General features: G+C 70.6%; 113 protein-coding genes and 1 tRNA gene (1 of these 114 only partly in view). 65 read left to right on the plus strand and 49 right to left on the minus strand.

From position 1 onward, the window contains the following. Positions 1 to 105 precede the first annotated feature (105 nt). Positions 106 to 966 carry a hypothetical protein gene (locus AB0B85_RS13275; protein ID WP_357406780.1) on the minus strand — a complete coding sequence of 287 codons (861 nt, stop codon included), beginning with the start codon at positions 964 to 966 and terminating at the stop codon, positions 106 to 108. A gap of 59 nt (positions 967 to 1025) precedes the next feature. On the opposite strand from AB0B85_RS13275, the gene AB0B85_RS13280 reads away from it, so the two are divergent. The 3 genes from AB0B85_RS13280 to AB0B85_RS13290 are packed head-to-tail and all read left to right on the plus strand — an operon-like array spanning position 1026 to position 2432. After that, entirely contained in the window at positions 1026 to 1319 is a 294-nt protein-coding gene (locus tag AB0B85_RS13280; protein WP_357406782.1) for a hypothetical protein, read from the plus strand. A gap of 10 nt (positions 1320 to 1329) precedes the next feature. After that, positions 1330 to 2076, plus strand: a complete 747-nt coding sequence (locus AB0B85_RS13285) for a hypothetical protein (RefSeq protein ID WP_357406784.1) — start codon at positions 1330 to 1332, stop codon at positions 2074 to 2076. A gap of 20 nt (positions 2077 to 2096) precedes the next feature. Further along, positions 2097 to 2432 carry a hypothetical protein gene (locus AB0B85_RS13290; RefSeq protein WP_357406786.1) on the plus strand — a complete coding sequence of 112 codons (336 nt, stop codon included), beginning with the start codon at positions 2097 to 2099 and terminating at the stop codon, positions 2430 to 2432. Between the two features lie 33 nt (positions 2433 to 2465). Here AB0B85_RS13290 and eccD read toward each other — a convergent pair whose 3' ends face one another. After that, positions 2466 to 3788, minus strand: a complete 1323-nt coding sequence (eccD, locus tag AB0B85_RS13295; protein ID WP_357406788.1) for a type VII secretion integral membrane protein EccD — start codon at positions 3786 to 3788, stop codon at positions 2466 to 2468. 116 nt (positions 3789 to 3904) lie between these two features. Between eccD and eccCa the strand changes: the two genes are divergently transcribed. Further along, positions 3905 to 7927 (plus strand): type VII secretion protein EccCa, encoded by a 4023-nt coding sequence (eccCa, locus tag AB0B85_RS13300; RefSeq protein ID WP_357406790.1) that lies wholly within the window; start codon positions 3905 to 3907, stop codon positions 7925 to 7927. 40 nt (positions 7928 to 7967) lie between these two features. Here eccCa and AB0B85_RS13305 read toward each other — a convergent pair whose 3' ends face one another. Both AB0B85_RS13305 and AB0B85_RS13310 read right to left on the minus strand, forming a co-directional pair. Beyond that, complete coding sequence (locus AB0B85_RS13305; RefSeq protein WP_357406792.1) at positions 7968 to 8807, minus strand: hypothetical protein; 840 nt, start codon at positions 8805 to 8807, stop codon at positions 7968 to 7970. Continuing rightward, the gene (locus AB0B85_RS13310) at positions 8804 to 9313 is read right to left on the minus strand and encodes a SigE family RNA polymerase sigma factor (RefSeq protein WP_357406794.1); all 510 of its coding nucleotides are present in this window, start codon (positions 9311 to 9313) and stop codon (positions 8804 to 8806) included. Before AB0B85_RS13310 ends, AB0B85_RS13305 begins: the two co-directional genes overlap by 4 nt. Positions 9314 to 9523: 210 nt before the next feature. On the opposite strand from AB0B85_RS13310, the gene AB0B85_RS13315 reads away from it, so the two are divergent. Both AB0B85_RS13315 and AB0B85_RS13320 read left to right on the plus strand, forming a co-directional pair. After that, a complete protein-coding gene (locus tag AB0B85_RS13315; protein ID WP_357406796.1) occupies positions 9524 to 11668 on the plus strand; it encodes a M14 family zinc carboxypeptidase in 2145 nt (714 codons plus the stop codon). A gap of 115 nt (positions 11669 to 11783) precedes the next feature. Continuing rightward, positions 11784 to 12050 (plus strand): hypothetical protein, encoded by a 267-nt coding sequence (locus AB0B85_RS13320; protein ID WP_357406798.1) that lies wholly within the window; start codon positions 11784 to 11786, stop codon positions 12048 to 12050. A 182-nt stretch (positions 12051 to 12232) separates the two neighbouring features. Here the strand turns inward: AB0B85_RS13320 and AB0B85_RS13325 are convergent, their stop codons facing one another. Further along, entirely contained in the window at positions 12233 to 12778 is a 546-nt protein-coding gene (locus AB0B85_RS13325; RefSeq protein ID WP_357406800.1) for a hypothetical protein, read from the minus strand. A 140-nt stretch (positions 12779 to 12918) separates the two neighbouring features. Between AB0B85_RS13325 and AB0B85_RS13330 the strand changes: the two genes are divergently transcribed. Beyond that, on the plus strand, positions 12919 to 13260 hold the full coding sequence (locus tag AB0B85_RS13330) for a hypothetical protein (protein WP_357406802.1): 342 nt from the start codon (positions 12919 to 12921) through the stop codon (positions 13258 to 13260). Between the two features lie 4 nt (positions 13261 to 13264). Here AB0B85_RS13330 and AB0B85_RS13335 read toward each other — a convergent pair whose 3' ends face one another. The 4 genes from AB0B85_RS13335 to AB0B85_RS13350 form a co-directional block, all read right to left on the minus strand. After that, a complete protein-coding gene (locus AB0B85_RS13335) occupies positions 13265 to 13732 on the minus strand; it encodes a ribose-5-phosphate isomerase (RefSeq protein WP_357406804.1) in 468 nt (155 codons plus the stop codon). A gap of 88 nt (positions 13733 to 13820) precedes the next feature. Beyond that, a complete protein-coding gene (locus tag AB0B85_RS13340) occupies positions 13821 to 15020 on the minus strand; it encodes a DUF1015 family protein (protein ID WP_357406806.1) in 1200 nt (399 codons plus the stop codon). Positions 15021 to 15100: 80 nt separating this feature from the next. After that, positions 15101 to 15568 carry a hypothetical protein gene (locus AB0B85_RS13345; RefSeq protein ID WP_357406808.1) on the minus strand — a complete coding sequence of 156 codons (468 nt, stop codon included), beginning with the start codon at positions 15566 to 15568 and terminating at the stop codon, positions 15101 to 15103. A gap of 171 nt (positions 15569 to 15739) precedes the next feature. Next, positions 15740 to 16366 (minus strand): disulfide bond formation protein DsbA, encoded by a 627-nt coding sequence (locus AB0B85_RS13350; RefSeq protein ID WP_357406810.1) that lies wholly within the window; start codon positions 16364 to 16366, stop codon positions 15740 to 15742. A 220-nt stretch (positions 16367 to 16586) separates the two neighbouring features. On the opposite strand from AB0B85_RS13350, the gene pepN reads away from it, so the two are divergent. Together pepN and AB0B85_RS13360 are read left to right on the plus strand one after the other, a co-directional pair. After that, complete coding sequence (gene pepN, locus AB0B85_RS13355) at positions 16587 to 19136, plus strand: aminopeptidase N (RefSeq protein ID WP_357406812.1); 2550 nt, start codon at positions 16587 to 16589, stop codon at positions 19134 to 19136. Positions 19137 to 19267: 131 nt separating this feature from the next. Beyond that, the gene (locus AB0B85_RS13360) at positions 19268 to 19498 is read left to right on the plus strand and encodes a hypothetical protein (protein ID WP_357406814.1); all 231 of its coding nucleotides are present in this window, start codon (positions 19268 to 19270) and stop codon (positions 19496 to 19498) included. A gap of 64 nt (positions 19499 to 19562) precedes the next feature. On the opposite strand, the gene AB0B85_RS13365 is transcribed toward AB0B85_RS13360, so the two are convergent. From AB0B85_RS13365 to AB0B85_RS13430, 14 genes are all read right to left on the minus strand, one after another. After that, the gene (locus AB0B85_RS13365) at positions 19563 to 19970 is read right to left on the minus strand and encodes a DUF5130 family protein (RefSeq protein WP_357406816.1); all 408 of its coding nucleotides are present in this window, start codon (positions 19968 to 19970) and stop codon (positions 19563 to 19565) included. Then, a complete protein-coding gene (locus tag AB0B85_RS13370; protein WP_357407091.1) occupies positions 19957 to 20253 on the minus strand; it encodes a hypothetical protein in 297 nt (98 codons plus the stop codon). The genes AB0B85_RS13365 and AB0B85_RS13370 overlap by 14 nt, the downstream gene beginning before the upstream one ends. A gap of 75 nt (positions 20254 to 20328) precedes the next feature. After that, entirely contained in the window at positions 20329 to 21792 is a 1464-nt protein-coding gene (locus AB0B85_RS13375) for an amidase (protein ID WP_357406818.1), read from the minus strand. Between the two features lie 240 nt (positions 21793 to 22032). Further along, on the minus strand, positions 22033 to 23040 hold the full coding sequence (locus AB0B85_RS13380) for an amidohydrolase family protein (protein WP_357406820.1): 1008 nt from the start codon (positions 23038 to 23040) through the stop codon (positions 22033 to 22035). Continuing rightward, positions 23040 to 23564, minus strand: coding sequence for a 3-hydroxyanthranilate 3,4-dioxygenase (locus AB0B85_RS13385; protein ID WP_357406822.1), 525 nt, complete (start codon positions 23562 to 23564; stop codon positions 23040 to 23042). Before AB0B85_RS13385 ends, AB0B85_RS13380 begins: the two co-directional genes overlap by 1 nt. Next, on the minus strand, positions 23561 to 23983 hold the full coding sequence (locus AB0B85_RS13390; protein WP_357406824.1) for a RidA family protein: 423 nt from the start codon (positions 23981 to 23983) through the stop codon (positions 23561 to 23563). Before AB0B85_RS13390 ends, AB0B85_RS13385 begins: the two co-directional genes overlap by 4 nt. After that, positions 23980 to 24753 (minus strand): fumarylacetoacetate hydrolase family protein, encoded by a 774-nt coding sequence (locus AB0B85_RS13395; RefSeq protein ID WP_357406826.1) that lies wholly within the window; start codon positions 24751 to 24753, stop codon positions 23980 to 23982. Before AB0B85_RS13395 ends, AB0B85_RS13390 begins: the two co-directional genes overlap by 4 nt. Then, complete coding sequence (gene dmpG / locus AB0B85_RS13400; protein WP_357406828.1) at positions 24750 to 25811, minus strand: 4-hydroxy-2-oxovalerate aldolase; 1062 nt, start codon at positions 25809 to 25811, stop codon at positions 24750 to 24752. The genes AB0B85_RS13395 and dmpG overlap by 4 nt, the downstream gene beginning before the upstream one ends. Beyond that, on the minus strand, positions 25808 to 26740 hold the full coding sequence (locus AB0B85_RS13405; protein ID WP_357406830.1) for an acetaldehyde dehydrogenase (acetylating): 933 nt from the start codon (positions 26738 to 26740) through the stop codon (positions 25808 to 25810). The genes dmpG and AB0B85_RS13405 overlap by 4 nt, the downstream gene beginning before the upstream one ends. Positions 26741 to 26896: 156 nt before the next feature. Next, on the minus strand, positions 26897 to 27694 hold the full coding sequence (locus tag AB0B85_RS13410) for a fumarylacetoacetate hydrolase family protein (protein WP_357406832.1): 798 nt from the start codon (positions 27692 to 27694) through the stop codon (positions 26897 to 26899). A gap of 20 nt (positions 27695 to 27714) precedes the next feature. Next, entirely contained in the window at positions 27715 to 29196 is a 1482-nt protein-coding gene (locus AB0B85_RS13415) for a 2-hydroxymuconic semialdehyde dehydrogenase (RefSeq protein ID WP_357407093.1), read from the minus strand. A gap of 23 nt (positions 29197 to 29219) precedes the next feature. Next, positions 29220 to 30557, minus strand: coding sequence for an NAD(P)/FAD-dependent oxidoreductase (locus AB0B85_RS13420; RefSeq protein WP_357406834.1), 1338 nt, complete (start codon positions 30555 to 30557; stop codon positions 29220 to 29222). Continuing rightward, positions 30554 to 31834: a kynureninase gene (gene kynU / locus AB0B85_RS13425; protein WP_357406836.1), complete on the minus strand. Its 1281-nt coding sequence runs from the start codon at positions 31832 to 31834 to the stop codon at positions 30554 to 30556. The genes AB0B85_RS13420 and kynU overlap by 4 nt, the downstream gene beginning before the upstream one ends. 14 nt (positions 31835 to 31848) lie before the next feature. Beyond that, positions 31849 to 32751, minus strand: coding sequence for a tryptophan 2,3-dioxygenase family protein (locus AB0B85_RS13430; RefSeq protein ID WP_357406838.1), 903 nt, complete (start codon positions 32749 to 32751; stop codon positions 31849 to 31851). Positions 32752 to 32898: 147 nt separating this feature from the next. Here AB0B85_RS13430 and AB0B85_RS13435 point away from each other — a divergent pair, with 147 nt between their 5' ends. The 3 genes from AB0B85_RS13435 (at position 32899) to AB0B85_RS13445 (ending at position 34897) form a co-directional block, all read left to right on the plus strand. Beyond that, positions 32899 to 33351 (plus strand): Lrp/AsnC family transcriptional regulator, encoded by a 453-nt coding sequence (locus tag AB0B85_RS13435; protein ID WP_357406840.1) that lies wholly within the window; start codon positions 32899 to 32901, stop codon positions 33349 to 33351. A gap of 142 nt (positions 33352 to 33493) precedes the next feature. After that, complete coding sequence (locus tag AB0B85_RS13440) at positions 33494 to 34018, plus strand: hypothetical protein (protein WP_357406842.1); 525 nt, start codon at positions 33494 to 33496, stop codon at positions 34016 to 34018. A 102-nt stretch (positions 34019 to 34120) separates the two neighbouring features. Next, positions 34121 to 34897, plus strand: coding sequence for a class F sortase (locus AB0B85_RS13445; RefSeq protein WP_357407095.1), 777 nt, complete (start codon positions 34121 to 34123; stop codon positions 34895 to 34897). Here the strand turns inward: AB0B85_RS13445 and AB0B85_RS13450 are convergent. After that, positions 34840 to 35613 (minus strand): TioE family transcriptional regulator, encoded by a 774-nt coding sequence (locus tag AB0B85_RS13450; RefSeq protein ID WP_357406844.1) that lies wholly within the window; start codon positions 35611 to 35613, stop codon positions 34840 to 34842. The genes AB0B85_RS13445 and AB0B85_RS13450 overlap by 58 nt on opposite strands. A gap of 55 nt (positions 35614 to 35668) precedes the next feature. Between AB0B85_RS13450 and AB0B85_RS13455 the strand changes: the two genes are divergently transcribed. Beyond that, the gene (locus AB0B85_RS13455) at positions 35669 to 37249 is read left to right on the plus strand and encodes a DUF6194 family protein (protein WP_357406846.1); all 1581 of its coding nucleotides are present in this window, start codon (positions 35669 to 35671) and stop codon (positions 37247 to 37249) included. 79 nt (positions 37250 to 37328) lie between these two features. Here the strand turns inward: AB0B85_RS13455 and AB0B85_RS13460 are convergent, their stop codons facing one another. Continuing rightward, complete coding sequence (locus AB0B85_RS13460; protein ID WP_030333470.1) at positions 37329 to 37865, minus strand: HNH endonuclease; 537 nt, start codon at positions 37863 to 37865, stop codon at positions 37329 to 37331. Between the two features lie 674 nt (positions 37866 to 38539). On the opposite strand from AB0B85_RS13460, the gene AB0B85_RS13465 reads away from it, so the two are divergent. The 19 genes from AB0B85_RS13465 to AB0B85_RS13555 all read left to right on the plus strand — a co-directional run bounded on the left by AB0B85_RS13465 (position 38540) and on the right by AB0B85_RS13555 (position 54336). Then, positions 38540 to 39646, plus strand: a complete 1107-nt coding sequence (locus AB0B85_RS13465; RefSeq protein WP_357406848.1) for a DUF5677 domain-containing protein — start codon at positions 38540 to 38542, stop codon at positions 39644 to 39646. Positions 39647 to 40038: 392 nt separating this feature from the next. After that, positions 40039 to 40356 carry an antibiotic biosynthesis monooxygenase gene (locus tag AB0B85_RS13470; RefSeq protein WP_357406850.1) on the plus strand — a complete coding sequence of 106 codons (318 nt, stop codon included), beginning with the start codon at positions 40039 to 40041 and terminating at the stop codon, positions 40354 to 40356. Beyond that, positions 40349 to 41545 carry a helix-turn-helix transcriptional regulator gene (locus tag AB0B85_RS13475; RefSeq protein ID WP_357406852.1) on the plus strand — a complete coding sequence of 399 codons (1197 nt, stop codon included), beginning with the start codon at positions 40349 to 40351 and terminating at the stop codon, positions 41543 to 41545. Before AB0B85_RS13470 ends, AB0B85_RS13475 begins: the two co-directional genes overlap by 8 nt. Positions 41546 to 41731: 186 nt before the next feature. Beyond that, the gene (locus AB0B85_RS13480; protein WP_130406273.1) at positions 41732 to 42064 is read left to right on the plus strand and encodes a hypothetical protein; all 333 of its coding nucleotides are present in this window, start codon (positions 41732 to 41734) and stop codon (positions 42062 to 42064) included. Positions 42065 to 42185: 121 nt separating this feature from the next. After that, entirely contained in the window at positions 42186 to 43118 is a 933-nt protein-coding gene (locus AB0B85_RS13485; RefSeq protein WP_357406855.1) for a hypothetical protein, read from the plus strand. Positions 43119 to 43229: 111 nt separating this feature from the next. Beyond that, positions 43230 to 44108: an FtsK/SpoIIIE domain-containing protein gene (locus tag AB0B85_RS13490; RefSeq protein ID WP_357406857.1), complete on the plus strand. Its 879-nt coding sequence runs from the start codon at positions 43230 to 43232 to the stop codon at positions 44106 to 44108. Next, positions 44105 to 44290 (plus strand): hypothetical protein, encoded by a 186-nt coding sequence (locus AB0B85_RS13495; protein WP_357406859.1) that lies wholly within the window; start codon positions 44105 to 44107, stop codon positions 44288 to 44290. Before AB0B85_RS13490 ends, AB0B85_RS13495 begins: the two co-directional genes overlap by 4 nt. Positions 44291 to 44374: 84 nt before the next feature. Beyond that, positions 44375 to 44890, plus strand: coding sequence for a hypothetical protein (locus tag AB0B85_RS13500; protein ID WP_357406861.1), 516 nt, complete (start codon positions 44375 to 44377; stop codon positions 44888 to 44890). Next, the gene (locus AB0B85_RS13505) at positions 44887 to 45312 is read left to right on the plus strand and encodes a hypothetical protein (RefSeq protein WP_357406863.1); all 426 of its coding nucleotides are present in this window, start codon (positions 44887 to 44889) and stop codon (positions 45310 to 45312) included. Before AB0B85_RS13500 ends, AB0B85_RS13505 begins: the two co-directional genes overlap by 4 nt. A 770-nt stretch (positions 45313 to 46082) precedes the next feature. Further along, complete coding sequence (locus AB0B85_RS13510; protein WP_357407097.1) at positions 46083 to 46415, plus strand: RRQRL motif-containing zinc-binding protein; 333 nt, start codon at positions 46083 to 46085, stop codon at positions 46413 to 46415. A gap of 15 nt (positions 46416 to 46430) precedes the next feature. Then, the gene (locus AB0B85_RS13515; protein ID WP_357406865.1) at positions 46431 to 46640 is read left to right on the plus strand and encodes a hypothetical protein; all 210 of its coding nucleotides are present in this window, start codon (positions 46431 to 46433) and stop codon (positions 46638 to 46640) included. Next, positions 46637 to 47524, plus strand: coding sequence for a hypothetical protein (locus AB0B85_RS13520; protein WP_357406867.1), 888 nt, complete (start codon positions 46637 to 46639; stop codon positions 47522 to 47524). Before AB0B85_RS13515 ends, AB0B85_RS13520 begins: the two co-directional genes overlap by 4 nt. After that, entirely contained in the window at positions 47521 to 49110 is a 1590-nt protein-coding gene (locus AB0B85_RS13525) for a replication initiator (RefSeq protein ID WP_357406869.1), read from the plus strand. Before AB0B85_RS13520 ends, AB0B85_RS13525 begins: the two co-directional genes overlap by 4 nt. Before the next feature lie 91 nt (positions 49111 to 49201). Continuing rightward, a complete protein-coding gene (locus AB0B85_RS13530; RefSeq protein ID WP_357406871.1) occupies positions 49202 to 49405 on the plus strand; it encodes a hypothetical protein in 204 nt (67 codons plus the stop codon). Next, complete coding sequence (locus AB0B85_RS13535; protein ID WP_357406873.1) at positions 49402 to 49596, plus strand: helix-turn-helix domain-containing protein; 195 nt, start codon at positions 49402 to 49404, stop codon at positions 49594 to 49596. Before AB0B85_RS13530 ends, AB0B85_RS13535 begins: the two co-directional genes overlap by 4 nt. A gap of 1 nt (position 49597) precedes the next feature. Further along, positions 49598 to 50836, plus strand: a complete 1239-nt coding sequence (locus AB0B85_RS13540) for a site-specific integrase (protein WP_357406875.1) — start codon at positions 49598 to 49600, stop codon at positions 50834 to 50836. Between the two features lie 284 nt (positions 50837 to 51120). Further along, complete coding sequence (locus AB0B85_RS13545) at positions 51121 to 52131, plus strand: mechanosensitive ion channel family protein (protein ID WP_357407099.1); 1011 nt, start codon at positions 51121 to 51123, stop codon at positions 52129 to 52131. A gap of 233 nt (positions 52132 to 52364) precedes the next feature. After that, on the plus strand, positions 52365 to 53747 hold the full coding sequence (locus tag AB0B85_RS13550) for an MFS transporter (RefSeq protein ID WP_357406877.1): 1383 nt from the start codon (positions 52365 to 52367) through the stop codon (positions 53745 to 53747). Positions 53748 to 53907: 160 nt separating this feature from the next. Next, on the plus strand, positions 53908 to 54336 hold the full coding sequence (locus AB0B85_RS13555) for a globin (RefSeq protein WP_357406879.1): 429 nt from the start codon (positions 53908 to 53910) through the stop codon (positions 54334 to 54336). Between the two features lie 19 nt (positions 54337 to 54355). On the opposite strand, the gene AB0B85_RS13560 is transcribed toward AB0B85_RS13555, so the two are convergent. From AB0B85_RS13560 to ettA, 4 genes are all read right to left on the minus strand, one after another. Then, positions 54356 to 54940, minus strand: coding sequence for a YbjN domain-containing protein (locus AB0B85_RS13560; RefSeq protein ID WP_357406881.1), 585 nt, complete (start codon positions 54938 to 54940; stop codon positions 54356 to 54358). A 132-nt stretch (positions 54941 to 55072) separates the two neighbouring features. Beyond that, the gene (locus AB0B85_RS13565; RefSeq protein WP_357406883.1) at positions 55073 to 55807 is read right to left on the minus strand and encodes a hypothetical protein; all 735 of its coding nucleotides are present in this window, start codon (positions 55805 to 55807) and stop codon (positions 55073 to 55075) included. After that, positions 55804 to 56250 carry a thioesterase family protein gene (locus AB0B85_RS13570; protein WP_357406885.1) on the minus strand — a complete coding sequence of 149 codons (447 nt, stop codon included), beginning with the start codon at positions 56248 to 56250 and terminating at the stop codon, positions 55804 to 55806. The genes AB0B85_RS13565 and AB0B85_RS13570 overlap by 4 nt, the downstream gene beginning before the upstream one ends. Before the next feature lie 12 nt (positions 56251 to 56262). Beyond that, positions 56263 to 57939, minus strand: a complete 1677-nt coding sequence (ettA, locus tag AB0B85_RS13575) for an energy-dependent translational throttle protein EttA (protein WP_357406887.1) — start codon at positions 57937 to 57939, stop codon at positions 56263 to 56265. 211 nt (positions 57940 to 58150) lie between these two features. Between ettA and AB0B85_RS13580 the strand changes: the two genes are divergently transcribed. The 4 genes from AB0B85_RS13580 to otsB all read left to right on the plus strand — a co-directional run bounded on the left by AB0B85_RS13580 (position 58151) and on the right by otsB (position 62967). After that, positions 58151 to 58435 carry a hypothetical protein gene (locus tag AB0B85_RS13580; protein WP_357406889.1) on the plus strand — a complete coding sequence of 95 codons (285 nt, stop codon included), beginning with the start codon at positions 58151 to 58153 and terminating at the stop codon, positions 58433 to 58435. Further along, positions 58428 to 58817, plus strand: a complete 390-nt coding sequence (locus tag AB0B85_RS13585; protein ID WP_357406891.1) for a hypothetical protein — start codon at positions 58428 to 58430, stop codon at positions 58815 to 58817. Before AB0B85_RS13580 ends, AB0B85_RS13585 begins: the two co-directional genes overlap by 8 nt. Before the next feature lie 143 nt (positions 58818 to 58960). After that, positions 58961 to 60361: a trehalose-6-phosphate synthase gene (locus AB0B85_RS13590; RefSeq protein ID WP_030488230.1), complete on the plus strand. Its 1401-nt coding sequence runs from the start codon at positions 58961 to 58963 to the stop codon at positions 60359 to 60361. 26 nt (positions 60362 to 60387) lie between these two features. Beyond that, entirely contained in the window at positions 60388 to 62967 is a 2580-nt protein-coding gene (gene otsB / locus AB0B85_RS13595) for a trehalose-phosphatase (RefSeq protein ID WP_357407101.1), read from the plus strand. Positions 62968 to 63178: 211 nt separating this feature from the next. Here otsB and cobA read toward each other — a convergent pair whose 3' ends face one another. The 3 genes from cobA to cobC are packed head-to-tail and all read right to left on the minus strand — an operon-like array spanning position 63179 to position 66724. Then, positions 63179 to 64483, minus strand: coding sequence for a uroporphyrinogen-III C-methyltransferase (gene cobA / locus AB0B85_RS13600; RefSeq protein WP_357406893.1), 1305 nt, complete (start codon positions 64481 to 64483; stop codon positions 63179 to 63181). 40 nt (positions 64484 to 64523) lie between these two features. Further along, the gene (locus AB0B85_RS13605; RefSeq protein ID WP_357407103.1) at positions 64524 to 65657 is read right to left on the minus strand and encodes a nicotinate-nucleotide--dimethylbenzimidazole phosphoribosyltransferase; all 1134 of its coding nucleotides are present in this window, start codon (positions 65655 to 65657) and stop codon (positions 64524 to 64526) included. Beyond that, positions 65657 to 66724 carry an Rv2231c family pyridoxal phosphate-dependent protein CobC gene (cobC, locus tag AB0B85_RS13610; RefSeq protein WP_357406895.1) on the minus strand — a complete coding sequence of 356 codons (1068 nt, stop codon included), beginning with the start codon at positions 66722 to 66724 and terminating at the stop codon, positions 65657 to 65659. Before cobC ends, AB0B85_RS13605 begins: the two co-directional genes overlap by 1 nt. 121 nt (positions 66725 to 66845) lie before the next feature. Here cobC and AB0B85_RS13615 point away from each other — a divergent pair, with 121 nt between their 5' ends. After that, positions 66846 to 68975 (plus strand): transglycosylase domain-containing protein, encoded by a 2130-nt coding sequence (locus AB0B85_RS13615; RefSeq protein ID WP_357406897.1) that lies wholly within the window; start codon positions 66846 to 66848, stop codon positions 68973 to 68975. 30 nt (positions 68976 to 69005) lie between these two features. On the opposite strand, the gene AB0B85_RS13620 is transcribed toward AB0B85_RS13615, so the two are convergent. After that, on the minus strand, positions 69006 to 70406 hold the full coding sequence (locus AB0B85_RS13620; RefSeq protein ID WP_357406899.1) for a cobyrinate a,c-diamide synthase: 1401 nt from the start codon (positions 70404 to 70406) through the stop codon (positions 69006 to 69008). A gap of 171 nt (positions 70407 to 70577) precedes the next feature. Between AB0B85_RS13620 and AB0B85_RS13625 the strand changes: the two genes are divergently transcribed. Together AB0B85_RS13625 and AB0B85_RS13630 are read left to right on the plus strand one after the other, a co-directional pair. Then, positions 70578 to 71399 carry an SURF1 family protein gene (locus AB0B85_RS13625; RefSeq protein WP_357406901.1) on the plus strand — a complete coding sequence of 274 codons (822 nt, stop codon included), beginning with the start codon at positions 70578 to 70580 and terminating at the stop codon, positions 71397 to 71399. 139 nt (positions 71400 to 71538) lie between these two features. Next, entirely contained in the window at positions 71539 to 72183 is a 645-nt protein-coding gene (locus AB0B85_RS13630) for a hypothetical protein (RefSeq protein WP_357406903.1), read from the plus strand. A gap of 9 nt (positions 72184 to 72192) precedes the next feature. On the opposite strand, the gene AB0B85_RS13635 is transcribed toward AB0B85_RS13630, so the two are convergent. The 5 genes from AB0B85_RS13635 to AB0B85_RS13655 form a co-directional block, all read right to left on the minus strand. Further along, positions 72193 to 73785: an ATP-dependent DNA ligase gene (locus AB0B85_RS13635; RefSeq protein ID WP_357406905.1), complete on the minus strand. Its 1593-nt coding sequence runs from the start codon at positions 73783 to 73785 to the stop codon at positions 72193 to 72195. A 250-nt stretch (positions 73786 to 74035) separates the two neighbouring features. Continuing rightward, a complete protein-coding gene (locus AB0B85_RS13640) occupies positions 74036 to 74242 on the minus strand; it encodes a hypothetical protein (RefSeq protein WP_030488220.1) in 207 nt (68 codons plus the stop codon). A gap of 80 nt (positions 74243 to 74322) precedes the next feature. Continuing rightward, on the minus strand, positions 74323 to 75666 hold the full coding sequence (locus AB0B85_RS13645) for a dipeptidase (RefSeq protein ID WP_357407105.1): 1344 nt from the start codon (positions 75664 to 75666) through the stop codon (positions 74323 to 74325). 36 nt (positions 75667 to 75702) lie between these two features. Continuing rightward, the gene (locus AB0B85_RS13650; RefSeq protein WP_357406907.1) at positions 75703 to 75870 is read right to left on the minus strand and encodes a hypothetical protein; all 168 of its coding nucleotides are present in this window, start codon (positions 75868 to 75870) and stop codon (positions 75703 to 75705) included. A 56-nt stretch (positions 75871 to 75926) separates the two neighbouring features. After that, positions 75927 to 76553, minus strand: coding sequence for a hypothetical protein (locus tag AB0B85_RS13655; protein WP_357406909.1), 627 nt, complete (start codon positions 76551 to 76553; stop codon positions 75927 to 75929). A 299-nt stretch (positions 76554 to 76852) separates the two neighbouring features. Between AB0B85_RS13655 and AB0B85_RS13660 the strand changes: the two genes are divergently transcribed. Continuing rightward, positions 76853 to 77254, plus strand: a complete 402-nt coding sequence (locus AB0B85_RS13660; RefSeq protein ID WP_357067235.1) for a rhodanese-like domain-containing protein — start codon at positions 76853 to 76855, stop codon at positions 77252 to 77254. A 485-nt stretch (positions 77255 to 77739) separates the two neighbouring features. On the opposite strand, the gene AB0B85_RS13665 is transcribed toward AB0B85_RS13660, so the two are convergent. From AB0B85_RS13665 to AB0B85_RS13675, 3 genes are all read right to left on the minus strand, one after another. Next, positions 77740 to 79281 carry a cobyric acid synthase gene (locus AB0B85_RS13665; RefSeq protein ID WP_357406911.1) on the minus strand — a complete coding sequence of 514 codons (1542 nt, stop codon included), beginning with the start codon at positions 79279 to 79281 and terminating at the stop codon, positions 77740 to 77742. Beyond that, positions 79278 to 80375, minus strand: a complete 1098-nt coding sequence (locus tag AB0B85_RS13670; protein ID WP_357406913.1) for a cobalamin biosynthesis protein — start codon at positions 80373 to 80375, stop codon at positions 79278 to 79280. The genes AB0B85_RS13665 and AB0B85_RS13670 overlap by 4 nt, the downstream gene beginning before the upstream one ends. 288 nt (positions 80376 to 80663) lie before the next feature. Continuing rightward, positions 80664 to 81479: a single-stranded DNA-binding protein gene (locus AB0B85_RS13675; protein ID WP_357406915.1), complete on the minus strand. Its 816-nt coding sequence runs from the start codon at positions 81477 to 81479 to the stop codon at positions 80664 to 80666. 304 nt (positions 81480 to 81783) lie between these two features. On the opposite strand from AB0B85_RS13675, the gene AB0B85_RS13680 reads away from it, so the two are divergent. Together AB0B85_RS13680 and AB0B85_RS13685 are read left to right on the plus strand one after the other, a co-directional pair. Beyond that, positions 81784 to 82224, plus strand: a complete 441-nt coding sequence (locus tag AB0B85_RS13680; protein WP_357406917.1) for an HPF/RaiA family ribosome-associated protein — start codon at positions 81784 to 81786, stop codon at positions 82222 to 82224. 160 nt (positions 82225 to 82384) lie between these two features. Continuing rightward, the gene (locus AB0B85_RS13685; RefSeq protein WP_357406919.1) at positions 82385 to 83416 is read left to right on the plus strand and encodes an alpha/beta hydrolase; all 1032 of its coding nucleotides are present in this window, start codon (positions 82385 to 82387) and stop codon (positions 83414 to 83416) included. A 29-nt stretch (positions 83417 to 83445) separates the two neighbouring features. Here AB0B85_RS13685 and AB0B85_RS13690 read toward each other — a convergent pair whose 3' ends face one another. Beyond that, positions 83446 to 84141, minus strand: coding sequence for a hypothetical protein (locus AB0B85_RS13690; protein ID WP_357406921.1), 696 nt, complete (start codon positions 84139 to 84141; stop codon positions 83446 to 83448). A 160-nt stretch (positions 84142 to 84301) separates the two neighbouring features. On the opposite strand from AB0B85_RS13690, the gene AB0B85_RS13695 reads away from it, so the two are divergent. From AB0B85_RS13695 to AB0B85_RS13710, 4 genes are all read left to right on the plus strand, one after another. Beyond that, positions 84302 to 84374, plus strand: a tRNA-Arg gene (locus tag AB0B85_RS13695). A gap of 68 nt (positions 84375 to 84442) precedes the next feature. Continuing rightward, the gene (locus tag AB0B85_RS13700; protein WP_357406923.1) at positions 84443 to 85954 is read left to right on the plus strand and encodes a tyrosine-type recombinase/integrase; all 1512 of its coding nucleotides are present in this window, start codon (positions 84443 to 84445) and stop codon (positions 85952 to 85954) included. A 98-nt stretch (positions 85955 to 86052) separates the two neighbouring features. After that, a complete protein-coding gene (locus AB0B85_RS13705) occupies positions 86053 to 88140 on the plus strand; it encodes a hypothetical protein (protein ID WP_357406925.1) in 2088 nt (695 codons plus the stop codon). A gap of 65 nt (positions 88141 to 88205) precedes the next feature. Next, on the plus strand, positions 88206 to 89240 hold the full coding sequence (locus AB0B85_RS13710; RefSeq protein ID WP_357406927.1) for an NAD-dependent epimerase/dehydratase family protein: 1035 nt from the start codon (positions 88206 to 88208) through the stop codon (positions 89238 to 89240). Here AB0B85_RS13710 and AB0B85_RS13715 read toward each other — a convergent pair. Continuing rightward, on the minus strand, positions 89220 to 90434 hold the full coding sequence (locus AB0B85_RS13715; protein ID WP_357406929.1) for a hypothetical protein: 1215 nt from the start codon (positions 90432 to 90434) through the stop codon (positions 89220 to 89222). The genes AB0B85_RS13710 and AB0B85_RS13715 overlap by 21 nt on opposite strands. Before the next feature lie 200 nt (positions 90435 to 90634). On the opposite strand from AB0B85_RS13715, the gene AB0B85_RS13720 reads away from it, so the two are divergent. The 10 genes from AB0B85_RS13720 to AB0B85_RS13765 all read left to right on the plus strand — a co-directional run bounded on the left by AB0B85_RS13720 (position 90635) and on the right by AB0B85_RS13765 (position 99153). Further along, on the plus strand, positions 90635 to 90877 hold the full coding sequence (locus tag AB0B85_RS13720; RefSeq protein WP_357406931.1) for a helix-turn-helix domain-containing protein: 243 nt from the start codon (positions 90635 to 90637) through the stop codon (positions 90875 to 90877). Positions 90878 to 91227: 350 nt separating this feature from the next. Beyond that, positions 91228 to 91470, plus strand: coding sequence for a DUF6284 family protein (locus tag AB0B85_RS13725; RefSeq protein ID WP_357406933.1), 243 nt, complete (start codon positions 91228 to 91230; stop codon positions 91468 to 91470). Between the two features lie 136 nt (positions 91471 to 91606). Beyond that, positions 91607 to 92401, plus strand: a complete 795-nt coding sequence (locus tag AB0B85_RS13730) for an ABC transporter permease (RefSeq protein WP_357406935.1) — start codon at positions 91607 to 91609, stop codon at positions 92399 to 92401. 98 nt (positions 92402 to 92499) lie between these two features. Beyond that, complete coding sequence (locus AB0B85_RS13735) at positions 92500 to 94698, plus strand: cell division protein FtsK (protein WP_357406937.1); 2199 nt, start codon at positions 92500 to 92502, stop codon at positions 94696 to 94698. Positions 94699 to 94839: 141 nt separating this feature from the next. Further along, a complete protein-coding gene (locus AB0B85_RS13740; protein WP_357406939.1) occupies positions 94840 to 95091 on the plus strand; it encodes a hypothetical protein in 252 nt (83 codons plus the stop codon). Then, on the plus strand, positions 95088 to 95381 hold the full coding sequence (locus tag AB0B85_RS13745) for a hypothetical protein (RefSeq protein ID WP_357406941.1): 294 nt from the start codon (positions 95088 to 95090) through the stop codon (positions 95379 to 95381). The genes AB0B85_RS13740 and AB0B85_RS13745 overlap by 4 nt, the downstream gene beginning before the upstream one ends. Further along, positions 95381 to 95626, plus strand: a complete 246-nt coding sequence (locus AB0B85_RS13750; protein WP_357406943.1) for a hypothetical protein — start codon at positions 95381 to 95383, stop codon at positions 95624 to 95626. Before AB0B85_RS13745 ends, AB0B85_RS13750 begins: the two co-directional genes overlap by 1 nt. A 31-nt stretch (positions 95627 to 95657) precedes the next feature. Beyond that, the gene (locus AB0B85_RS13755) at positions 95658 to 96632 is read left to right on the plus strand and encodes a bifunctional DNA primase/polymerase (protein ID WP_357406945.1); all 975 of its coding nucleotides are present in this window, start codon (positions 95658 to 95660) and stop codon (positions 96630 to 96632) included. After that, a complete protein-coding gene (locus AB0B85_RS13760) occupies positions 96629 to 98188 on the plus strand; it encodes a hypothetical protein (RefSeq protein ID WP_357406947.1) in 1560 nt (519 codons plus the stop codon). The genes AB0B85_RS13755 and AB0B85_RS13760 overlap by 4 nt, the downstream gene beginning before the upstream one ends. Before the next feature lie 656 nt (positions 98189 to 98844). Continuing rightward, positions 98845 to 99153, plus strand: a complete 309-nt coding sequence (locus tag AB0B85_RS13765) for a hypothetical protein (protein WP_357406949.1) — start codon at positions 98845 to 98847, stop codon at positions 99151 to 99153. Between the two features lie 286 nt (positions 99154 to 99439). On the opposite strand, the gene AB0B85_RS13770 is transcribed toward AB0B85_RS13765, so the two are convergent. After that, positions 99440 to 99964, minus strand: a complete 525-nt coding sequence (locus tag AB0B85_RS13770; protein WP_357406951.1) for a hypothetical protein — start codon at positions 99962 to 99964, stop codon at positions 99440 to 99442. 119 nt (positions 99965 to 100083) lie between these two features. Between AB0B85_RS13770 and AB0B85_RS13775 the strand changes: the two genes are divergently transcribed. The 3 genes from AB0B85_RS13775 to AB0B85_RS13785 all read left to right on the plus strand — a co-directional run bounded on the left by AB0B85_RS13775 (position 100084) and on the right by AB0B85_RS13785 (position 102145). After that, positions 100084 to 100464: a VOC family protein gene (locus AB0B85_RS13775; RefSeq protein WP_357407107.1), complete on the plus strand. Its 381-nt coding sequence runs from the start codon at positions 100084 to 100086 to the stop codon at positions 100462 to 100464. Between the two features lie 128 nt (positions 100465 to 100592). Next, complete coding sequence (locus AB0B85_RS13780) at positions 100593 to 101513, plus strand: sigma-70 family RNA polymerase sigma factor (RefSeq protein WP_357406953.1); 921 nt, start codon at positions 100593 to 100595, stop codon at positions 101511 to 101513. 74 nt (positions 101514 to 101587) lie between these two features. Continuing rightward, positions 101588 to 102145 carry a dihydrofolate reductase family protein gene (locus AB0B85_RS13785; RefSeq protein ID WP_357406955.1) on the plus strand — a complete coding sequence of 186 codons (558 nt, stop codon included), beginning with the start codon at positions 101588 to 101590 and terminating at the stop codon, positions 102143 to 102145. 42 nt (positions 102146 to 102187) lie between these two features. Here the strand turns inward: AB0B85_RS13785 and AB0B85_RS13790 are convergent, their stop codons facing one another. Further along, complete coding sequence (locus AB0B85_RS13790; RefSeq protein WP_357406957.1) at positions 102188 to 102490, minus strand: MerR family transcriptional regulator; 303 nt, start codon at positions 102488 to 102490, stop codon at positions 102188 to 102190. Positions 102491 to 103148: 658 nt separating this feature from the next. On the opposite strand from AB0B85_RS13790, the gene AB0B85_RS13795 reads away from it, so the two are divergent. Both AB0B85_RS13795 and AB0B85_RS13800 read left to right on the plus strand, forming a co-directional pair. Next, positions 103149 to 103646: a SigE family RNA polymerase sigma factor gene (locus tag AB0B85_RS13795; RefSeq protein ID WP_357406959.1), complete on the plus strand. Its 498-nt coding sequence runs from the start codon at positions 103149 to 103151 to the stop codon at positions 103644 to 103646. After that, positions 103646 to 104692: a hypothetical protein gene (locus tag AB0B85_RS13800; protein WP_357406961.1), complete on the plus strand. Its 1047-nt coding sequence runs from the start codon at positions 103646 to 103648 to the stop codon at positions 104690 to 104692. Before AB0B85_RS13795 ends, AB0B85_RS13800 begins: the two co-directional genes overlap by 1 nt. Before the next feature lie 112 nt (positions 104693 to 104804). Here the strand turns inward: AB0B85_RS13800 and AB0B85_RS13805 are convergent, their stop codons facing one another. The 3 genes from AB0B85_RS13805 to AB0B85_RS13815 all read right to left on the minus strand — a co-directional run bounded on the left by AB0B85_RS13805 (position 104805) and on the right by AB0B85_RS13815 (position 107438). Beyond that, a complete protein-coding gene (locus AB0B85_RS13805) occupies positions 104805 to 105134 on the minus strand; it encodes an STAS domain-containing protein (RefSeq protein ID WP_357406963.1) in 330 nt (109 codons plus the stop codon). Positions 105135 to 105436: 302 nt separating this feature from the next. Then, on the minus strand, positions 105437 to 106183 hold the full coding sequence (locus AB0B85_RS13810; RefSeq protein ID WP_357406965.1) for a GAF and ANTAR domain-containing protein: 747 nt from the start codon (positions 106181 to 106183) through the stop codon (positions 105437 to 105439). Positions 106184 to 106436: 253 nt separating this feature from the next. After that, positions 106437 to 107438, minus strand: coding sequence for a hypothetical protein (locus AB0B85_RS13815; protein ID WP_357406967.1), 1002 nt, complete (start codon positions 107436 to 107438; stop codon positions 106437 to 106439). A gap of 356 nt (positions 107439 to 107794) precedes the next feature. Here AB0B85_RS13815 and AB0B85_RS13820 point away from each other — a divergent pair, with 356 nt between their 5' ends. From AB0B85_RS13820 to AB0B85_RS13835, 4 genes are all read left to right on the plus strand, one after another. Next, positions 107795 to 108970 (plus strand): ATP-binding protein, encoded by a 1176-nt coding sequence (locus AB0B85_RS13820; RefSeq protein ID WP_357406968.1) that lies wholly within the window; start codon positions 107795 to 107797, stop codon positions 108968 to 108970. A gap of 82 nt (positions 108971 to 109052) precedes the next feature. Then, positions 109053 to 110168 (plus strand): hypothetical protein, encoded by a 1116-nt coding sequence (locus AB0B85_RS13825; protein ID WP_357407109.1) that lies wholly within the window; start codon positions 109053 to 109055, stop codon positions 110166 to 110168. After that, complete coding sequence (locus AB0B85_RS13830; RefSeq protein ID WP_355028971.1) at positions 110141 to 110854, plus strand: response regulator transcription factor; 714 nt, start codon at positions 110141 to 110143, stop codon at positions 110852 to 110854. The genes AB0B85_RS13825 and AB0B85_RS13830 overlap by 28 nt, the downstream gene beginning before the upstream one ends. A 72-nt stretch (positions 110855 to 110926) precedes the next feature. Continuing rightward, the gene (locus tag AB0B85_RS13835) at positions 110927 to 111649 is read left to right on the plus strand and encodes a hypothetical protein (RefSeq protein WP_357406970.1); all 723 of its coding nucleotides are present in this window, start codon (positions 110927 to 110929) and stop codon (positions 111647 to 111649) included. Here the strand turns inward: AB0B85_RS13835 and AB0B85_RS13840 are convergent. Then, positions 111531 to 112401, minus strand: the 3' portion of a protein-coding gene (locus tag AB0B85_RS13840) for a DJ-1/PfpI family protein (protein WP_357406972.1). 110 nt of this gene lie beyond the right edge of the window; only the last 871 of its 981 coding nucleotides appear in the window; the start codon falls outside the window, past its right edge; its stop codon occupies positions 111531 to 111533. The genes AB0B85_RS13835 and AB0B85_RS13840 overlap by 119 nt on opposite strands.

Raw genomic sequence — 112401 nt, forward strand, 5'->3', positions numbered from 1 at the left:
ATTGACCGCATTGTCGGTGATCGAAAACTTCGCACCCATCCGAAGCCCCTCCCGTGAACTCGACCCACAGTCACTCGAACATAGACACCCAACGACATTCACGTGCTACCCGAGTCGCATATCTCGCACAATCTGCGCGACCAGGCCAAGAACGATCTCCTGCGTACCGCTCGCGAAATCAGCCCAGTGCAGCGCATCGGTGGTCCGCAGGGCCGGGTCGAACGGCAGGACGAAAGTGGGGAGATCGCCGAGCGACGGCCCGGACGCGGCAGCGCCCGGCTGCGGGTCCTTGTCGACAAGCACCTGGACGCCGACCCGGTCGAGCGGCTCGCGCAGCAGCGGGGCGATCCAGGACCGGCAGCCGACAAGCGACCGGAGACCGCGCTCGTCGTTCGGGGCCACGAGCACCACCCGATCGGCTCGGGTCAGCACCGCCGGCACGACCGGATCATCGGTGAGCGGCGGGGTGTCGACGACCCGCACGGGGAACCAGCGGCTGAGGGTGGCCGAGACCGTGCCGTACTCGGCTGCCGTGACCGGTGGCTCGGCGTCGCCCGGGGGGCCCGCCAGCAGCATCGCCCGCTCGGCCAGGGCGAGACGCTCCCGCAGCCACCGCTGGCCCACAGCCGGCCGCCGACCGGCGGTGGCGCCGCGCAGGCCGAGACCGGAAAGCACCACCGCGGTGGACCCACCGGCCCGGACCGCCAGCCGGGCGTGCAGGCCGCCGCCGTGCCCGGTGTCCATGGCGAGCACCTTGGTGCCCTGGTGGCGGGCCAGCACCGAGGTCACCAGTGCGGCCACTGTCGAGCGGCCGGTGCCCGAGCCCGGCCCGACCACGGCGATCACGCCCGGCCGCAGCCGGGCGGAGAGGGTTTCCTCGCGCTCCCGCTCGGCCCGCAGCCGTGCGGTGATGCGGGGGTCGAGGGCTCGCACCATCGTCCGGCCGATCTGTCGGTACTCGGTCATCGGGGTCCCCCGTATAGACGTTAGTTGTTAGCCTTGACGAGCGATGACGGGGAGGCGGGATGACGTACGTTCAGTATCCTTACGCGACGCTGGTGAGCCTAGGTGGAAACTTGACCACCCTCGCTGATCAATTGGAGACGGACCATCGCGGGGTGGTCGACTGCGCCGGTCTGACCGATGATCATGCTGACATCCAGAGCGCGATATCCGATTTTCGCGACGAGTGGAAGACCAGCCTGCTCGAGTTGATGAACAACATCGGCGAGTGGGGTGGGCTCTCCACCGCGATCGGCAAGATGGTCTCCGACTTCGACACCCAGACCGCCGCCGCGCTGCGTCCCACCGAATCGTAGGGGTGCCCGCGTGAGCGACCTCTCCATGCTCGATCCGCTGCCCGCCCACGACCTGAAGCTCAACCCGCATGCCCCGCACCCGGACTTCCCGTGGTTCATCGGGGTCCCCTCAGACTGGGTGCTGCTCGACACCAATCCGGAGTCCTGGCAGCGCAGCGCCGCCCGGATGGTCGATGATCGCTTCTTCGGGCAGCGGTTACGCGCCGCCGAGCGCCGGGAGGTCCTCCAGTTCGTCGAGCAGCTCGTCGCCGACTGTCAACGCGCTGGCGCGTCGCTGAGCCTGGTGCAGCTCGGTCGGATGTCCACAGGTGCGGTCGGCAGCGCCGGACTGCACCTGGGTTGGTTCAACTCGGCCCCCCAGCCGGCCGGCCTGGCCCTGGTCCGGCAGACGTTGCCGCGCACCGGCACGGCCGAGGAGGTCGAGACGCCGGCCGGGCCGGGGGTGTTGCATCGCGACGTCGCGTCCACGGTGCCGCCGGGCGGCCTGACCCGGGTCCGTTCGACAGTGTTGCAGCTGTTCCTGCCGCTACCCGGCACCACCTGGACGGCAGTGCTCAGCGCCGCAACACCGCACCCCGAGATGGAGCAGGTGCTCAACGACGTGATCGTGGCGGTGGCCCAGAGCATCAGGCCGGCTGACCCCGATGACGTGGCGGCGGCCAACGAGGCCAGGCGCGACGAAGAGGCCCAGCGCGACGTCGAGGCCGGAAACGACGACGAGGCCAGGAGTGACGACGCCGGGCGCGACGATGACTGACGACCGGGTTGGGCGCGGTCGTGGCTGACGGGCGGGACCGAGTCGTGGTCGAGGCGCACGCCCTGCGTACCGCGACCGCCAAGGCAGCGCTCCTGCACGGGTCCCGGCGCGGCCCACGTGACCTGCGCCGTCCCTACGCGACGGTGATCGCGAGCCTGGTCGTCGGTGCCCTGTTGCTGATCGCGGTCTGGGCGATCACGAGCATCGGCGGTCTGCTCGCTCAACAGCGCCAGAAAAGGGGCCTGGCCCCGACCAGCGCCACGGAACAGGTGTCGGACGCTTCGCGTCCCCTCCTGCTGCGATCGGCGCGGCCGGCGAGCTGGTCGGGGCCGACCACGGCGACCACACCGCGTTGATCGGCTGATCAGGGGATGCGGTCGGCGCTCGGCTCAGCCGGCCGCCCAGTCGAAGCCACCGAAGACCGCGATCACCAGCGGCGCGAGGCTGACCACCGCGAGCACCTCGGCCAGGTCGAAGATTTGTCGCAACCGGGCCGCACCCACGTCGTCCAACCGGGGACGGCCCGCCCAGAGCACGGCACCCGCCACCACCAGCACACCGACCACCGCCAACCAGGCCCGCACCGCCTCGTCGGCGTCGGCGAGCCGGACGGCACCGAGCACCGCCACGGTGGCCGCCGTCACCGGCGGCACGAGCATGGGCAGCACCTGACCAAAGCGGGTGAAGACCCGCGACCGCAGCGCGAACACCAGCCCCAGCACCGCACCGAGCAGCACGCCGACCCCGGCCGGGCCGGTCAGCAGCACCACGCAGGCGGCGGTGGCGGCCAGCGCGACGCCGACCACGGCACCGGACAGCACGCTCTGCCCACGGCGGACCGCCGCCGCGACCAGGTGCCGACCGACCCACTGGCTCTCCTCCTGCCGGCGCAGCAGATCGACGAGGCGGGCCGAGCCGAGCGCGAGTTGTGGCGCCAGCCCCACCGCGAAGACAACCACGACGGACCCGACGGCGGCGGCCTGCTGCGGATCGAGCCCGGCGGCGAGCAGCGCGGTGCCGAGCCCGCCGAGCACCGTCACCGCGAGCCCGCCAGCGGCGACGCCGTACCATCGCTCCCCCGCCAGCACGAACAGGGCGGCACCGAGACCGGCACCGAGGGCACCGGCGGTGAACCAGGCCGGCTCGGGCCAGTCGGCCGCCCGGGCCACCGCGACGCCGGCGACCAGCCAGGCCGGCACGGCGGAGGCGATCAGGAGTGTGCCGCCGGGCCCGCCGAGCATCCGGCCGGCGAGCACCGCCAGCGCGGCCACCACGAACAGCATGGCCGGCGCCGCGGCCACCGGCACCGGCATGGTGGTGAGCGCGTACGTGAGGGTCAGCACCGCGACACCGGCAAGTGCCGCGCTGCCGGTCACCCGGGCGGCGTCGCGCCATTCGCTGCCGTCGCCGTCCAACGTGGACTGGACCTCGTCCACCACGTCGTCGACGAACGGTGGCAGGGGTGCCTGCTCGGGCGGGGTCAGGTAGAGCGTCTCGGCGTCGATGATGCCCGCCTCGTCCAGGGAGCGGCGGGGGTCCAGACCACCGGCGGCCACCGTGGACAGTCGCCAGCGCCCGGCGGCTTCGGGCGCGAGCGAGAGCAGCTCGCACACCTGCGGCACGAATTCCAGCACCGGGCGGGCTGCGGGCAGGCTGATGTCGAGGCTGCGTCCGCCAGCCACCACTGTCACTCGGGTGAATCGGGTTGCCATGACCCTCCGTCCCCGCACGGTCGGCTCACTGTGTGGACCGGTACTACTCTAGGCAGTCGAAGCACTACCGGTAACCCGGCGAAGGCACCGATCGGTTCGGCCCGGAAGGGGTCGCGATGACGCAGCGGGTGATTCACCGACCGGCCCGGGTCCCACCACCGGAGCCGGAGTCGACAGCGCTCGACGTGGTCTCGCCACCGGCGGTGCCGGACGGCGGCGGTGGGTTCGCGGGCGTCATGCAGGTCTTCCTCCCGATCATGGGCGGGGCCGGCATGTTGCTCATGATGATGGCCAACCAGAACCCGATCATGATGATCGCCGGGCTCGGCATGCTGGTCGCCACTGTGTTCGGGGGGATCGCCGCGTACGTCACCCAGCGCACCGGAGCGGCCCGTCGCTTCGCCAGACAACGGCAGCGGTACCTGGAGTACATCGACCGGATCCGCGACCAGATCCGGGCGGACGCGGTCACCCAGCGGGCCACTGCCCAGCACCGGCACCCCGCTCCGGAGGTGCTGCCGGACCTGCTCCGTGACCCGCACCGACGGTGGGAGCGACGGCTGGCCGACCCGGATTTCCTGGTGTTACGGGTCGGGCACGGACAGGATCGGCTGTGGCGTCGGGTCACTCTGCAGGCCGACGAGAACAATCCGATGGTCGATCTGGACCCGGTCACCCTGGCCGCCGCCCGGCTGGTCGTCGACCGGGACCGACTGCTCGACGGCATGCCGGTCGCGGTGCCGGTCACCGGTGTGGTGTCGGTGGTCGGCAGCCCGGCCGCCACCCGCAATCTGGTACGGGTGCTGGTGGCGCAGCTCGCCACCCTGCACGCCCCGGACGACGTACGCCTCGCGTGGCTGCTCGGCGGCACCGCCGGGCCGGAGTTCGACTGGCTGAAGTGGCTGCCGCACTGCCTGCACCCCAGCGAGTACGACGGCCCGGCCCCGCAGCGACTGGTGGCCGCCGAGCCGACTGCGCTGGCGTCGCTGCTCACCGCGGAGCTGTCCCGGCGCGTCGGTGAGGTCAACCGGGCCCGGCGACTTGGCGATCCGCAGCACCGGTTCCGGGGCAGTCGGCTGGTGGTCGTGGTCGACCAGATCTCCGCCGGCCGGGCCGACCCGCTCGGTCACCTCGAAGCCGGCCTCGCCCCCGACGACCTGGGCATGGCGGTGGTGGTGCTCGTCGACGACCAGCAGCACGAGCCGTCCCAGGTCGACGTCCGGGTGCTCTGCGAGGGCGACCAGGTCACCGTGCAGGATCTGCGCAAGGTCACCGATACCCGGGCGCAGGCGATCCTGGCCGAGCGCGAGCGGTTGCGCGGCGCACCCGCCGGGACGGTCGACCAGCTCGACCTGGCCGAGATGGAGCTGCTGGCCCGACGGGTCTCGCCGCTGCGGTTGGTGGCCGACACGGTGGACGACGCCCCGTTGGAGGCGACAGTCGACCTGCGGGGCCTGCTCGGCATCGTGGACGAGGCGAGCTACGACGTGCGTTCACTGTGGGCGCCCCGGATGCTCCCGGACTTCCTCACTGTGCCGTTCGGGGTGGGCCCGGACGGCAACCCGGTGCACCTGGACATCAAGGAGTCCGCGTTGGGCGGCATGGGGCCGCACGGGCTCTGCGTCGGCGCGACCGGCTCCGGCAAGTCCGAGGTCCTGCGGACGCTGGTGCTCACCCTGGCGATGACCCATCCGCCCGAGCGGCTCAGCCTGGTGCTCGTCGACTACAAGGGTGGCGCGACCTTCGCCGGGTTGGAACACCTGCCGCACACCTCGGCGATGATCTCGAACCTGTCCGACGACGCCGGCCTGGTGGACCGGCTGCACGACGCGATCCAGGGCGAGATGAAGCGCCGCCAGCAGATCCTGCTCGACGCCGGGCAACTGGCGAACATCACCGAGTACAACAGGCGGCGGGACGCCGGCCGGCCGCTGCCGCCACTGCCCAACCTGATGGTGATCATCGACGAGTTCAGCGAGCTGCTGACCGCCAAACCGGACTTCATCGAGCTGTTCATCGCCATCGGCCGGATCGGCCGATCGATAGGCATCCACCAGATGCTCGCCTCGCAGCGGCTGGAGGAGGGTCGACTGCGCGGGTTGGAGTCGTTCCTGTCGTACCGGCTGGGCTTGCGCACCTTCAACGAGCAGGAGAGCCGCACCGTGCTGGGGGTGCCCGACGCGTACCGGCTGCCGCCGCTGCCCGGATCGGGCTACCTGAAGGTCGATACCACTGTCTTCGAGCGGTTCAAGGCCGCGTACGTGTCCGGCACGTACCGGCCGCCGGCCGGCGAGGAGGTGGTGGACGCCGCACCCGACCCGACGGTCTTCCTGATGTACAACGTGGCCCGGCACCTGCCGAAGCCGTTGACGACCGAGGAGTCAGCGGCGGCCGACGAGAGCGTCTCGGCGCCGAGCACCCTGGACGTCGTGGTGGACCGGTTGCGCGAACACGGGCGGCAGGCGCACCGGATCTGGCTGCCGCCACTACCTGCCGCGCTGCCGCTGGACTCCGTCGTCGGCCCGCTGGAGATCGACCCGGCGTACGGCCTGGTGGCCCCGGTGGAGCGGCGCGGGCGGCTGCGGATTCCGCTCGGCCTGCTCGATCGACCCACCGAGCAGAAACAGGAACCGTTCGTGCTCGACATCTCCGGTGCGGGTGGGCACGTCTGTGTGCTCGGCGCGCCGCAGACCGGCAAGTCGACGTTGCTGCGCAGCCTGGTGTCCGGTGCCGCGCTGACCCACACGCCGCAGGACATCGCGTTCTACTGCGTCGATGTCGGTGGCGGCGCGCTCAACGCGCTGGCCGGGTTGCCGCACGTCGGTGGGGTGGCCGGTCGGCTGGACCCGGACCGGATCCGCCGGACGGTGACCGAGGTCAGCATGTTGATGACCGAGCGGGAGGAGCTGTTCGCCGCCCACGGCATCGACTCGATCGACACGATGCGGCGGATGCACCGGGAGGGTCGACTGCCCGAGTTGGCCGCCGCCGACGTCGTGCTGGTGATCGACAACTATCCGGTGCTGAAGACAGAGTTCGAGGATCTGGCCGATCTCGTCCAGGACATCGGCTCGCGGGGGCTCGGCTACGCCGTACACCTGGTGTTGACCGCCGGTCGATGGTCGGACCTGCGGATGCAGCTCCAGGCGGTGATCGGCTCGAAGATCGAGTTCCGGTTGAACGACCCGCTGGACTCGACCATCAAGCGGCAGGCCGCCGAGAACCTGCGCGCCGACACCCCGGGCCGTTGCCTGACCCAGGACGCGCTGACCGCGCACATCGCGCTGCCCCGCATCGATGGCAGCGACGACGTGACCACCCTGCCGAAGGGGCTCGACGATCTGGTGTCCCGGGTGGCCACGGCCTGGACCGGCCCGTCGGCGCCCGCCATCCGGATGCTACCCACCATGATCGGGTACGGGGAGGTGGCCAACGGGCTCCCCGCCGACCGGCGGGTCCGGCTCGGGCTCGACGAGGCCGAGCTGCGACCCACCATGCTCGACCTGTTCGGCACCGACCCGCACCTGCTCGTCTTCGGCGACTCGGCAAGCGGCAAGACGTCGCTGCTCCGCCTGCTGGTCCGGGACCTGAGCGCGCAGTTCACCGACGACGAGTTGGTCTTCGCGGTCATCGACCTGCGGCGCACCATGCTGGACGCGGTGCCCGAGGCCTATCTCGGCGCGTACGCCGGCACCGCCAAGGCCGCCCAGGGCCTGGTGCAGAATCTCGCCTCGGTACTCCACGACCGGCTACCACCCGACACTCTCACCGTCGATCAGCTACGCAGCCGGTCGTGGTGGACGGGGCCGGAGATCGTGGTGCTCTGCGACGACTACGACCTGCTGCCCACTGGCGGCGCCGGCCCGTTGGGGCCGTTCCTGGAGTTCCTGCCGCAGTCGAAGGACCTCGGCTTCCACCTGGTGCTGACGCGGCGCAGCGGCGGCGCCGGCCGGGCCATTCACGAGCCGGTGCCGCAGCGGATGAAGGAGGTCGGCTGCGCCGGGTTGCTGCTCTCCGGCGAGCGGCAGGAGGGCCAGCTCTGGCCGCAGGCCCACCTCTCCGTCCAACCCCCCGGCCGGGGGCGGCTGGTGCGTCGTGGCCGTCGCACCACGCTCGTGCAGTTGGCCTACGTCGAGTAGGCCGACGCCCCGCCCGGGCCGGAACCCGGGCGGGAGCGGATCACCGCAGGTGAAACCGGTCGTCGACCGCGAGGGCCGCCAACTGCGGCACGGAGAAGGGCAACCTGGCCAACGCCGCCCGGGTCTCGTCGAGCTGCGCGCCCTGCGCCACGTAGACCACCACGCCGTCGGGGTGCCGGTACGCCGACCACTGGTCGAGCCGGTCGTCGTTGCCCGGTCGCACCACCACGCCGACCTGCGCCGCTCCGACGGTCTCGACCTGACATTCGCCCTGCATGCCCCAGAAGTTGCGGGCCAGAGCGCACGGCTCGGTCGGCAACCGGGTGCCGGCGTCGTGCACCTCGACGATCACCCGCCCGGTGCCGTTGCCCTGGGCCACGGCGACCGAGGAGAGGTAACTCCACCTGTCGACGCCGTCGACCTTCTCCTCGAACTGCGCCTGGTGGGTCCGCAACACCCGCTCGTCAGCCGGCAGGTCAGCCGGATCCTCCGGCGCGGTGAAGCCGGCAGGTACCACTGCGACGACCTCGTTGAGCAGGTGGACCCCCTTGTCGTACTTGGAGCCGGCCCGCGCGGTCCGGTCCTCCTGCGGTTGACCGTCCGGCCCGGTCGGCCACGGCTGCTTGGTGTCTGTCGAAGAACCCGGGGCCGGGAACCCGCCGCCCGCCGGCTGGTAGAGAGGGCCCTCCGGGCTGCCGACGGCCGCGAAGCCGGCTACCGCCAACACCACCGCCGCCGATCCGAGCGACGCCCACACCGCACGGCGGCGCCTGTGTGCCCGACGCGCCGCGCTGAGCGTGGCTTCCGTATCCGGCGGTGGAGGCGGGGTGGTGCTCGCCATCTCGCTGCGCAACGCGTCGCGCAACTCTTCTCCGTTCATCGTTCCCCCATCTCGATCCCGCTGTAGGTGGGTGCCAGGAGGCCGCGCAGCGTGTCGAGCCCGCGAGCCGCCTGGCTCTTCACCGTCCCCGCAGAGCAATCCAGCAGCGCCGCGACGTCCTCGACCGACTGGTCCTCCCAGTAGCGGAGGACCAGCACGGCCCGCTGACGCGGCGCGACGCGGGCCAGCGCCTGGAGCAGCACCAGCCGGCTCTCCGGCGAGTCGGCGACAGCCGCCGGCTCGGCCTCCTCGCTCCCCACCCGCTCGCGCCGCCACCAACCGCGACGCCGCTCGTCGAGGAACGTCCGGATCAGGATCTGCCGGACGTAGCTGTCGAGCACCTCGTGCCGCGAGATCCGGTGCCAGACCCGGTAGAGCTTGACAAAAGTGGTCTGCACCAGGTCTTCCGCCCGATGCCAGTCGCCACACAGCAGGTACGCGGTGGAGCGCATGGCAGCGGACCGTGCCGCGAAGTACTCGGCGAACGCCTTGTCGCGGTCGCTCATTCAGGCCTCCGATCCCCGTGTCGAGATAGTCACGCGGGGTCCGACCGGATGGGTTGCTTTGGAAGTCGGACACTTTTCTCGGTGGGATAAACGCGCCGGGAGGACGCCAGGCGCGCCGGGAAGTCGCTGGACGCGCCACCTCACCTTGACAGGTGTCGATCTATGCACTGGTGTAAGGACCAGGCACATCGATGTCCGTCAGGAGGGCACATGATCGTCCGACGACGGTGGACAGCTGCCGCCACCACAGCGATCCTGTTCAGCGCAGTGTTGTCCCACCCCTCTCCGGGAACCGCGGCACCCGCGGATCCCGCACCACAGATCACCCTGAGCGCCACCGAGACCGCACTGGTCCGGGTGCAGCTCCGCGACCAGGCACAGCTCGACCGGCTCGTCGCCACCGGTGCTGACCTGGCCAACCGGCCCCGGGCGCGGGACGGACGGATCATCGCCGACCTCGTGCTCAGCGGCACGCAGCTCGCCGAGCTGACCGCCCAGGGCGCGAAGGCCGTACAGGTCGTGCAGCGCGCCGGGGACGGCAGCCGCCACCATGCCGAGAGCGTGCGCGCCGCGCAGGCCCGCACCGCCGCCGGACTGCGCGCTCCGGCCGCCGGCCAGCGGACCACCGCCGCCGCGGCAGTGGACACCCTCCAGGTGCAGCAGGCGTACTGGTGGACCACGAACGGTCAGACGTTCCTCCAGGCCCAGGTGGCCACCACCGCCACCGACGACCCGGACGTGGAGATCACCGTCAGTTGGCGAACGGCGGACGGCGCCACCGGGTCGTTCCCGCTGTACCGGTTCGAGGACTCCGGCGAGTACCAGTACCACTACAACCTGCCCCAGCCGGTGCCGAGCCGGCCGGTTCAGTTGACCGCCACCTCCAGCCTCGGCGGGGTCAGCCGCGTGATCACGCCGACGCTCTGGCCGAACGCGACCCCACCGCCCCTGCCGACCGGTTACCAGAAGGACTTCATCGACGCGTACCTCACGCCGACCGACATCCAGGCGCGGATCAAGCGACTGGCCCGCCAGTACCGGGATCTGGTGGACGTGATCGACCTGCCGAACAAGACCCAGGGGTACCGGCGCAACGCCGTCGCGTACCTGGGTGATCCGGCGGCTGCGGCCGTGGTGGTCGAGTCGGTCCGCTTCGGCGACCAGGGCATGAACGGGGTGCAGGTGCGGACTGTCGACCCGGGTCGGCGGAACCGACAGTTGACCGTCGGTTACCGCGATCGCGTGCTGACCGTGTCGCTTGCCACCGACACCGCCGGCAAGACGGTGAGCACCACCGACGAGGTCGCCGCGGCGATCAACGCCCGCCAGCCGAACCGGTTCCGGGCCACCGTCGAGGACGGCTCGACCGGGCTGCCCATGCCGGTCGCCGGTCCGGCCCGGCTCGACGACGGACTGCAGGGCACCGAGGTGCCGAAGCGGCCGTGGACGGTGCAGGCGCTGCGCCTCGGCGTGCACCGGGACGGCTCCCGGGTCGGCGTGCTCGCGTACTCCCAGGAACACGCCCGGGAGTGGGCCACGCCGCTGGTGACGCTGGAGTTCGCCGAGCGGATGCTGGCGAACTCCCGGACCGACCCGGCTACCCGCGAGCTGCTGGAACAGGTCGACATCTTCGTCATCCCGACGGTCAACCCGGATGGCGCGAACTACTCGTTCAACGACTTCAACATGCAGCGCAAGAACCTCGTCAACCACTGCACCGGCGCGACCCGCGACCCGAAGTACCGCACCTCGTGGGGTGTGGACGTCAACCGCAACTACACAGTCGGGTCGTACTTCGACGGGTACGTGGGCGCCAGCGCCAACTGCCTCTCCGGCACCTACGCGGGCACCGCCGAGCTGTCCGAGGCGGAGAGCAGCAACGTGATCGCGCTCGCCCAGGCTCACCCGAACATCAGGTTCGCGATGAACGTGCACTCCTACGGTGGGTACTTCATGTGGCCGCCGGGGGCGTACCGGGCCGATGGCCGGATCACCCTGCCGCGACCGTCGATCGACGAGTCGACGCTGTTCCTCAACAGTGCCCGGCGGATCGTCGGCGCCATCGCGCAGGAACGCGGGACCGTCACCTGGCCGTCGCAGACCGGCCCGGTCGCCGACGTGCTGTACTCCGCCGCCGGCAACTCGGCGGACCAGCTCTACTACGAGCTGGGCATCTTCGCCTGGGACTTCGAGGTCGGCAACGACCTGTGGAACCCGGCGACCGGCGAGTGGGAGGGCGTCGGCTTCCAGCCGCCGTTCGACGAGGCGCACAGCGAGTCCCAGGAGTACGCGGGCGGGCTTGTGGAACTGGTCCGGGTGGCCCGCGACCACGCGGCGGCCCAGCCCGCCCCCTGATCCTCTCGGCGGTGTCGTGTCCGCGCCGGGGCACGACACCGCTCCGGGAGCCATCGGAGCAGCCGGCGACATTTCGCCAGTTTCCGCCCAGTGACCCGTGGGTACGGCCTAGTGCATGGACACGAACACGACAGCCCACCTCATTGGCGGCCCCTACGACGGCAGCACCCACGACACCGGCGGCGAGGCCCTCGTCGAGGTGGAGAACGACGGCATGATGCACCGCTACATCAAGACGACCAAGCAGCACGACGACGGCCAGCCGCTCTACAACTACGACGGGATGGTGGCCCCCGACGGCGGCGAGCCTGGCGTCGAGGATCCGGCCGCCCGGGTCGTCTCGCCCCGCGCCGACGCCGAGGGGCACGGCGGCAGCCACTGACGCCACCGCCGGGATCGAAGGACCCCGAACGAGGTGACAGCCGGATCGGCCGGACACGGATGAACCGTGGCCGGCCGGGTAAGCAGCAGCCTTGCCTGGTGGGGAGACGACCGGTGTCGCGGCGTGCCGCGAACGGGCGTACGGGCGGGCGGCGAGCCGACCCGCCCGTACGCGCCCCGCGATCAGTTCGAGGAGATCCAGTTCCAGGCCGACACGACCCAGTCGGTCTGCTGGAGCCACGCCACGCCCAGGCCGACGAGGAACACCGCGGTCGCCAGGTGAGCGCCTCGGGCGCTGCGCCGCACCCGTCCGAGCTGCCGCTCCCACACCACCCGGCCGACCAGTCGGGACAGGGCGAACAGCCCGATCGCCACCAGCAGGCTGAGCACCAGCACCAGCAGCGGGCCACTCAGGTCGCCCTGGCCGGAGAGCGCCCAGATCCCCCAGCAGACGAACGCGAACATCCCAGCCGCCGAACTCCACTCACCGCCGCGCCGCAGCTGCGCCATCCGCCAGCTCAGCGGCCGGCGCGGGGTGGGCTCACCGGGCCAGCCGGTGCCGGTCGGCTCCTGCTCGACCACCGGGAACGGCTCGGTCCGCGGGCTGCGCGGCTGACCCACCGGAGCAACGCCCCGGCGAAACCCGTCACGCTGCGGCGGCACCCCGACGCCGGCCTGCGGTGGCACCTCCACGGTCCGCTCCGCCCACGGCTGCGTCTGGTCTGCCATCTCGTCCTCCCCCTGACCGACGGCATCACCGCCGCCTGAATCCGAGCGTAACCAGCCGACAAACAGGTCGCCGAACCCGCCCGGGACGCGGACCGGCACGACAGTGCCGAATCGTCCGCCGGGCGGGGTACGGTCGGCTGATGGGTGACCCCGACCGACGACGGCGACGGCTACGCCACCATTCCGACAGTGAGGCGGCCGGTCGGAGCGCCGACAGCCCGACGGCCAGCACCGCCGGCGTGCACGACGGCGACGACCCGCCCCCGCGCCGGCGGAACTTCGGCGGTGACGAGCGCGACGGCGAGCGGGGCCTGCGCGGGTTGGTCGGTTCCGGGTCGTCCCAGGTGGGGCTCAGCGCCGCGCTACGGGCCCGGGACGCGGCCCGGCCCACCGACGACGACCTCGCCGAGGCGGAGGCCCGGGTGGTGGTCGTCCGACGCAACTGGGTGCCCCGCGAGGAGTTGCCCCGCTCGCCGCGCTGACCCGTCAGGGCAGGTCGGGCAGCTGCCGGGTCTTCTCGTAGTCGGCCACCTGGGCGATCCGACGGGCATGCCGCTCGTTTCCGGAGAACGGCGTGTTCAGGAATGCCTCGACGATGCCTGTGGCGTCGTCCAAGGTGTGCTGGCGGGCACCGATCGCTACCACGTTCGCGTCGTTGTGCTGGCGGGCCAGCTGAGCGGTCTCCACGCTCCAGGCCAGCGCGGCGCGGACCCCGGCGACCTTGTTCGCGGCGATCTGCTCACCGTTGCCGGACCCACCGATGACCACACCGAGGCCCGTCTCGTCGGCCACCACCTGGTCGCCGGTGTGCAGGCAGAACGTCGGGTAGTCGTCGTCCGGGTCGTAGCTGTGCGGGCCGACGTCGACCACGTCGTACCCCTGTTTGGCCAGGTGGTTGGCCAGGTGCACCTTCAACTCGAAACCGGCGTGATCGGATCCCAGGTAGACGCGCATACCGCGCAGTCTGTCAGGCCGCGCTCTCCGACGCCGCACGGGCGGCGTCGGAGAGCCGGGTTCGTCACACGGTCGGGTGTGGGACCGCTCAGCGCGGCAGCTCAGCGACGACCAGACCGCCGCGCGCCTTCGGGGTGAACCAGGTGCTCTTGCGGGGCATCTTCTCGCGGGCCAGGTTCACCGCGACGAAGTCCGCCACTGTCACCGGCGCGATCAGGATCGCCAACTCGGCCCGTCCGGCGTCGACCTCACCGGTGAGCCAGCTCGCCGGGTAGTCACCGCCGACGTAGGTGATCCGCTTGTCGCCCGGGTCCAGGCCGAGGGCGTCGCGCAGCAGCAGCCGCTCGACCAGGGCGTGGTCCAGGTTCTCCAGGTCACCGGCGGCCGTGGCCGGCAGGCGCACCGCGTACCCCTGGTCGCCGAGGCGGAGGTGCACGGTGCCGCCGGCCGCCGGCACCTCGACCGGGCCGTCGATCGGCGTGACCTCGGCGCCCGCCGCGCGCAGCCGGTCGAGCAGCTCGGCCGGGGTGGTGGTCAGCTCACTGACAAGGCGGTTGTAGGGCTGGATGGCCACCGACGCGGGCGTGGTGACCACGGCCAGGAAGCGCGGCAGCCCGCCGGTCTGTGCGGCCAGGCTGCGATGGTTGCCGTCGGCGACCACCAGCTCCCCACCGCTGGCGAGAGCGGTGAGCGTCGCCTGCTCCGGGCCGGGACCGAGCAACCAGATGGCATGGGTGCGGCCCGCCTGGTCGGTGTCCGTCGCGACGGGCGCACCGGCCGTCTCGGTCGCCGCCGCGAGCGCGGCGTGCAGCTCGTCGCCGCGCCCGGTCTGCAACAGGAGTACGGGTGAGAGCAGGTGGCCCAGCGCGTCGGCCAACGCCACCCGCTCGCGCACCTTGGCGATGAAGACGTCCTCGTTGCGGATGACAAGGCCCGGCTCGTCGGCCCGGGTGGAGATCTGGTCGGTGTCCACCATCGCGAACAGCCCGTACGCCGACTCCTCGCCGGGCGCGCTGATCCGGTAGAGCACCACCACCTGCTCGGCGGGGGTGTAGCTGCCGTCGGCCTTCGCCTCGGCGAGGCGGGCCACCGCGTCGGGCAGCGCGTCGAGGAACGACTTGCCCAGGCTCTGCGGGGCGCGATGCGGCATCTCGATGCCGAGAGCACTGTGCGGGTTCGCCTCGATGATCGCGGTGATCTCCGCGTCGTCGGCGAACTCGTCGTAGTTTTGCGCGCCGGTGCCACCAGTGGTGACCCACGCCCGGGAGATCGGATGCACGACGGTCATACCCACTGACGCTACCGGCGGCGGTGTCGCCGCCGACGGGGACCCGCGTGGGGTCCACCAGATGAAAGGGGCCGAGCCGGTCAGCTGGCGCGGTCGGAGGTGCCCCGGCGGTGCCTGCCCGCCGCCGCCGGTCCGGCGTTCACCCGTCGACCGGTCCCGATCGGCCCGGTGTTCACGGCCCGGCGGGGCGACGCGGGCGGCCCCGGCACCGGACGCTCGGGAGGCGGCGACGGGACGGGTCGCGGGCTCAACGGCGGTGTCGGCACCGGTCGCGGCGCGGCGGGGGCCGGCGGGGGCGGCGCGGGTTCGGCCGGCGCGGCAGCGGCGAGCGGTGCCGCCGGCTCGGCCGGGGTCAGCAGGGAGGTCACCGGGACCCGGGCCACCCCGACCACGATGGGCGGGGCGAGCAGATCCACCACGTGGGCGGGAAGGTCGGGACGGACCGCCGGCCAGCGGGAGTCGTCGACCGACCAGTAGGCCGCGCCGGGAGTCTCGATCACCCCCGGCCGGGTCAGTTGATCGTCACCGGACGCACGGTGCTTGGCCATCGGGAATGCCTCCACGAACTGCGGCGTGCGGCCCTGCGGGCCGCTGCGGCGGACATGCAGGCCAACGACCCGGCAGTCGACCGGTGACGGGGGCAGGCACGGCGGACCCACGACACGCCGAGCGCGCACGGCGCGGTGCCGCCCGGCACTGGCCGGGCGGCCCGCCGTGTCTCAGTCGAAGATCGGATCCTGCTCGCGGGTGCGCTTGAGCTCGTAGAAGCCCGGGGTGCCGGCGACCAGCAGGACGCCGTCCCAGAGGCGACCGGCGGCCTCCCCCTTCGGGGCCGGGGTGATCACCGGGCCGAAGAACGCGACAGGGCTGCCGTCCGGGCCGGGCGCGTGGACGACCGGAGTGCCGACGTCCTGCCCGACCGGGCGCATGCCGGCCTCGTGGCTGGCCCGCAGCGCCTCGTCGTAGTCGGTGCTCTCGGCGGCAGCCGCCAGCGCCGGGTCCAGGCCGGCGTCGGTGAGCGCGGCGACGTAGAGCTCCTCGTTGCGCTCCTGCTTGCCGAGGTGGATCCGGGTGCCGAGCGCTGTGTAGAGCGGACGCAGGGCGTCGTTGCCGTACCGTTGCTCGGCGGCGATGCAGACCCGCACCGGGCCCCAGGCGGTACGGAGGAACGACTTGTAGTCCTCGGGCAGCTCGTCCCGGCCGTCGTTGAGCACGGCGAGGCTCATCACGTGGAAACGGATGTCCACGGCGCGGACCTGCTCGACCTCAAGCAGCCAGCGGGACGTGATCCAGGCCCACGGGCAGGCCGGGTCGAACCACATGTCGGCGGTGACACGATCGGTCACGGTGGGGTCCCTTCGCGCGGTTGGCGTCGCAAGCCCGACGCCTTTCGAGAATCTTCACCCCGCAGCGCGTCGATCGGCACCCGAATGAGAGCGTGACCTCAGCCACCGCAGGCTGCCCGTACGTGGAAGACTCGAATCGGGCTGACCGCCACGAGCGGATGGCGAACGGGCGCCGCCGGGCGTACGGCGAGATGTGGGATGGAGACAAACAGTGCCGGGAGTGCGCAACCTGACGCAGGTCGAGGCGACCGAGCGGGCCCGCCTGCTCAACGTGACGGGGTATGACATCAGTCTGGACCTGTCAAGCGCCGTGCTGGCGGCCGAGGGCCGCACGTTCCGGTCGACGACCGAGGTCCGGTTCCGCTGCAGCGAGCCCGGCGCGAGCACGTTCATCGAGTTGGCCGCCGAGTCGGTGCGGTCCGCGACGCTCAACGGCACGCCTGTCGACCTTGCCGACTGGTCCGCCGAGAAGGGCCTGGTCCTGTCCGCGTTGGCGAGCGACAACACCCTTGTCGTCGACGCCGACTTCGGTTACTCCACGAGCGGGCAGGGCCTGCACCGGACGGTCGACCCGGTGGACGGCGAGACGTACCTCTACAGCCAGTTCGAGACGGCCGACGCGCAGCGGGTGTTCGCCTGTTTCGACCAGCCCGACCTGAAGAGCGTCTACACCTGGCACGCCACAGTTCCGGCGCACTGGCGGGCGGTGTCCAACATGCCAGTGCAGCGGGAGGAGCCCGCGGGTGAGGGGCTCAAGACGCTGCACTTCACCGAGTCGCCCCGGATGAGCACCTACATCACGGCGATGTGCGCCGGGCCGTACCACGAGGTGCGCGACAGCCACGACGGCATCGACCTGGGGGTGTTCTGCCGGGCCTCGATGGCGCGGTATCTGGACTCCGACGACCTGTTCCTGATCACCAAGCAGGGCTTCGACTTCTTCCACGAGAAGTTCGGCGTGCGCTACCCGCTGCCGAAGTACGACCAGCTGTGGGTGCCCGACTTCAACGCCGGCGCGATGGAGAACTTCGGCTGCGTGACGCACGCCGAGTCGCACTACCTGTACCGCTCGCAGGTCACCGACTACGAGTACGAGCAGCGGGCCAACACGATCCTGCACGAGCTGGCCCACATGTGGTTCGGCGACCTGGTCACCATGCGTTGGTGGAACGACCTGTGGCTGAACGAGTCGTTCGCCGAGTGGGCCAGCCACTGGTGCAACACCAACGCCACCCGGTTCACCGAGGCGTGGACGACGTTCCTGTCCATCCGGAAGAACTGGGGCTACCGGCAGGACCAGCTCTCCTCCACCCACCCGGTCTACACCGAGATGCCGGACATGGAGGCCGTCGAGGTCAACTTCGACGGCATCACGTACGCCAAGGGTGCGAGCGTGCTCAAGCAGCTCGTCGCGTACGTGGGTGAGGAGCCGTTCATCGCCGGGCTGCGGGCGTACTTCGGCAAGCACGCCTGGGGCAACGCCACCTTCGACGACCTGCTGACCGAGTTGGAGGCGGCCTCGGGCCGGGAGTTGCGCAAGTTCGCCGCGCAGTGGCTGGAGACCGCGCAGGTCAACACGTTGCGTCCGGAGGTGACGATCGGCGCGGACGGCACGTACGAACAGGTGGCGGTCCTCCAGGAGGCGCCGACGGCGTACCCGACGCTGCGCACGCACCGCATCGGCGTGGGCCTGTACGACCTGACCGACGGCCGGCTGGTGCGCCGTGAGCGGCACGAGGTGGACGTGACCGGCGACCGGACGGAGCTCGCCGAGCTGCGCGGCGTCCGGGCCGCCGACGTGCTGCTGCTCAACGACGACGACCTGAGCTACACCAAGCTGCGCCTCGACGACCGGTCGATGGCCACAGTGGTGCAGCACATCGGCGGCTTCGAGTCGTCGCTGGCGCGGGCGCTCTGCTGGACGGCGGCCTGGGACATGATCCGTGACGCCGAGCTGTCGGCCCGCGACTACGTGGCGCTGGCGCTGGCCGGGCTGCCCGCAGAGACCGACATCAACCTGGTCACCGCGACCCTGCGCCAGGCCACCACCGCGCTGACCCTCTACGCCGATCCGGCCTGGGCGCCGACCGGCTGGGCCGACCTGGCCCGCACCGCCCGGGACGCGCTTGCCGCCGCCGAGCCGGGCAGCGGCTTCCAGCTCGCCTGGGCCCGGGCGTTCACCTCGGCCGCCCGCTCCGACGAGGACCTGGCCACGCTACGCGGCTGGCTGGACGGCACCGGCGCGCCGGAAGGGCTGACCGTGGACACCGAGCTGCGCTGGACGGTGCTCGGCGCGCTTGTCGCCAACGGCGCGGCCGGCGCGCCCGAGATCGAGGCGGAGCTGGCCGGCGACCGTACGGCCAGCGGCGAGCGGGAGGCCGCGTACGCGCACGCGCTGGTGCCGACGGCGGAGAACAAGGCGGCCGTGTGGGCGCTGCTGACCGGCCCGGACGCGCTGCCGAACTGGCGGAACCGGGCGCTGTTGCAGGGCCTGGCCCACCCGACGCAGGTGGACCTGATCGCGCCCTACCGGGAGCGTTACTTCGCGGCGATCGGCCAGGTGTGGGCCAGCCGGGACAGCGAGCCGGCGCAGGAGTTCGCCCAGCTCGCGTACCCGGTCTACCTGGTGGACGACGAGACGGTGGCCGCCACCGACGTGTGGCTGGCCGAGGACGGCCACCCGGGTCCGCTGCGTCGCCTGGTCGCCGAGGGCCGCGACGGTGTGGTGCGGGCGCTCAAGGCCCGCGCCAAGGACGCGCAGAGCGCCTGAACAGCGGCGTGACCGGCCCGGGCCGGCGTGGGCGGAGAGCTCACGCCGGCCCGGGCCGTTATGGTTGCGGAAGGAGGTGAACGCGATGGCGCATCCGACCTACCAGTGGCAGCCCCCGGAGCGGGGCTGGCGTGAGCAGCAGCCGTCGACATGACCGGTTCACCAAACCGTCGCTCTACGCCGAGGCAGGCATTCCCGCCTATTGGCGTGTCGAACGTGGCGACTTCGGTCCCGTCGTATACCGCTACGAGCTGGTAAAGGGCGTTCACTACAACCTGCTCGGCACAGTCGGCCCGGACGATCCGGTGCAGATCGACGAGCCGTGGCCGATGCTCCTCGACCCCTCCGTCTGGCCCCGCTGAGACGTCCAGACACACCGAAGCCCGGCCCGCTCTCCAGCGGGCCGGGCTTCGTCGTACGAGGGGCTCAGCCCTTGCCGGCGTGGCTGGCGAGCTGGTCGAGGCCGTTGATGATGCCGCCGGCCAGGTCACCGCCGCTGAACGCGCCGGCCATGGAGAGCGCTGCCAGTTTGGCGTACGTGTCGGGGATGCGCTTGCGCGCGTAACGCCCGGTGACGATCTCCAACTGGCGTTGGTTGGGCGAGACCGCGATCAGCACCGACTTGTCGGGGTCGGCGAGCTGGCGGTGCAGCCGCTGGGCGTGCTCCCGGATCGGCTCGTCGAGACCGCCGACGAAGACCGAGAAGACCAGGCCGGTGCCCCTGTCAGCCAGGCGCAGCGCCTCGTCGATGCGCAGCAGCTGGCGGGTCGAGAAGGGCCCGTCCAGCACCTCGGGCGGATTTTCCGACCCGGCCTGCTTCTCACCAACGGTCACTTGCGCCTCCGGTTCCACCGGCCGGCGCCTCGACGCTGGCCTGCTCAAGCTTGTGGCTGGTCAGCGCGGGCGCCTGCGCCCCCGCCGTCAGCGCGGTGCCAGCCGAGTCGGCCAGCTGCTCCGGGCGGCCCACGAACCAGACCGGAGTGAAGTCGAAGGGCCGGCCCGGCCGGTAGCGCTTGGCGCCACCGCCACCGCCGGTGGCACCCCCACGGCTACCGGCGTACGACAGGCCGGCGATGACCAGCACCGCGGCCAACGGGATGCCGACGAAGACCAGCAACGTCTCGGTAACAGACAATCCCAACGCCCCCAGGCGGAAGAAGGACGACCTCGAACAACCGGGTCGGGTGGACGATCATGATGCTGACCACCCGGCTCCGTCACCATTCACGTTAGCGGAGTCGACGGCCCGCCAGATTGCGGGGTGCCGATCCCATCCGTCACTGGAGTTCTCCAGTTGCGCAGCGGTCGCGATCAGGCGCGCGTCGTCGCCGTACCGGCCGGTGAGCAGCACCCCGACGGGCAGGCCGTCGGTCGTGGCACCCACCGGCAGGGAGACTGAGGGATCGCCTGTCACGTTGAAGATGGCGCAGTACGGCGAGAAGCGGCGTTGCCTGTCGAAATCGGCCGCCGGGTCGCCGTCGGCGGTGAACCAGCCGACGGGCGCCTGCGGAGCCGCCAGGGTGGGACAGAGCAGCAGGTCGCAACCGGCGGTGCTACCGACGCCGAGACGGACCTGTGCCTGCAACTCGCCGAGGGTGGCGGCCAGGGCGCCGGCGGAGATCTCGCCACCCCGGGCTCGCAGCAACCGGGTGAGCGGCAGCAGCTCCACCTCCCGCGGGGGCGGCACCGGGACGAGCGCCAGCACGTACCAGAGGATTTCGAACAGGGGCCACGCCGCCGGCCCGAGTGGCGGTGCCACCTCGACCACCTCGTGGCCGGCCGCGGTGAGCAGCGCGGCGGCCCGGTCCACGGCGGCCACGCAGTCGGGGTGCACCGGCTCGTCGGCGAGCATCGGCGTGGTGAACCTGCCGATCCGCAGCCGGCCGGGCGCGGCGCGGCGGGCGGTGGCCAGGTAGCCGCCCGGCGGCGGGGTTGGCGGCAGGTAGGGCTCGCCGGGGACCGGCACGGCCATGACGTCGAGCAGCGCGGCGACGTCGGTGACGGTGCGCCCGAGCGGGCCGCTGGTGGGCAGGCCGAACGCGCCGGAGCCGAGCGGCCCACCGGAGACCAGGCCACGGCTGGGCTTGTAGCCGACCAGGCCGCAGAGCGATGCCGGGATGCGCAGCGAGCCACCGCCGTCGGACCCCTGGGCAACCGGCACCAGCCCGGCCGCCACCGCCGCCGCCGCGCCGCCGCTGGACCCACCAGCGGTGTACGCCAGTTGCCAGGGATTGCGGGCCGGCGGGGCGACCCGGCCTTCCGAGTAGAGCGAGCAGCCGAACTCGGATGCGGTGGTCTTGCCGAGGCTGACCAGGCCGGCGGCCTTGATGAACCGGACCACGTCGGCGTCGACCGGCGGCACGAAGTCGATGAACGCGGCGGAGCCGAAGGTGGTGCGGACCCCTGCGGTGAGGGTCAGGTCCTTGATCGCGGTCGGCACGCCGTGCAGCGGACCGCGCCGGTCAACGGGGGTGGCGTCGGCGGCGAGGGCGGCCTCTCGGGCGAGGTCCGGGGTGACGGTGACGAACGCGCCCACGGTGTCGCCGAGCGCCGCGACCCGGCGCAGGTGGTGCTCGACCAGCTCGACGCTGGACAGCTCGCCGCGGGCGATGGCGGCGGCCTGCTCCAGCGCCGTCAGGTCGTGCGGCTCGGCCATGCCCTCATCCTGCCCGCTGGGAGCGGCTGTCAGCGGACCGACACGGCGTCGGCATCGGACTGCGCCCTCGACCGCACCACCCGCCGGCATCCTTTGCTCTGCTTCAACAGAGGAAACAGCCGATGTCCGATTATCGGACACGTGGTGTTGCGTGGATTGAAGCAGAGCAAAGGCAACAGAACAGGTCCGTCGGCCCGTCGCAGCCGTCCGCCGTCCGAGGGCGCTACCAGGGGTACGCCGTCAGCGCCGCCCGTACAGGAAGCGCAGTGCGTTGGCGGATCGGAGCTTGTCGCGCTGGGCGTCGGTGAGGAAGTCGGCCGCGTCGACGACCGCGCCGGCCGGCCGCTCGCCCAGCGGGTAGGGGTAGTCGCTGCCGACCAGCACCCGGTCCTCCCCCATGGTGTCGACAAGCAGCCGCAACGCGGGTGGCGCGAAGACCACCGAGTCGACGCTGAACCGGTCGACGTAGCTGCTGGGCGGGGCGGCGGACGCACCACGGACCAGGTCGCCCCGGCGGTGCCAGGCGTTGTCGGCGCGGCCGAGCCAGAACGGAAAGCTCCCACCGCCGTGTGCGAAGCAGATCCGCAGCGTCTCGGGCACCCGGTCGAAGACCCCGCCCAGGATCATCGCCAGCACCGACAGGTGTGTCTCGGCCGGCATCCCGGTGAGCCAGCGGGCCATCCAGCGGTCCAGCCGCGGGCCGCCCGGCATGTCCCACGGGTGGACGAAGACGGGTGCGCCCACCTCGGCACAGTGCGTCAGGAAGGTGACCACCCCGGCGTCGTCCAGGTCCCGGTCGCCGACGTGGTTACCGATCTCGACACCCACGTGCCCGGCGGCCAGGCTGCGATCCAGTTCGGCGCACGCGGCGTCCGGGTCCTGTAGCGGCACCTGGCAGAACGGCACCAGTCGGTCGCCGCCGGCCGCGGTGACCTTCAGGGTGAGGTCGTTGAAGATCCGGGCGACCTTCACCGCCTGGTCGGCCGGACGGTCGTAGCTGAAGAAGACAGGCGTCGGTGAGACCACCTGCACTGCCACGCCGTCGGCGTCCATGTCGGCCAGCCGAGTCGAGGCGTCCCAGCACTCGGCGCCGACCGGGCGGAACTCCGTCTCCCCCACCATGATCATGGCGGCCCGCTCCGAATCGACACGCAGCCACGGCCAGCCGGACCCACCGCACGCCGCGCCGAGGTCCGGCCACCCCTTCGGTACGACGTGCGTGTGCACGTCGACCACGCCTGCTGACATCAGCCCTTGCCCGGGTGCAGGGTGCCGCAACTCGCGCAGGTACGCGCCGCCTCGTCGGCGTAGAACGCCTGGAACACCGGCGGCAGGTCGGCGGCGATGTCGCGGACCTGCAACTCCACCTCGTGGACCTTGTTGCCGCACTGCGGGCAGTACCACTGGAACGTCTCCAGCGTGCCCTCCTCCCGGACCCGCTCGACGACCATGCCGATGGAGCCGGCCTCGGGGCGCTGCGGCGAGTGCGGGGTGTTGCGCGGCAACATCCACATCTGACCCTCGCGCACGTGCACCGTACGCGGCCCCTCCGGGGTCATCAGATTGATGTGCATGTTGCCCTTGACCTGGTAGAAAAACTCCTCGTACGGGTCCACGTGGAAGTCGGTGCGCTGGTTGGGCCCGCCCACCACCATCACGATGAAGTCGTCCCCGCCGGGGAACATCTCCTTGTTGCCCACCGGTGGCTTCAACAGGTGCTGGTTGTCGGCGATCCAGCCCGGAAAGCTGAACGGTTCGGCGATCTCACTCACGACTGACCTCCCGAGGGAAGAAGGGCCACGGCCTGGATCTCGATGAGCAGGTGCGGGTGCGGCAACTGGTGCACGGCCACAGTGGTGCGGGTCGGCCCGGACGCGTCGAAGAACTCCGCCCACACCTCGTTGTAACCAGCGAAGTCGTTCATGTTGACCAGGTACGACGTCACCTGCACGAGGTCGGTGAGCTCCGCGCCGACAGAGCGCAGCAGATCGCCGATGTTCTCGATCACGGCCCGCGTCTGCACCCGGATGTCGAGGTTGGTGGTCCCGAACTCGTCGACAGCGACACCGGCGAAGCTGTTGTCCGGCCGCCGCGAGGACGTACCGGAGACGAAGACGAACCCACCCGCCACCTTGACGTGCGGAAAAGCCCCTCGCGGGACGGCCTTCCCGGCCACCACCCGCGCGGTCACGGCGACGCCCGAAGTGCGGCCGTGCCGAGCTTCTCCACTACCGCCCGCACGTGCGCGCCGGGACGCAGCGGAACGGCGGCGGTGGCGGCACCGGCCAGGAAGACCCACCCGGACTGCAACCGCACACCGTGCCGGCCGGCCAGTCGGATGCCCTCGTCGAGCGCCCGGCGCGGATCACCGAGGATCGCCGCAGTCGAGCCGACCTGGGCGACCCGCCCGTCGACCTCCAGCAGCACGCCCAGGTTGTCCAACCCGTCGGGCACCGGCGACCACGGCCCGATCACGAACGCGGCGGCGGAGGTGTTGTCGGCGATCACGTCCGGCAGCGAGAAGCGGAAGTCCGCGTACCGGGAGTCGATCAGCTCGATGGCCGGGGCGACAGCACGGACCGCGCTGGCGAAGTCGCCGACCGGCTCACCCGGCTCGGGCAGCCGGTCCAGCAGGAACGCCACCTCCGGCTCGACCCGGGGGTGGATGTACGCGGCGCTGTCCACCACGCCACCGTCGGGCACCCGCATCGCGTTTGTCAGCCGCCCCCAGATCACCTCGTCCACGCCGACCTGGGCCATCTTCGCCCTGCTGGTCAGTCCCATCTTCAGCCCGACCAGCCGCTCACCCGCGTCGACGCGGCGTTGCAGCAGCGCGGCCTGCACGGCGTATGCGGCGTCCACGTCCAGGCCGGTCTCGGCGGCGAGCTGCGGAATCGCGGTGGCGGTGGCCGCTGCCACACCCAGTTGCTCGGCGATCCCTGCGACGTCCGGTCCGATCATGAGGGCTCCTTGCCGGCCAGGTCGAGTGCGACGTCCACGATCATGTCCTCCTGGCCGCCGACCATCCGACGCCGGCCCAGCTCGACAAGGATCGACCGGACGTCCACGCCGTACTTCGCGGAGGCCCGCTCGGCGTGCCGCAGGAAGCTTGAGTAGACGCCCGCGTACCCCAGGGAGAGCGTCTCCCGGTCCACCTGGACCGGCCGGTCCTGCAACGGGCGGACGATGTCGTCGGCGGCGTCCATCAGCGCGAACACGTCGCACCCGTGCTTCCAACCGTGCAGCTCGGCGACCGCGACGAAGACCTCCAGCGGGGCGTTGCCGGCGCCGGCGCCCATGCCGGCCAGCGAGGCGTCGACACGGACCGTCCGGCCGTGGGGTGCGTCGGGGCCGACCGGCGCGGAGCCGGTGATCCGGCCGTGTTCGACCGCGAGGACGCTGTTGGCGACGCCGAGCGACAGGTTGTGGTGGGCGTGGATGCCGATCTGCGTCTGCGGGTCGAGGACCTGCCGGTACGCGTCGACCCGCTGCGCAACGTCGGACATCAGCAGCCGACCACCGGAGTCGGTGACGTAGACGCAGTGCGCACCGTACGACTCCATCAGCTTGGCCTGCCCGGCCAGCCCGGCCGGATCGTTCATGTGCGACATCATCAGGAAGCCCGACACGTCCATGCCGTTCTCCCGGGCCCAGGAGATGTGCTGGGCGGAGATGTCCGCCTCGGTGCAGTGGGTGGCGATCCGCACACTTGTCACGCCGAGCGCCTGCGCGGCCTTCAGATCGGCGATCGTGCCGATGCCGGGCAGCAGCAGGGTGGTGAGCTTCGCCGTGGTCAGCGCCTCGGCGGCTGCGGAGATCCACTCGGCGTCGCTGGCCGCGCCGTGACCGTAGTTGACGCTGGAACCGGCCAGCCCGTCGCCGTGCGCCACCTCGATGGCGGCCACCCCGGCGGCGTCCAGCGCGGCGGCGATCGTGCGCACCTGGTCGACCGTGTACCGGTGGGCGATGGCGTGCATGCCGTCGCGCAGCGTCACGTCCTGGATGTACAGGTCGGTCATGCCACCGCTCCCGTCGAGCGCAGGGCGACCAGCCGCTCCGCGGTACGCAGCGCGGCGGAGGTCATGATGTCCAGGTTGCCGGCGTACGCGGGCAGGTAGTGCCCGGCACCGGAGACCTCCAGGAAGACCGACACCTGCAACGCGGTGAGCTGCCGCCCGAGCGTCGGCACGTACGCCTGCACCCGGTCGAACTGCACGTCCTGCTTGAGCCGGTAGCCGGGGACGTACTCCTGGACCGTCGCCACCATGTCGGTCACCGAGGCGGCGATGGCATCGGTGTCCGCGTCGGCGTCCGGGCAAAGGCAGTAGACGGTGTCGCGCATCAGCAGCGGCGGGTCCGCCGGGTTCAGCACGATGATCGCCTTGCCCCGCTCGGCCCCACCGACCACCTCGATGGCCCGGGCCGTGGTCTCGGTGAACTCGTCGATGTTGGCCCGGGTGCCCGGCCCGGCGGACTTCGAGGCGATCGACGCGACGATCTCCCCGTACGCCACCGGGGTGACCCGGCCGACGGCGGCGACGATCGGCACCGTTGCCTGCCCGCCGCAGGTCACCATGTTGACGTTCGGCTCGTGCAGGTGCTCGTCGAGGTTGACCGGCGGCACGACGTACGGGCCGAGCGCGGCCGGGGTCAGGTCGATCACCGTGCGGCCGTGGGCGCGCAGCACCTCGTCGTGGCGTCGGTGCGCGCCGGCCGAGGTGGCGTCGAAGACCAGCTCGACGTCGGCGAACTCGGGCATCGCGACCAGCCCGTCCACGCCGTCGGCGGTGGTGGCCACGCCGAGCCGACGGGCCCGGGCCAGCCCGTCGGAGGCCGGGTCGATGCCGGCCATCGCCACCATCCGCAGGCTGTCGCTCAGCCGCAACACCTTGATCATCAGGTCGGTGCCGATGTTGCCGGACCCGAGCACCGCCACACCGACGCTCATGCCGACACTCCGCTTCGCTCCATGCCGCCCTGAGCGTCGACACACCTGCGCCGATGATTCGCTCGCTGACGCTCACTCATGACGACACTCCGCTTCGCTCCATGCCGCCCTGAGCGTCGACACACCTGCGCCGATGATTCGCTCGCTGACGCTCACTCATGCCGAGACCTCCTTGCTGAAGCAGGTGCGCACCGAGCCGAGCCCGGAGATCCGTGCCTCGTACGCGGCCCCCGGGGTGACCGGCACCATCGGGCCGAGCGCCCCGGAGAGCACCACGTCCCCGGCGCGCAGCGGGTCACCGGCGCGGGCGAGCGTGCCGGCCAGCCAGTGCAGCGCGTGCAGCGGGTTGCCGAGGCAGGCCGCGCCCGCGCCCACCGAGACCGGCTCACCGGCGTGCTCGAGCACCATTCCGCACAGCCGCAGGTCGACGTCGGCGAGTCGGCGGGGCGTGGTGCCGAGCACGAAGAGCCCGCTTGAGGCGTTGTCCGCGACGGTGTCCACTATGGAGATGTCCCAGCCGGCGATCCGCGAGTCGACGATCTCGATCGCCGGCAGCACGTGATCGACGGCGCGGATCAGGTCGGCAGTGGTGATCTGCGGGTCGGCGAGGTCCTTGTCGAGCACGAACGCGATCTCCGCCTCGACCCGCGGCTGGAGCAGCCGGTCGATCGGCACCTCGACCCCGTCGCCGACCGCCATCGCGTCGGTGAGCATGCCGAAGTCCGGTTGGAACACCCCGAAGGTCTCCTGCACCGCCCGGGAGGTCAGCCCGATCTTCGCGCCGACCCGGCGTTCGCCGCGGCCCTGCCAGGCCCGCGCCTGGAGTTGCTGCACGCGGTACGCGGACTCGACGTCGCCCTCCGGCAGCAGCCGCCCGCGCAGTGGCGGGCACGGCTTGCCGGTGCTGCGGGCGTCGGCCAACTCCCGGTTGGCGGCCTCGATGTCAGCTTCCACGCCCGCTCCCTCGCTACGGCTCACGACAGGTCCACGCAGACGTTCGTCAGCTCGGAGTAGAAGTTCAGCGAGTGCACGCCGCCCTCCCGACCGATGCCGGACGCCTTCACCCCGCCGAACGGGGTACGCAGATCACGCAGGAACCAGGTGTTGACCCAGACGATGCCGGCGTCCAGTCGGGCACCGGCCCGGTGTGCGACACCGACGTCCCGGGTCCACACGGTGGCCGCGAGGCCGTACTCGGTGCCGTTGGCCAACGCGTACGCCTCGTCCTCGGTGTCGAACGGCGCCACGTGCACCACCGGCCCGAAGATCTCCTCGCGGTTGGTGCGGGCGTCCGGGCCGAGCCCGGTGAGCACCGTCGGCTGCACGTACGACCCGCCGTCGCGGGCGTCGCCGAAGGTGGGCGCGCCGCCGCCGGTCAGCACCTCGGCGCCCTCGGCGCGGGCCAGCTCGTACGCGCCGAGCACCTTCGCCCGGTGCTGGTGGGAGATCAGCGGCATGGTGGCGGTGGCCTCGTCGGTCGGCCAGCCGTACGCCAGTTCACCGGCCCGCTTCGCCAGCCGGGCGGTGAACTCCTCGAAGACCTGACGCTGCACGTAGATGCGTTCGGTGCAGAGACACACCTGCCCGCCGTTGGTGAAGCTGGACCGCACCGAGCCGGCCACCGCGGCGTCCAGGTCGGCGTCGGCGAAGACCAGGCCGGCGTTCTTGCCGCCCAACTCGAAGCTGACCGCCTTGACCCCGTCGGCGGCGGCCCGCATGATCGCGCCGCCGGTTGCCGACTCGCCGGTGAAGGTGATCGCGTCCACCCCGGGGTGGCGGGTGAGGAACTCCCCCGCCGAGTCCGGCCCGAACCCGTGCACCAGGTTGAACACACCCTCCGGTACGCCCGCGGCGGCCATCACCTCGGCCAGCACCGTCGCCGAGGCCGGCGTCTCCTCGCTGGGCTTGACCACCACGGCGTTGCCGCAGGCCAGCGCCGGAGCGACCTTCCAGGTGAGCAGCAGCAGCGGCAGGTTCCACGGCACGATGACCGCGACCACGCCCACCGGTTTGCGCAGCGCGTAGTTGAGCGCCCGGCCGCCGGTCGGGGTGACAGTCGTGAACGACTCGGTGGGCGCGGTCGCCACGATCTCCGCGAACGCCCGGAAGTTCGCCGCGCCGCGCGGGATGTCGAGCGTGCGGGCCTGGGCGATGGACTTGCCGGTGTCGGCGACCTCGGCGGTGACCAGGTCGTCGAAGCGGCGCTCCAGCTCGTCGGCGACCCGGCGCAGCACCTCGGCGCGTTCCCGCTCACCCATCCGGCCCCACGGCCCACGCAACGCCGCCCGGGCGGCGGCCACCGCGTCGTCGACAGTGGACTTCGACGCCTCGACCACCTCGAAGACCTGCTCCCCGGTGACCGGGCTGGCCTTGGCGAACGTCGTTCCGCCGTCGACGAACTCGCCGCCCACGAAGTTGCGCAACCGGTGCGGGCCACCGGGCGCGTGGCCGGCCATCAGTCGTGGTTCCCAGGTGCCGGTCATGCGCGCCTCCCTCGGCTCAGTGCCGCACCGATCGCGCCGACCAGCAGCAGCGCGGCCCCGCCGACGACCGCCCCGAGCACCCGGTGCTGTCGGCGCACCCGGCGGCGCACCTGCGCGTACGGGGTGGTGGAGAACGACACCAACTCGTACTGCGAAACGTACCGGCCGGGCAGGGCCCGTTCCAGTGCGTGCTCCACCCGCCGCCGGGTCTGGAAGACCGGCGAGGCGACCTTGTCCCGCATCTCCACGAAGTTGGTGAGTGCCATCGTGGCGATGGCTTCGGCGTTCTCCTGCCGGCGTCGCTGGAACAGCGGGAGCGCCGCCAACCAGTCGTCGGCGCACTCGTCCAGGCAGCGGTCCAACTCGACAACGTCCTCGAACGCGCAGTTGGCGCCCTGACCGTAGAACGGCACTATCGCGTGCGCCGCGTCGCCGAGCAGACCGACCGTGCCGAACACCTGCCACGGTGCGCAGCGGACAGTGCCGAGCACGCCCACCGGGTTGTGCTGGTAGTCGTCGACAAGGTTCGGGGCCAGCGGGACGACGTCCGGGTAGTGCTCGGCGAAGTGCTCTTCGATCTCCGCCGGGCCGGTCAGCGCGGCGAAGCTGCCGGGGCCGTCGTTCGGCCAGAACAGCGTGCAGGTGAAGGAGCGGTCCGGGTTCGGCAGAGCGATCATCATCGAGGTGCCGCGCGGCCAGATGTGCAGGGCGTCCGGGTCCAGGGCGAAGTCCCCACCCAGCGGCGGGATCGTCAACTCCTTGTAGCCGTAGTCGAGGAAGTCCACGCGCTCGTCAAGCAGCCCGTACCCGAGCAGTTGCCCGCGCACCGCGGAGCCGGCGCCGTCGGCACCGAGGACGACCGACGCCTTCGCGGCGACCGGACCCTGCGGGGTGTCGAAGCTCAGCGAACCGTCGGTCGGGTCGAGCCCGACCAGCCGGTGGTCGAAGACGACCCGCACCCCGGGCAGCGCGGCGGCCTCGTCCAGCAGGGCGTTGTTCAACGCGCCCCGGCTGATCGAGTTGATCGCCCGGTCGCCGGCCGCGCTGTACGGCTGGAACTGCTGCTCCCCCACCACCGGGTGGATCATCCGACCCCGCATCGGCAGCGCGTCGCTGAGCACCTGCTCGGCCAGCCCGATGCGGCGCAGCGCGTCCAGGCCCCGCTCGGAGAGCGCCAGGTTGATCGAGCGCCCCCGCTCGGCGGTGCCGTCGCGCGGGTCGGCGCGGCGCTCGTAGAGAGCCACCGGATAGCCCCGCCGGGCCAGGAAACAGGCGGCCAGGCAGCCGGCCAGCCCGGCGCCGATGATCGCGATCTCGTCGCGTCGCGCGGTCACGGGTTGACCTGCCCGACAGTCGCCGCCAGCGCGGCGGCGGCCCGCCAGCAGTCGAGGTACGTGGAGTAGAGCGGCACCGGGGCGAACCGCACGACGTCCGGTTCCCGGGCGTCGGCGATGACGCCGTGCTCGTACCGCAGGCGTTTGGTCAGCTCGGCGGCGCTGCCGGCGCCGATGCGCACCGAGAGCTGGCAGCCCCGCCGGGCCGGGTCGCGCGGGGTGACCACCCGCAGCGGCCGGCCGACGACGACCTCGTCCAGCAGCGACTCCAACCAGCCGGTGAGGCGCTGGCTGCGCGCCCGCAGCGCCGGCATGCCGACCGTGTCGAACAGCTCCAGCGAGGTACGCACCGGACCCATCGCGAAGATCGGCGGGTTGGAGATCTGCCAGGCCTCCACGGTGGCCGGTGGGCGGGACACCGCTGTCATCTCGAACCGGGTGGCCGCTGCGGTGCTCCACCAACCCTCGAAGCGGGGCAGGTCCGGATCGCCGAGGTGCCGCTCGTGCACGAACACGCCGGCCAGGGCACCGGGTCCTGCGTTCAGGTACTTGTAGGAGCACCAGGCGGCGAAGTCGACGTCCCAGTCGTGCAGGGCCAGCGGCACGTTGCCGACAGCGTGGGCCAGGTCCCAGCCGACCACCGCCCCGGCCGCCCGCCCGGCAGCCGTGATCGCCGGAATGTCCAGCAGCTCACCGGTGAGGTAGTTGACCCCGCCGAGCAGCACCAGTGCCACCCGGTCCCCCTCGGCGGCCAGGTAGTCGGTCACATCCTCGGTGCGCAGGGCGTCCTCACCGGCGCGCGGACGCAACCGGACCACTGCCTCGTCCGGGTCCAGGCCGTGGAACCGGGCCTGGCTGCGCACCGCGTAGCTGTCCGAGGGGAACGCCGCGTCCTCGATGACGATGCGGGTGCGGACGCCGGCCGGGCGGTAGAAACTCACCATCAGCAGGTGCAGGTTGACGGTGAGCGAGTTCATCACCACGGTCTCCGCGGGCCGGCCGCCGACAAGTCGGGCGGCCGGCGCGGTCAACAGCTCGTGGTACGGCAGCCAGGCGCGCTCCGCCTCCAGGTGCCCCTCCACGCCGTGTCGGGCCCAGGCGTCCAGGTCGGCGAGGAGTTCGTCGCGGGTGGCCCGGGGTTGCAGGCCGAGCGAGTTTCCGGCCAGGTACGCCGCCTCGGGGTGGTCGCCGCCATCGGCCGGCGGCACGTGGAACAGGTGCCGGTGGCCGGGATCGGCCTCGTCCCGGCGCTGCGCTTCTTCTTGAGGGGTGTGCATGTCTCGCTCTCCGGTCACATCGCGGTACGGGCCGACCACAGCTCCGGGAAGACCACCCGGGACATGCTGCGCTGCAGCCACGCCAGTCCGGCGGAGCCGCCGCTGCCGACCTTGGCGCCCATCGTCCGCTGCACCGCCTTGACGTGGTTCCAACGCCAGTCGCCGAACTCCTCGGCGACGCCGCTGAGCGCCTCACCGAGCAGGCGCAGATGGTTGTCCGGGCCGGTGTCAGCGTAGATCCGTACCCAGGCCGCCTCGACCGACGGCTGCGGGTCGTGCTCCACCGCCACATCCCGGTCGAGCAGGTCGGCGGGGAGGTCGAAGCCGCGCCGGGCGAGCAGCGCGACCACGTCGTCCCAGAGGCTCGGGGTGGCCAGCGCGGCGCTCAGCGCGCCGTGCACCTCGGCCTGTCGGCGGAACGGCCTGATCAGAGCCGGGTCGCGCAGCCCGAACAGGAATTCCAGGTGGCGGTACATCGCCGACTGGAAGCCGGAACCCTCGCCGAGCAGGTTGCGGAACCTGTTGAAGTCGGCCGGCGTCATCCAGCGCAGCCCCTGCCAGGCCGCGTTGAGCCCCTCCAGGTGCAGCTTGGCGCGGCGCAGCGGGGCCAGCGCGTCCCAGACCTGGTCGGCGCGGAGCAGGCGCTGGGTCTCCCGCAGCTCGTGGCAGGTCAGCCCGAAGTACAGCTCCATGATCTGGCTGACCATCAGGAAGGACATCTCGCCGGGGTCGTCGCTGAGGGGCTGCTGAAGCTGGTGCAGCGCGCTGGCTCGCACGTACGCGTCGTAGGGCACCAGGTCGGCGAACTCCAGGGTCGGCTCGCCGCCGTTGCGCGCGGCCCGGGCGGCCCGCTGTCGCGGGGTCACCGGCCGCACCGAGGCGGGGCGGTTCGGCACCCGCCGCTCCGTCTGATCCACCAGTCGTCTCCCTCCCCCGGACCTGTCGACGTCATGATCTCGCGGCCGGATCGGCCTGCGGAATGCCGGATCAACGGCGCTCGCGGCATTGTCTTGGCAAACCGAAGGCAACTAGGCGAGATCAGTTCACGAAAGTAAGGTCTGAGCGTGGACGACATGGACTGGGCGCTGCTGCGCGAGTTGCAGGCCGACGCGCGGCTCTCCTTCAGCGAGTTGTCCCGGCGGGTGCACCTGTCCCCGCCGGCCGTCGCGGAGCGGGTCCGCCGGCTGGAGGAGGCCGGCGTGGTGACCGGCTACCACGCCCACGTCGACCTGACCCGAGCCGGGCGCACAGTTGTCGCGCTGATCCGGATGTCCTGCTACGGCGCGCGCTGCATCCTGCACGACCCGGCGGTGGCCGACTGGCCGGAGATCCTGGAGATCCACCGGATCACCGGCGACGCGTGCAGCATGCTCAAGGTGGCCGCCGGCTCGATCGGCGACTTCGAGGCGGTCATCGACCGGCTCGCCCCGTACGGCCAGCCGTCGAGCACGATGGTCCTCTCCTCCCCGCTCGACTGGCGACCGATCACCTCGCTGCCCAGCCCCCGCCGCGGCTGACCCGGGTTTGGCCCCGAGCCAGCGGGAAAGCAGCGCCGTGCCTAGGTGACGCCCGTCCTTCCGTCCGGAGTGCCGCCCTGCGGCGCGGAGGCGGAATGAGGGGCGTTGGGTTCCGGCGGTCGTCGCCGGTTGGGGGGAAATCATGCAGGCAATCCGCACGATCAACCGCGCGCTCTCGTCCGCACTGACACTTGTCGCGCTGGTCGGGGCGTTCGTCCTGATGTCGGTGGCGCCGGCACGTGCCGGCGAGAACATCTTCGTCGAGGTGACACCGAACAGCGTCCAGGCCGGCAGCCGGGTGAGCATCAAGGCGAGCTGCGACAACGACAACAACAACAGGCAGTCCAGCGTGCACTCCGACGCGTTCGGGCCCGTGACGCTCAAACCGGACAAGGGCTTCCTGACCGGGCAGGCCACGATTCCGCGCGACAAGGCGGCCGGCGACTACCCGGTCGACCTGCGCTGCGAGAACGGCGAGACGTCGTCGACCATGCTCACCGTGCTGAACATGGCCTCCCCCAGTAAGGGACCGGCGACCGGCGGCGGCGGGACGGCCGGCGGCCGGGGCACCGGCTCGTTGCTGGTGCTCGGCGGCGTGGCGCTGGTCGCCACCGCTGTGGCGCTCGGGATGGCGGGCGGCCGACGTCGGACCGGAGCCGGCTCCTGAGCCGGGTGACCCATGACCCGCGATGCCGCGCGTGCGCGGCGGGACCGCGATGCCGCGCGTGCGCGGCCGGACCGCCGTACCCGCTTCCAGGCCGGGACGCTGCTGCGCGCCTCCGGCCGGCTGGTGGCCCGCGCCTCCGGCCGGCTGGGTCGGGTCGCCGGGCAGGCCGGGTCGGCAAGTGTCGCCACCCCGGATCCGGCCGCCGCCCCACTGCCGCCGCGCCAACCGACCGGACCGCTGTCGTTCCGACCTCGTTTCGGTACCGGACCGGGGCTGCCGGTGCTGGCCATCGCGGCGGTGATGGTGCTTATCGTCGCGATGCTCGGCGTCGAGCAGGTGACCGGGATGAGCCTGCTACCGGACCGGCTCAGCGCCGGGTTCCGACCGCCGCCGAAGAAGTTCCCGGTGTTGCCGGCCAGCCGCCCGACCAGCCTCGCCATCGAGAAGATCGACCTGCGGGCACCCGTTCACGACGTGGGCATCGCCCCGGACGGCACCATCGCGGTGCCGGACGCGGCCCGCGCCCAGGAGGCCGGCTGGTACGACCAGGGACCGACCCCGGGTCAGTACGGCCCGGCGGTGATCGTCGGGCACGTCGACACCACAAGCGGGCCGGCGGTCTTCCACGGTCTACGCGAACTGCGTGACGGCGACCAGATCGAGGTCACCCGCACCGACCGCAGCGTGGCGGTCTTCGAGGTGAACTCGGTGGAGAAGTTCGACAAGGGCCGGCTGCCGGTGGACGAGGTGTACGGCGACTTCAGCCACCCGAGCCTGCGACTGATCACCTGCGGCGGACAGTGGGTCGGCGGCGAGACCGGCTATTCGGACAACGTGGTGGTGTTCGCCTCGCTGATCAAGGCGCGGGACGGTGGTTGAGCGGCGTCGAGGTAGTCGGCGAGTCGGGCGGCCCCGGTGAGCATCGCCCGGCCGCGCTCGGTCAGCCGGGCCCGCCACCGACTCAGCGACGCCGCGAGCGGTTCGGTGCCGCCCGCACCGCGCACCTGACGCAACACGCCCGCGATGTGGTCGAGCCGGTACCCGCCGCGGCGCAACAGGTGGGCCAGCTCAGCATCGCGGACGTCGTCCGGAAGGTAGACCCGGTAGTGGGTCGCCGGATCGCGCCCCGGTCGCAGCACCCCGGCCCGCTCCCACTTGCGCAGCGTGGCGGGTCGGACACCGAGGCGGTGCGCCAGCACGCTCACCGACACGGGCTTCCGGGTCTGCGGTTGCGGCCGCGTCGCGGTCAGTGCCACCACCGCCGTCTCGACCGCGTCCAGGGTCTCCCGGTCGCGCTGGAGCAGAGCATGACCCTTGTCGATGGTGCGCAACGCCGCGTCGGTCTCGCCCCGGTTGACGGCCCGCATGATCTCGCCGCTGGCCGCGTAGCCGTGACCGGCGACCAGCGCGAGGTAGGCACTCAACGCCTTGGCGTGCGTCTCGGTGAACCGGCGGTAGCCGTTCGGTGTGCGCTGCGCCGGCGGCAGGACGCCGTCTCGTTCGTAGTTGCGCACCGCCTGCGCGGAGAGACCGTGCACACGCGCGAGGTCGACCGGACGGCGTACCCCATGGTTTGAAGGTTTGTTGGTCGGCACCCGTGCTCCATCGCTGCTGAGTCTCAACCGCTGGTTCAACGATACGGTTTATGGAATGCCAGCTTTTCTCGACCTGCTCGGGGTGTCCCCGGAGCTACTCGCGCTCGGTGAGCCGACGCACGGCGAGCCCGCCTTCCTGCAACTGCGTAACGACGCCTTCATGTCGCTGGCGGCGCACGGCTACCTGTCGATCGCGCTGGAGAGCGACCGGGCGGCCGGGCTGGTCGCCGACGCGTTCGTGCAGGGCGACGCCGCAGTGCCGCTCGAACGGGCGCTCGCCGAAGGGTTCAGCCACGGGCTCGGCGCCGCCCCGGCCAACCGCGACCTCCTGGTGCGGATGCGCGAGTGGAACGCGGGACGACCACCCGCCGAACGGCTGACGTTCCACGGCTTCGACGCGCCGTTGGAGTTGGACAACGCCCCGAGCCCGCGTCGCTATCTCACCCAGGTCTGTGACTTCCTCGGCCTCGACCGATCCGCCGAGATCGACGACCTGGTCGGGGCCGAGTCGCGGTGGGCCGACCCGGCCGCGGTCTGGGAGCCGGGCCGGTCGGTGGGGCGCTCGAGCGACGCCCAAGCACTGCGGGTGCTCGCCGACGACCTGCTTACCGAGTTGTACCTGCGGGCGCCCTCGCGGGCCGCGGGCTGGCCGACGGCGCTCGTGCACGCGACGTCCGCGGTCGCGGTGCTGCGCTACCACGCCGCGGCCGCCGCACCGCTGGCGCAGGAGGAACGCTTCGTCCGCCTGGCCGCGGTCCGGGACGCGCTGATGGCCGAGAACCTGCTCGCGATCCGATCCGTCGAGGCCCACCGTGGGCCCACACTGGTCTTCGGGCACAACACGCACCTGCAGCGCCAGCCGGGCACGATGACGCTTGCCGCAACGGAGGTGTCGTGGGCCGGCGCCGGCGCGATCATCGCTACGCTGCTGGCCGACCGGTACGCGGTGATCGTCGGCAGCCTGGGCGCGAGCCCGGCGCTCGGCATCGAGGCGCCCGCCGCGTCGACCTATGAGGGCAGACTCCAGCAGGACACGGGCATCCCCCGGTACGTGCCGGCGTCCGGCATCGCACCGGCCGAGCGGCGGACGCACGACTACCGCTACTTCCCGCTGGACCGAACCACCATCGAACACGCCGACGTGGTCCTGCACGTGCCGACCGGCGTCGACGCGGCAGTGCTCGCCGATCGGATCGTCGCGCTGGCCGGCGTCGAGCAGGTAGTGGCGAGTGCGGAGAACGGATCACCCGAGGCGGCCTGGGGCGACCGTTTCTTCTTCGTCGGCCCGGATCGCCGGCAGCCGTTCGCCACAATCGTCGAGCAGGACGTGCCCGGCTTCGACGAGGCCGCCCAGTTGGACCGCCCTGGTGTCTTCCGGCTCAACCTGGACCTGGGCCGGGACGAGTTCGAGCGACTCTTCGGCTTTCCGCCCAAGGCGTTCGAGGACCACCGGGACGAATTCGACTTCGCCCGGCTCGACACCCTCACCCCGCACCCCGGCTACGCGCTGCACGGCTTCGCGAGCATCGTCATGCCCGGTCCGCAACTGCTGCCCGAGATCGACCGGCTGCTGGCGGTCGCACACGGACGAGCAGTCGAGCGCGCCGCACGCAAGGCAACCCGCAAGCAGCGCTGAGGCAGCAACCCCGAGGGCATCGCACCCGGGCAGCCGCACCAAACGGCACATCCGGGCTGGTCAGCCGCCGCTGGCGGAGTCAGGCGGCGGCTTCCGGCTCCCGCAGGTCCAGCCAGTCGGCCCAACGGGGATCGGGGGCGCGGTGCCCCAGCACCCGCCAGGCGGTGCCCTTCGGCGCGGCGGGCAGCGCGTGCAACCGCCACCCCATCTCCGCCGGCGTCTTGTCGCCCTTTGTGTGGTTGCACCGGGCGCACGCGGCGACCACGTTCTCCCAGGCGTGCCGGCCGCCCCGACTGCGGGGGAAGACATGGTCGATGGTCTCGGCCGGGCCTCGGCAGTACGCGCACCGCCACCCGTCCCGGGCGAAGATCGCCCGCCGGGACAGCCCGACGTGGGTGCGGTACGGCACGCGGACGAAGCGGGTGAGCCGGACCACGGAGGGCACCGGGAGCGCGTCCCGGGCGCTGTGCAGGATGCCATCGCCGTCGGCGACACAGACAGCCTTGGCGGAGAGGACGAGAATCGCGGCGCGACGCACCGACACGACACACAGCGGCTCGTAGGTGGCGTTGAGGACCAGAGCGCCAGAGCCCACCGTGGGTCGTATGTCAGGCATCGCGATCACCCTCCCGGTTCAGCGGCTGCTGCGCACCGCCGTCGACCGAGCGCGGGCATGACCACCCACACGGTCGACGCCGGGCCGATCACCGACGTCCGTTGCGCCAATAGTCCCTGATCGGACCCCGGATTGCACGTACTAATCTCTTACGTGGTAGAGGGATCATGAACAATCGCTCACATCCGCGGCCCGAGCTGGGCGAACCTTGCCGTTGCCTGACAGTGGTTGACAGCCCTTGCCAGCCTCAGTTGTGCCGGATCTGTGCCCGATGATCTTCGGGCCGCCCCGCTGCTGCTGCGCCCTCAAGCCATCCCGTCGGCCTTCGTCCGCACACCGTGGAGTGGGTGGGGCCTGCCCGGTCAAGGTGGAGCACACCACCGTCTGAACGACCTTGACCGGGCAGGCCCCATCCGCTCGGCTCTGCCCGGACGGAGGTTGTCGGGATGGCGCCCACCATCCCAGAGCGCCCGAGCGCCCCGCCGGGGGCGTACCTCTTGGACCTTCTGAATGGCGTTAGCGCAGACGGGAGTTCGAACTTCCGAGGTCACGTGCATGCAAGACCGGCCGTCAAGGGAGCCCGTCCACCAAGAGGAAACCGGCCGCATTATCGAGTAGAGGTTCCACTGCTATGGATGTATCCTGTCCGGCTGCCTACTTGCTGGAGGCGTCCGATGCAGGAAGAATCGATCTTGTTGCAGTTTGTCGATGCCCGCATTAGCGAGATTGGACGACCGGAGGATGTCGACATCGACAGCCTCATGGAAGAGGCAGTCTCTCTCGCCGACGAGCTGGTACCTACTCAGATGAAGGCAGTCAGGGAGAGGTCGGCATCTCGTGTGACATGGCGGCGTAGAACTGGACATACGGTACGCCGCAAGATTCACCGTGACCGGAAAGAAGTTATTGACGCATACGACCATCTATTAGCGACTAGCGAAGAAATTCACTCCCGCGCGATCGACAACATGGTGCGCAAATGGAAGCGCGACAATCCGTCTGGACCCCGGAAAGCCTCCACCAAGTCTGGCATAGATGACGCCCTGACCGGATCAGATCTTAAGATGTTCGTGTTGCTAAGCCTCTTTGGGCGGGCATGCAAAACAGGTTCCGAAGTTGGACACCTAGCTTTCGGGGGATTTTCAGACGGTGCTACGGCCAGGCTGCGAACGCTGTACGAGCTTGTGATGATCCAATGCGCCCTGGCCATCGCGCCGTACGAGGTTTGCGAACGCTATCAGGCATACGCAACGATCGAGTATCTGGCAGATCTAAAGGAGCAGCGGAGATACAAGGAGGCTCGATCCCTAGCCCTGGATGAAGTCGACACAGAGATTGCGGAGATTGAAGCTGGGGCCAGGAAGCTGTTCCTTCAGTATGGGCGAGAAATCCGACGCCCTTTCGAGTGGGCTAGGCCGTTATTCCGCAGCCCTATAGGTCGCATAACATTCTCCGACCTCGACAGACACATCTCGGGTCACGGGTGGAGGACGATGTACCTCACAGCTAATCACCTCATCCACGCCGGATCTTTCGCCACCGTGAACGGGTTCGACGTAAGCAAACGCTATCTGAACTCAACCAGAGCCGCGCTCGACGATGACGGGCTGCTCTTCGTAATACAAGGTTCAGCCGCGCTGATCGAACTAGCCACTGAGGTCTTCTGTCGGCAGTTTGCCTGGGAGACGGGCGACCCCGACGAATGCCTTTCGAATAAAGCGGTGAAGGAAGCAGCACGGGCAGTCGTCGCAGCTGCCGATTCAGAACCTCACCAAGTTTAGTCCAGCCCGAACCGGCAGATCTCTAACGGCATTCAGGGATTGGTCGTTTAAGATAAAGCCCCGTGCTGCCGATCCAAGCGGCCCGGGGCTTCTCGCTGTGCCCCGTCGCGCCGCCGGCGGGCTATCACCGATCGCGCTGTGGCCGAAGGCCTAAGGCGCGAGCGGCGGGCCACCGGCCCGGCCCAGGTTCGACGGCGCGAGCGGCCTGCGAAGCGGGCCGCCTTGATCTCGTACAGAAAGTTCTCACAGGGGCACTACTTAGGCCAGACCACACCTAGTCAGCGGCTACCCCGGCACGCCGATCCGTAATAGAATACGGGTGGCCGAAAAAGAGTACGGCTAGAGTTGCGTACACAAGTCGTAACTCTCGGTTGACCAGGGAGGTTGGCTGCATGTTTGCACTAGTAGTGCGATTCGATCTCAAAGACGAGGAGAGCGCGCAAGCGTTTGACGCGCTTGTCGCAGAGACTGGGATTCAGATCCGTGCCCAAGAACCGGGGACGCTGATCTACGCCACGCACTCTGTCGAGGGGGAACCGCTCGCCCGAGTCTTCTACGAGTGCTACGCAGACCGAGAAGCATTCGAGGCGCACGAAGTGCAACCTCATGTCATCCGTTTCCACAAGGAGCGCGAACCGTACACACAGGACGCGCGGGTTGAGTTCCTAGCGCCCGGACCTAGCAAGGGCCTTGGTTCACTAGATGCCTGACAGCAATGAGCAAGGTCGACTTATAGCTAGGCGACGGCAAAAGCGTGGACTCTCTCAGCGTGAGTTCGCCGAGATGATCGGCCGGTCTGAGGCTTGGCTTTCGCAAGTCGAGCGAGGGGTACGGTCGATCGATCGGGTCTCCATCTTGGAGCGGATTGCGGGTGCGCTCGGCATCCCGATGGCCGAACTAGCCCCGGGCACTGCGGATCCGGAGAGCGCCGAGGTTCCCTCGGCGGCTGCTGCCCTACGCTCGGTGCTAAGCACCAGCTACCTCATGGCCGCGATTCTGGGCAAGGACCGAGAGCTTCCCCTACCCAAGACGGCCGAGCGAGCCGATCTGTGCTGGACATACGCGCATGCCGCCCGTTACGAGGACCTGGCCGAGTTGCTGCGGGGCCTACTGCCGGATCTGGAGAGAGCAACACGATCCGCCAAAGGCGAGGCGCGAAAGACGTACCTCACCGAGCTAGCGTCGACCTACCACGCCCTCTCAGCCGCACTGTCGAAGCTTGGTCAGCATGAAGCGGCCTGGGTCGCAACCGATCGGGCGTTGCTCGTTGCCGAGCAGGTCGGAGACCCGCTATTGGTCGCCGCTGGAACGTTCCGCCTTGCGCTGGTCTTTCAGGGCGGACGGCAATTCGAGCAAGTCATAAGCGCTGCATCGTCGTCTGCGGCAGCGCTTGAGTCCGAGGCGTCGGCGGACAAGCCTGCGGCCGTGTCGCTGTTCGGCGCGCTGAATCTTCAGCTCGCTGTGGCCTCTGCGCGGATGGGAGACGATCAGAGGGCTCACGAGTATCTCGGAGTAGCGCGAGAGTCAGCCCAGCTCCTTGGGGTCGACCGCAACGATTACGAGACCGAGTTTGGGCCCACGAACGTCCAGCTACACGAGGTCGCGGTGGCAGTCGAACTCGGCGACGCCGGTTCTGCGCTCCGGACGGCGGAGCGGATCGACCCGTCCGGCCTTTCGTCCGAGCGGCAGGCTCGGCTCCTCATGTATGTGGCGCAAGCATGGACTCAGCGCCGCAGAGTCTCTGAGGCGGTCGATGCGCTTGAGCAGGCCGAGGCGCTAACCCCCGAGCAGGTCAAGGGACACCCGGTGGTCGAGACGATGGTTTCCGACCTTCTACGGATGGAGCCCACCCCTTCTGACCGACTGGCAGCCTTGGCACGCCGCGTAGGAGTGGCCTAGCTACCGTCACATGTTCCAAGCTGCACCGAAGGGCGTCCCACAACGGGGCGCCCTTCTTCGTACCAAGATTCAGATCGATGACCCGTACTGAAATACTAGACACGTACTTTTGTACGGGCTAAGCTGAACCCATCGAACACGGGCAATCGCTCAAGGTGAGCGAGCCCTAGTTGAAGGGAGTCAGTCATGGGACGTCTGCTGCTGGACACCTCGCGGGTGTCGTACGAGGTCGCGGTGAACCCGGTTCCGAAGCTGGACCAGACGGGTCAGCAGAAGTTCGACCGGGAGACGAAGCAGCCGATGTGGGCGGTGCAGCTCTACGCCCTGTCGGAGGGAAGCGCGGAGGTCATCAACGTGACGGTGGTCAGCCCGGTGATGCCGGCGGTGGCTGTTCGTCAGCCGGTGGTGCCGATGGACCTGGAGGCGCTGCCCTGGGTCAACGACCGGGACGGGAAGGTCCGCTCCGGTGTCGCGTTCCGGGCCTCGGCGCTGACCGCGATGGAGACCGCCGCCGTCTAGCGGCCGGTGTTCCTGTTCGGCTCCACACGAGGTGAAGAGGTGGACACGGGGTCGCCGTTGATTGGCGTCGTCTGCGACCCCGCGTCCTGTCCAACAAGGTCCCTACTAGGGAGGACTTGTCGTGTCCAAGTCTAGCCAGAGGTCCCCGTTCGGCTGGTCGAACCGTGGGGGTCAAGTCACTGTCATCGAAGCGCCGGTTGCCCGCTCGTACCGTCGTCGGGCCACCATCGCGTTCTGGGTCACCCTCGGTGTGGTCGGCCTCCTGGCCGCCACGGTGGCCTCTGAGTACATGCACCCGATCCTGGGTGGCCTTCTCGGCGTCGTCCTCGGCGCTGTCCTCGGCGCGGTGCTGTTCGCGCTGATCGTGGCGTGGCCGGTCCTGCGGGTCTTCTGGCACTGGCTGCCGGAAATCGTGCTCGGTTTGGCCGCCGTCTACGGCTGGACCACGCTGATGCAGTCGACCCCGCTGTGGGGCTCGCTGCTCATCGTCGCCCTGGTCGTCGGCGTCCCCGCCGCCATCAGCCCGGTTCGCCGCCGGGTCATGGCCTGGATGTGGTGCCTGATCGTGCGGCACCGGCTGCGGTTGTGCTTCGCGGCGTTCATCGCCACCAACCGGCACGGCTCGCTCCCGCTGATCCTGCTCGCCAAGCCCACCCCGGCCGGTGAACGGGTGTGGGTGTGGCTGCGCCCCGGTCTGTCTCTGCGGGATCTGGAGCAGGACGGGCAGGTGCAGAAGCTGGCCGTGGCGTGCTGGGCCAACGAGGTCCGCGTCATGCGCGCCGGTCGCAAGTACGCGGCGCTGATCCGTATCGACATCACCCGCCGCGAACCTCTGGCGCACACGATCGTGTCGCCGCTGCCGGACTACGTCCCCACGGACATCCCGGCCAACGCCCCCACCTCACCGGGCATGCCGCCTGTCGGCCTGGACCTGCCCGACGTGCCGGACCAGCCGGCCACCGCATCACCCGATGCGCCACGCCAGCGCAAGCCGCGCAACCCCACCACCCCTACCGCGAGCCCGACCGGGTTCGACCCCTCCGACTACGCCTAACCAACGGGACGGCGCGGACCAGGCACCCCTGGCGGGTCAAGCGTCCGCGCCCCCTTCCCATCCCCCACCCGCTGTGACACGTACGTGTCAACCGACCCCGGGAGCCCTGCCATGGACCTCACAGACACCATCGAACTGCCCCCGCAACCGGATGCACCGCAGACGGTGCCGGTCGGCGCGGGCCTGTCCATCTTCGACCCGGTCTTCCTCGGCATCGACGAGTTCGGCCACCCGGCCTACCTGCCGATGATCTACCGCAACATCCTCATCGGCGGCGAGCCCGGCGCGGGCAAGTCGAGCCTGCTGAACACCATCGTCGGACACGCGGCTCTGTGCCCGGATGTGCGGCTGTGCCTGCTCGACGGCAAGCAGGTCGAGCTGGGTTTGTGGAAGGACGCCGCCGACGTGTTCGTCGGCCCGGACATGGGCCACGCCATCCGCACCCTTCGCCGCGTTCAGGTGGTGATGGACAACCGGTACTCGTTCCTGCTGGCCCGGCGTCGCCGGAAGATCGGCCCCAACGATGTATTCGGTCAGATCCTCGTGGCCTGCGACGAGATCGCCTACTTCTCCGCCACCGCCGGGGACAAGAAGGACCAAGACCTGTTCGCCGCGCTGCTGCGCGACATCGTCGCCCGGGGCCGCGCCGTCGGCATCATCGTCGCCGCCGCCACTCAGCGCCCGTCCTCGGACATCATCCCGCCATCGCTGCGGGACCTGTTCGCCTGGCGGTTCGCCGGCCGCTGCACCAACGACGTGTCCTCCGACATCGTCCTCGGGCACGGCTGGTACGCCCGCGGCTTCTCCTCCAACAGCATCGACCCGAACAACCAGGGCGAGGGCTACCTCATCGCCGAAGGCGGCACCCCCACCCGGGTCAAGGCCGCCTACATGACCGACGCCGACATCATCCGCGTCGCCGACTACGCCACCTGGACCCGCCGCCGCAGCGGCCTCGCTGCCCCCGCCGACCTGCCGGCTGCGGCATGAGCACCACGACCGCTACCCCGACCCGCGTCCTGGACCTCGTGCTCGTCGGGACCGGCGAAGACATCGCCGCCCTCACCGTCATCGCCCGCCAGTCGGGCGCCCTGGTCTACCGCTCCGCACCCGCTCGTGTCAGCGACGGCAGGCAGCGGGTGATTCTCCGGCTCCACCTGCACCACCGATAGAAGCGGCCGACAGACCGGCCAAGGCCCTGGAAAAGCTGCCCGGTCTGCCGACCCAACCACCGCCCACGAAAGGACGTGGCCGCCATGAACCCTACCCAAAAACAGCCCACCACCCCCGCCGCGCTGGCCGACCTGACCCCGGCCGACATCCTGCGCTGCGCCGCCCGCTACCTGGAGATCCGAGGCTGGATCCAGGGCAGCTACTACGACTGGACCACCGAAACCGCCTTTCCGCCGGCCTGCGTGACCGGCGCTATCGGCATGGCTGTCTACGGCGACCGCATGGCCGTCCTGCTCGGCAACGCCGAATGCGACAGCACCTTCCGGCACCTGGCCGACTACCTGTGGCGCGACGGCCGCACCCCCGAACACAACTACTACGGCGCGCTCTGCTCCTCCGACCGGGAAATCGTCGCCGACTTCAACGACCACGCCGGCCACACCCTCGCCGACATCCTCGACATCCTCCGCGACGCCGCCGCCGACTACGACTGGACCCACGCCGCCGAGGACGACCTCGAAACCTACGCCGACGCCTGCGTGTGGGCTGAGAAGAACCCCACCCGTGCCGGCTTCCTCGCCTGGCGGGCCGCCCGATGAGCACCGTCACCGCTCTGCCGACCGGCAACGTTCACGCCGTCCTCGACCGCGCCGCCCTCTACCTGGGCCGCTACGGCTGGACCCCCACCGGCCTCTACGACACCCACGACGCCTGCCCGGCTCAGTGCGCGTGTCACCGGACCGGCACCTACCCGGCGTCGATTCTCGGCGCGATCCGGGCTGCCGTGTTCGGCCGCCCGCGCTGGTACCTGACCGGCATCACCGACGCCGACCAGCGCACCTACTCGGCGGCCGTCGAGTGGTTCAACACCTACCTCATCGCCGTCGGTCACGCCGGCCTGCACGCCCCGGTCTTCGACTGGGAAACCCTGCCCGGCCGCACCCCGGCCGACGTCATCGAGGCGCTGTGCGCCGCCGCCATCGCCTACCGCAAACACACCATCCGGAGGGCCGCCGCATGAGCACCGCCGCCCACACCCCCGACCTGACACGTACGTGTCAAAACCCTGTCTCCACCGCCGCACTCGTCGCCGCACTGGAAGCCGCCTGGTCGGCCATCCGCGCCCAGCACTCCGACGTTCCGGCCGCTGTTCTCGTGGTCGGCTCCGGCTCACCCACCAAGCCCAGTCAGGGCATGAAATGGGGCCACTTCGCCGCCCTGCGCTGGCAAGCCGGCGAGCAGCAGTTGCCCGAAATCCTCATCTCCGGTGAAGGGCTCTCCCGCGAACCGGAAGCCGTGTTCACCACGCTCCTGCACGAAGCAACCCACGCCCTCGCCGACGTGCGAGGCATCCAGGACACCTCACGGCAGGGCCGCTGGCACAACAAGAAGTTCGCCACCCTCGCCGCCGAACTCGGCCTGTCCACCACCAAGGACGACAAGCTCGGCTACTCGCCCTGCACCCTGACCGACCTCACCCGCGCCCGCTACAAGGCCACCATCGCCGGCCTTGCTGAGGCGCTGCGCTTCTACCGCCACCCCGAACCGACCGGGGAAGGCAAGACCCGCACGAACAACAACAACGGCGTCTCGTGCGAATGCGAGTGCCCCCGCAAGCTGCGGATCTCCACCACGGCCTTCGAGGAAGGCCCGATCGTCTGCGCCCTCTGCTCGGCGGCGTTCCTGCCCGAGGACATCGACCGCGACACCTACGAACACCCCACCTTCACCACCGGCAACCCAGCCGGCGACGACGACCAGGACCAGGCCGACGACGACTCGGAGGACCCGATGGTGTTCTACGACCCGACCGGCGAGCGCTACGGCCTGCCGACCTACCCCTTCAAGTTCGCCCCCGACGGGCTGCTGACCCGCCGGCAACTGCGTACCCGCAACCTGCGCCCCGGCGGCCAAGACCCCGCCGCGCAAATCATGTGGCGTCGCGGCAAGCGCGTCGCCTACCTGTTCCGCCTCGACCTCGCGATGCCCAAGCGCACCGCCACCCCCGCCCAACGGGCGGCCATCGACAAGGCGCTCACCGCGCGGCGTACCTGCCCCGACTGCGGCCAGGTCAAGCCCTACTACATCCCCCGCCGAACCGGCACCTGCCTCGACTGCGACTAGCCGAAAGGACCCGACATGTTCCGTTACATGATCTCGTTCACCTACAAGGTCCCCCAGGGCGCGGGCTTCATGTCCGTCGAATGGCCGCTCTACCGGCACATCCGCTCCATGGACGACATCACCACCATCACCAACGACCTCCGCAGCAACGGCTACATCGAAGCCGTCGTCCTCAGCTTCTCCCTCTTCGCCGACCCCGCGCCCGCCCCACAGGCGGCGTCATGACCACCTCCAAGAACGGCCGCGTCTACGCCTACATCGGCGCGTTGTCCGGCGGAACGGTCTCCGTCGCCGCGAACATCGCTCACTCGTTCATCGCCCCGAAAGACGCTCCGCAGAACTGGAGCCCGGAACCGGGCGCGGTCATCTCCGCGATCGTCTGGCCACTGTTCCTGTTCATCGCCATCGAGATCCTTGCCCGCACGCCCTGGCCCACCGGCTGGGGCTGGAACGTGCTGCGCTGGGTCGGGCTCCCGCCCGTCGCCCTGGTCGCCGCGTTCGTGTCCTACCGGCACCTGTCCGGACTACTCGACCACTACAACGAGGAAACCCTCGTCGTCTGGTTCGGTCCCCTCGCCGTCGATGGCCTGATGCTCATGGCCACCGCCGCGCTACTCGCCACCGGAAACCGCAAAACCCGGCCCACCGAAACTGTCCCGGCACCTGCGCCAGCCACCCTCGCCGAGGCGTCGTCACCCGACATCCCCGCCTCGCCGACGGTCCGCCCGGCCGCCGCGACCCCGGCCACCAACCCCGCACCCGAGATCACCGCACCTGCCTACGAACCTGTCACCCTGCCCACCTCTGGCGAGGACACCGACACCCCGACGACGGTCGAGCCCACCCCGGACACCACCGACAAGGACCCGACCCCGGCACCCACCGCGCCTGCGGTAACCGCCGGCCCCGCGCCCGCGCTGCTCTCCGGAGCCCGGATCGTCGCCAGCGCCCACGAAAAGGCCCACGGTGAACCCATCACCCCCGGCCAACTCGCTGTGCGACTGCGCATCCCCACCCATACCGCCGCCGACATCCTGACGGCCCTCAACACCCAACCGAACATCAACGACAAGGCACACAACGGCACCGCTGTTGGAGCCACCGCGTGACGTCCTCGACGCTGCCTCTCGCGCCCGAAACCACCACGGTTTCGGGCACGGGAGCCTCCGCTGAGTCCGCCGCCTACTGGCCCTGGGCTGCAACCACCACCGGCCCCCGCGACCCCGCCGCCGACGGGTGGGTACGCGGGCACGATCCCCGCACCGTCGCCTCCGGTCGCGCCCGCGCCCAAGACCCCGACTACTCCGAATGGCTCGGCCACGTCCGCGCCGCCTCGGCGTGCAAGCACCCGATCCGCCTCGCCGGGCAGATCCACGTCAACGACGCCGACGGCAACCGCATGGCCACCGTCGACACCGCCGACATGCCCGACGGCGCGATCTACACCCCCTGCGGCAACCGCCGCGCGAACGTGTGCCCGTCCTGCGCCGAGCTGTACCGCCGCGACACCTACCACCTCATCAAAGCCGGCCTGCAAGGCGACCGATGGGGACTCCCGCCGCTCAACGAGCACATCGCCATCTTTCTGACCGCTACCGCGCCGTCGTTCGGGCCAGTGCATCACCGGGTGGTGAAGGTGCACGCGGCGGATTGTCGGAAGAAGGACGGCTGCACCTGCCGGCCCTCGGTGTGTCACCCGTTCGGCCGGAACTGCCCGCACGGTGTCGAGCTGCGCTGCGGGCAACGCCACAAGGCCGCAGACACCCACCTCGGGCAGCCGTTGTGCCTGGACTGCTACGACCACACCGGACAGGTCGTGTGGAACCACGAAGCACCCGAGCTGTGGCGCCGCACCATCCAACAAGCCGACCGGGAACTACGCCGCCTCGGCCGGGCACACGGCGTGGACCTGCGCCGCCGCTACATCAAGGTCTACGAATTCCAGGTACGCGGCGTCATCCACTACCACGCCCTCATCCGCCTCGACGGCTACAACCCCGACTGCCCCGAGGCCATCGTCCCCCCGCCCCCAGCGGTCACCCGGGACCTGTTCGAGGCTGCCGTCCGGGCCGCGTTCCTGAAGACCGCCTACACCTCCGCTGGCCACCCCGGCAACGGCGGGCAGGGCTGGCACATCGCCTGGGGTGACAAGGGCCTAGACCTCAAGCACGTCAACGCACCGGGCACCGAGGTCAACCTCGCCCAGATCACCGGGTACATCGCCAAGTACGTCACCAAGAGCACCGAGGTAACCGGTCTGAGCCTGCGCCGCGTTGACGACCTCTCCGTCGAAATCCACGGCGACCCCGCAACGCACCTCGGCCGGCTTATCCGCGCGTGCTGGGACCTCGGGGAGCACCCCGACTACGCCCGCCTGCGGCGGTGGGCGCACCAGTTCGGCTACGGCGGGCACATCGCCACCAAGAGCCGCGCGTTCTCCGTCACCCTCGGCTTCCTCCGCATGCAGCGCACCATCTGGCGACGCACCGAAGGCCACCCGCACACCTGGGACGACGAGCAGACCGAACGGGTCATCTACGAACTCGGCTACCAAGCCACCGGCTGGATCACCACCGGTGACGCGCTGCTCGCCAACACGGCCGCCGCCATGGCGCGCGCACAACACCTCGCCGGCCTCGACGCCCTGGCCGACGAACTCACCGCCGCCCGCGCGGTTCAACCCCTGGCCGCTTGACACGTACGTGTCAACGACCTGTGAAGCCGTTCCTTGACAACTCCACAGCGCACGCAACACCCCCCACCCACCGACCTGGAAGGAGCACGCCGTGCCCACACGTCCCCGCCCCCTGGTCGCGGTCCGGCTCATCGGTCCGACCGCCACCGTCACCACCCACGCCGCCACCATCGCGGCCCAACTCACCGCCCACTACGGCCGCGACCGGGTCACCTGCCGCACCAGCACCCGACCCGCCGGCTACAGCGGCGAAAGCCGCACCTACATCACCATCACCCGAAAGGAGCCCCGATGACCGCACCCACCCCTACCTCGACGCCGGAACTGTGGTCGATCACAGAGACGGCCGCGTTCCTCCGCATCCCCGTCGGCACCCTCTACCAATGGCGTCACCGCCGGACCGGCCCACGTGCCTCCAAAGTCGGCCGTCACCTGCGCTACAACCCGGCCGACGTCCGGGCCTGGCTCGAAGACCAGGCGGCCTGACATGGCAATTGACGACCTCTGGTACCTGACCAAGCGCGGCCCGGACAAGAAGCGCCTTCCCTCAAAACGACACGGCAGGGGGAAACGTTGGCGGGTCCGTTACACCGACGCGTCGGGTGAGTCCCGAGAAAAGCTGTTCGAACGCAAAAGCGACGCGGAGACCTTCGACCTCAACTGCCGCTCGGGCGTCGCGGAAGAGGTCAAGGTAAGCCGCGAGCTGGAACAGCTTACTTTCGCGATGTACGCGCAGCGATGGAAGGAATCACGCGAGTCGGGGTGGAGCATCGAGACACAGCGACGTGTCCCGCAAAATCTTCGGAAGCGTCTTCTGCCGACATTCGGTGAGCAACCCATCCGGTCGATCACCCTGACCGACGTGATGGCCTGGCTCGGTCGGATGCTGGACGATCAAACCGCGAAGTCGTCCATCGGCCTCTACTTCGGCGTCCTCAAAGCGATCCTGAATGCCGCCGTCATCGACAAGGTGCTTGAGGACAACCCCTGCGACGGCGTGAACCTCACACAAGTGCTGCGGGGGATGTCGCGGGCACCGAAGTGGGTACCGACTGAGGACCAGGTCCTCAAGCTCACCGAGGTTGTGCCCCGACGATTCCGGGCCGCCATATGGCTCGGAGCCGGTGAAGGCTTGCGAATCGGTGAAGCCCTCGGCCTGGAAGACAGCTCACGGTGCCTGAACGTCGCTCACGACGAACTTCATGTCGTCCAGCAACTGCGGCACTCCCGGGAGCACTTCGGCGGCTTCTACCTTGCCGCACCAAAAAGCGGATCGACAGGGACGGTCGACCTCGATGCCGTGGTTGCTGAGGAAGTTGCAGCCCACATCAAAGATGTCGGCCCCGTCGAATTCGAGCTGCCGGACATCACCAGTGAAGGCAGGGTCACTCGTCCCGTCGCACTCCTGTTCACCACCACACGCGGGAAGCTGATAAACGGCCGGTACTGGTCTCAGATGTGGGAGGACTGGCGGTCCGCCGCAGGCTGGCCCAAGGAAGGAACTTTCCACTCCCTACGCCACTTCTTCGCCACCACGCTGATGAGCAACGGCGTCGAGCCCCAGCAGGTGCAGCACGCACTTCGGCACGCCAGCCTACGGATCACGCTGGAAACCTACGTTCACTGGCTGCCGAAGAAGGATCGGCCGCGCGGCCTTGTCGGGCAAATCCTCCGCCGGACCGACGCCGGCCAGACAGGCACCTCGGCGAACCAAGATCGGCACTAGGTTGTGCCCTGGCTGTGCCCGATGATCTTCCTCGGGCGTTCTAGCAGGTCAACAGGGGTCGTAGCCACCCAAACAGGGATTGCACGTACTAATCCCGCATGGGGTATGAGGATCATCCGCATCGGGGCGGATCACCATGCTGGCCTGGGCGAACCCTTTCCGTTGCCTGACACTGGTTGACAGCCCTTGGTCAACGTGGTCGTGGCCGGTGGGTCGGCGGTGGGCGCTCGGGCCCCTTGCGGTACTAAGACAGGGTGAGTGCCGCAACCGTGACGCCCCTTGCCCTGTCCACCGTCGGGTCGGTGAACTGCCAGGGCGATTCCTCCTGCGAGTTCCTGTACGAGATGACCCATTCGGCGTGGTTCGCCGAGGGCAGTTACTGGATCCTGCTCAAGCCGCTGCGGGTGCTGCTGATCCTGGCGCTGGCGATGGTGGCTCGCTGGGCGGTGCATCGCACGATCAACCGGTTGGTCCGCACGACTACCGACGGCGCGGTGCCGACGATGCTGCGTCCGCTGCGCGAGCGGGTGCCGAGCGCGGCGGCCGACCCGACCGAGTTCGTGCCGGAGCGACGACGGCAGCGTGCCGAGGCGATCGGCTCGGTGTTGCGGAGCCTGACCACCGCGTTCGTCTTCGGCATCGCGCTGCTGATGATCCTGCGTGAGTTCAGCTTCGACCTGGCCCCGCTGCTGGCCAGCGCGGGAATCGCCGGGGTCGCGCTGGGTTTCGGCGCGCAGAGCCTGGTCAAGGACCTGATCGCCGGCCTGTTCATGCTGATCGAGGATCAGTACGGGGTGGGCGACAACGTCGACCTGGGCGAGGCGATGGGCGTGGTCGAGGCGGTCGGGCTCCGGGTGACCACCGTGCGCGACGGGCGCGGAGTGCTCTGGTACATCCGCAACGGCGAGATCATCCGAGTGGGCAACAAGAGCCAGGGCTGGGCCCTCGTGGTGGTGGACCTGCCGATCGGCTTCAACAGCACCGAGGAGGCCACCGCCGTCCTGCGGACCGCGGCCGCCTCGGTGGCGATGGACCCGGAGCTGTCGCCGGAGATCGTCGAGGCGCCCGAGGTGCTGGGCGTCGAGCAGGTGACGGTGGACGGTGCGGTCATCCGGACGGTGGTGAAGACGACAGCGGACGGCCAGTTCGCGGTGGGCCGGGAGTTGCGGAGGCGGCTGGCGGAGTCGCTGGAGAACTCGGGGATCACCGCGCAGATCGCCGCTGGTCGCATCTTCCCCGGGCTGCCCACCCGGCCGCTGTCCGAAGGGGAAACGGGCCAGGGTGGTGCCACCTGACCCACCCGACATTGTCCTCGAATCCGGGGTCGCGAGCCGCCCGGCCCCTCAGGTATCGTCCGTTCGTTCAGTCGGGGAAGCGACGAACGACCCGTTCGACCTAGATAGTTGTCAGACGATCGGGCAGAATCCGGAGCACGCGTTCCCGCCAAAGCGTGATCACAACCTCGCTGATCCGTAGATCTGACGAGCGCTTCCGGCCGGGCTGCCACGAGCGGCCGACCCGGAGGCCGATGGAGGCGACGGTGCCCGACGAGCGACCTTCCGCGGAAGGCCCAGCTACTTTTCGCGAGGTGTTCGCCCAGCAAGAGTTCCGCGCCGTGTTCGTTGCGGGCGCTCTCTCCTGGGTCGGCGACTACGTCGCGAAGGCTGCCGTCACCCTGCTCGTCTATCAGAAGACCTCGTCGGTCGGGCTCTCCGCGGCTGCCTTCGCTGTCAGTTTCCTGCCCTGGCTGCTCGGCGGTCCGGTGCTCGCCGCACTCGCGGAGCGGTACCCGTACCGGCGGGTGATGGTGGCGTGTGACCTGATCCGGATGGCCCTGATGCTGCTCATCGCCATCCCGCAACTGCCGTACCAGGCAGTGCTGGTGCTCATCTTCGCCGCCACGCTCGCCAACCCGCCGAGTCAGGCGGCGAAGTCCGCGTTGATGCCGCAGATGCTCGCCGGGGACCGGCTGGTGCTCGGGTTGTCGCTCAACAGCAGCGTGGGGCAGGCGGCCCAGATCGTCGGGTACGTGCTCGGCACCGCCGTCGCCTCGATCGACCCGCAGGTCGCGCTGCTGTTCAACGCGGCCACGTTCGGTGCCTCGGCGCTGCTGGTCCGCCTCGGAGTGCGAAACCGTTCGGCGGTGCCGAACCCGGCGCAGCGCGGTCACCTCCTGCAGGAGACCCGCCAGGGCTTCGCCATCGTGTTCGGCACACCGGTGCTGCGGGCGATCGCGGTGCTGGTGTTCAGCGCGATGCTCTTCTCGGTCCTCCCCGAGGGGCTCGCCGTCGGCTGGGCACACGACGAGGGTCACGGCGACATGAGCGCGACCACGGCCCAGGCAGTGATCATGGTGGCCGGCCCGGTCGGTTTCATCCTCGGCGGGTTGCTGGTGAGCCGCCTGTTCGGGCCGGCCCGCCGGCTGAAACTGATGCGGCCGCTCGCGGTGCTCGCCCCCCTGATACTGGTGCCGACGTTGCTCGACCCGTCCCCCCTGGTGGTGGCACTGCTTGCCGCGCTGTGTGGATTCGCGGTCGCCGGCATGCTGCCGATGGCGAACGGGCTCTTCGTCCAGGCCCTGCCCAACGGCTTCCGGGCCCGCGCCTTCGGGGTGATGGCGACCGGTGTCCAGGTCATCCAGGGTTTCGCCGTGCTGGCGACCGGGTTGATCGCCGACCGCTTCGACAACATCCCCCTGGTGGTGGGGCTGTGGAGCGCGGCCGGCGTGGTGCTGATGGCGGTGGCCGCGCTGCGCTGGCCGGATCGGCAGGCGTTCAGCGACGCGATCGCGGCGGCCACGGCGGCCAATGCCGAGCCGATCGAGCACCCGGACGCCCCCGCCACCGGCGGCGACCCGGCGGCAGGCCCTCCCGAGCCACGTCCCGGCGACCGCCGGCACGTGGTCACCTGATCCGGACCCGCCGGCCCGGATCGGACGGACCCGGCGGGCGCGGCGGGCTCGACGGGATCGGCGGACCCGGGCAGGCCGGGAGCCCGGCATCGGCCCGGCGTGATCCGACGCACGGTGTGCGGGTCGGTCCGGCGCCTGGCGCACCTGGCAGGATGGAACGGTGAACCCCGCAGGTGAATCCGAGCGTCCCGGTGCTTCGACGACCCTCTTCGAAGCCGTCGGCGGCGAGCCCACCTTCCGCAGGCTGGTCGACGAGTTCTATGCCGGCGTGGCCACAGATCCACTGCTGCGCCCGATGTACCCGGAGGACGACCTGGGGCCGGCCGCCGATCGGATGACCCTGTTCCTGATGCAGTACTGGGGCGGCCCGAACACCTACTCCGCCCAGCGTGGCCACCCGCGGCTGCGGATGCGGCACGCGCCGTTCCGGATCGGCGCGGCCGAGCGGGACGCCTGGCTGCGCAACATGCGCCGGGCGGTGGACCAGCTCGACCTCGATCCGGCGATCGCCGCCACGCTCTGGGACTACCTGGAGCGGGCCGCGTACTTCATGGTCAACGCCGAGGAGGACCCGGCCCACGGCGGCTGACCGCCCGGCCGGGGCAGCCTCAGAGCAGCGCGCCCTCGTCGTGCAGCCAGTCCACGAAGCTGGTGGCCACCGCCGCGCCGCAGTCGAGCATCTCGACGAGCAACGCGTCGTGGGTGCCGGCGCCGAGCGGCACCTGAAGCTCGGCGTAGATCGGCAACTGCCCGCGCTCCGTCGGGTCGCCGATGTACGCCTTGCAGAACCGCCGGGTGTGGTTCCACTCGTTGACCACCCGATAGGCCCGGTCGGCCCAGTCCGGTGGGACCGTGGCGTGCGGGCGGGCCCGCATGACCAGGATCTCGTCCTCTGGCCCTTCGAGGGTGACAAGCACCGCGTGCCGCTCCCACATGGCCAGCAGGTTGCCGTCGCCGTCGGCCAGATAGCGCACGTCGAGCAGGTCGAGTGCGTCGCAGACGCGGCGCAGACTCACCGGCTCGACAGTGGCCAGCATCTCGGGTAACACCGGTCGTTCGCTGGCCGGGCAGTCGTCTCCCGGCTGGCGAGGGTTGGGCGGTCCGACCCGGACCGCGCTCTCCACTGTGATCCCGCTTCGGGTTTCCGGATCGCCGCCGTCGGCGGGACCGGGGCGCCATGACCACCACGGCATCGCTCGTCGCACCTCACTCCCCAGCGGATCCAGACGCCTACGGTGCGTTGGATCCGAGCATGGACGGTACCCGGACAGCCGAGTTGAGGCACCCCCCCAACGACCGCACCAGCCCAGAAGAATGAGCAGGGGTCAGCCGTTCGGAGGACTACCGAGGGGTCTCACCGCAAGATCCGTGGCGGTCTGCGACCACGCCGCTCCGTATGGTCCCACCAGGCCGACCCAACGCCCGGCCACCCGCACCTGAGCGGTCGCCTCGCCGGGGCCGCCGGTCGGGCCGTCGGCGGCACCGAGGAAGCCCATCCGGACCACCCCCTGCACCAGCCGCTGCGACACCTCGACCGGCGGGGCGGGCGGCCCGTCCGGCGTGACAAGCACCGCCACGTGATCGAGCAGCGCGTCCCGCAGCGCCCGCTGGCCCACCGCGCGCCCGGCCACGCCCTGCTCGCTCGCCGTGCGCAGGGTGCCCGCCGCCGCGTCCGCGATCCGCCGCAGCTCGCCGACGGGCAGCGCCTCCACCATCCGGCTACGCGCCGGAGGCAGCGGCCAACGCCACTGCGCGTCCCGGCGGACCGGCCGGGCCGTACCACCGCGTTCCAGTTCGGCGAGCAACTCCGCGGCCGCCACCGTGACGTCCTCGGCGGCGCCGTCGGCTGGCCCACCGGCCACCGTCCGGACCACCAGGACCTGCCAGGGCAGGCGGGCCCAGAGGGCGATCCGACCGGGCCCACCGGCCGACCGCAACCGGACCGGTGCGGCCGGATCCAACCGGACCAGCCGGGCCAGGAAGGCACCCGCGTCGGCCACCCCGGCCACACCGTGTGTCGGGGTGGACGCCGTCGCCCCTCCCGGGCCCGGCCGGGTCATGCCAGGCCGCCCTGCGGCGCGTAGGTGAGCAGGAAATCCCGCTCCTCGGTGGTGATCCGCCGGGGCACCTGGGAGGTCAGGTCGAACGGCACCAGCACCGAACGGGCCCGACTGGCCAGCACCTCGCCGTCGTACAGCTCGTAGGCGACGGTGAACGAGGCAGCCCGGATCTCCTCCACCCACAGCTCGATCCGGACGGTGGGCGCGGCCTCCGCGGTGGCCCGACCCAGCGCGTAGTCGACCGGGCGCAGGTAGTCGACCTCGTGCCGGCGGATGACCACCCCGTCGGCGAACGAGCCGACCCCCCAGGCCCGCCCGCCGGCGAACATCAACGCCACCCGCGCCTCCTCGTACAGGGTGAGGAAGCGCGAGTTGTTGACGTGCCCGTACGCGTCCAGGTCGGACCAGCGCAGCGTGCAGTGGTAGACGAACCGGTCAGACACCGTCTGCGCCGGTCAGTCGCGGGTCAGCTTGCGGTAGGTCACCCGGTGCGGCCGGGCAGCCTCCGCGCCGAGGCGGTCGATCTTGTTCTTCTCGTACGCCTCGAAGTTGCCCTCGAACCAGAACCACCTGGACGGGTCCTGGTCGTCGCCCTCCCAGGCCAGGATGTGCGTGGCGACCCGGTCCAGGAACATCCGGTCGTGCGAGATGACCACGGCGCAGCCGGGGAACTCCAGCAGGGCGTTCTCCAGGCTGGACAGCGTCTCCACGTCCAGGTCGTTCGTCGGCTCGTCGAGCAGGATGACGTTGCCGCCGATCTTCAGGGTCAACGCCAGGTTCAGCCGGTTGCGCTCACCACCGGAGAGCACCTTCGTCGGCTTCTGCTGGTCCGGGCCCTTGAAGCCGAACGCGGCGATGTACGCCCGCGACGGCATCTCGACCTTGCCGACCATCAGGTAGTCAAGCCCGTCGGAGACGACCTCCCAGACGGTCTTGTCACCGTTGAGGCCCTCGCGGTTCTGGTCGACGTACGACAGCGAGACCGTCTCACCGACCCGGACCGACCCGCTGGTCGGCTCCTCCAGCCCGACGATGGTCTTGAACAGCGTGGTCTTGCCGACGCCGTTGGGGCCGATGATGCCGACGATGCCGTTGCGGGGCAGCGAGAACGACAGGTTGTCGATGAGCAGCCGGTCGCCGAACCCCTTGCTGAGGTTGTTCGCCTCGATCACCGTGCTGCCCAGGCGCGGGCCCGGCGGAATCTGGATCTCCTCGAAGTCGAGCTTGCGGGTCTTCTCCGCCTCGGTGGCCATCTCGTCGTACCGGTCCAGGCGGGCCTTGGACTTGGTCTGCCGGGCCTTGGCGTTGGAGCGGACCCACTCCAGCTCCTCGGTGAGGCGCTTCTTCATCTTGGCGTCGCGGCGGCCCTCGACGGCCAGTCGGGCGGCCTTCTTCTCCAGGTAGGTGGAGTAGTTGCCCTCGTACGGGTAGGTCCGGCCACGGTCCAGTTCGAGGATCCAGTTGGCCACGTTGTCGAGGAAGTACCGGTCGTGGGTGATCGCCATGACGGTGCCGGCGTACTTGGCCAGGTGCTGCTCCAGCCAGGAGACGCTCTCCGCGTCCAGGTGGTTGGTGGGCTCGTCGAGCAGCAGCAGGTCGGGCGCCTCCAGCAGCAGCTTGCAGAGCGCGACCCGGCGACGCTCACCACCGGAGAGCTGGGTCACGTCGGCGTCCGGCGGCGGGCAGCGCAGCGCGTCCATTGCCAGTTCGAGCTTGGAGTCGACGTCCCAGGCGTCGAGGTGGTCCAGCTCCTCCTGGAGCTTGCCCATCTCCTCCATCAGCTCGTCGGAGTAGTCGGTGGCCATCTGCTCGGCGATCTTGTTGAACCGCTCCAGCTTGGCTTTGGTCTCGGCGACCGCCTCCTCGACGTTGCCGAGCACGGTCTTGGCCTCGTTGAGCGGGGGCTCCTGGGCGAGCATGCCGACGGTGTAGCCGGGCATGAGCCGGGCCTCGCCGTTGCTCGGCTTGTCCAGGCCTGCCATGATCTTGAGAAGGCTCGACTTACCGGCGCCGTTCGGACCGAGCACACCGATCTTGGCCCCCGGCAGGAAGCTCAACGTCACGTTGTCGAGCACGACCTTGTCGCCGTGCGCCTTGCGGGCCTTTTCCAGGACGTAGATGTACTGGGCCACGGTGCGGGCTACCTCCGTCGGTTGCTGTCGCTGATCGGCGGCACGGGCGCGGGCTGTGAGGACCGCCCACCGCCGCCGGCCGGGAGCCGGCCGCGCGCACGCCATCGTCAATCCTGACAGGTACGGCGCGCTTCGCCCACATCACCCCACCCCAGGAGTACGCGGGCGAGCCTCCTTGCCGAGCATGGTATTACTCGCTAGCGTCCTTGGTATGACCAAGAAGATCGCCATCAGCGTGCCGGATGACGTGGCAGAGCGGCTGGCCGCCGAGCCCAACGTGTCCGCCTTCGTGACGGAGAGCATCCGCCAACGAATGGCCGGTGAGCGAACACGGCGGACCCTGGAGCAGCTCGGCTTCAAAATCACCGACGAAGGGCTCGCGGAGGCCGGGCGCAAGTTGGATCAGGCGCGCCAGGCGATAACTCCCGAGTTGCGCGCCAAGGCCGCCGCGCTGCTGAACGAGGCGTCGCGGGGACGGATGCAGGTCTGTGACTGACGCGGGACTCGTACTCGACACGACCGCACTGTTGGCCTACTCCGAAGGAGAACCGGCTGTTGGCGTCCAGATCGCCAAGGTTGCCTACCGCCGGGAGTCCGTGATCATTCCGGCCATGTGCCTGACAGCCGCGTATCGCCGGGTGTCTAGCGACGGCTGGCCGCTGCTTGACATCGTCTCCGATCTCGAAGCCGTACTTGTCACGCCGGTCGATCACAACATGTGCCCCATCCTGGGGGGCTGGTCCCGCCTCCTGGGCAGCATCGACCTCGCCCAGGTTGCGATCGAAGCGGCAGCCCGAGCGGTCGTTCCGATCATGACGGATCGGCGGGAGCTGCTCGGCGAGGTACTGCCGAAGGAATGGCCGATCATCGACCTCTGAGGCACTGGCTGTCGACAAGATCACCTCCCGGATTTTGAGGAGCACGAGGCGGGTAGGAGACTCCGGCACTAGGCACAAGACGCCGCAGCTACGCTCAGTACGCTGATCGCGGTGGACCCGTCAGTACCCGGAGGTGGCCGATCGTGACCGTCCGTAGCTCCTTTGTCGTAGTGGCGAACCGTCTGCCGGTCGACGAGGTGAGCACCCCCGAGGGCCGGCAGTGGCGACGCAGCCCTGGCGGGCTGGTCACCGCGTTGCACCCAGTGCTCGCCGAACACCAGGGCACGTGGGTCGGCTGGGCCGGTGGCACCGGTGCCGCCCCCGAGCCGTTCGACCTGGAGGGGATCCGGCTGCACCCGGTCCCGCTGAGCGCTGAGGAGTTGGAGCGCTACTACGAGGGCCAGTCCAACGCGACGATCTGGCCGCTCTACCACGACGCGGTCGAGACGCCCGCCTACAAGCGCCGCTGGCGGGAGGCGTACCGCCTGGTCAACGCCCGGTTCGCGGAGGCCGCCGCCGACGTCGCGGCCGAGGGTGCGACGGTCTGGGTGCAGGATTACCAGCTTCAGCTGGTCCCCGCGATGCTCCGTGAGCTGCGCCCGGACCTACGGATCGGGTTCTTCCTGCACATCCCGTTCCCGCCGATCGAGCTGTTCATGCAGATGCCGTTCCGCACCGAGATCCTGCGCGGTCTACTCGGTGCCGACCTGGTCGGCTTCCAGCAGCGGCTGGCCGCGCAGAACTTCGTCCGGCTGGCCCGGCACCTGCTCGGACTGCGCTACGAAGGGCAGATGATCCAGGTCGACGGTCGGCAGGTGAAGGCGGGCGCCTTCCCCATCTCGATCGACACCCAGGAGATGGAGCGGATGGCCGCCGACCCGGCGATCCAGGCTCGGGCCAAGCAGATCCGTGCCGAGTTGGGCGACCCGAAGACGATAATCCTGGGCGTGGACCGGTTGGATTACACAAAGGGCATCGAGTTGCGACTCAAGGCCTTCCGGGAGTTGCTTGCTGACGGAAAGTTGACAGTTCCCGACGCGGTTATGGTGCAGGTGGCCACACCCAGCCGCGAGCGGGTCGAGCACTACCAGGCACTTCGAGTCAAGGTCGAACGTGAGGTTGGCCGGATTAATGGTGAATTCGGCCGGGTCGGCGTGCCGGCCGTGCATTACCTGCATCAGTCGTACAGTCGCAGTGAACTGGCCGCGATGTACGTTGCCGCCGACGTGATGATGGTGACACCGCTACGCGACGGCATGAACCTGGTAGCCAAGGAGTACGTGGCGTCCCGCGCCGATCAGGGTGGCGCGCTCGTGCTCAGTGAGTTCGCCGGCGCCGCAACGGAGCTGCGCCAGGCCTTTCTATGTAACCCGCACGACCCGGACGCGGTAAAGGATGCCCTGCTCCGGGCCGTGCACGTGGAGAAAACCGAGGCACGCCGCCGGATGCGGACAATGCAACGTCACCTGCGTACCCACGACGTGGGCCACTGGGCCAAGTCTTTCCTCTCCGAACTCGGAGTCCCCGAGGCGGAGGCCGAGTGAACACGACAGTCAATGATGGGGCGGCCATGGCCACCGGGGTGATGGACCCCGAGCTGCGCGCCGCCATCGGCCGGATCGCCCGGGTCCCCCAACTCCTGGTCGCCTGCGACTACGACGGCACACTGGCGCCGATCGTGGAGGATCCCAGCACAGCCGTCCCGCTGCCCGAGTCGGTGGCCGCGGTCCGCGCGCTCGCCGCGCTGCCGCAGACCACAGTGGCTGTCGTCTCCGGCCGGGCGCTGCGCGACCTGGCCGCGCTGTCCCGACTGCCCAGCGAGGTGCACCTCGTCGGCAGCCACGGCTCCGAGTTCGACATCGGTTTCGTCGAGCGACTCTCGCCCGAGCTGGTCGCGGTGCGCCAGCGGGTGCGCAACGCGCTGCGCGAGATCGCCGCCAACCACCAGGGCATCCGGCTGGAACGCAAGCCGGCCAGCGTCGCCATGCACACCCGAGGGGTCGACCCGCAGGTCGCCGCCGCCGCCATCGAGGCGGTCCGCAACGGCCCGGCGACCTTCGACGGCGTCACGGTGACCCAGGGCAAGGAGGTCATCGAGCTCTCCGTCGTGGCCACCCACAAGGGCACCGCACTCGACCAGCTGCGGACCCAGCTCGCCTCCAGCGCGGTGCTGTTCATCGGCGACGACATCACCGACGAGAACGGGTTCGCGCACCTGCACGGCCCCGACCTCGGCATCAAGATCGGCCCCGGGGACACCCAGGCCGGTTTCCGGGTCGCCGACCCGCTGGAGGCCGCCCGCGCGCTGGCGCTGCTGCTGGAGACCCGTCGACACTGGCTGTTCGGTGAGCGGGCGGTGCCGATCGAGCGCCACTCCATGCTGGCCAACGGCCGTACCGTCGCGCTGCTCACCCCCGAGGCCAAGGTGAGCTGGCTCTGCCACCCCAAGCCGGACTCGGCGGCGATCTTCGCCGACCTGGTGGGTGGCAGCCCGGCCGGTCACTTCAGCGTCGCCCCGGAACGCGGCGGCATCCCGCTGGGCCAGCGCTACCGCTCCGGCACGATGACAGTGGAGACCCGGTGGTCCGGGCTCACCGTCACCGACTGGCTGGACAAGCCGGCCCGGGAGACCACTCCGGACGACAGCCCCGCGGTCATCACCGGCGACTCGACCCTGATCCGGGTGCTCACCGGCAGCGGCAAGGCCCGGGTGGAGTTCGCGCCGAGGCCCGAGTTCGGGCAGGTCGCCGTGCAGTTGCAGCCACTCGGCGACGGCCTGCTGGTGCTCGGCTCCAACGAACCGGTGGCGCTCTACGCCCCCGGCGTGCAGTGGGAGGTCGGCAACGACGGCGGGTACGAGACCGCCAAGGCGATCGTCGACCTGTCCGCCGCCGGTGGACAGGTAGTGCTTGAGCTGCGCTTCGGCACGCACAGCCTGGAGCACCACCGGGTGCCGATCCACGAGCGGCAGGCCGCCGCCGAACAGCCGTGGAAGGACTGGGTGGCCTCGCTGCGGCTGCCGTCCACCGCCCGTGACCTGGTCGCGCGCAGCGCCCTCACCCTGCGCGGGCTCTGTCACGAGGCCACCGGCTCGATCCTGGCCGCGGCGACCACCTCGCTCCCCGAGGAGCTGGGTGGCGTCCGCAACTGGGACTACCGCTACTGCTGGCTGCGCGACGCCGCGCTGACCGCCCGCGCACTTGTCGACCTCGGCTCCGTCGAGGAGGCCGAGGCGCTGCTGCGCTGGGTGGACGGCTGCATCGAGCGCACCGGCGGGCACCCGGAACGGCTGCACCCGCTCTACACCATCGACGGGTACGAGCTGGGCGCCGAAGCGGTGATCGACACGCTGCCCGGGTACGCCGGCTCCCGGCCGGTCCGGGTCGGCAACCTCGCCAACCACCAGCTCCAGCTCGACGTGTTCGGTCCGATCGCCGACCTGATCGCGGCCGTCGCCGACGCCCGCGGTTCGGTTCGCGAGGACGAGTGGCGGGTTCTGGAAAACATGGTCGAGGCGGTCCGCCGCCGTTGGCACGAGCCCGACCACGGCATCTGGGAGGCCCGGCTGCCACCCCGGCACCACGTCTTCTCCAAGGTGATGTGCTGGATGACAGTCGACCGGGCGCTGCACGTGATGCGCGAGCACGGCGGCGAGGACCGGCCGGAGTGGAAGGACCTGCGCGACCGGATCGGCGCCAACGTCCTGGAGCAGGGCTGGCACTCCGACGTCGAGGCGTACAGCGTCGCGTACGGGGACGAGGACATGGACGCCTCGTCACTCTGGATCGGGCTGTCCGGCCTGCTCCCGGGTGACGACCCGCGCTTCCTGTCCACAGTCCTGCGCATCGAGGCCGACCTGCGCAGCGGTCCGGTCGTCTACCGCTACCACTGGGACGACGGCCTGCCCGGCCGCGAGGGCGGCTTCCACATCTGCACGGCGTGGCTGATCGAGGCGTACCTGCGCACCGGCCGCCGCACCGACGCCGAGGAGCTGTTCGCCCAGATGGTGCTCACCGCCGGCCCGACCGGGCTGCTCCCCGAGCAGTACGACCCGCTCGCCGAGCGCGGGCTGGGCAACCACCCGCAGGCGTACAGCCACCTGGGTCTGATCCGCTGTGCCCTCCTGCTCGACAACATGCTCAAGCAGTAATCGGGCAACGAACCACGACGGGCCGGAGCAGGCTGCTCCGGCCCGTCCTCCGTGCCAGCCCCCCTCCCCGGTCGATCATGGACTTGTGGTGCCCGTTGTGCGGATGATCGCGGCATTTGTCCACCACCACAACTCCATGATCGACCCGGGGGGTGCGGCGGACCACGGGCACCCGCTCGACAGGGCTGGGGCCTCGCCGCGCTCCGTCGCCTCAGCCGTCGAGCGCCTCCACCACGTCGCCCACCACGACGACTGCGGGCGGGCGCAGGTCGGCGGCGAGCAGGTCGGTGGCCACCGCGCCGAGCGTGGACCGCAGCACCCGCTGGGTGCCCGTGGTGGCCTCCTGAACGACGGCGGCCGGCGTCTGCGGTGACCGACCGTGGGCGATCAGGGTGGCCGTGATGGCGGCGAGGTTCTTGAGCCCCATCAGGATCACCAGGGTGCCGTGCAGGCCGGCGAGGGCGTCCCAGCGCACCAGTGAGGCCGGAGCGTCGGGTGCCAGGTGCCCGGAGACCACAGTGAACTCGTGCGCCACCCCCCGATGGGTGACCGGGATGCCAGCGGCGGCCGGCGCGGCGATGGAGCTGGTCACCCCGGGCACCACTGTCACCGGAACGCCGGCCGACGCGCAGGCCAGCAACTCCTCGCCGCCGCGGCCGAAGACGTACGGATCACCGCCCTTGAGCCGTACCACGAAGGCACCGGCCAGGGCCCTGTCGACCAGGATCTGGTTGATCTCCTCCTGGGCGCGGGACGGTCCATAGGGGATCTTCGAGGCGTCCACCAGCTCGACGTCCGGGCGCAGCTCGTCGAGGAGCAGCCCGGGCACCAGCCGGTCGGCGACCACCACGTCGGCCTCGGTGAGCAGCCGCCAACCCTTCACGGTGATCAGCTCCGGGTCACCCGGCCCCGCCCCGACAAGCGCCACCCGCCCGGCCCGCCGCCCACCGGCCGCACCGGCCGATCCGGCCGCGCCGGCCACACCGGCCGCACCGGCCGCGTCGGTCGTGCCGGTCGTGCCGGTCGACTGGCTCGGCGTCGGAGCGACTCCGTCCGGTGCCAGGCGGACCGCCAGGAGGTCGCGGATCGCGTCACGGACGGTCATCGCCCGGCGGGGGTCGCCGCCGCCGAGCACCGCCACGGTGACCGGGCCGTGCCGGGTCACCGCCGGGGTCCAGGCGGTGGCGGCCGTGCGGTCGTCGGCCCGGACGCAGAAGATCCGCCGCTCGGCGGCGACGGCGCTCACCGAGGCCGCCGCTATCGGGTCGTCGATCGCCACCTGGACCAGCCAGGCGCCGTCCAGGTCCTCGGGCAGGAACCGGCGCGGCACCCAGTGCAGCCGACCCGCGTCGACCCGGGCACGCAGTGCCGGGGTCAGCTCCGGGGAGACCAGCAGGACGTCCGCACCGGCGTCCAGCAGCGCGGGTACGCGCCGGGTGGCGACCGCGCCGCCGCCCACCACGACCACCCGCCGCCCGTGCAGCCGCAGACCGAGGGGGTACGGATTGGAGGTCACGCCGCACCACCGGGGCGGAGGGTTCGTTCGCCGCGTGTGGTCACTTCTCGGCCACCCCGGCGGAGTCGAACGTCGCCACCTCGTGCAGCACCCGGACCGCGCCGGTGACCACGGGCAACGCCAGCAGCGCGCCGGTGCCCTCGCCGAGGCGCAACCCCAGGTCGATGAGCGGGTCGAGGCCGAGGTGGCGCAGCGCCACAGTGGCACCGGGCTCGGCCGAGCGGTGGCCGGCGACCATGGCGCCTACCGCGTCCGGGGCGAACGCGGCGGCGGCGAGCGCGGCCGAGACCGCGATCACGCCGTCCAGCAGCACCGGTGTGCGGCGCGCCGCGGCCCCCAGGATCAGCCCGGCCAGGGCGGCGTGCTCCAGGCCACCGACGGCGGCCAGCACCCCCAGCGGGTCGGCCGGGTCGGGGGTGTGCCGGGCCAGCGCGGCCCGTACCACCGCCACCTTGTGCGCGTACGTCGGGTCGTCGACCCCGGTGCCCCGACCGGTGGCGTCGAGCGCGTCGACGCCGGTGAACGCGGCGATCAGCGCGGCGGCCGGGGTGGTGTTGCCGATACCCATGTCCCCGGTGAGCAGGATGCCCGCCCCGGCGTCGATCAACTCGTCGGCGATCCGGATGCCGGTCTGCACCGCCGCCAGCGCCTCGTCCCGGGTCAGCGCGGCGGTCACCGTGAGGTCCCGGGTGCCCCGACGGACGGACGCGACAACCAGCCGGGGCACGGCCGGGTCGAGCACGGCCGGGTCGAGCACGGCCGCGTCGGCGACGGCCGGGTCGACGACGGCCGGGTCGACGACGGCCGGGTCGGCGGGCAGCGGGGTCGCCACGCCGACGTCGACCACTGTGACCGACGCGCCGGCCTGCCGGGCGAACGCGTTGACCACCGCTCCACCGGCCAGGAAGTTGCCGATCATCTGCGCGGTGACCTCCTGCGGCCAGGGGCTCACCCCCTGGGCGTGCACCCCGTGGTCACCGGCGAAGATCGCCACTGCGGCCGGCTCGGGCAGCGGTGGTGGGCAGGCTCCGGCCAGGCCGGCGAGGCGTACCGAAAGCTCCTCCAACGCACCCAGCGAGCCCGCCGGCTTGGTCAGCCGACCGTGCAGCTCGCGGGCGGCGGCCATGGCCGCTTCGTCCGCCGGGCGGATCGCCGCGATCGTGGTCTCCAGCATCATGCCTCCATGGTCTCGCGCAGCACGTCGATGAACGCGTCTGTGGTGTTTCGGTCGCGTACCGCCACCCGCAGCCAGTCCGGCCCGAGACCGGGGAAGGTGTCGCCCCGGCGGACCGCCCAGCCGCGCTCGCGCAGGGCGGCGCGGATCTCACTCGCGCCCGGCAGGTGCAGCAGGACGAACGCACTCGCGGGACGGCCGACGACGCGTACCCCGGGCAGGTTTTCCAGGCGGGCGACCAGGTGGTCGCGGTCGGCGGCGAGATCGGCGGCGATGGCGCGCTCGGCCCGGACGGCGACGTCTGTGGCGCAGGCCGACGCGGCGGCGAGCGCGGGCGTGGAGACGGCCCAGAGCGGCTGGACGGCGGCCAGCCGGGCCAGCAGGTCCGCGGCGCCGAGCAGGTAGCCGATCCGCAGCCCGGCCAGGCCCCAGGTCTTCGTGAGGCTGCGCACCACGAGCAACCCGGGCAGGTCGCCGCGTTCGGCAAGTGACTCCGGTTCGCCGGGGTGCCCGGCGGCCATTGTGGTGTCGGCGAACGCCTCGTCGACCACGAGCACCCGGCCGGGGCGGGCCAGCGCGGCCACCGTCCGCGCGGGGTGCAGCACCGACGTCGGGTTCGTGGGGTTGCCGATCATCACCAGGTCGGCGTCGGCGGGCACCCGGGACGGGTCGAGCCGGAAGTCGTCGGCGGCGTCGAGCAGCACCCGCTCGACCCGGTGCCCGGCGGCCCGCAGCGCGGCCTCCGGCTCGGTGAACTGGGGGTGCACCACCACCGGCCGGCGCACCCCGCGCAACGCCTGGGCGATCAGCACGAAGCCCTCGGCGGCGCCGGCGGTGAGCAGCACCTCGTTCGGGTGACGGTGGTGTCGGGCGGCGACCGCCGCCCGGGCCGGCGCCGGGTCCGGGTAGCGGGCCAGGTCGGTCAGGGTGGCCGCGACCGGTTCGGCCAGCCAGGCGGGCGGACGCGCCCGGCGGACGTTGACGGCGAGGTCGATCAGGCCGTCGCCGACCTCGACGTCACCGTGGTGCGCCAGGTCGGGCTCGATGGCGGCGATCGGCTCGGGCATGTTCGCGATCCTGCCGGGAAGGCGGCCGTTGGGACAGACGATCTCGGCGTAAGCCACGTCACCACTCGTCGGTTTATGAGTTCTTCTCAGGTACGAATCGGAAATGTCATAACTTGGCCATGTGAGTAACCGACCCCTTACTGCCGCTGGTCGACTCGTCCCTCTCCTGCGCGCCGGCCTGATCGCCGGCATCGTGATCGCCGCCGTCGCGTACCCACTCGTCGCCCTCACCGGGATCGGCGCGAAGGCCACCGCGCACGCCGTGGAGCAGAAGACCAAGATCCTGACCACCGCCCTGCCCGCCGAGACCTCGTACGTGTACGCGCCGGACGGCAAGACCGTGCTGACCATGTTCTACGAGGAGTACCGGCAGTACACGAAGCTGTCGGACATGTCGCCGAACATCCAGCAGGCGATCGTCGCCGCCGAGGACAACCGCTTCTACCAGCACCACGGCGTCGACCCGAAGGGCGTCGCCCGCGCCTTCGTGTCGAACGCCCGCTCCGGGGGCTCCCAGGGCGCGTCGACCCTGACCATGCAGTACGTCCGGATGGCCCTGCGGGACAGCGCGACCACCCCCAAGGAGGTGCAGGAGGCCACCCAGCAGACCAGCCTGCGCAAGGTCAAGGAGATGCGGATGGCGCTGGACCTGGAGAAGGAGTTGAGCAAGGAGCAGATCCTGGAGCGCTACCTCAACTCCGCGTACTTCGGGCACCGGGCGTACGGCATCTACGCGGCCAGCGAGATCTTCTTCTCCAAGACCCCGAAGGACCTCACCCCGGTCGAGGCCGCCACCCTCGCCGGGCTGGTGAAGTCCCCGTCGGAGTACGACCCGGCCGACTCCGACCAGAAGGAGGCCACCGGGCGGCGGGACTACGTGCTGGACCGGATGAGCCAGCTCGGGTACCTCTCCCCCGACTCGGCCGCCGCCGCCAAGTCCGAGCCGATCCGGCTGAAGCTGACCACCCCGCCACACGACTGTGCCGCGGTGACGGAGAAGTACAACAGCTGGGGCTTCGCCTGCGACTACCTGAAGAACTGGTGGAGCGCGCAGCCCGCCTTCGGCGCGACCCCGCTGGAACGGATGGACAAGCTGCGCCGGGGCGGCTATCGGATCGTGCTCAGCCTCGACCCGAAGATCCAGGCGGCGGCCGAAAAGAACGTCGGCAGCAAGGAGGCCACCGGCAGCCCGTTCGCCAACGGGATCGTGGTCTCCGAGCCGGGCACCGGCCGGGTGAAGGCGATGGCGGTGAACCGGACGTACTCACTCGACCTCAGCGAGAACCCGCCGAGTTCCAACCCCGAGGCCGGGCCGAAGGTGAAGGCCAACTACCCGAACACGGTGGCGCCGCTGCTCGGCGGCGGTGACCTGGCCGGCTACCAGGCCGGGTCGACGTTCAAGATGTTCCCGATGCTTGCCGCGCTGGACTCGGGGATGACGCTCTCCACCTCGTTCAACGCCCCCTACCGCTACAAGTCGGCAGTCTACGACGGTTGGGCGCCCTCCAACGCCAGCGCCGCCATGACCGGCCAGCAGACCATGTGGTCCGGCTTCGGCAAGTCGGTGAACACGTACTTCGTGTGGCTGGAGGAGAAGGTCGGCGCGGACCGGGCGGTCCGGTTGGCCGAGCAGCTCGGGCTGCGGTGGCGCACCGACGTCGACCGGGAACAGGCGTCCCCGACAAAGGTGAAGAAGTGGGGCGCGTTCACCCTGGGCGTCTCCGACGCCACGCCGCTGGAGATGGCGAACGCCTACGCCGCCATCGCCGCCGACGGCCGCTACTGCGAGGCGATCCCGGTGCAATCGATCATGAATCGGGACGGCACGCCCGCCACGTACGCCACCCCCGGTGGCATCCATCGTGAGGTGGCCAAGCCCCGCTGCCGGCAGGTGGTCAGCGCGGACGCCGCTCGGGCGGCCACCGACGCCGCCCGCTGCCCGACCGGAGACACCCCGGCGCGCGGTAGCTGCGGCGGCTGGTCCACCGCCGACAGCGTGCGGGGCACTGTCGGACGCCCGGTGGCCGGCAAGACCGGCACCACCGACAGCACCCGGTCCGCCTGGTTCGTCGGCTACACCCCGGAACTGGCAGCGGCGAGCTTCATCTCCGACCCGGACAACCCGTTCAACGCCGTGGGTGACGGGCAGTCCCAGATCCCGATCAAGGCGGTCTCGGAAACCCTCCGCGACGGGCTGAAGGGCACACCGACCCGCCAGTTCACCCCACCGTCGGACGCGATCGTCGGCTGACCCGGGCGGTGCGTACCGCCCTCCGCGGGATCAGACCGGCACCCCGCCGGACTCCGCGGGCACCGCCGCACTCGTCGGGTCGGCCGCCGCGGCGACCAACCGGGCCGCCGTGGCCGGATGACCGGCCCAGTGCAGGGTGAGCTGCGAGGCGTGCACGTTGCGCCAGACGAAACCCTCCGGCGTGCCGCCCTCCCAGCTCCACGCCGGGCGCTGACCAGCGCGCGGGGTGAGCACCGCACGGTGCGCCTTGTGGCCGACAAGCACCGTGCCGTGGGCGGCGACCACGCTGTCGGTCTGGGCGGTCGCCTCCCGGTAGCCGGCCACCAGGCCGTCCCGGCTGACCCCCACCGCGTCGAGGACCCCGCACATCGGCAGCCCGTCCAACTCGCGGGCCAACCAGAGCAGGCCGGCGCCCTCGGCGATCACCGGACGCCCGGTCCGCGCCAACTCGGCCACCGCGATGCAGAGCCGGCGGTTGGCCGACAACTGCTCGGCGTACGCCTCGGGCAACGCGCCCCCGACGACAAGCGCGCGGGTGCCGACCGGCAGTGCCTCGTCGCGCAGCGGGTCGACGGTCACGACCTCGGCGCCGGCGGCCCGCAGCAGCTCGGCGGTCTCCGGGTGGCTGAAGCTGCCGCCCGGCCCACCGGCAAGTGCCACGAGCGGGCGGTCCGCCGGGGCGGTGAACCCGCCGAGGGCCTCCTCGGCAGACCAGGCCGGAGCCGGCATCGGCGGGGCCGAGCGGGCCAGGCCGAGAAGTCGTTCCAGATCCACTGTGGCGGCGACGGCCTCACCCAACCGGCGAACAGCTCGGACGGCGTCGGCCGACCCGTCGACCACCGGCGCCACACCGTGCCGCCGCGACGGCAGCACCGCCGGCAGGTCGTGCCGACGCAGCGCACCGTAGACCGGCACCCCCACGTCGTCCAACGCCTCACGCAGCATGTCCTCGTGTCGCGAGGAGGCCACCCGGTTGAGGATCACCCCGCCGAGCCACAACTGCTCGTCGTACGAGCGGAAACCATGCACCAGGGCCGCCACCGACTGACCCATCGCTGCCACATCGACGACGAGCACCACCGGGCTGCGCAGCGCGGCTGCCGCGGCGGCGGTGGACTCCTGCTCGGGGCGGCCACCGACCGAGTCGTACAGCCCCATGCTGCCCTGCACCACGGCCAGCCCGGCTCCGGCCGCGCCGTGCGCCACCAGCGGGGCGAGCCGGTCGGTGCCGACCAGCCGGGGATCGATCACCCGACCCGGCCGGCCGGCGGCCAGCCCGAGGTACGCGGCGTCGACATGGTCCGGACCGAGTTTGAACCCGGCGACGTCGACCCCACGCTCAGCCAGGGCGGCGAGCAGCCCGATCGCCAGCGCGTTCTTACCGTGCCCGGAGGACGGCGCGCTGAGCACCAGGCGCGGCACGACGGTCATCATCGACTCCTCGCGAGCGGCGGCGGGTACGCGACGGGGACGACCGGGGCCGATCCGTCGGCGTGACGATACCCGGCCGGCTGCCGACGCGAGCACCGCCAACCGGGGCCGGCGGCCCGCTCCCGGCCCGGTCCAGGTCAGTGGCGCCGGTCATACGGGTAGCCTCGTGCTGTGTACCGGTTCCTGCTGAGCCCACGCTGGCTGGGCGCTCTCGCGCTCACCCTGGTCGCCGCCGCCGTGATGGTGTTCCTCGGCAACTGGCAGCTGGACCGCTACCGGGGGCGTACCGAGGTCAACGAGCGGATCGACGCGGGCCAGCGGATGGCCCCCACGCCGCTGGCCGACGCCCTGCGAGCCCCCACCGGCGGCGCGGGGACGGTCGGCCCGGCGCCGGCCGAGGAGAAGGTCTGGACCCGGGTCACCGTCACCGGCCGGTACGACCCGACGAACACCGTGCTGGTCCGGGGCCGGACGGTGGACAGCCGGGTCGGCTTCGAGGTGCTCACCCCGCTGGTGCTCGCGGACGGCACGGCGCTGCTCGTGGATCGGGGTTGGATCCCGCCGGCACCGGGTGGGGCGACCGCCCAGCCGGCGGTGCCCGCCGTGCCGACCGGCGACGTGACGGTGATCGGCCGGGTGCACGAGACCGAGAGCGGCGCGGGCGCTGTGGCGCGGCGCGACGGGCGGCTGGAGATTCGGCGGATTGGTGTGTCGCGCCTCGCCGGCGAGCTGCCCTACCCCGTCTACGGCGCCTACCTGCTGCTCGACGAGCAGACCCCGGCCGCCGATCCGGTGTTCAAGGCGGTGCCCGTGGGGCACGCCAACAACTGGCAGAACTTCGGCTACGTGGTGCAGTGGTGGCTGTTCGCGGTGATGTCCCTGTTCGGCTACGGCTGGGTGGCCCGCCGGGAGGCCCGCCGGGCCGCCGGGATCGGCGTCACCGCGGCCCCGCTGGACCGGGCCGCCGAACCGACGCCGAGCGCGAGCGCCTGACCGAGACCCGGGGTCGGCGTCCCAAACAGACACTCGGGGGCATGCGGGACGACAGGGCAGCCGGTAGCCTGCGCCACGTGACGATCCCGTGTTGGAGGTCTCGGTGAATTCGGATCCCACGGCCGCGCAGCCTGAGCCGGTGACCCAACCGCAGCGGCCAATCGATCCATGGACCGCCGCTTCGTCGACCGAGCAGCTGCCGACCACCCCGTCGACGACACCCTTCCCGAGCGTGCCTCCGCAGGCCACACCGCCTCCAGCACCGCCGTTCCCAGCGCAGGCAGCACCGCAGTTCTCGGCGCCGCCAGCACCGCAGTTCTCCGGCCCGCCCGCGCAGCACTCGGCGCTGCCCGGCGGGGCGTGGCCGGCGGCGGGACCGTACCCTCCGTCGCCGGTCTCCGCACACCCGGCACCGCTCGCGTTCGGCGGGCCGGAGGTGGTCGCGGTGCAGATCGGCGAGATCGCGGTGTGCCCGCCGGTCATCCGCACGCCCGCCGGAGTGCTGCCGTTGGCCGGTGCCAGCTGGCACGTGACCGACTACTGGCAGAGCGAGGAGAAGGTGGCGACCTGGGCGCTGGTCTGCGCGATCGTCGGCTTCTTCTGCCTGACCTTGTTCAGCCTGCTCTTCCTGCTGATCAAGGAGACCCGACACCACGGCACCGTGCAGGTGATGGTCACCAACGGCCATCAGCAGTACGTAGCCCGGATCCCGGTCAGCGACCAGGGCCAGGTGCAGCACATCAACAACCAGGTCAACTACGCCCGGTCGTTGTCTGGCAGGTGACCCGGCCGGTCAGCCGGCAACCCGGCCGGCGTGGATGGCCCGCACGGCGTCGATGGTGTCCGCCTCGGCGGCGGACTTGTCGTCGCGGTACCGCACCACCCGGGCGAACCGCAGCGCCATCCCCCCGGGATAACGCGAGCTGGTCTGCACCCCGTCGAAGGCGATCTCCACCACCTGCTCGGGGCGGACCCGCACCACCCAGTCGCCGCGCTCCACGGCGAGGTCGAGGAAACGCTCGGTCTGCCAGCGCAACAACTCGTCGGTGAGCCCCTTGAACGTCTTGCCGAGCATGACGAAGCCACCCGTGTGCGGGTCACGCGCACCCAGATGCAGGTTGGACAGCCAGCCCTTGCGCCGGCCACTGCCCCACTCGACGGCGAGCACCACCAGGTCCAGGGTGTGCCGGGGTTTGACCTTGACCCAGGCGGCACCACGCCGACCAGCGTCGTAGGGGGCGTCCGGTGCCTTGACCACGACGCCCTCCTGCCCGGCGTCCAGTGCGGCGGCGAACGCGGCGGCGGCCTGCTCCGGACCGTCGACCTCCATCCGCCCGACCAGCAGCGACGAATCCACCGCACCGGCGAGGGCGGCCCACCGCTCGCGGCCGGGCAGGTCGATCAGATCCTGCCCGTCGAGGTGCAGCAGGTCGAAGAAGTACGGAGTGAGCACCGTCGCGCCGGTGCTGGCTGCCGCCGCGAGCACCGCCGGGGCGACCGGGGTGCGCCCGGTGGTGCTCGGGGTGGTGCGTCGGGCGGCCCGGCTCGACGTCTGCTGGAACGGAAGTGGACGCCCCGTCTGGTCCAGGCCGATCGCCTCGCCGTCGAGCACCAACTCCCGCCCCGGCAGGGCCCGGACCGCGGCGACCACTTCGGGCACCCGGCCGGTGATCTCGTCGAGGCTGCGGGTGAAGACGGCGATGTCCGCCCCGGACCGGTGCACCTGGATGCGGATGCCGTCGAGCTTCACGTCGACCACCGCCGGGGTGCCCGTCGCGGCCAGCGCCTCGTCGACCGAGGGGGCGCTCTGCGCGAGCATCGGCGCCAACGGTCGACCGACCCGCAGGCCGAAGCCGGCCAACTCGGCCGCGCCACCGGCCAGCGCGGCCACCGCCACGGCGCGCAGGTCGCCGGCGAGCAGCAACGCCCGGCGGACCGCCGCCACCGGCACGTCGGCGGCCCGCGCCACCGCGTCGGCGAGCAGCCCGGCCTGGGCGCCCTGCCGCAGCTCACCGCCGAACAGACCGGTGAGCAGACGCTGCTCCTCGGCCGTCGCCGCGGCGTAGAGGGCACCGAGCAGCGCTCGGCGCCGAGCCTGCGAACCCGGGCCGTGCACAGCGGCGAGCTGCTCGATGGCCGCGTCGACGGCGGCCACGGTGAGCGTCGGCTCGGCGGCCGGCGGCGGCAGGTCACGGAGGCTCGCATAGCCCACGCCGGTCTGCCGTTGGCGCAGCTCACCCGCGAGGTAGCCGGCGCCCGGCTCGACCTCGGCCGGGTCGAGCCGGCGCAACGCGTCAGCGAGCAGCTCCACCTTGGCCCGCCGGCCGCTTGTGGCGCCGACGGCCGCGGACGTCGCTGCCAGGTCGAGGAACCGCACGTCGCCCATCCTGCCAGTCACCTCCGACACCGCCCGGGCATTGCCGTGCCCGGGCGGTGTCGGCAGGGTGCCGCCCGCTTCCGCGGACGACGGATCAGGGCCTGTTTCATGAGGGCGGTCGAGCCGAGGCGGAGTCCGGGCGGCGATCCGGCAAGGCGCGGTTTCGTCCGGATACCGGTGTCGTATCCGGACGAAACCGCAACGCCGCCGGGCGTCGTCCGGGACCGCCGCAGGCCGGCCAGTCCTCATGAAGCAGGCCCTAAGCTGAGATGGGCTCCTCGATGCGCAACCCCCGCGCGCGGACCTCGCCGGCGACCCGGGAGAGCACCGAGTCGAGGGCGACCAGAGCAGCGGAGAGCTCACCGAGCTGTTCGTTGAGCGTGTCCTCGGACCACGCGGAGACGTCGACATCTCCCAGTGCGCTGACAGCGGCCCCCAACCGGGCCATCACCTCGTTCGTACTCATGTACGAAAGGCTATAACAACCGCCCGCCCGACACGCCGTTAACTCCCAGATCAGGCCCGAAATCGCCGCCGTTCCGACACCTAACTGGCCGCGGCGGCCACCTTGCCCAGCAGCAGCGCCTCGGCGAGACAGACCTTGGCGAACTCACCCAGGTGCAGGCTCTCGTTCGGGCCGTGCGCCCGGGCGTGCGGGTCCTCCACACCGGTCACCAGGATCGCCGCCTTCGGGAACATCTCCTGGAAGGTGGCGATGAACGGAATCGAGCCGCCGACACCGATGTCCACCGGGTCGGTGCCGTCCCAGGCGGTCCGGAAGGCCGACCGGGCAGCGTCGAACATCGGCCCGGACGCGTCGATCACGCACGGGTTGCCGTCGTGCTCGAAACTGACGGTCACCTGGGCGCCCCACGGGGCGTGCTGCTCCAGGTGCGCACGCACCGCCGCGTACGCCCGCTTGGGGTCGTCGCCCGGGGCGAGCCGGATGCTGACCTTCGCCTTCGCGGCCGGGACCAGGGCATTCGGTGCCTCGCCGGTGGCCGGGGCGTCGATCCCGAGCACTGCCAGCGCCGGCTTGGTCCAGAGTCGGTCGGTGATCCGGCCGGTGCCGATGAACTGCACGCCCTCGGCCAACCCGGCCTCGGCCCGGACCCGGTCCTGCGGATAGTCGACCGTGGCGCCCTCCCGGCCGACCAGCCCGGCCACCGCCACGTCACCGGCGTCGTCGTGCAGCGTCGCCAGCAACCGGACCAGCGCGGTGAGCGCGTCCGGCACCACGCCACCGAACATGCCGCTGTGCACCGCGTGGTCAAGCGTGCGCACCTCGACGAAGCAGTTGACGATGCCGCGCAGCGAGGTGGTCAACGCCGGTACGCCGATGTCCCAGTTGCCGGAGTCGGCGATCACTATGACATCCGAGGCGATCTTGTCGCGGTGCTCGGCGAGCAGCCGCTCGAGCGAGTCGGAGCCGTACTCCTCCTCACCCTCGATGAAGAGCACCACGCCCACCGGCAGCGCGTCCCCGTACGCCCGCAGTGCCGCGACGTGCGCCATGATGCCGGCCTTGTCGTCGGCAGCACCCCGGGCGTAGAGCCGACCGTCCCGTTCCACCGGCTCGAACGGGTCGGACTCCCACAGCGACCGGTCGCCGACCGGCTGCACGTCGTGGTGGGCGTAGAGCATGACGGTCGGGGCACCGGGCGGAGCGGCCCGCCGGCCGATCACCGCCGGCTGGCCGCCGGAACGCACGATGTCGACGTCGAGGCCGCAGCCGCGCAGCAACTCGGCGACCGCCTCGGCGGAGCGTTCCACGTGCGAGTGGTCGAAACCCTCGAAGGCGATGCCGGGGATGCGGACGAGGCGTTCCAGGTCGGCGCGTACGCCGGGCATCTCCCGCTCGACGGCGGCCCGCACCTCGGACTCGGACATGATCGGTGAGGTCATGACCGGCATCGTATGCCGGCCTTACCGGGGCGTGCCCGCGGAGCCCGTACCGGCACCGTCGTCCGCCGGGCCGGCACCCGGGGCGGCCCGACCGGCACGCTGTGCGCGGCCCGCCGCCTCGGTGGCGGCAGCCACCTTGATCTCCTCGCAGACACGTGTCGAGCCGTCGTCGTCGCGGCCTTCTCGCACCGTGCCGTTGCCTTTTCGCACCGTGCCGTTGCCGTTGACGGCCGTCCACCGCCCGCTCAGCGGAGGCGCACGTAATAGCGGTCCGCGTCGTGCGGCAGCGTCGGCGCGCCATCCACCAGCAGGTCCACCCGGGCGGCCGTGTCGTCGGCGGCGAAGTGCGCCCGCTCCCCGGTGTGCCAGCGCCGCAGCTCGGGCAGGATCTCCGACCCGTCCCGGGCAACCGCGCGGGCCAGCCGCAACGACGCGGGCGCGGTGACGAACACCGCCAGGGTCAACTCCGGCCGGACCACCGCGCGGGCGGCGCTGACCCCCTCCACCACCAGCACCGGCGCCACCGGCACGGGCACCGGCCGGGCCAGGAAACGCCGCCGCACCCAGCTGTAGCGCCGGTAGGCACCGGGTTTCCCCTGGCGCAGCGGGGCGAGCACCTCCTCGTCGAGCCGGGGCCAGAAGGTGACCTGATCGTCCCAACCGTCAAGCAGATCGTCGGTGTGCACCACGGGCGGGCGGGCGCCGCCGAGCCGAGCCGCCAGGGCATCCGCGAGGTGCGCGGCGAACCGGCTCTTACCCGCGCCGCTCGGCCCGTCCACCGCGACGAGCCGGGTCCGCCCCAACCGCGCCGGGCCCGCGAGCACCCGACGAGCCAACTCGGCGTACGCCTCGACAACCACCACGGCCGGCATTCAGCACAGCCTCGCCCGGCGCATTACCGAAGTATGCCGCCCGACAGCAGTCCAGTGATGATCGGCTCCAGATCATCGATGTCGCGGTATCCCGATGGCGGGACACCGCGGTGTTCGTGCAGCCGAGTGGATCACGCGGCAACGGCTGTCGACGACGGCCGTGCCGACACGTCCGGTTGACCAACCTGGCCGGGTGCCGTCACGTCCGGGGGAATTGGGGCGGCGACGGGTGACGGGCGGCCCGTTCGCCGCCCGGGGCGCTACCAAATCGGCATGATCGGGTGGTGCTCCGAGACGTGATGAGCCCCGGCATCGACGCCCTACTCGAACAGGCCCGCGCCGGGCTGCACCGACTGACTCCGCAGCAGACCGTCGAGGCGGTCCGCGGCGGCGCGCTGCTTGTCGACACCCGCACCGACCTGCAACGCCGTGAACAGGGCGACCTGCCGGGTGCGGTAGTCATCGACCGGACCGTGCTGGAATGGCGGCTTGATCCGGCCAGCGCCTGGCGGATCCCGGAAGCCACCGGATACGACCGGGAGATCGTGCTGGTGTGCCGACAGGGCTACAGCTCCAGCCTCGCCGCCGCCAGCCTGCAGACCCTTGGTCTACGCCGGGCCACCGACATGATCGGCGGTGTGGACGCCTGGCTCGCCGCCGGTCTGCCCACCAGTGATCGGCCCGCCGACATCCGCCCCTGACTCCGTCCATCCGGACAAGGCCCCACGACCCAGACCCCAGACCCAAGACCCCGGACACCGACACCGACACCGACACCGACACCGACACCGACACCGACACCGACGATGCACGGCGACAACCGCGCCGGATGCTGAAACGCCGCGCACTTTCCCTGAAACTGCTGCCTCCCGGCCTGGTGAGGCAGCAGTTTCAGGGAAAGTGCGCGGATCATGGACCGATTCGTCAGGTGGCCGGTTCAAGATCGTGCTCGATCCAGGAAAGAGGCCCCTCCCCTCGGCCACGAGGCCACTACAACAAGGATCGAGCACGATCACCCCTCGATGCCCGCCCACACTCCGCATCGGACGGCGGGCCGGGCCGGGTGGGACGGCAGACCGTCACGACAGTGGGGAGCCGAGCAGCCCGGACGAGGGGCCGGGCAGCACGGTGCCGGGCCGGGCCGGGCCGGGCAGCACTGTGGCGGGCCGAGTGGGACGGCAGACCGTCAGGATGGTGGCGGGCCGGGTGGGATGAAGGGCAGGCCGGCGGGTGGGCCGGATTCGATGAGCCGCCAGAGGGCGGCGGTGTCCAGGTGTTCCTCCACCAGGTCGCCGAGCAGGTCGAGGGAACGCTCCCGGGCGGCGGCGAAGCTGGTCGTCGGCGCGACCCGGAACCCGCTGCGCCCGGCCAGGCGCGCCGCCTCGGTGAGGAACCACCTGCGGAACCCGTCGGATTCGAACGCCCCGTGCCAGTGGGTGCCGTGCACCGGACCGGACACCGCTCCCTCGCCGACACCGTCGTCGCCGGTCAGCAACGGGGCCAGGGTGGGGTCGGTGTGCGAGACGTACCCGTGGTGGATCTCGTAACCGCGCACCGCGACGTCGCCGTGGGCGGTGCCCACCGACTGCCGGACGGTCTTGCGCGGATCGAAGGTGATCTCGATGGGCAGCAGGCCAAGCCCTGGCACGCTGCCCCGCCGGCTCTCGACGGTGTCGTGAATGGCGCGGCCGAGCATCTGGAAACCACCGCAGAGGCCGAGCAGGGGCTTGCCGGCCGCCACGTGCGTGGTCACCGCGTCGGCGAGGCCCGTCTCGCGCAGCCAGGCCAGGTCGGCGACGGTGGACTTGGAGCCGGGCAGGACGACCAGGTCGGCGGCGGCCAACTCGGCCGGCTCGATGGTGAGCCGGACGCGAACGCCCGGCTCGGTGGCCAGCGCCTCCACGTCTGTGGCGTTGCTGATCCGGGGTAGCCGGACGACCGCCACGTCCAACCATTCGGTGCCGTGCGGCGCCGCGGGGCGGCCCAGCACCCGGCCGTAGGCGAGGGAGTCCTCCGCGTCGAGCCACAGGTCCAGTGCCCAGGGCAGCACCCCGAACGTGGGGCGACCAGTGACGTGACCCAGCATGTCCAGCCCTGGCTGGAGCAGCCCGCGGTCACCGCGGAACTTGTTGATCACGAAGCCGGCGACCAGCGCCTGGTCGGCCCGGTCCAGGAGGGCCACGGTGCCGAACATCGAGGCGAAGACGCCACCACGGTCGATGTCGCCGACCACGATGGTGGGCAGGTCGGCGTGCCGGGCCAGCCCCATGTTGACGTAGTCACCGGCCCGCAGGTTGATCTCCGCGGGGCTGCCGGCGCCCTCGCAGATCACCGCGTCGTACGTGTCGCGCAGTTCGGCGAGTGCCGCGTACGCGGTCTCGGCGAGCCGGGGGCGCAGGTGCCGGAAGGTGCCCGCGGTGATCGTGTCGACCGCCTCGCCGAGCAGCACCACCTGACTGGCCAGGTCGCTGCCCGGCTTGAGCAGGACCGGGTTGAACCGCAGGTCAGGCGCGAGGCCGCAGGCGGCGGCCTGCATGGCCTGGGCCCGTCCGATCTCGCCGCCGCGCCCGTCCGGCCCGACGACCACCGCCGAGTTGTTCGACATGTTCTGTGCCTTGTACGGCGCCACCTTCACGCCCTGCCGGTGCAGCCAGCGGCAGATGCCGGCGGTGAGCACGCTCTTGCCGGCGTCGGAGGTCGTGCCGGCGACAAGCAGCCCGCCGCTCACCGCCCGTTCGCCTGTCGCGACCAGCCGGCCGCACCGAGCCCCTGCCCACGGCGGCCCAGGGCAGCGAGCCCGTGCCCACCGCGACCCAGGGCAGCGGACCCGTGGCGACCAACGGCACCGAGGCCACGGCGACCAACGGCACCAACCAGGCGGCCGAGGGTCACCGGGTAGGCGGCGGCCAGCCCCACCGCGGCCAGCCCGACCGCGCCGGAGATCCGGGCGGCCCGCTTGAGGTGACGGGCCTCCGGGCGGGGACCGTCGCCGAGGAACGGCCGCACCTCGGAGCGACCGAAGTAGACGTTGCGACCGCCGAGGCGGACGCCGAGCGCGCCGGCCATCGCCGCCTCGCACTGGCCGGCGTTGGGGCTCGGGTGGTCGTTGCGGTCACGCCGCCAGACCTGCCAGGCCCGTTGCCGATCCCCGTTGGCGATCGGCGCGACGGCGATGGTGAGCAGCCCGGTCATCCTCGCCGGCACCAGGTTGAGGAGATCGTCCAACCGCGCGGCCGGTGTGCCGAACCGGGCGTAGCGCGCCGACCGGTGCCCGACCATCGCGTCGAGGGTGTTTGCCGCCCGGTAGCCCAGCAGGCCGGGCAGGCCGGCGACCGCACCCCAGACCAGGGGGGCGACGACCGCGTCGGAGGTGTTCTCGGCGACCGACTCGACGGTGGCGCGGGCCAACTCCGACTCACCCAGCGTCGACGGGTCCCGCCCGCAGAGGTGGCCGAGGCGTCGTCGGGCAGCGGGCAGGTCACCGTCACGCAGCGTCCGACCCATGGCGGTGGCTTCGTGGCGCAGGGTGCGGCCACCCAGCACCGTCCACGTGCCGGCGGCCACCAGCGCCGCCCGGGTCAGCGGCCGATGCCGGGTGGCTGCGGCGGCGACCGCCCCGAGCAGCACCGGCCCGCCCACGGCCAGCGCGGTGAACGCCGCGCCCGCCGTGCGGTCCGGGCGGTAGAGACGGCGCTCCAGCGCGCCCGCGGCCTGCCCGAAGCCGGCCACCGGGTGCCATCGGCGCGGATCACCGAGCAGCCTGTCCAGGGCGTACCCGGCCAGCAGCCCCACCGCGTTCGCCACCGGCGCGCTCCGTCGCACGTGCACCACCTCCAAGCCGGCCAGCCTAGACGAGCGTCCCGGGAACCACGCCGACCCACGGCGCGCTCGGGCTACCAGTGCCTCGCACCGGGCCCTTGCCGACGCCCCTGGGCTGCTGTCACGCGGGGTGACGACGCTTGCCGCGCCGCCACCCCGCCCCCGTCGTGCCCGGCCGCGTCGGCCGCCCCGCCGTGGCACCGGCGATCAGCACCGGGCCCCGATCGCCCGGTCGCCGCCCGATCCGCGAACGTCGAGCCGCCGCGAACGTTCGATCGTTGAGCCGAGCGGTCAGGCCGGCTGCGGGACCCGGCCCCGACCACGCCGCCCCCGGCCCGTCGGCACCGGCTCTGGCGGCCCGTCGTCGGGCACCGGCTCCAACTCGTCGTCCAGGTCGGCGTCGTTGCCGTTGTCATCCCCCTCGGGCGGACGCCCCGACTCGACGTCGAAACCGGTCGGGGCGTCGCCCGGCCCGATCGCCCCACTGGTCGGGGGAACCCCGCCGGACGGGGAGAAATCGTCGGACGAGGAGAAGTCGCCGATCGCGGGGCCCTCGCCGGCCATCGGGTCGTCGACGAACGGGCTGGTCCGCAGCGCGGCGTAGTCGGGCAGCTCGAAGTCGTCGTCAAGCGAGCGGTCGACCGGCAGCACGGGCTCGTGCCCGGCCGGCACCGGCTCGGTGGGCTCGCCGTGCACCCGGCTCTCGGCCTCGGCGTCCTCCACCGTGCTCGTGGTCAAGCTCGGTCGGTTGCGCAGGAACCGGGCCCGGCCCCGGGACAGGTCGTGGCCGACGGCAACCGCTTCCAACTCGTAGAGGGTGCGGTGGTTGCCGGCGTCGTCGGTCCAGTCGCGGGTGTAGAGCCGCCCGCACACGACCACCGGATCGCCGACCATCACGGAGGCCGCCACGCCCTCGGCGAGCTTGCGCCAGCAGTTGACGCGTACGCGGAGCGAATTGCCGTCGACCCACCGACCGCTGTCGCGGTCGAGTCGACGGGCGGTGGAGGCGACCTTGAAGTTGGCCACCAGCGTGTTGCTCTGGCTGGTGCGCCGCCATTCCGGAGCAGTCAGCACATTGCCGACTATTGTTACATAAGTGTCGAACATCGTCCCTCCAGGGGGATCGGGGCCTGCCAGCGCGAGTCGACTCGATACCGAGCCTCGGTGCTGTGGGCGGGCATCACCAGCGCCCGACCCCAACCTGTGGACGACGAACCCGCCTGTGGACAACGCCCTGATCACGCCCTGGTGTGGTACGGCCAACCCGGCCGGCCGGGCGTCAGCGGTTTCCGAGACCAACCACTTTGGGTATGCACATGATCAACGCACCACCGACAGCTCCACGTCGACGAGAGGTCAGCGCCATGATGATCACCAGAATCGGCTCCGCGATCGCTTCCGAGGTTCGGCGATGAGCGCCGCGGCGAACCCGGCCACCGTCGCAGAGTGCCTGCGGGTGGGCGCCGGGTTCTCGCAGGGCGACCGCAACTGGATCGCCGAGCAGTTCGCCACGCTCGACGCCCGGTTGGCGAGCTTCCACGCCGACGCCACCGAGCTGGAGGTGTCGGTGAAGGACCGGGAAGCGCGTGGTCAGAAGGTCACCCTGGAGTGCTGGATCGCCGGCCGGCAGAAGATCGTCACCACCTCCGCCGAGGAGGACCTGCACGCCGCGCTCAACGACGTCCGCGACGACCTGCGCCGCCGGCTCAACGACGCCAAGACCCGCCAGGAACCCCGGCACAACAAGCACCTGCGCGACCTCCCGCAGCCCCAGGGCGAGCTGAACCCCACCGACGACCAGGAGCAGCTGCCCACCGCCGACCCGAGCCGCGCCGACGCGGAAACAGCCTGACCCTGACCCCTCCGAGTCGATCATGGAATTGTGGCGGGCATTAGATCCACGAATACCCCTTTTGTAGATCACCACAACTCCATGATCGGCCGGGGAGGCCGGGCGGCCGGGCGGGGGCGGGGCTACCGTCGGGTAGGTGGGGCGGCGTAGCGTCGCGGGCGTGGAACCGGACGTGTTGGGGCCGCCGTACGAGCGGCAGACGATCGACCTGGGCACCGACGACGAAGGACCGGTCGTCGCGACACTGGTCCGGCGAAGGGCCGAGCGCCCCACCGGCCGGGCCGTTCTCTACGTACACGGGTTCGTCGACTACTTCTTCCAGACCCACCTGGCCGACTTCTTCGCCGAGCGCGGCTGGGATTTCTACGCGCTCGACCTGCGCAAATACGGTCGCAGTCTGCTCCCGGGCCAGACCCCCAACTTTTGCCGCGACATCAGCGACTACTTTCCCGAGCTGGACTCCGCCGCCGAGATCATTCGCACGGACGACGGGCACGACACCCTGCTGGCGATGGGCCACTCCACCGGCGGTCTGATCCTCTCGCTCTGGGCGGACGCCCGCCGCGACACCGGCACCGTCGACGGCCTGGTGCTCAACAGCCCCTTCTTCGACCTGAACGCCCCCTGGGCGGTCCGTCGACCCCTCGCGGCCGCCGTCTCCCGACTGGGCCGCAGGGCGCCGCACCGCATCCTGCCGTTCGGCCTGGGCACTGTGTACGGCGAGAGCATCCACTCCGACCACCGCGGCGAGTGGACCTATGACCTGGCCTGGAAGCCGCTCGCCGGGTTCCCGGTCCGGGCCGGCTGGCTGAACGCGATCCGCACCGGCCAACGCCGGTTGCGCGCCGGTCTGGACATCCAGGTGCCGGTGCTGCTGGCCTGCTCGACCCGCTCCTTCCGAGGCACGAAGTGGCATGACAACGCGACACTGGCCGACGCCGTGCTGGACGTCGAGCACATGGTCCGGTACGCGCCCCGCCTCGGCCGCCACGTCACACTGGCCCGTTTCGACGGCGGGCTGCACGACCTCACGCTCTCCGGCCCGGCCGTCCGCAGGAAGGTCTTCGACGAGGTCGGCCGCTGGGCCGAGGCGTTCCTCGCCGCCGGCCCCACCGCGCCCGCCGACCCGGTCACCACCAACCCCGCACCGACAGACACGGCGGCGGCAGGCGCGGCGACAACCGGCGGCTGACCGATCCGAAGACCGACGCGGCTCGCCGCTCAGACGTCGCCGGACGCCGCCGGGAGGACCGCACGGATCCGGTCGAAGGTCACCACCGGGTGCGCCCCGACGCCGGGCAGCACCAGACCCAGGCAGTACGGCGACAACTCCCCCGTGGCGTCGGGCTGGACGACGAAGACCGGGGCACCCACGTACCCCTGCGGCAGTTCGGTGGTGATCTGGACGGCGTCCCCGTCGCGGACCACCCGCTCGATCGCGACCTCCAACGGGCGCGACCCGTCTTCGCGTACCCCGTGGGCAAGCACGAAAGCGGAACCGGCGTCGGCGGTGAGACGGGCGACCACCTCGGGCCCGGCGGCGATCCCCGCCGGCACCGGCTGGACCCGCCACCGCCAGCCGCCGTCCCCGGCGTACCGGTGCAGACCCGCGGTCGGCAGCACCGCCACGCCGTCGGGCGGGAACCGGGACCAGCCGGGCACGATCTCGACCGCGGGGACGACGGCCGGGGCGACCCCGGCCGGCTCGGTCACGCTCGCCCGCAGCCCCAGCTCACCACCCGGCGTGCCGACCAGGTCGGCCGCCGTCAGCAGCGACTCCCCCACCGGGTCCTCGCCACCCCGAAAGAAGAACGCGGTGCCGAAGTCGTCGCCCGACCGGTACGGCAGGATGGCACGGCCGACGATCTGGCACAGCTCGTAGGCGACGTCGTTCTCGACGTCGGGATCCAGCAGCACCAGCCAAAGGTACGGTTCGGGGCCACGCCGGTTCGGGGGAACCCGGATGCCCGCCGCGTGGTCAACGTGAGACCCTGCTCGGCAACGTGGACGCGGGCACCCTTTTCGCCGCCGGACAGTTGGGCGGCGGTACCCTCTGGGCGCGACATCCACGCCACACGCGCCCGTAGCTCAGCGGATAGAGCAGGGGACTTCTAATCCCAAGGCCGCAGGTTCGAATCCTGCCGGGCGCACAGGTACTTCCTCAATCCGACCGTCTCGCGTGGGGCTATTCGTGGTGCGAGCGCGCTACGGTGGCCCCGTGGCAGCCTCGAACGGACGCACCAAGCGCCAGCGCGGCGAGATCGAAACCCTGCCCAGCGGGTCACTGCGGGTGAAGGTCTATGCCGGCATCGACCCGATCAGTGGCAAGCGGCACTACCTCACCGAGGTCATCCCCGCCGGCCGCACCGCCGCCAAGGAAGCCGAGAAGGCGCGTACCCGCCTGCTGGCCCAGGTGGACGAGCGGCGGAACCCGCGCACCCGCGCCACGCTCGACCAACTCCTAGACCGATGGCTTGAGGTGGCCGACATTGAGGCCACCACCCGCATGGGCTACGTGAACAAGCTCAACAAGCACGTACGGCCAGTGCTGGGCAAACTGCCGGTTGGCCGACTCGACGCTGAGACGTTGGAGTCGTTCTACGCGAGCCTGCGCCGCTGCCGCGACTGGTGCGGCGGAAAGGCGTACGTGAAGCACCGCGTAGAAGGTGAGCACGCCTGCACGGCGAAGTGCCGGCCTCACGCCTGCAAGCCGCTCAGCGCTTCGTCCGTGCGTCAGATCCACTGGATCCTCAGTGGTGCGCTCAGTCGCGCCGTCCGGTGGCGCTGGATCGCCGTCAACCCCGCCGGGCAGGCCGAACCACCTGCGCCGCCGCATCCCGACCCGCAGCCGCCGAATCCTGCCGACGCGGCCCGCATCATCAGTGAGGCGTGGCGCGATCCGGACTGGGGGGCGCTGGTCTGGCTCGCCATGACGACGGGCGCCCGGCGCGGCGAACTGTGCGCGTTGCGTTGGCAGCATCTCGACCTGACTGCCGGTGTGCTGACGCTGCGGCGCAGCGCCTACCTGGACGAACACGGCGAGCTGCGGGAGAAGGACACCAAGACGCACCAGCAGCGGCGGGTGGCTCTCGACCCCGAGACGATCGAAGTGTTGCGCGAGCTGCACAGCCGGTACCTCGACCGCTTGGCGCAGCTCGACGCAGACGCGGGCCCTGCCGATTACGTCTTCTCCCCCGAGCCGGACAACAGTCGTGGCTACCGGCCCGACACCATCACCCAGCGGTACGGCCGGCTTGCTACTCGGCTCGGGATCGAAAGCCACATCCACGCTCTGCGTCACTACTCGGCGACCGAGCTGATCAACGCGGGTGTCGACGTGCGCACGGTCGCCGGCCGGCTGGGACACGGCGGCGGCGGGACGACCACGCTTAGGGTCTACGCGGCCTGGCTGTCGGAGTCGGACCAGCGCGCCGCAGGGACACTGGCGGCTCGAATGCCTCCCCGTCCCGCCGCGCCGCCGGAGCGCACGGTAGAAGGCAGTCCGTATAAAAGGATCGCCGCCGATCTACGCGAGCAGATCACGGCCGGTCGATTGCGGCCCGGCGACCGCCTCCCGGCGGTCTCCGAACTGGCTGCGACGCACCGCGTCTCGGTCGGTACCGCTCACCGCGCCTTGGCTGCGCTGACCGCAGAGGGCATGGTCAGCGTTGTCCGAGGCCGCCGAGCCACCGTCGCAGGTGCGCCCAATAAACATCATCAGCAGTCCTGACAAACACCCCATGTAGGACGACACGCGCGAGCAGGAGGTGCGACGTCCCACTCTCTCCATATGAGACCATCCCGAAATCTATGGTCCTAGGGGGTCCGATGGCGAGGAAGTCGCGGCGCAACAGCTTGCCAAGTGCAGTGATTCCAAAACAGCAAACGGACTCAGGTAGCCGAATCCCGAAGGGGGCTATTGCCAAACTGAACGTCGGTGGATCGTTCGCGGAGTACGATCCAGCCCTTGGTGATCCTGGGATCTACGTTCTAACGCCAGCGTTCAATGCCGCCCTAGAGCCGGATAGCGGAAAGTACTTCTATGTGGGACGACGGGGCACCGGGAAGACAGCCTTGCGGACTTATTGTGAATCGCACGGCGGATACACTCAGACGATCATCCCTGAGATCTTCTCCCCCTCCTCACAAATGTTCGATCTCGCGCTCCTGCAAAATCCACGGAAGGGGCCGTTCCGAACTCTCGTGGCCGCTTTCAAGCGGGTTCTTGCAGATGAACTCCTGCTACTTTGGCGCAGTCACCACACAACCTACGCAGCGCTCCCCAACGGGATTTCTCAGGAGCTTCTCGGGCCTTGCGCCCAAGACTTCGATAGCAGAGCGATCGACGCCATACGCCGGATAGCGCGGGCCGTAGCATCTGAGGATGATCAGCAGATAGTTTCGGAGAACAAGGAAACAAAGCTGCTAATCGAGGAAATGAAGACGCTTCAAGGCGGCGGCTCATACACACTCCTCGTCGACAGCATTGATGACTTCTGGGATGCCTCAGATCAGGCTCTCACCTACCTCACTGCATTCCTGCATGCCTGCCTAGAACTCTCCACGCAGATACCCTGGGCGCGTGTGCTGATGTTCCTTAGAGAAAACATTTTCGAGCGGGTGCGCAGTCGAGATTCAGAATCATCGCGGCTTGAAACCTCTATATCCGGCTTGGCCTGGACACAGAAGCAACTTATGGAACTGGTTGAGAAGCGACTGAACCGGGCGTTAATCGCGAAACTACCCCTCGGCGGTCCAACCTGGAACGCGTTCTTCGAAGATGGCCCGACTGCCAGGGACCAAATCTTCGAATTCTGCCATAACCGCCCTCGCGATATTCTCATCTACGTCTCGCATGCGATAGATGCCGCCAAGGAAAACGGCCACGACAAGATTCTCTTAGAAGACATTGAGGGAGCGCGCCGCAAGTTCTCCGACAACCGCCTGAAGGATTTGGGCGATGAGTACGCAGAAAACTACCCTCAAGTCGCACTTGTGCTTACGCGTTTCTACGGCCTGGGCCAGAGATTCACCGTCACTGGAATTGAGTCCCTGATAGACGGGCTGCTTGCGGATAAGGAAGTTCAGCGACTATGCGGGTCCTGGATATACGAACATCAGGCACCCGAGCGCTTCGTCCGAATGCTCTACGACGTTGGTTTCGTTGGGATTCAAAAGCCGGGCCGGCCCGTTAAATTCCGGGCTCTCGGCCCGCAAGACACTAGCCCACCGGCCGTTGACAGTGAAGTCACGATCGCCGTCCACCGGTGCTACTGGGACGCACTAGACCTTCAAGACACTCTCATCCGCTCCTTGCCAGATAGCACCGAGCTGGGCAGGGTTGGAATCGTCAGCGAACTGCCGGGCGGCCTGGACCCGACATCCTATGAGGAGCACCTCGCGGATCTTGCGGAGCGGTTGGACACGATTCCACTCGGCCATGCCGGGTCTCGCAGCTTTGAGGATGCAGTGGGGGACGTTCTCCGGCTCTGCTTCTTTAGGGCGCTGGATAACGTGGAAGCGCGAGCCAGGACAGTGGAAGGTGAAGCCATCCGTGACTGGATTGCTTCCATTCGAGCCCATTCGGGCTTCTGGGCAATTATTCGTCAGCGATATGGCGCGACGCAGGTGATCTGGGAATGCAAGAACTACGTCGACCTCAAGGCCGACGATTTCCAGCAGGTGAGCTACTACTTGAACGACACGATCGGAAAGTTCGCCATCATCGCTTTTAGAGGGGACATGCAGCCCTCGTACCTAACGCATATAAAACGCATATCCGCCGACAAGAACGCATTGGTACTGCCTCTCGGAATTCGTGATCTTAAAACCTTTGTCCGGCAAGCCCGCGCAGGGAAGTTAAAAGATACCCACATCGAGGACCGTTACGACGGCGTAGTTCGGAAGGTATCCTGAACCCCATGCCGACGGCAGGCTAGCTCTCCATGCAGCGTGATTCGTCTGTACGGCATGATGGTCCAATGCGCTTGCTGGTACTCGGCGGAACTTGGTTCGTAGGCCACGCGATCGTCACGGCTGCTCTGGATGCTGGCTGGGAGGTGACGACGTTCAACAGGGGTACGTCGGATCCATTCCTAGAGGCTGTACGGCCCATCCGGGGAGATCGGACCAACTCCGAAGACGTCGCAGCCCTCTCCGCTGCCGGCCCTTGGGATGCGGTGGTCGACACCTCGGGCTACGTGCCGAGGAACACCCTCGACGTGGCCGGCGCGCTCGCCTCCGTTGCCGGTCGCTACGTCTTCATGTCCACGGTCAGCGTCTACCGAGACTGGCCTTTGAAGCCGCTCACCGAACGCTCCGAAGTGCTTTACTGCCCGCCTGACGCCGGTCCGGACTACGGCACGGACACCGAGGACGGGCCGACCCAATACGGCTACCAAAAGTCCGGTTGCGAGGCAGCAACGGTCGCCGCGTTCGGAGTAGATCGGACGACGATCCTGCGCCCCGGTGTCGTACTCGGTCCGCGTGAGTACGTCGGCCGTCTGCCGTGGTGGCTGCGTCGCGTGGCTGCTGGTGGGCGAGTTCTGGCACCCGGCGCCCCTGACCGCACCATCCAGCCGGTCGACGTGCGCGACCTGGCCGCATTCGCACTCCACGCCATCACCGAAGGTTCCTCCGGTGCGTTCAACGTCTGCGCCCCGGTGGGCGGCGCGACCTTCGGCGGACTACTGGCGGACTGCGCCCACGCGACCCGGAGTGACGCCTCCTTCGATTGGGTGCCCGATGAGGCGTTGCTCAGCCAAGGCGTCCGGCAGTGGTCCGAGCTGCCCCTCTGGCGCACGTTCGACGGCGTGTGGCGTGTCGACAGCTCCATGGCGCAGGCAGCCGGCCTGCGCTGCCGACCGCTCTCGCTGACCGTCCGCGACACCTGGCGATGGATGGTGGACAACGGCGAGGTCAGCAGCCACGGTCGGGCCGCCGAGATCGGCATCAGCCGGGAGAAGGAAGAGCAGGTGCTGGCCGCCTGGCACCGGTCAGGTGAGCGGACGGGCTGACGTTTCCGACAACCACGCCGCGATGCGCTCGGCGAGCTGGCGCGCGTCCGCGTCGCGGTCCCACGGCGATTCGCTCAGCAGGCGCTCGATCCGCGACAGCCGGCCTGTCAGCGAAACGTTGCGCTTCTGCGGCGGCAGGTCCAAGACGGTACGCAGCGCTTCAGCCGCACCGTCCTTGTCTCGCATGTGGAGGTGAGCAGCGGCTACATCGATCTGCGTCCCGTTGATCTGCGAGTACGGCCGCCTGGGCGAGGGCAACGCCTCGTACACCTGCAACGCCTCTCGGGCGTACCTCGCGGCCTGCTCGCCGTTTCGGAGGTCAAGCCATGCCGCCGCCGCACATGCCGCCGCCCGTGCTTCGCCGAATGCGAACTCCCCGCCGGTGGAGGTGGCGAGTTCGTCGGGTCGTTCCGCTGCCGATTCTCTGTCTCGCTGGGCTGCTTCCAAAACGGCAGCGACTGAATCGGAATCCGCGAGCAAAGCATGAGAGCGGGAAGCGATATAGCGGAGCCTCAGCCTCGGCTCCCCCTCCGGGGCTGCTCGCATGGCACGAGCGAAGTAGCTCAGTGCGGAATCAGGCTCGTTGCGCCAGTTGGCAAGTGTCATTTGCAGGCCGTAGGTCCATGCCTTCAATGATGCGTGTCCGGCCAGGTCGGCGTACTGCGTCGATGCCCTGGCCAGTGCCGCCGACTCGTTCCAGTGCCCGAGATCGAAGGCAGTGGAAGCCATCAGAGATGCGCTCTGCCCGATAATTACGTACAGATCCGCCAGCTCAACGGGCCGACGGGTGCGCTCGACTAAAGCCCTTGCCTCGTCGCGCAACCGCCGGGCGCCGCTGAACACGTCGAAGGCTGCCATGCCGCCCGACCGAGCAAGCAGCGTCACGTCTTCCTGCAAGGACTCGATAGAGTCGTGCGGCAGAGCAAGACTCATCAGCAAGGAATCGTTGGCAACCGAGTCGGCAGCAGCGCTCACACCATCCAGAACAACGCCGTCACTGCCAGCAATTCCCTTTGGCTGCACTGAGCAGAGGGTTTCGAAGAACCGAGATCGAACCGAATCCGACACACGACCCAGGGCCGCGTTCAGCACGTCTTGATTCGCGTTTCCAGGAACAGTGTCGGGTCGACTATGCCAGTAAGCGATTGTTCTTGTCGCGATCCCGAGCCATGCCGCGAATCCCTCGTTCGTCATTCCGGCGGCAGCTTGAAGCGAGCAGGCGAGGTTTCCTGTCCACCGATCTACCGTCGCCACCGTGGTCTCCCGAGCTTGCAAGTTGCATCGGATTGCCGCGCATTGCACTGGGTTTGCATGGGCGCTCCGCTGGCTTTCGACTTCACTGGGTTTCAGCAAGCCGGACGGAACGCTAACCACAGACTACTGAGGAGACTCCCGTGGCTGAACCCCTCGCCTTCAAGAACGATCGCCCCCGCTTCCGGTCGGTCGCGGACACCGCAGCGATTCTCGGCATGTCGGAGGTGACCCTCTACCGGGCGATCCACGCCGGCCAGTTCCCCGCCATCAAGGTCCGGGGCCGCTTCGTTATCCCGACGCGCGCCATCGACGACATGGAGGCGTCCGCGCTGACGAACGGCCTGGTGGACGCCAGCAACCACGCATTGCGGGCCGCTGGATGACTGTTACCGGGCGACCCGCTTCGGCCCCGGCGGCGCAGGAGGGACGCTGTGTTCCCGAGCAAGCTTCCGGACGTAGGCACCGCTGAACGGCGACAATCGCTCGACCTCAGCGGGCCCAATGCCATCACGAAGCGCCGCGATCACCGCCGCAACCACCGCCTCGCGTGCGGCTTCGTGAGCAGCTTCAGTACGCCGGTACCGCTTCGTAGCTGCTGACAGCCCATCTCGCGCATCACTCATCGGACCAACATACCGCTACCCCCTTGCGCAACAGACCCGCGTACCGCTACCTTGTTGCGCAACAGAGGCGCGCATCTAGGAGCGCCAGATCAGTTAGAAGGGACTCGAAAGTGACCGACTCGAACCACTCCCCGGAGATCGAACCGAGCAGGGCTGACCTCGCCGAGATCGAGCAGGAGTTGCCGCTGATCGAGGCTGAGGTTCTGCTGCTCGACGCACAGATTGTTGCGCTGACCAGTGATGCCGGTCCGACCGAGTTGGACTGGCAGCGGCTTCGTCGGGCGCAGCGGCGGGTGCTGCGGGAAGCGCGTGCCCTGCTTGCCGTTCGCTCGGTCGCCAGCCAGGCCGCGTAGGCAGGGCCACCGTGAGCCGTCGATCCCCGACCCCCTGCCCCGCTGACGGTGACGGGTGCGGCACGAACCTGCTGCCCCTGCAACAAACCCTGTTCTCGCTCATCTACGGCACTGATGCATCGGAGGGACACCTGTCATGACCGCCCCCACGCTGTCGGCCTTTCCCCGGCCCGTCGAAGACCTGATCCCCGCCGCCCGAGACCTGGCCGACCAGCTCGGCGAGATCCCGTCGCGCAACCGCATCAAGAAGGAACTGCGTGTCGGCGGTCCGAAGGCAGACGCAATCCTCGCCGCCCTGGCCCGCACCGACACCCCGCCGGCCGACACCGAAGCCACTACGGACCCGGCCGACACCACCCCGGACCCGATCGCCGACCTGCCACCGGCACCGCACGTCCCGCCGGCCGCCGACCACGGCTCGCCGGTCGTGTCGGAGCAGGCAGTACCCGTCGCAGACCCGGGCACCAAGGTCGCCATCGAGGCCGACCAGACCGACTCGACGGACAACCGGCGGGCGGTGGCCTGGCCGGTGGTGCTGCTGGCCCTGCCCGCGTTCGTCGCGATCTGGTCCGGGTGGGTTGGCCTCGGCGGACTCACCGGGTTCGGCATCGTGCACCCGCTGCCGGGCATCTGGGACAGCTTCTCCATCAACAGCGCGATCACGCTCCCGATCGGGGTGGAGACGTACGGCGCGTACGCGCTCTACGTGTGGCTGTCCGGTCGGGTGCCCGAGCGGGCACGGCGGTTCGCCAAGTGGTCCGCCCTCGGTTCCCTCGCGATCGGCGCGCTCGGGCAGGTCGCCTACCACCTGTTGGAGGCCGCCGGGGTCACCTCGGCCCCGTGGTGGATCACCACCGCCGTGGCCTGCCTCCCGGTCGCGGTGCTCGGCATGGGCGCCGCCCTCGCGCACCTCGTCCGCAATCACGACTAGTTCCGCCCGGCGGCACGGCCCTCGTGGCCTGGAAACCCGTGCCGTGCCGCCGGCCCTCAACCCCCGACCCTCATGGATCAGATGGAGGAACACCCATCATGACGTCCCCCCGAGATGACGACCGATTCGACTGGCAGGCCGCCGAGAATGACCTGACCAACCCCACCACTGGCCCGGATGCCGACGTGGTCGACCTCGACGCCGCCCGCTCCCGCCGGCAGGCACCCACCCCGCCGGATAACGACAGCAACCCGGGCGACACCGGCCCTCGTCTGGTGGATTCGCCGGCCGCGCAGCGGTCGCCGCGGTTCACGGTGGCGGGGTTGCAGGACGCGAAGCGTCGGCCGATCGTGCCGGCGTGGCTGCGCTCGCGCGCCGAGCTGCGCGACGCCGCCCGGTGGACGATCGGGCACCTGTTCCACGCCGGAGCGTTTCACCTGACCCGCACCCCCAAGTACGCCGGCAAACTCGCGTGGCGGGCGCCGCGCGGCGCGGCCCGACTGCTCGGCGGGTGGGGTCGCTGGTTGTTCGACTTGCAGGGCGAGCATGTGCGCCAGGTGACGGCGGACAAGGGTGACGCGGAGATGTACCTCAAGGTGTCGCGGTTGCGGGACCAGCGGGTCCGGTGGCGCGGGTTCATCACCGCCGCCGTCGTCCTGGGCGTGCTGCCCGCGTTGGGTATCGCCTACGCCCTCGCCCCGGCCGAGGCCCGCTATGCCACCCTCGCCGCGCTGCTGGCCGGGCTCGGTGCGCTGGGCCGTCCGGCGGATAAGCCGCTGCTCGACACCGCCGTGGTCGTGCCCCGCGTGCAGAAGCTCACCTCGGATGTGGTGGTTCGGGCGTTGGGCAACCTCGGGATCACGGGCATCAACCAGGCGCTGTCCAAGGGCGACCGGGGCAAGGACTGGTTCCCCGCCCCGATCACCCGCGACGGCCCCGGCTGGCGCGCGGACGTGGAGCTGCCCAACGGCGTCACCGCGACCGAGGTCATCGAGAAGCGGGAAAAGCTCGCCGCCGGCCTCTCCCGCCCGCTGGGCTGCGTGTGGCCGGAGGGACAGCCCGAGGTGCACCCCGGCCGGCTCGTGCTCTGGGTTGGGGATCAGGACATGTCCAAGGCGCGTAAGCCGGTGTGGCCGCTGCTCAAGGGCGGCACGGTGGACCTGTTCCGGCCGCAGCCGTTCGGCACCGACCCGCGCGGCCGGTGGGTCGACCTCACGCTGATGTTCATGGCAATGGTCATCGGGTCCATCCCCCGCATGGGCAAGACGTTCACGCTGCGGGAAGTCCTGCTCATCGCCGCACTCGATCCGCGTGCGGAGATCCACGCGTACGACCTCAAGGGCACCGGCGACCTGTCGGCGTTGGAGCAGGTCGCGCACCGCTACCGCGCCGGGGAGGAAGACGAGGACATCGAGTACGCGGTAGCCGGGATGCGGGAGCTGCGCGACGAGTTGCGCCGCCGGGCCAAGGTGATCCGCGATCTCCCCCGCGACCTGTGCCCCGAGAACAAGGTCACGCCTGAGCTGGCCTCGAAGAAGTCCCTTGGGTTGCACCCGCTGGTCGTCGGGGTTGACGAGTGCCAGAAATGGTTCGAGCACACCACGTACGGCAAGGAGTTGGAGGCCATCGCCACCGACCTTGTCAAGCGCGGTCCGGCGCTCGGGATCATCCCGGTGTTCGCCACCCAGCGGCCGGACGCTAAGAGCCTGCCGACCGGGATCTCGGCGAACGCGTCGACGCGGTTCTGTCTCAAGGTGATGGGGCAGACCGAGAACGACATGGTGCTCGGTACCTCGCAGTACAAGCAGGGCATCCGAGCGACCATGTTCGCCTGGACGGACAAGGGCACCGGCTACTTCGTCGGTGAGGGCGCCGACGCGAGGATCACCACCACCGTCAACATCGACGGCCCTCTCGCCGAGAAGATCGCGGCCCGCGCCCGCATCGCCAGGGAGGCCGCCGGGCGGCTGACCGGGCACGCCCTCGGCGAGCAGCCCGCCAAGGTCCAGGCGCTGTCCTACAACCTGCTCGACGACATCACCGCCGTGGTGCCCGCCAGTGAGGCCAAGGTGTGGTGCCGCACGGTGGCGGCGCGGCTGGCCGAGCTGCGGCCCGAGGTCTACACCGGGTGGGACGGCGAGCAGGTGACCGTCGCCTTGAAGCCGTTCGGGGTGAAGGTCGGGCAGACGTGGGGCACCGACCCGGACACCGGCAAGGGCGCGAACCGGGGCGGCTTCGAACGCGCCGCGATCATCGCCGCGATTGCGGAGCGTAACCGGAAGCGGGACGCGAGCTAGCCGCCGATCGGTCCTAGGTCTAGGAGCAGAGGGTTCCTAGACCTAGGACCGCCCCTAGGACGCCATCCGAACCGTGATCAGGACGCTAGGAATCTAGCGGCCTTCCCCAACCACACCCGAAAACCGGCCCTGGAGGCTGTCATGGACCCCCGCGACCTGCTAGCCACCGCACCCTGCCTCATCCTCTCCGCGCTCACGCTCGGTTACCTCGCGTTGTGCGTTGCTGCGCCGTTCGGACGCTGCCGCACCTGCAAGGGCACCGGCCGCAAGCTGTCCACGTTCGGCCGGCTGCGGCGGGAGTGCCGCCGCTGCGCCGGAACCGGACTGCGGCTGCGCGTCGGGCGGCACGCCATCAACCACATCAAAGACGAGTACCAGGCGGCCAAGCGATGAACCGGCGCGCCGCCGGCCACACCGAGTGGTGCGGCAAAGACCACCGCTGCGGCCTCGGTGAGCACCGCTCCGACGAGATCGTGGTCGACGTTGCCGGGCGCTCCCGCGCGGTGCTGGTGCGGGTGCGCACCGCGACCGGGCGGGAGCACGCCGAGGTGCGCGTCAGGGTCGCGCTCGCCCCGGGCGAAGTGGCGGCGCGGCGGCAGTTGGTCGGGCTGCTCGGCGACCTGCGGGAGACCGTGACCCGTGCCGCCATCGCGGGTCGGGCCCGACCGAGGCGGGCCGCCTGATGCCCAGCCTCAACGGCCTCGAAGTGTGGCTCATTGGCACGCCCACCGAGCTGCACGCCGCCACCGACGCACTAGCCGAGGCCGGGCACGTGGTTCAGCGCGGCACCCGCCACACGCTGACCGGCACTGATACCGGCCGCTACCGGCTCTATCTGCGCCTGAGCGTCGCCGCCGGGCGGCAGCGGCCCACCGGCGGCACGCTGATCGACCTAACGGCCGCCCGCGCCGCACGCCGCTCGGCCTGACCCGATTCCCCCGAGCCTTGGGAGATGCCCCATGTCTGACCTGTTGACGGCCGCGCTCGCGCACGCTGCGCGTGGCTGGCACGTCTTTCCCCTGCGTCCCGACGACCGACCCGACGACCCGGACCACGCCAAGCGGCCCGCGTTTCCCAACCGCTGCACCGCCGAGCACTGCCCCCGCACCGACCCGCGCTGCCGCGCCGCCGGCCGTCACGTCGGCTGGGAGGAACGCGCCACCACCGACCCCGGCCGTATCCGCCGGGCGTGGTCGACCCGCCCCTACGGCATCGGCATTGCCTGCGGCCCGTCCGGGCTGGTCGTGGTCGACCTCGACGTTCCCAAACACGCCGACGACACCCCGCCGCCGCAGTGGGCCGGGGCGTGTGACGGCCTGGACGTGTTCGCCACCCTCGCCAACCGACACGGCGGTATCGACGCCACGTACACCGTGACCACGGCCAGCGGCGGCAGCCACCTCTACTACCGCCACCCCAGCGGCGGGCCGCAGCTTCGCAACACCACCGGCGACCGGGGCGGGCTGGGCTGGAAGGTCGACACCCGCGCTCACGGCGGCTACGTCGTGGGCGCCGCAAGCACCGCCGCCGGCCGTCCCTACTCGCTGGCGCTGGACTGCGACCCGGCACCACTGCCCGCATGGGTCGCGGGGCTACTCACAACCGCCCCGCGCCCCGCCCACCGGGCCGCCCCAGTGGCGCTGCCGCCGGACCGGCGCGGCGCGTACCTCGCGGCAGCGATCCGCCGGCAGGTCGCCCACCTCACCGCCGCGCCGGAGGGGCAGCGCAATCACGCCCTGTTCGCCTCGGCGGTGGCGCTCGGGCAGTTGGTCGCCGGGGGCGCGCTCACCGACGCTGACGTAGCTGCCGTGCTGGAACCGGCCGCGTTGTCGCTCGGCCTGCCCGCTGGGGAGGTCGCGCGCACGATCGCGTCGGGGCTGCGGACCGGGGCGAACAACCCGCGCACCCTGGCCGGGGTGGGGAGGGCGGCATGAGCACCCGGTTGCAGATCGGCTCTGGCCCCGAAACGATCCGCGTGCTAAAAGCGGCGCTGGTCGACGGGTTGCTCCCCGACACCTACGTGTCTGCCGGTTCCCTCGTGCACATGGAAGCCGTCTCCGGTGGGCTGGCCACCGCCGCAGATGAGGACTCGCCGCTGCCGGTATCGGCGAGCATGGTCAACCCCGCCGGGCTGGCCGGGCTGCTGGCCGAGCACGCCTATGTGTACCGGCTCAAGACCCGCAAGGGCGACACCGGCGACCCCGAGGTCTACGAAGACGAGGTGACCCCGCCTCGGGACATTCTGTCGTCGGTGCTGGCCGGGAAGACGTGGCCGGGCGTGCCGCCGCTGCGCGGGATCATCGGCGCTCCGGTGCTGCGGCGGGACGGCACCCTGTTGCAGCAACCGGGCTACGACCCGGCGACCGGCCTCTACCTGGCGTCTAAGGTGGCGCTTCCCCCGGTGCCGGACGAACCGACCCGGGAGCAGGTCGACGAGGCGCGCACGTTCCTGCTGGATCGGTTCCTGCGTGACTTCCCATGGTCCAGTCCGGCGGACCGGGCGAACTATGTGGCGCTGCTGGCCACGCCGATCCTGCGGCACTTCACCCGCTCCCTGACGCCGTTCGCTCTGATCGACGCGACCATGCCGTCATCGGGTAAGACGATCCTCACGGCGGGCCCGGGGATGCTCTACGGGCAGCGCGTCATGACCTGGGCATACTCCGACGAAGAGTTGCGCAAGTCCATCACGGCGGTGCTGGCCGAGCAGGTGGGCGTGGTGATCTGGGACAACCTGGCCGAGGGCACCGTCATCGACTCCGCCGTGCTTGCCCAGCTCGTTACCTCCGGTGTGTGGTCGGACCGGCAGTTGGGTGCGTCGCGCAACGTCGCCACCGTCAATGACCGGCTGTGGATGGCCACCGGCAACAACCTGCAAGTGGGCGGGGACATGGCATCCCGCACGGTGCGGGTGCGCCTCGACCCGGACATGCCCCGCCCCGAGCTGCGCGACCAACGCGGGTTCGGCATCCCGCACCTTGACCAGTGGATCACCGACCCGGCGAACCAACTCACGGTGCTGTGGCACCTGCTGGTGTTGGTGCTCGACTGGACGCGCCGGGGAGCACCTCGGGTGTCGGGGTTGTCGATGCGGCAGTTCACCCCGTGGGCGCAAGCCCTCGGCGGGTTCCTCGCCCATCACGGCATCGACGGGTTCCTGACCAACGCCGCCGATATCCGTGAGATCGATGAAGACGAAACGCGCTGGCGCGCGTTCCTCACTTGCTGGCACGACCGCCACGGCGGCCGTGCGATGACCGCCGCCGAACTGCGGCAAGACGGCGAACCGATGCACCTCGGCAGTGACGTGAACGATCCGTGGGATGGGCAGTTCATCACCACGCACAACGGGCGGCTACCCAACCCGCTGCAACTCGGCCGGTTGCTCACTGGGCAGGCCGGGCGGTGGCGCGGTGAGCACGTCGTGCGTGCCGGCCGAAACGACCGAGGTGACCGGTCTGTGTTCTGGGTGGAGCGGCACGAGGGGTGAAACCCGCTGAACCATCTCCGCATCTCCGCAACGCCGCACCAACCCCTCAGTACCAGGGAAAACACCCTGCGGAGATCCGAACCAAGAGGATCATCAATCTCCGCATCTCCGCAACCAACTGCGGAGATCCCATCTCTTTGCGGAGATGACCCCTCACCACCCCGCTCCATCTCCGCAAGCATTTGCCCAGCTCACAGCCATGTTTGCGGAGATGCGGAGATGCGGAGATGGTTCAGCCCCTCCCACAACGAGCACCGACCGCCGCGCCCGATCCGCCTAGACCAGCCCGCTGAGAGCCCCTGAGCCGAACCGGCGCATCACCTAACACCGGCCCGCGCGAAATCTTGGCTCTACGACGCTCTCAGCGGGCTGCTCTAGCAGCCCTCATCGATACGACTGCTCCACCCACCGCCTGACCCTCGCCCAGCCAGAACGCCCCGCCACCGGCGCTCTGGGCAAGCCAAGTAGGCGTTGCGGTGCACGATGACAGCCGGGGGCCAGTGCAGGCGAAGCGCGTTCCAGGGGGCACCGGACATCAAGAAGCATTGATACACTCCGCGCCCATGAAGACACGCTCCGTAGCAGTAGCCGCGTTAGCTCTCTCTCTAACAACATCGCTCGCTGCATGCACAAAGTCGGCCTCATACGACGAGCGGATGGAGTACCTGCGCACGGTGGCTCAACGTGGCGCGGACACCCATGCCCTGATCAAGAGCCAGGAAGCCACCATCGATAAGGAGCGGTGCGACCGCGCCTACGGGGGGCTCAGCGCCAACGACGCCCCCAACGTTGACACCTACGACAACCGGGAAGAATGGTTCGATCAGGTCAAGGAGTTCTTCGTCGATAGCTGCGTCAGCGGCAAGCCAAAGCCGGTCCCGGGAGATCCGGTGCCGAGCGAGAGCGCTGGCACGGCCACTCCTTCGGGGTCCGTCCCGGCTCCGGAGGCATCTCCGTCTGCATAAGCAGGACCGTTAGCGCGGACGGCCCGTGGTGCCACGCGTGGTGCGGAACCACGGGTCGCTAGCGCAACAGGAAGCAACCACAGAAGGGTTTCACGCAGCCCAGGAAGCTTGTGAAACCACAGCCGCCAACGCGAATACCACTTCTAATCCCAAGGCCGCAGGTTCGAATCCTGCCGGGCGCACCCACATCACCGCAGGTCAGCGGCTTGCCGCTCCCGCCCGCCGGGGTCAGGGGCACTGCGCGTCGGCACGCCAGAGGGTGCCGAGCGGGTCCGGTGCGGCCTTTTCAGTCGTCGCACACCGTGTCGGCGTAACGGGCGAAGCCCTCGAGCGTGTGGAACGTGGCGACGTATCCGCCGTTCTCCTCGCCCTCCCACCGCTTGGTGAGGATCACGGCGGAGCCGGACCGGCCGCGCAACTCGCTGATCCGGAACGGGAAGTCTTCCACCGGCCCGCCACCGCTGTTCCACGAGCGCAGGTCGTAGACCTTGTCGTCGTCCAGCGTGGGCGGTGCCAGCTTCGTCTGCCAGCCGGTCGCCGGGTTGAGCAGCACGACTTCCTCCGCGGTGCGGGCGCGGTGGCCGGGAGCCCGATCGAGCTCAATCACCTTCTCGGTGACCCCGCCGTCTCCATCGCCGAGGTAGAGGGTGATGTCGGCACTCCCCTTGCCCCGGCACCAGTCGAACACTCCCACCAGCTGACCGTCGGCGTCCAGCCGTACCCCGACCGCGCCCTCGGTGACTGGGCTGCATCCGGTCAGCCCGGCAAGCACCAACGCGCAGATCAGTCCCAGTGTCCCCGCCCGTCGCATCCCTTCAGCGTGAGCACCGACGGTCACCAGATGGTCACGACGGGGGGACGGCTTGACGGCATCGAGGATGAACAGGGACTCCAGCCCTGCCGTCGCGCTGCTAGCGTCGTCGGGTGTCGATGTTCCGCACCCCTCAGGTGATCCTCTTTACCGAGGACGTGCCGCGCGCCGCCGAGTTCTACGCCGGTCTTGGTTTCACCGAGACCTTCCGGGTGCCGACCGAAGGCGTGCCGATCCACATTGACGTCATGCTGGACGGCTACAAGATCGGCATCGCCTCGGTGGCCTCCACACGGGACGATCACGGGCTCGACCCCGTGTCCCGGGGCCAGCGGGCGGCGGTGATCCTGTGGACCGATGACACCGCCGGCGCGTACGCCGGACTGACGGCGAAGGGCGCCCCCGCGCTGGCCGCGCCGCACCGGTGGCTCGATCATCTGCTGATCGCCTGGACGGCTGACCCGGACGGCAACCCGATCCAGATCGTCCAGCGGCTCTGACCCGTGCCCGAACACGCCGACCCGATCAGCGCCTGACATCAGACCGGATCCAGCGATGGCCATCTCTTGCACCGCCCGCCCGCGCGTACGTGAGCGGACGCGGCGATGGTGTGCCCCATGATGATCGCGTGGAGTTGGAGCGCTATCGGGGTGAGCTGCTGGCCTACTGCTACCGGATGCTGGGCTCGTTCCATGATGCCGAGGATCTGGTGCAGGAGACGATGTTGCGGGCATGGAAGGCCCTCGACCGGTACGACCCCAGTCGGGCGTCCGTGCGGACCTGGCTGTACCGGATCGCCACCAACGCGTGCCTGACCGCGCTGGAGGGGCGGGCGCGACGGCCGCTGCCGTCCGGGTTGGGCGCGCCGAGCGACGATCCCGGCGCGCCGCTCACCCCGGCGCTCGACATCCCCTGGCTGCAGCCGTTTCCCGATGGGCGGATCGAGCAGGAGGCGCGAGCCGGCCTGCGGCTCGCGCTGATCGCGGCGATGCAGATCCTGCCCGCGCGTCAGCGGGCCGTACTCCTGCTTCGCGACGTACTCGACTTCAGCGCCGCCGAGGTCGCCGCGCTGTTGGCGACGACGGTCCCGGCGGTGAACAGCACGCTCCAGCGGGCCCGCGCCGCCCTGGCCGACGTGGGGGATCTCGACGAGGTCACCGAGCCTGACGATCCGCGGGTACGCGCGGTGATCCAGCGGTACGCGCGAGCGTTCGAGGCGGCCGACGTCAGCGGGCTCGTGCGGTTGCTCACCGACGACGCTGTCCTGGAGATGCCGCCCGTGCCGTTGTGGTACCGAGGCAACAGCGACTACGGGCGGTTCATGGACCGGGTGTTCCAGATGCGCGGGACGCGCTGGCGGGTCACACACCTGACCGCCAACGGGCAACCCGCGCTCGCCGCCTACGCGCCGGAGCCCGGCGGCGGACACCGGCTGCACACGCTGCAGGTCCTCAGCGTCGACGACGGCCGGGTCGCGCGCAACGTCGTGTTCGCTGACCCTGCCGTATGGGAGGCATTCGACCTGCCCCGACAGATTCCTGGTGACTAGTTTCGTCGACCGCGATGAGTCCGGGGGGAGCCGCAGGTATGTACCGGTGACCATCGACGGAGAGGGACACCATCGTGAGCGTCATCGTCATACAGTTCATCACCCTGGACGGCATCGTGTCTGACCCGGATGGCTCCGGTGGCACGCCGACCGGCGGCTGGGCGTTCCGGCACGGCCCCGAGACCGTCGCCGGAGACAAGTTCCGGCTCGGCAGCGCACTGGACGACGGCGTCCTGCTGCTCGGCCGCACGACCTGGCAGCTCTTCTCGCGGCTGTGGCCAGGACGCGACGACCCGTTCTCCGTCCGGATGAACACCATCCCCAAGCTGGTCGCTTCCCGCACCCTGACCGACGCCTCGGCGTGGACGAACTCGCAGGTCATCAACGGCAACCTCGCCGACACCGTGAAACACGAACAACGCGATGTGATCATCACTGGCAGCCTGCGCGTCGTGCACACGCTGATGGCCGAAGACCTCATCGACGAGTACCGGCTCCTGACCTTCCCCACCATCCTCGGCACCGAGGAGCGGCTCTTTCCCGCCGGCGGTCCACCCACGTACCTGGAATGCCTGTCGGCCGAGCAGGTCGGCGCCGCTGTCCTCAGCCGGTACGGGAGGCCGGCCCGATGACCCGATCGCCCGTTGGTCGGCTGGACGGCCGACGGGGAGTGCTCAGCCCTGCTGGTAGCGCTCGTTGCGTCGAAGGGCCTCTTCGAGTTGGTCCTCAAGGATGAGGATCCGGCAGGCCGAGGCGATGTCGGTGCCCTGGTCGCACATCTCCCGGGCGCGCGCGGCAAGGCGCAGTTGATAGCGGGAGTAGCGGCGGTGCCCGCCACTGGAGCGCTGCGGGTCGATCAGTTTGGCGTCGCCGAGCCTACGGAGGAAGTCCTGCGAGCAGCCGATGATCTCGGCGGCACGGCCCATGGTGTAGGCGGGGTAGTCCTCGTCGTCGAGCATGTCGTCGGATTGGGTCAATGAAACCTCCGTCACGAGGGCCCCGGTGCTCGGAAGCACCGGGGCCCAAGGGTTGTGGGTCAGGAACACCATCTGCCGACGGATCGTCGGCTTGTCTTGTCCGCACCGGCCGTCGACGACGGAGTCGGGTGCGAGGATCGCATAAGCGTGACCGGAGACCACCTTTCGTTCGATGGAAACTGCGGTGTCCGCGCCCAGCCCAGGACTGCGGCTGACGGCGGGCGATCCAACGGTGTTGCGCCCTCCCTTGCCTCTGATTTCCTCTGTCGTTCCTCGTGCTGTCCGTCGGTGTCGGAGCCCCACGCGACTTCCTGGCCCTGACACGTACGACGAACCCTGCCTCGGGTGCAGCCCTGAACGTGCGTTGGCCGCACCCGTACCTGTTGCGAGCGGGCCCTCGTTTCTGGCCTCGCTCCTTCGCCCTCGGGTGGGGCGGTCACGTCAGCGTCTTTACGTGCTCCGTCTTTGACCTCAGGAACGTTAGCTCACGGCCGGCAGAAAATCTATTGCTTCGGACAAAGATTTTCTCTGCCGGCGTGAGGAGGCCCGGCGGCCTGCGGCCGGGACCGCCGCCGGTCGGTCGGGCACACGCCGCGCAGCCGACGAGAAACACCCGGCGGGTGTCTACGGGCCGGTTGACCCACGGCGTTAATAGGGCGTGACGTTCGAGGAGTACGCCTTCGCTCGCACTTCAGCGCTGATCCGGCTCGCCCGGCTGCTGACCGACGACGAGCACCGAGCTGAGGATCTCGTTCAGGAGGTTCTCGCCCGGGCCTACGCCCGGTGGGGGCGCATCTCCCGGACGGATCAGCCGGACGCCTACGTCCGTCGGATGCTCGTCAACGCGCAGCACTCGTGGTGGCGTCGTCGCAGCAGCCGGGAGGTCTCGGTCGCCGCGGTGACGGACCGGGTCGGCACTGCGGACGAGGCCGCAACTGTCGCCGAACGCGACGCGTTGTGGCGACTCGTCCGTGAGCTGCCGACCCGTCAGCGCACCGTGATCGTTCTGCGCTACTACGAGGATCTGGACGACGCCATGATCGCCGAAATCATGTCGTGTTCGGCAGGCACCGTTCGCACCCACGCGAAGCGTGCGCTGGCCGCGCTGCGGAAGCGGCAGGAAGCCACGATCCCCGCCCGGACAGGAGGGTTCTGATGTTCAGCGACCTCGATCAGCAGCTCGCCGCCACGCTCAACAGGCGTGCGGGTGGCGACATCGACCCGACACCGATAGTGGAACAGGCACGTCAGCGGGGTCGGCAGCTCCGACGCCGTCACCGCGGGTTCGTGGCCGGGGGCGTGGCAGCGGCGTGTCTCGCTCTCGCCGCGGTGGTGGCGCTGCCAATCGGCGGGGGCGCCGATAAGCCGATCATGCCGGCCGCGGCGCTCCTGCTGCCCGAAGCGTCCGGGCAGGCCGGCGCCACCGCACGCCCGGAGGACGTCGGCGTCGACCCTGACCTTGTGCACTTCTCGGTCGATTCCCTGGTGGACGGCGCCGAGTACGCGACCTGGCGCGCCGGGCGCGGCATCGAGAGCGTCGAGCTTCGGGGGCCGACCGGTCAGGCCCGGTTCGCGCTTGCCCGCACCGTGACGTCGCTGGACGATCTACAGCAGACGTTGCCCTCGATTGGACGGCCGCAGGCCCACACCGACGTGCGCGTCGGTGACCGGCCCGGGGTCGCCTGGTTCGATCCGTCCGGCGACCAGAAGCTCTGGTTCGTGCGCTGGCAACCCGCCGACGGGCTCTGGGCCCAACTGGACACGTACGCCGCCAGCCGTGACGAGGCGACAGCCATGACGAGCCGGGTCCGGTTCGACGCGGCCCACCGCTGTGTCGTGCCGTTCCGCCTGGAGTCGATGCCTCCCGGCGGACGGCTGCTCGAATGCTCGGTCACCCTCGGCCGGTCGGGGCATGGCTCCTTCGTCGAAGGCTCACTCGTCGTCGGTGACGACGCCGGTCGCTGGCTCACCGTCCGGGCCCAACCCGCTCCGAACGGCTACGACGTCGGATCCGGCGATCTCGTCGCGGGCCCGTATCGGGCGCGTCGGCAGGGGAGCGACGTCCTGCAGATGGTCGCCGCGCCCTGCGTCGTCGAGGCGTTCCTCAGGGGTTGGGGGAAAGGCTACGGTGAGTCGGACGGGCTGGTGGTCCTCGGCGGTTACCAGCCGATCCGCGACCTGGATCGCCCCGACACCTGGTGACGCCGCCGCGGCGGGTGACCCGAACAGGTCGGCGGACGCCAGGGATCGGCACTGCTTGGCCTGGGCACCCGCCCGTCGACGGGGGTGCGCCGGCCCCACAGATCGGAGCGTCTCAGCCACGTTCGTGGTCGAGGAGCAGAGGAGCCACCCCGGTGATCCGCAGCACCCGCAGGGTGACTCCGGTGGCGCCTCGGATCGAGAAGCGGGAACCGACCCGATCCGCCCGGTCACGCGCCAGCAGGAGGGCGTGCACACCTGCCGCGCTGAAGAAGCTGATGCCGGTGAGGTCGCAGCAGACTTCGGGATGGCTGTCGATCGCGTTGCACAGTGCCGTCGCCAGGCGCGGCGCGGTGTCCATGTCGACATAGCCGACCGGGGCGACGACCATCCGGTCGGCGGAGATGGTCGCGGTCAGGTCCGTGGGCTCGGTGAAGCGAGTCACCTGAAACGACAACTCGGCCGAGTCAGCCGCATGGTGGGTGCCGAGTGGCGCTGGGGCGACAGGCCCAGGGCTGACTGCCGCAGTGGGACGCGTGAAATGCGGTTGGAAAAGTGATTGACGCTCGATCATAGGCTCGTGCCCCCTGTCATGATCCGTAACAGGATGGGCGCGTGGCTTGACCCGAACTCCACGGTAATGGGACCGACCGCCGACCGCCAGTCGACTCGTACGCCCGGTGGCGGACCGGCCGGACCTACGCCTGCCGGACCGTCACCACGGGCGGCACACCCGTTGTCGAGCGGTCACGGTAGGTATCCCACCTCGCCGCGATCACGCTTGGGGCTCGACGGCCGGGCGGCCCTCTCGACCAGCGCGGCGGCGACGTCGCGCAGTTTGCGGTTGGCGTCCTGGGACACCTTGGCGAGGACCGCGAACGCCTCGTCCGGGGTGCAGCGCCGCTCGCCCATGATGATGCCCTTGGCCTGCTCGATGACCGCCCGGTTGACCATCGCCTCATGCATCTGCCGGGCCAGGTTCGCGGTGCTGTCGTAGAGCTGGGCGTTGGACAGGGCGACCGCTGCGTACGCGGCAAACGTCTCCAGCACCGTCACGGTCTCGGCGTCGAAGGCCTCGGGTGTGTGCGCGTAGACGTTGAGCGCTCCGACGACAGCTTCCTGGATCGGCAGGCCGATGGACAGTGAACTGCCCAGGCCCTGCTGCCGCGCGCGGTCGGCCCACTCGGACCACCGGTCCTCGCTTGCGACATCGGGCACGGACAGGACGTCACCGCTGGCCGCGGCGTCCAGGCACGGACCGCGGCCCTCGGCGTACTGCCGATCGTCCGTCTCACGGGCCAGCTCGCTGGTGAAGGCCGCCGTGTGTCCGACCCCACCGCGGATCAACGTGACCGACACCTCCACCGGCATGGGCAGGACGCGTTTCGCGAGTTCGGCGACGCGCTGCAGAACCTCGTCGAGACTGACCTCGGAGAGCTTGATGCTCCCGAGTTCGGCGAAGGCGGCGGCGGGGTCGGTCGGTCGGCGGGGCATGTGCACCAGATCCTCGGTGCCGGCGCGCCCGCCGGGCAGCGGAGCCGATGGGCGCGCGGATGGCAGCGCGCCTGGCGCACTGCTGCACAGATCCTCGGACAGATCTGGAACCGCGCCGATTTCTTGACGCCGGCTCGCCTCGCCCCGTCCAGGAGCATCGGCTACAGAATTTTCACCCTACTCCCTGGCCGCGAAGCGTCCCCCCTACCGCTGGCAGACGGCGGGTGCCGCCTGCCGAATCCGGTGCGCCGGCTCAGACGGGCCCCAGCAGGGCGGCCAGCGCCTCGTCGCCCTGGCCGAGCTGCCCACCGCCTGTCGACGCCGCGACCAGGAAGCGTCGACAGCCGTCGAGTTCCACGTACCGGTCGGGGCCGGCGGTGCCGTCCAGTGGGCGCAGCACCGCGAAACGGGACGCCGGCGTGGTGCAGTCGGCCACCGCGCGACGGTTGGCAAGCGCCCGCAGCACGCCCGCCTGACGCTCGGTCGGCAGTTGCCCGCCGTACACGAAATCGCCTGCCGGTTTGCCGCCACCCCGCTCCGCCGGGGGCACCTCGTAGACGCAGAGGCGCAGCGGCCCGGCGGCCGGCGAGGTGGCCGGCGCGGGTGGCCCGGGTCGGCCGTTGTTTGTCTCCACCCACACCAGGTCCGTCCACCGCTGCGCGCATCCGGCGGCCTCGGCAGCCGGGCCCTCGACCTGCCCGACGACGCGGCTGGCCACGACTGTCGTCGGCAACTCGGCAAGTGCGGTCCGCACCTCCGCGCGCGGTTTGCCGCAGGTGTCCGTCGGCAGGTACGGCCGCAGCCAGCGGCCCCGGTCGTCGAGCAGGGCCAGCCACGGTGGCACGACCATCTCCAGGCTGCAGGCCATCCCCCGGTCGGATTCCTGATCGGGCAGACGCAGCGCGGCGAGCAGCGGCGCGATCTGTGCGGCGCGCCGCTCGGTGGCGACCTGGTCCCGTCCTCCGCCGGGGCGCGGTTTGAGCTCCCGCCCGCAGAGCACTGCCGCGACCGGGGTGAACGCGGCGTCGACGCGCCCGACCGTCGGTTCGACTCCGGTCGGTGTCGGCGCTCCCGTTCTCGGCACGGACACGATCGCGCCGGCCTGCGGTGCCGCCTCGGCGCAGGAGGTCCACGTCTCGACGATCTGGGCCGGGCCGGGCTCGCCGCCCCCACCCGGCCCGCTGCCCGTGCCACCGCAGCCACCCAGCGCCACGCCGAGCAGTGCCACAGTCAGTGCCGTTCGACCCGAGCGCATCCGGCTCACCACCTTTCCACCCGAGGATGGGACGGGCGACGGGCGCGCCCGGTTCCAACCGGACGGTCGGGGCGCCAGGCCGTCGGGCGTGACCCGAGCGACCGGGGGACGCCGGGCAGACCCGCGACGCCCGCCGGCACCTTGGCGCGCTGCTGGTCAGGGGGTACGACGAGGCGGTCGACAGCCATGCCGGCGACCTCGGTTTCGAGTCGCTGGAGGACACCGGCCGCACCCTATGACGCATCGGCGACACTGCACGTACAGTGGGTTACGCTCACCGCCGCGCATGTTATTCTCCGATGTCGATCTCTGCCGCGCGGACCCCTACCGGGTCGTTGTCGGAAGGACACCTCCCGATGCCGGCCGTTGCCTCCCCCGCCGTGTCGCCCACGCTGGACAACCCGGCCGGTGGCGCGTTGGGCCTCATCTTCACCACCATCCCGGCGTTGCTGCGTCTGACCTGCGGAGTGGTCGGTGGGGCGGTGGCCCTGTCGGTGCAGGCCGACCCGGTCGAACCAGCCGTGTTGCTGCCCGTCGTGGCCACGCTCACCGGTTGGTCCATCTGGTACGCCTACCGCGCGATACGCCACGGGATCACCCCGCACCTGGTCGCCGCCGACGTCGCGCTCACCGCGCTGGCCTGCCTCCTCATCCCCGTGCTCGTCGCACCCGGTGTGCTGCCCGGCGAGGGCAGTTGGATCGCCGTGCTGGCCAGCACCACGGTGATCAACACACAGGCCACCGCCCCGGCGCGCTTGTCGATCCCGGCCGGGCTGCTCCTCACCGCCACGTACGCCACTGGCGCACAGGCGGCCGGCAGCCCCACCGAGGCTCGGGCGCACGCGGCCACTCTGCTTGTGCAGACCGCCTGCACGGCGATGATGGCGGCGGTGATGCGTCGACGCATCGGTCGGGCCGACCGCGCGTTCGTCGAGCATCAGCGGCTGACCCGGGAGGCGCTAGTCGCCCGCGCCGCCCGCGACGCCGAACGCCAGCAGAACCGCGACCTGCACGACACTGTGCTCGGCAGCCTCACCATGGTGGGGCTCGGCGCGGTGGCGGGGTCCTCGGCCAGCTTCCGGGACCGGTGCGCCGGCGACCTGCGTACCCTCGTCGCACTCACCGACGTCGACCCGGTGGCCGGCGACGGCCCGGTGCCGCTCGACGCGCGGTTGCGGGCGGCGGCCGGCCGGCTGCCCGAGCTCTCCCCGCAGCTGGACCTGGCACCGGCCGCGGTTCCGGCCGGGGTGGCCGACGCGATAGGTGAGAGCGCCTACGCGGCGCTGTCCAACGTGGCACGTCACGCGCCGGGCGCGGGTGTCGCGCTGCGGCTGAGCCGCGACGCGATCGGCGTCGTGGTCGAGGTCAGCGACGACGGCCCCGGCTTCGACCCGGCGACCGTGCCTCCCCACCGGTACGGGTTGCGCGAGTCGATCCACGGCCGGATGGAATCGGTAGGCGGGCGGGCCGACGTGCGATCGGCACCCGGAGCCGGCACCCGGATCCGACTGGAGTGGCCCGGTGTCGGCTGATCTCGACGCACCAGCACCGCACACCGGCCCTCCGGAGGCAGCGGAGCACCCCCGGGTCCCCACCCCCCGGGAGCCGGCATCCGTGGCAGGGCTCGCCGCGCCGGCCGCCGTGGCGCAGGCGTCCGACCGGGGTGCCCGGATCGCCGCCGTGGCCATCGCGCTGGCCTGGCACGTCGCGATCGGGCTGCCCGCGGTGCTGGCCGTCCGCACGGAGTTCACCGCGCCGACCGTGGTGCTCGGTGCCTGGGCGGTGGTCGCGGTGGCCGGCGCGGTGGCCGGGGTGCGGCTGCTGCGCGGCTCGCCGCTGCCGCCGTGGCCGCTGGCCGGGCTGCTGCTGGCCGTCGACGTGGCGGTCTTCGCCGCGGTCGGCGAGGGACAACTGTTCACCGCCGCGAACTGGGTCTGGAGCACGCTCGGCTGGTTCTTCGTGCTGGCACTGTGGGGCCGGCGGGTGGTGGGGCTTGTCGCGCTGCTGAGCACGCACGCGGCCATCGCGCTCGTCGCGGTGCTCGGGCACGGCCCCGACCCGGCCGACGTGGCACGCTACGTGATGTACGTCTACGGCACGTTCTCACTCCCGGTGGCGGTGTTCGTGGGCAGCGCGACGATCGTCAGCCTGGCTCGTGAGCGGGCCGCCGTCTCCGCCGCCGGTCACACGATGGCGGCGGAGCGCGATGCCGCCGAACGTGGCCTCCAGGAGCGCCGGGAGCGGCTCGCCCTGGTCAGCTCGGCGGCCGGGCGCGTGCTCGGGGAGTTGGCCGCCGGCCAGGCCGACCCGGACGACCCGGAGGTGCAGCGTCGCTGCGTGTTGGCCGCCGCCCGGCTGCGCCGACTGATCGCCGAGTCCGACGACGTGCCCGACCCGCTGCTGCACGAGTTGCGGGCCGCCGCCGACCTGGCCGAACGCAACGGCCTACCGATCGACCTGGTCACCATCGGCACGCCGCCGCCGCTGCCGGTGGAGATCCGACGCCGGCTGGCCGACCCGCTTACCGGCGTCCTCGCCGACGCCCGGGACTGGGCCCGGCTGACAGTGGTGTCGGGGCCGGACGAGGTGGTGGTCAGCCTTGTCACACCGGACCGGGAGGGCCCGGACGCCACCGGCCCACCCCCCGGTGAGCACGACGACGGTCCGGTGCAGCACCTCTACGAACGGGACGGAAGCATCAGATGGGCGCAGACCCAGTGGCGGCGGTGACCGGTGACCGGCCGATCGGGGTGGCGATCGTCGACGACCACCCGGTGGTGGTCGAGGGGGTCCGCGCCTGGCTCGCCACCGAGCCGCGGCTGACCGTACTGGCCACCGGGGACGACCCGGACGAGGTGCTGCGGACGGCACCGGACGCCGACGTCGTCCTGCTCGACCTGCGGCTGCACGGACGGATGGCGCTTGACAAGCTGGCCGAGCTCAGCGCCGCCGGGCGGCGGGTGGTGGTCTACTCGGAGCACACCGACCCGCCGACCATGCTCGCGGCGCTGGACGCCGGGGCGGTGGCGTTCCTGGCCAAGCACGAGGGTCGGGAGCACTGCGTGGCGACAGTGTTGGCTGCCGCCAGCGACCGCCCGTACGTGCCACCCGCGCTGGCCGGGGCGATGGTCGGCGACCCACGGCCGGACCGGCCGATGCTGTCCGACAAGGAGCGTGAGGCGCTGCTGCTCTGGTTCCAGTCGATGTCCAAGGCCTCGGTGGCCCGCCGGATGCAGATCAGCGAACACACCGTGAAGCAGTACGTCGACCGGGCCCGGATCAAGTACACCCGGGCGGGGCGGCCAGCGGCCACCAAGTCGGCGCTGCTCGCCCGGGCGATCGAGGACGGCCTCGTCCGCCCGGAGGAGATTGGCATCTACCGGTCACACGCGACGCACGACCGGCCGACCCCCTAACGGGCGTCATGACAGCGCCGCTGGCATCCGGCAGGCTGCCTACATAAGCCAGCTGACCGGAAGGTCGTGACGATGCACGCCGACACGTCCCCCTTCTTCATCGGGCCCCACCGGTTCGACGCTCCGGACGATGATGCGGGGCCAACCCTGGATCGCCACTACAACCTGCGCCCCGCACCCGGTGAGCGGGTGCTCGGGCGGCACCGGCTGCTGGTCGCGGGCTACCTGCTCGGGCCGACCGAGGCGCGGCGTCGCTGGCAGCTGCCCGGACCGGTCTCGGTGACCGTCACCGACCAGCGGATCTGTTGGGTGGGCAGCGGCGCGCAGCTGTCGCTGGTCGGCGGCGACACGCCCCGGGTCCGGCCAACCGCCCGGCTGAACGGCCTGATGAGCGGCCAGATCCGCTGGCAGTGGCCGTCCCGGTTGGAGTTGCCGGCCGCCGAGCGGGACACTCCGCCGCAGTTGTTGATCGTCTGCGACGCGTTGCGCACCATCCAGCAGCCGGCGCTGGCCCTGGGCGGGCCGTCCGCCGCGGTGGTGGCGCTGGCCCAGCAGGTCCGCCGGGCGGTGGCCGAGTTCCGGCTCACCCGCCCCCAACTTGTCGACCTCTCGGCCCAGGAACGCGACGTGCTGCTGCTGCGGGCCGGCCCCAGTCTGCTGGCCGGGGACGCCCGGGTCACGCTGCCCGGGTCGCTGCCTGTGGAGTTCCACTCCCGGGACGACTACTATCGCTCAGGGCCGGAGCCGACCCCGTGGAGCGGGCTCGCAGGCGGCGCAGCATCCGGGCATCGGTGAAGCCGACGGCCCGGGCGGCGGACTCCACAGTCGCGCCGTGCCCGATCAGGTGCTCGGCCCGCTCCACCCGCAGCCGCTGCTGGTAGCCGAGCGGGGTGAGCCCGGTCATCGCGCGGAACAGCCGGGTGAGCGTGCGTTCGGCAACGCCCCCGGCGGCGGCCAGGTCGGCCAGTGGCAGTGGCTCGGCGTACCGGGCGTCGATCAGGTCCTGCACCCGGTGCACCGAGTCGGACAGGTGGGAACGGTGCCGCATCAGCGCGCTCGCCTGCTGCTCGTGCCCGTTGCGGCGGGCGTGGACGACCAGGGTCCGGGCGATCTCCGCCGCCACCGCCGGGCCGTGCCGGGTGGCCATCAGATGCAGCGCCACGTCGATTCCACTGGCGATGCCGGCCGAGGTGACCACCCGGTCGTCGACCACGTACAGCACGTCGCGGACGACCCGGGCCGCCGGGTAACGGCGGGCCAGGTCGTCCTGCACCTCGTGATGGGTGGTGCACCGCCGGCCGTCGAGCAGCCCGGCCCGGCCCAGGGCGTACGCGCCGGAGCAGACGCTTGCCACAGTGCCGCCGGCCGCGTGGTGCTCGGCCAGCCGCCGCAGGTCGCCGGGCGACACCGGCCCCTCGGGGCCATGGGCCGCCGGCCGCCAACCCGGCACGATCAGCAGGTCGTCCGGGGTCAGCTCGGGCCACCGGGTGTCGGCGACCAGCGGTACGCCCTGCACGGTGGGCACGTGCTCCCGCTCGGCGACGTAG

This window comes from Micromonospora sp. NPDC049044 (assembly GCF_040649215.1).
Lineage (GTDB): Bacteria > Actinomycetota > Actinomycetes > Mycobacteriales > Micromonosporaceae > Micromonospora.

Coding starts and splice junctions, on each gene's coding strand:
- AB0B85_RS13275 (WP_357406780.1), bottom strand. CDS start 966: ATGACCGAGTACCGACAGATCGGCCGGACGATGGTGCGAGCCCTCGAC.
- AB0B85_RS13280 (WP_357406782.1), top strand. CDS start 1,026: ATGACGTACGTTCAGTATCCTTACGCGACGCTGGTGAGCCTAGGTGGA.
- eccD (WP_357406788.1), bottom strand. CDS start 3,788: ATGGCAACCCGATTCACCCGAGTGACAGTGGTGGCTGGCGGACGCAGC.
- eccCa (WP_357406790.1), top strand. CDS start 3,905: ATGACGCAGCGGGTGATTCACCGACCGGCCCGGGTCCCACCACCGGAG.
- AB0B85_RS13305 (WP_357406792.1), bottom strand. CDS start 8,807: ATGAACGGAGAAGAGTTGCGCGACGCGTTGCGCAGCGAGATGGCGAGC.
- AB0B85_RS13310 (WP_357406794.1), bottom strand. CDS start 9,313: ATGAGCGACCGCGACAAGGCGTTCGCCGAGTACTTCGCGGCACGGTCC.
- AB0B85_RS13315 (WP_357406796.1), top strand. CDS start 9,524: ATGATCGTCCGACGACGGTGGACAGCTGCCGCCACCACAGCGATCCTG.
- AB0B85_RS13320 (WP_357406798.1), top strand. CDS start 11,784: ATGGACACGAACACGACAGCCCACCTCATTGGCGGCCCCTACGACGGC.
- AB0B85_RS13325 (WP_357406800.1), bottom strand. CDS start 12,778: ATGGCAGACCAGACGCAGCCGTGGGCGGAGCGGACCGTGGAGGTGCCA.
- AB0B85_RS13330 (WP_357406802.1), top strand. CDS start 12,919: ATGGGTGACCCCGACCGACGACGGCGACGGCTACGCCACCATTCCGAC.
- AB0B85_RS13335 (WP_357406804.1), bottom strand. CDS start 13,732: ATGCGCGTCTACCTGGGATCCGATCACGCCGGTTTCGAGTTGAAGGTG.
- AB0B85_RS13340 (WP_357406806.1), bottom strand. CDS start 15,020: ATGACCGTCGTGCATCCGATCTCCCGGGCGTGGGTCACCACTGGTGGC.
- AB0B85_RS13345 (WP_357406808.1), bottom strand. CDS start 15,568: ATGGCCAAGCACCGTGCGTCCGGTGACGATCAACTGACCCGGCCGGGG.
- AB0B85_RS13375 (WP_357406818.1), bottom strand. CDS start 21,792: ATGGCCGAGCCGCACGACCTGACGGCGCTGGAGCAGGCCGCCGCCATC.
- AB0B85_RS13380 (WP_357406820.1), bottom strand. CDS start 23,040: ATGTCAGCAGGCGTGGTCGACGTGCACACGCACGTCGTACCGAAGGGG.
- AB0B85_RS13395 (WP_357406826.1), bottom strand. CDS start 24,753: ATGATCGGACCGGACGTCGCAGGGATCGCCGAGCAACTGGGTGTGGCA.
- dmpG (WP_357406828.1), bottom strand. CDS start 25,811: ATGACCGACCTGTACATCCAGGACGTGACGCTGCGCGACGGCATGCAC.
- AB0B85_RS13405 (WP_357406830.1), bottom strand. CDS start 26,740: ATGAGCGTCGGTGTGGCGGTGCTCGGGTCCGGCAACATCGGCACCGAC.
- AB0B85_RS13415 (WP_357407093.1), bottom strand. CDS start 29,196: ATGGCCGGCCACGCGCCCGGTGGCCCGCACCGGTTGCGCAACTTCGTG.
- kynU (WP_357406836.1), bottom strand. CDS start 31,834: ATGCACACCCCTCAAGAAGAAGCGCAGCGCCGGGACGAGGCCGATCCC.
- AB0B85_RS13440 (WP_357406842.1), top strand. CDS start 33,494: ATGCAGGCAATCCGCACGATCAACCGCGCGCTCTCGTCCGCACTGACA.
- AB0B85_RS13455 (WP_357406846.1), top strand. CDS start 35,669: ATGCCAGCTTTTCTCGACCTGCTCGGGGTGTCCCCGGAGCTACTCGCG.
- AB0B85_RS13460 (WP_030333470.1), bottom strand. CDS start 37,865: ATGCCTGACATACGACCCACGGTGGGCTCTGGCGCTCTGGTCCTCAAC.
- AB0B85_RS13465 (WP_357406848.1), top strand. CDS start 38,540: ATGCAGGAAGAATCGATCTTGTTGCAGTTTGTCGATGCCCGCATTAGC.
- AB0B85_RS13470 (WP_357406850.1), top strand. CDS start 40,039: ATGTTTGCACTAGTAGTGCGATTCGATCTCAAAGACGAGGAGAGCGCG.
- AB0B85_RS13475 (WP_357406852.1), top strand. CDS start 40,349: ATGCCTGACAGCAATGAGCAAGGTCGACTTATAGCTAGGCGACGGCAA.
- AB0B85_RS13480 (WP_130406273.1), top strand. CDS start 41,732: ATGGGACGTCTGCTGCTGGACACCTCGCGGGTGTCGTACGAGGTCGCG.
- AB0B85_RS13490 (WP_357406857.1), top strand. CDS start 43,230: ATGGACCTCACAGACACCATCGAACTGCCCCCGCAACCGGATGCACCG.
- AB0B85_RS13495 (WP_357406859.1), top strand. CDS start 44,105: ATGAGCACCACGACCGCTACCCCGACCCGCGTCCTGGACCTCGTGCTC.
- AB0B85_RS13500 (WP_357406861.1), top strand. CDS start 44,375: ATGAACCCTACCCAAAAACAGCCCACCACCCCCGCCGCGCTGGCCGAC.
- AB0B85_RS13505 (WP_357406863.1), top strand. CDS start 44,887: ATGAGCACCGTCACCGCTCTGCCGACCGGCAACGTTCACGCCGTCCTC.
- AB0B85_RS13510 (WP_357407097.1), top strand. CDS start 46,083: ATGGTGTTCTACGACCCGACCGGCGAGCGCTACGGCCTGCCGACCTAC.
- AB0B85_RS13515 (WP_357406865.1), top strand. CDS start 46,431: ATGTTCCGTTACATGATCTCGTTCACCTACAAGGTCCCCCAGGGCGCG.
- AB0B85_RS13520 (WP_357406867.1), top strand. CDS start 46,637: ATGACCACCTCCAAGAACGGCCGCGTCTACGCCTACATCGGCGCGTTG.
- AB0B85_RS13535 (WP_357406873.1), top strand. CDS start 49,402: ATGACCGCACCCACCCCTACCTCGACGCCGGAACTGTGGTCGATCACA.
- AB0B85_RS13540 (WP_357406875.1), top strand. CDS start 49,598: ATGGCAATTGACGACCTCTGGTACCTGACCAAGCGCGGCCCGGACAAG.
- AB0B85_RS13550 (WP_357406877.1), top strand. CDS start 52,365: ATGGAGGCGACGGTGCCCGACGAGCGACCTTCCGCGGAAGGCCCAGCT.
- AB0B85_RS13560 (WP_357406881.1), bottom strand. CDS start 54,940: ATGCCGTGGTGGTCATGGCGCCCCGGTCCCGCCGACGGCGGCGATCCG.
- AB0B85_RS13565 (WP_357406883.1), bottom strand. CDS start 55,807: ATGACCCGGCCGGGCCCGGGAGGGGCGACGGCGTCCACCCCGACACAC.
- AB0B85_RS13580 (WP_357406889.1), top strand. CDS start 58,151: ATGACCAAGAAGATCGCCATCAGCGTGCCGGATGACGTGGCAGAGCGG.
- otsB (WP_357407101.1), top strand. CDS start 60,388: ATGGCCACCGGGGTGATGGACCCCGAGCTGCGCGCCGCCATCGGCCGG.
- AB0B85_RS13605 (WP_357407103.1), bottom strand. CDS start 65,657: ATGCTGGAGACCACGATCGCGGCGATCCGCCCGGCGGACGAAGCGGCC.
- cobC (WP_357406895.1), bottom strand. CDS start 66,724: ATGCCCGAGCCGATCGCCGCCATCGAGCCCGACCTGGCGCACCACGGT.
- AB0B85_RS13620 (WP_357406899.1), bottom strand. CDS start 70,406: ATGACCGTCGTGCCGCGCCTGGTGCTCAGCGCGCCGTCCTCCGGGCAC.
- AB0B85_RS13635 (WP_357406905.1), bottom strand. CDS start 73,785: ATGGGCGACGTGCGGTTCCTCGACCTGGCAGCGACGTCCGCGGCCGTC.
- AB0B85_RS13640 (WP_030488220.1), bottom strand. CDS start 74,242: ATGAGTACGAACGAGGTGATGGCCCGGTTGGGGGCCGCTGTCAGCGCA.
- AB0B85_RS13645 (WP_357407105.1), bottom strand. CDS start 75,666: ATGTCCGAGTCCGAGGTGCGGGCCGCCGTCGAGCGGGAGATGCCCGGC.
- AB0B85_RS13655 (WP_357406909.1), bottom strand. CDS start 76,553: ATGCCGGCCGTGGTGGTTGTCGAGGCGTACGCCGAGTTGGCTCGTCGG.
- AB0B85_RS13660 (WP_357067235.1), top strand. CDS start 76,853: ATGAGCCCCGGCATCGACGCCCTACTCGAACAGGCCCGCGCCGGGCTG.
- AB0B85_RS13675 (WP_357406915.1), bottom strand. CDS start 81,479: ATGTTCGACACTTATGTAACAATAGTCGGCAATGTGCTGACTGCTCCG.
- AB0B85_RS13680 (WP_357406917.1), top strand. CDS start 81,784: ATGAGCGCCGCGGCGAACCCGGCCACCGTCGCAGAGTGCCTGCGGGTG.
- AB0B85_RS13705 (WP_357406925.1), top strand. CDS start 86,053: ATGGCGAGGAAGTCGCGGCGCAACAGCTTGCCAAGTGCAGTGATTCCA.
- AB0B85_RS13710 (WP_357406927.1), top strand. CDS start 88,206: ATGCGCTTGCTGGTACTCGGCGGAACTTGGTTCGTAGGCCACGCGATC.
- AB0B85_RS13715 (WP_357406929.1), bottom strand. CDS start 90,434: ATGACGAACGAGGGATTCGCGGCATGGCTCGGGATCGCGACAAGAACA.
- AB0B85_RS13730 (WP_357406935.1), top strand. CDS start 91,607: ATGACCGCCCCCACGCTGTCGGCCTTTCCCCGGCCCGTCGAAGACCTG.
- AB0B85_RS13735 (WP_357406937.1), top strand. CDS start 92,500: ATGACGTCCCCCCGAGATGACGACCGATTCGACTGGCAGGCCGCCGAG.
- AB0B85_RS13740 (WP_357406939.1), top strand. CDS start 94,840: ATGGACCCCCGCGACCTGCTAGCCACCGCACCCTGCCTCATCCTCTCC.
- AB0B85_RS13745 (WP_357406941.1), top strand. CDS start 95,088: ATGAACCGGCGCGCCGCCGGCCACACCGAGTGGTGCGGCAAAGACCAC.
- AB0B85_RS13750 (WP_357406943.1), top strand. CDS start 95,381: ATGCCCAGCCTCAACGGCCTCGAAGTGTGGCTCATTGGCACGCCCACC.
- AB0B85_RS13755 (WP_357406945.1), top strand. CDS start 95,658: ATGTCTGACCTGTTGACGGCCGCGCTCGCGCACGCTGCGCGTGGCTGG.
- AB0B85_RS13760 (WP_357406947.1), top strand. CDS start 96,629: ATGAGCACCCGGTTGCAGATCGGCTCTGGCCCCGAAACGATCCGCGTG.
- AB0B85_RS13765 (WP_357406949.1), top strand. CDS start 98,845: ATGGAGTACCTGCGCACGGTGGCTCAACGTGGCGCGGACACCCATGCC.
- AB0B85_RS13770 (WP_357406951.1), bottom strand. CDS start 99,964: ATGCGACGGGCGGGGACACTGGGACTGATCTGCGCGTTGGTGCTTGCC.
- AB0B85_RS13775 (WP_357407107.1), top strand. CDS start 100,084: ATGTTCCGCACCCCTCAGGTGATCCTCTTTACCGAGGACGTGCCGCGC.
- AB0B85_RS13800 (WP_357406961.1), top strand. CDS start 103,646: ATGTTCAGCGACCTCGATCAGCAGCTCGCCGCCACGCTCAACAGGCGT.
- AB0B85_RS13810 (WP_357406965.1), bottom strand. CDS start 106,183: ATGCCCCGCCGACCGACCGACCCCGCCGCCGCCTTCGCCGAACTCGGG.
- AB0B85_RS13815 (WP_357406967.1), bottom strand. CDS start 107,438: ATGCGCTCGGGTCGAACGGCACTGACTGTGGCACTGCTCGGCGTGGCG.
- AB0B85_RS13820 (WP_357406968.1), top strand. CDS start 107,795: ATGCCGGCCGTTGCCTCCCCCGCCGTGTCGCCCACGCTGGACAACCCG.
- AB0B85_RS13830 (WP_355028971.1), top strand. CDS start 110,141: ATGGGCGCAGACCCAGTGGCGGCGGTGACCGGTGACCGGCCGATCGGG.
- AB0B85_RS13835 (WP_357406970.1), top strand. CDS start 110,927: ATGCACGCCGACACGTCCCCCTTCTTCATCGGGCCCCACCGGTTCGAC.